The organism is Schaalia canis, from assembly GCF_003858455.1.
GTDB classification, from domain to species: domain Bacteria; phylum Actinomycetota; class Actinomycetes; order Actinomycetales; family Actinomycetaceae; genus Pauljensenia; species Pauljensenia canis.
Window position 1 is genome coordinate 1 of sequence record NZ_RQZF01000007.1, and the last position, 102,818, is coordinate 102,818.

General features: G+C 59.0%; 69 protein-coding genes, 2 tRNA genes and 1 CRISPR repeat array. Of the genes, 33 read left to right on the top strand and 38 right to left on the bottom strand.

What is annotated here, in order from left to right; genetic code table 11:
* The 4 genes from EII11_RS07200 to EII11_RS07215 all read left to right on the top strand — a co-directional run.
* Positions 1–623 (top strand): EndoU domain-containing protein (locus tag EII11_RS07200; RefSeq protein ID WP_165867097.1); only part of this gene is annotated, 623 nt, incomplete at its 5' end.
* Between the two features lie 26 nt (positions 624–649).
* The gene (locus EII11_RS07205) at positions 650–1,159 is read left to right on the top strand and encodes a hypothetical protein (RefSeq protein ID WP_124870804.1); all 510 of its coding nucleotides are present in this window, start codon (positions 650–652) and stop codon (positions 1,157–1,159) included.
* Positions 1,160–1,289: 130 nt separating this feature from the next.
* Entirely contained in the window at positions 1,290–1,721 is a 432-nt protein-coding gene (locus tag EII11_RS07210; protein WP_205649265.1) for a hypothetical protein, read from the top strand.
* A gap of 375 nt (positions 1,722–2,096) precedes the next feature.
* Positions 2,097–2,666 (top strand): hypothetical protein, encoded by a 570-nt coding sequence (locus tag EII11_RS07215; RefSeq protein ID WP_124870807.1) that lies wholly within the window; start codon positions 2,097–2,099, stop codon positions 2,664–2,666.
* Positions 2,667–2,879: 213 nt separating this feature from the next.
* Here the strand turns inward: EII11_RS07215 and EII11_RS07220 are convergent, their stop codons facing one another.
* The gene (locus EII11_RS07220; protein ID WP_124870810.1) at positions 2,880–8,300 is read right to left on the bottom strand and encodes an endo-alpha-N-acetylgalactosaminidase family protein; all 5,421 of its coding nucleotides are present in this window, start codon (positions 8,298–8,300) and stop codon (positions 2,880–2,882) included.
* 372 nt (positions 8,301–8,672) lie between these two features.
* A complete protein-coding gene (locus EII11_RS07225) occupies positions 8,673–10,031 on the bottom strand; it encodes a uracil-xanthine permease family protein (protein ID WP_124870814.1) in 1,359 nt (452 codons plus the stop codon).
* Positions 10,032–10,278: 247 nt separating this feature from the next.
* On the opposite strand from EII11_RS07225, the gene EII11_RS07230 reads away from it, so the two are divergent.
* Together EII11_RS07230 and EII11_RS07235 are read left to right on the top strand one after the other, a co-directional pair.
* Positions 10,279–10,803 carry a hypothetical protein gene (locus EII11_RS07230; protein ID WP_124870817.1) on the top strand — a complete coding sequence of 175 codons (525 nt, stop codon included), beginning with the start codon at positions 10,279–10,281 and terminating at the stop codon, positions 10,801–10,803.
* 135 nt (positions 10,804–10,938) lie between these two features.
* Entirely contained in the window at positions 10,939–11,691 is a 753-nt protein-coding gene (locus EII11_RS07235; RefSeq protein ID WP_124870820.1) for a glutamine amidotransferase-related protein, read from the top strand.
* 368 nt (positions 11,692–12,059) lie between these two features.
* On the opposite strand, the gene EII11_RS07240 is transcribed toward EII11_RS07235, so the two are convergent.
* The 8 genes from EII11_RS07240 to dnaK form a co-directional block, all read right to left on the bottom strand.
* Positions 12,060–12,887, bottom strand: coding sequence for a hypothetical protein (locus tag EII11_RS07240; protein ID WP_124870823.1), 828 nt, complete (start codon positions 12,885–12,887; stop codon positions 12,060–12,062).
* Positions 12,888–13,085: 198 nt separating this feature from the next.
* Complete coding sequence (locus EII11_RS07245; protein WP_124870826.1) at positions 13,086–13,862, bottom strand: type 1 glutamine amidotransferase; 777 nt, start codon at positions 13,860–13,862, stop codon at positions 13,086–13,088.
* Positions 13,859–15,319, bottom strand: coding sequence for a Mur ligase family protein (locus tag EII11_RS07250; RefSeq protein WP_205649266.1), 1,461 nt, complete (start codon positions 15,317–15,319; stop codon positions 13,859–13,861). The genes EII11_RS07245 and EII11_RS07250 overlap by 4 nt, the downstream gene beginning before the upstream one ends.
* On the bottom strand, positions 15,316–15,819 hold the full coding sequence (locus tag EII11_RS07255; protein WP_240623100.1) for a heat shock protein transcriptional repressor HspR: 504 nt from the start codon (positions 15,817–15,819) through the stop codon (positions 15,316–15,318). The genes EII11_RS07250 and EII11_RS07255 overlap by 4 nt, the downstream gene beginning before the upstream one ends.
* Before the next feature lie 141 nt (positions 15,820–15,960).
* On the bottom strand, positions 15,961–17,064 hold the full coding sequence (locus tag EII11_RS07260; RefSeq protein WP_124870832.1) for a DnaJ C-terminal domain-containing protein: 1,104 nt from the start codon (positions 17,062–17,064) through the stop codon (positions 15,961–15,963).
* Positions 17,065–17,113: 49 nt separating this feature from the next.
* Positions 17,114–17,803 (bottom strand): nucleotide exchange factor GrpE, encoded by a 690-nt coding sequence (locus tag EII11_RS07265; RefSeq protein WP_124870835.1) that lies wholly within the window; start codon positions 17,801–17,803, stop codon positions 17,114–17,116.
* A gap of 38 nt (positions 17,804–17,841) precedes the next feature.
* On the bottom strand, positions 17,842–17,970 hold the full coding sequence (locus EII11_RS10910) for a hypothetical protein (protein WP_276310958.1): 129 nt from the start codon (positions 17,968–17,970) through the stop codon (positions 17,842–17,844).
* A gap of 115 nt (positions 17,971–18,085) precedes the next feature.
* Complete coding sequence (dnaK, locus tag EII11_RS07270; protein WP_124870838.1) at positions 18,086–19,942, bottom strand: molecular chaperone DnaK; 1,857 nt, start codon at positions 19,940–19,942, stop codon at positions 18,086–18,088.
* Between the two features lie 346 nt (positions 19,943–20,288).
* On the opposite strand from dnaK, the gene EII11_RS07275 reads away from it, so the two are divergent.
* From EII11_RS07275 to EII11_RS07290, 4 genes are all read left to right on the top strand, one after another.
* Entirely contained in the window at positions 20,289–24,131 is a 3,843-nt protein-coding gene (locus tag EII11_RS07275; protein ID WP_165867098.1) for an alpha-L-fucosidase, read from the top strand.
* 258 nt (positions 24,132–24,389) lie between these two features.
* Complete coding sequence (locus EII11_RS07280; protein WP_124870844.1) at positions 24,390–25,580, top strand: methyltransferase domain-containing protein; 1,191 nt, start codon at positions 24,390–24,392, stop codon at positions 25,578–25,580.
* A 114-nt stretch (positions 25,581–25,694) separates the two neighbouring features.
* A tRNA-Ser gene (locus EII11_RS07285) sits at positions 25,695–25,782 on the top strand.
* A 502-nt stretch (positions 25,783–26,284) separates the two neighbouring features.
* Positions 26,285–33,586 (top strand): MSCRAMM family protein, encoded by a 7,302-nt coding sequence (locus EII11_RS07290; protein WP_165867099.1) that lies wholly within the window; start codon positions 26,285–26,287, stop codon positions 33,584–33,586.
* Between the two features lie 260 nt (positions 33,587–33,846).
* Here EII11_RS07290 and EII11_RS07295 read toward each other — a convergent pair whose 3' ends face one another.
* Positions 33,847–34,905: a pseudouridine synthase gene (locus EII11_RS07295; RefSeq protein WP_165867100.1), complete on the bottom strand. Its 1,059-nt coding sequence runs from the start codon at positions 34,903–34,905 to the stop codon at positions 33,847–33,849.
* Positions 34,906–35,011: 106 nt separating this feature from the next.
* Between EII11_RS07295 and EII11_RS07300 the strand changes: the two genes are divergently transcribed.
* The 3 genes from EII11_RS07300 to EII11_RS07310 all read left to right on the top strand — a co-directional run bounded on the left by EII11_RS07300 (position 35,012) and on the right by EII11_RS07310 (position 39,259).
* Positions 35,012–36,265, top strand: a complete 1,254-nt coding sequence (locus tag EII11_RS07300) for a DUF418 domain-containing protein (protein WP_124870853.1) — start codon at positions 35,012–35,014, stop codon at positions 36,263–36,265.
* Between the two features lie 129 nt (positions 36,266–36,394).
* A complete protein-coding gene (locus EII11_RS07305; RefSeq protein WP_124870856.1) occupies positions 36,395–37,633 on the top strand; it encodes a DUF418 domain-containing protein in 1,239 nt (412 codons plus the stop codon).
* A gap of 30 nt (positions 37,634–37,663) precedes the next feature.
* The gene (locus tag EII11_RS07310) at positions 37,664–39,259 is read left to right on the top strand and encodes a DUF418 domain-containing protein (RefSeq protein ID WP_124870859.1); all 1,596 of its coding nucleotides are present in this window, start codon (positions 37,664–37,666) and stop codon (positions 39,257–39,259) included.
* On the opposite strand, the gene EII11_RS07315 is transcribed toward EII11_RS07310, so the two are convergent.
* A complete protein-coding gene (locus EII11_RS07315) occupies positions 39,256–40,518 on the bottom strand; it encodes a DUF418 domain-containing protein (RefSeq protein ID WP_124870862.1) in 1,263 nt (420 codons plus the stop codon). The two genes, EII11_RS07310 and EII11_RS07315, sit on opposite strands and share 4 nt — an antisense overlap.
* A 550-nt stretch (positions 40,519–41,068) precedes the next feature.
* On the opposite strand from EII11_RS07315, the gene EII11_RS07320 reads away from it, so the two are divergent.
* The 3 genes from EII11_RS07320 (at position 41,069) to EII11_RS07330 (ending at position 45,512) form a co-directional block, all read left to right on the top strand.
* The gene (locus tag EII11_RS07320; RefSeq protein ID WP_124870865.1) at positions 41,069–43,681 is read left to right on the top strand and encodes an ATP-dependent Clp protease ATP-binding subunit; all 2,613 of its coding nucleotides are present in this window, start codon (positions 41,069–41,071) and stop codon (positions 43,679–43,681) included.
* A gap of 342 nt (positions 43,682–44,023) precedes the next feature.
* Positions 44,024–44,728 carry a TetR/AcrR family transcriptional regulator gene (locus tag EII11_RS07325; protein WP_165867101.1) on the top strand — a complete coding sequence of 235 codons (705 nt, stop codon included), beginning with the start codon at positions 44,024–44,026 and terminating at the stop codon, positions 44,726–44,728.
* Positions 44,706–45,512 (top strand): serine hydrolase domain-containing protein, encoded by an 807-nt coding sequence (locus tag EII11_RS07330; RefSeq protein ID WP_124870871.1) that lies wholly within the window; start codon positions 44,706–44,708, stop codon positions 45,510–45,512. Before EII11_RS07325 ends, EII11_RS07330 begins: the two co-directional genes overlap by 23 nt.
* Before the next feature lie 95 nt (positions 45,513–45,607).
* Here EII11_RS07330 and EII11_RS07335 read toward each other — a convergent pair whose 3' ends face one another.
* Complete coding sequence (locus EII11_RS07335; protein WP_124870873.1) at positions 45,608–46,402, bottom strand: exodeoxyribonuclease III; 795 nt, start codon at positions 46,400–46,402, stop codon at positions 45,608–45,610.
* A 284-nt stretch (positions 46,403–46,686) separates the two neighbouring features.
* Here EII11_RS07335 and EII11_RS07340 point away from each other — a divergent pair, with 284 nt between their 5' ends.
* On the top strand, positions 46,687–47,460 hold the full coding sequence (locus EII11_RS07340; protein ID WP_124870876.1) for an SDR family NAD(P)-dependent oxidoreductase: 774 nt from the start codon (positions 46,687–46,689) through the stop codon (positions 47,458–47,460).
* Positions 47,461–47,687: 227 nt separating this feature from the next.
* Here the strand turns inward: EII11_RS07340 and pyrE are convergent, their stop codons facing one another.
* Both pyrE and EII11_RS07350 read right to left on the bottom strand, forming a co-directional pair.
* Positions 47,688–48,254, bottom strand: a complete 567-nt coding sequence (pyrE, locus tag EII11_RS07345) for an orotate phosphoribosyltransferase (RefSeq protein WP_124870878.1) — start codon at positions 48,252–48,254, stop codon at positions 47,688–47,690.
* Between the two features lie 133 nt (positions 48,255–48,387).
* Positions 48,388–49,209: an HAD-IIA family hydrolase gene (locus EII11_RS07350; protein ID WP_124870881.1), complete on the bottom strand. Its 822-nt coding sequence runs from the start codon at positions 49,207–49,209 to the stop codon at positions 48,388–48,390.
* A 304-nt stretch (positions 49,210–49,513) separates the two neighbouring features.
* Between EII11_RS07350 and EII11_RS07355 the strand changes: the two genes are divergently transcribed.
* The 4 genes from EII11_RS07355 (at position 49,514) to cas6 (ending at position 53,744) form a co-directional block, all read left to right on the top strand.
* Positions 49,514–50,149 (top strand): TrmH family RNA methyltransferase, encoded by a 636-nt coding sequence (locus EII11_RS07355; protein WP_240623101.1) that lies wholly within the window; start codon positions 49,514–49,516, stop codon positions 50,147–50,149.
* Between the two features lie 234 nt (positions 50,150–50,383).
* Positions 50,384–51,409 carry a class II fructose-bisphosphate aldolase gene (gene fbaA / locus EII11_RS07360; protein ID WP_124870886.1) on the top strand — a complete coding sequence of 342 codons (1,026 nt, stop codon included), beginning with the start codon at positions 50,384–50,386 and terminating at the stop codon, positions 51,407–51,409.
* 105 nt (positions 51,410–51,514) lie between these two features.
* Positions 51,515–52,837 carry a hypothetical protein gene (locus EII11_RS07365; RefSeq protein WP_124870889.1) on the top strand — a complete coding sequence of 441 codons (1,323 nt, stop codon included), beginning with the start codon at positions 51,515–51,517 and terminating at the stop codon, positions 52,835–52,837.
* Positions 52,838–52,934: 97 nt separating this feature from the next.
* Positions 52,935–53,744: a CRISPR system precrRNA processing endoribonuclease RAMP protein Cas6 gene (gene cas6, locus EII11_RS07370; protein ID WP_124870892.1), complete on the top strand. Its 810-nt coding sequence runs from the start codon at positions 52,935–52,937 to the stop codon at positions 53,742–53,744.
* Between the two features lie 50 nt (positions 53,745–53,794).
* Here cas6 and EII11_RS07375 read toward each other — a convergent pair whose 3' ends face one another.
* Both EII11_RS07375 and EII11_RS07380 read right to left on the bottom strand, forming a co-directional pair.
* A complete protein-coding gene (locus EII11_RS07375; RefSeq protein WP_124870895.1) occupies positions 53,795–55,336 on the bottom strand; it encodes a hypothetical protein in 1,542 nt (513 codons plus the stop codon).
* Between the two features lie 34 nt (positions 55,337–55,370).
* Positions 55,371–57,881: a hypothetical protein gene (locus EII11_RS07380; protein WP_124870898.1), complete on the bottom strand. Its 2,511-nt coding sequence runs from the start codon at positions 57,879–57,881 to the stop codon at positions 55,371–55,373.
* A 187-nt stretch (positions 57,882–58,068) separates the two neighbouring features.
* On the opposite strand from EII11_RS07380, the gene EII11_RS07385 reads away from it, so the two are divergent.
* From EII11_RS07385 to EII11_RS07410, 6 genes are read left to right on the top strand one after another with little or no spacing between them, the layout of a single operon-like run.
* On the top strand, positions 58,069–59,994 hold the full coding sequence (locus EII11_RS07385) for a Cas10/Cmr2 second palm domain-containing protein (RefSeq protein ID WP_124870901.1): 1,926 nt from the start codon (positions 58,069–58,071) through the stop codon (positions 59,992–59,994).
* Between the two features lie 13 nt (positions 59,995–60,007).
* A complete protein-coding gene (locus tag EII11_RS07390; RefSeq protein WP_165867102.1) occupies positions 60,008–62,164 on the top strand; it encodes an RAMP superfamily CRISPR-associated protein in 2,157 nt (718 codons plus the stop codon).
* On the top strand, positions 62,161–63,831 hold the full coding sequence (locus EII11_RS07395) for an RAMP superfamily CRISPR-associated protein (protein WP_124870907.1): 1,671 nt from the start codon (positions 62,161–62,163) through the stop codon (positions 63,829–63,831). The genes EII11_RS07390 and EII11_RS07395 overlap by 4 nt, the downstream gene beginning before the upstream one ends.
* A complete protein-coding gene (locus tag EII11_RS07400; protein WP_124870910.1) occupies positions 63,828–64,340 on the top strand; it encodes a hypothetical protein in 513 nt (170 codons plus the stop codon). The genes EII11_RS07395 and EII11_RS07400 overlap by 4 nt, the downstream gene beginning before the upstream one ends.
* A 1-nt stretch (position 64,341) precedes the next feature.
* Entirely contained in the window at positions 64,342–66,540 is a 2,199-nt protein-coding gene (locus EII11_RS07405; protein ID WP_124870913.1) for a hypothetical protein, read from the top strand.
* Between the two features lie 54 nt (positions 66,541–66,594).
* The gene (locus tag EII11_RS07410; RefSeq protein WP_124870916.1) at positions 66,595–67,869 is read left to right on the top strand and encodes a pentapeptide repeat-containing protein; all 1,275 of its coding nucleotides are present in this window, start codon (positions 66,595–66,597) and stop codon (positions 67,867–67,869) included.
* Between the two features lie 557 nt (positions 67,870–68,426).
* On the opposite strand, the gene cas2 is transcribed toward EII11_RS07410, so the two are convergent.
* The 13 genes from cas2 to EII11_RS07475 form a co-directional block, all read right to left on the bottom strand.
* On the bottom strand, positions 68,427–68,708 hold the full coding sequence (cas2, locus tag EII11_RS07415) for a CRISPR-associated endonuclease Cas2 (protein WP_240623098.1): 282 nt from the start codon (positions 68,706–68,708) through the stop codon (positions 68,427–68,429).
* The gene (gene cas1 / locus EII11_RS07420) at positions 68,705–70,030 is read right to left on the bottom strand and encodes a CRISPR-associated endonuclease Cas1 (protein WP_124870922.1); all 1,326 of its coding nucleotides are present in this window, start codon (positions 70,028–70,030) and stop codon (positions 68,705–68,707) included. The genes cas2 and cas1 overlap by 4 nt, the downstream gene beginning before the upstream one ends.
* Positions 70,031–70,036: 6 nt before the next feature.
* Positions 70,037–70,879 carry a reverse transcriptase family protein gene (locus EII11_RS10915; protein WP_165867104.1) on the bottom strand — a complete coding sequence of 281 codons (843 nt, stop codon included), beginning with the start codon at positions 70,877–70,879 and terminating at the stop codon, positions 70,037–70,039.
* 330 nt (positions 70,880–71,209) lie between these two features.
* Positions 71,210–71,610: a CRISPR direct-repeat array (repeat unit 37 nt; unit sequence GTCTCAATGCGCCTTATGGCGCTAGGAGCCTTCCGGC).
* A 537-nt stretch (positions 71,611–72,147) separates the two neighbouring features.
* The gene (locus EII11_RS07430) at positions 72,148–72,423 is read right to left on the bottom strand and encodes a type II toxin-antitoxin system RelE family toxin (RefSeq protein ID WP_240623099.1); all 276 of its coding nucleotides are present in this window, start codon (positions 72,421–72,423) and stop codon (positions 72,148–72,150) included.
* Positions 72,420–72,665: a type II toxin-antitoxin system Phd/YefM family antitoxin gene (locus EII11_RS07435; RefSeq protein ID WP_124870928.1), complete on the bottom strand. Its 246-nt coding sequence runs from the start codon at positions 72,663–72,665 to the stop codon at positions 72,420–72,422. Before EII11_RS07435 ends, EII11_RS07430 begins: the two co-directional genes overlap by 4 nt.
* 1,415 nt (positions 72,666–74,080) lie before the next feature.
* A complete protein-coding gene (locus EII11_RS07440) occupies positions 74,081–75,868 on the bottom strand; it encodes an ABC transporter ATP-binding protein (RefSeq protein ID WP_124870932.1) in 1,788 nt (595 codons plus the stop codon).
* Entirely contained in the window at positions 75,865–77,814 is a 1,950-nt protein-coding gene (locus tag EII11_RS07445; protein WP_165867105.1) for an ABC transporter ATP-binding protein, read from the bottom strand. The genes EII11_RS07440 and EII11_RS07445 overlap by 4 nt, the downstream gene beginning before the upstream one ends.
* Positions 77,815–77,825: 11 nt before the next feature.
* The gene (locus EII11_RS07450) at positions 77,826–78,722 is read right to left on the bottom strand and encodes an energy-coupling factor transporter transmembrane component T (RefSeq protein WP_124870938.1); all 897 of its coding nucleotides are present in this window, start codon (positions 78,720–78,722) and stop codon (positions 77,826–77,828) included.
* Positions 78,719–80,674: an ABC transporter ATP-binding protein gene (locus tag EII11_RS07455; protein ID WP_165867106.1), complete on the bottom strand. Its 1,956-nt coding sequence runs from the start codon at positions 80,672–80,674 to the stop codon at positions 78,719–78,721. Before EII11_RS07455 ends, EII11_RS07450 begins: the two co-directional genes overlap by 4 nt.
* A gap of 14 nt (positions 80,675–80,688) precedes the next feature.
* Positions 80,689–81,294: an ECF transporter S component gene (locus EII11_RS07460; RefSeq protein WP_124870944.1), complete on the bottom strand. Its 606-nt coding sequence runs from the start codon at positions 81,292–81,294 to the stop codon at positions 80,689–80,691.
* 172 nt (positions 81,295–81,466) lie between these two features.
* On the bottom strand, positions 81,467–82,219 hold the full coding sequence (locus tag EII11_RS07465; protein ID WP_124870947.1) for a glycerophosphoryl diester phosphodiesterase: 753 nt from the start codon (positions 82,217–82,219) through the stop codon (positions 81,467–81,469).
* 122 nt (positions 82,220–82,341) lie between these two features.
* Entirely contained in the window at positions 82,342–83,664 is a 1,323-nt protein-coding gene (locus EII11_RS07470; protein ID WP_124870950.1) for a DUF4032 domain-containing protein, read from the bottom strand.
* Between the two features lie 142 nt (positions 83,665–83,806).
* The gene (locus tag EII11_RS07475; protein WP_124870952.1) at positions 83,807–84,931 is read right to left on the bottom strand and encodes an ABC transporter ATP-binding protein; all 1,125 of its coding nucleotides are present in this window, start codon (positions 84,929–84,931) and stop codon (positions 83,807–83,809) included.
* Positions 84,932–85,263: 332 nt separating this feature from the next.
* Here EII11_RS07475 and EII11_RS07480 point away from each other — a divergent pair, with 332 nt between their 5' ends.
* The 3 genes from EII11_RS07480 to EII11_RS07490 all read left to right on the top strand — a co-directional run bounded on the left by EII11_RS07480 (position 85,264) and on the right by EII11_RS07490 (position 89,078).
* Positions 85,264–87,123, top strand: a complete 1,860-nt coding sequence (locus EII11_RS07480; RefSeq protein WP_124870955.1) for a serine/threonine-protein kinase — start codon at positions 85,264–85,266, stop codon at positions 87,121–87,123.
* Between the two features lie 131 nt (positions 87,124–87,254).
* Positions 87,255–88,079, top strand: a complete 825-nt coding sequence (locus EII11_RS07485) for a DsbA family protein (protein WP_124870957.1) — start codon at positions 87,255–87,257, stop codon at positions 88,077–88,079.
* Between the two features lie 168 nt (positions 88,080–88,247).
* Positions 88,248–89,078: a DsbA family protein gene (locus EII11_RS07490; protein WP_165867107.1), complete on the top strand. Its 831-nt coding sequence runs from the start codon at positions 88,248–88,250 to the stop codon at positions 89,076–89,078.
* A 93-nt stretch (positions 89,079–89,171) separates the two neighbouring features.
* Here EII11_RS07490 and EII11_RS10920 read toward each other — a convergent pair whose 3' ends face one another.
* Together EII11_RS10920 and EII11_RS07505 are read right to left on the bottom strand one after the other, a co-directional pair.
* Complete coding sequence (locus EII11_RS10920; protein ID WP_205649267.1) at positions 89,172–90,374, bottom strand: DUF5067 domain-containing protein; 1,203 nt, start codon at positions 90,372–90,374, stop codon at positions 89,172–89,174.
* 222 nt (positions 90,375–90,596) lie between these two features.
* Positions 90,597–90,669: transfer RNA gene (locus EII11_RS07505), tRNA-Thr, on the bottom strand.
* 250 nt (positions 90,670–90,919) lie between these two features.
* Here EII11_RS07505 and EII11_RS07510 point away from each other — a divergent pair.
* Complete coding sequence (locus EII11_RS07510; RefSeq protein ID WP_124870962.1) at positions 90,920–93,292, top strand: 5'-nucleotidase C-terminal domain-containing protein; 2,373 nt, start codon at positions 90,920–90,922, stop codon at positions 93,290–93,292.
* 111 nt (positions 93,293–93,403) lie between these two features.
* Here EII11_RS07510 and EII11_RS07515 read toward each other — a convergent pair whose 3' ends face one another.
* A complete protein-coding gene (locus EII11_RS07515; protein WP_124870965.1) occupies positions 93,404–94,330 on the bottom strand; it encodes a DUF5692 family protein in 927 nt (308 codons plus the stop codon).
* 283 nt (positions 94,331–94,613) lie between these two features.
* Between EII11_RS07515 and EII11_RS07520 the strand changes: the two genes are divergently transcribed.
* A complete protein-coding gene (locus tag EII11_RS07520) occupies positions 94,614–95,213 on the top strand; it encodes a TetR/AcrR family transcriptional regulator C-terminal domain-containing protein (protein ID WP_165867108.1) in 600 nt (199 codons plus the stop codon).
* Here the strand turns inward: EII11_RS07520 and EII11_RS07525 are convergent.
* From EII11_RS07525 to EII11_RS07535, 3 genes are read right to left on the bottom strand one after another with little or no spacing between them, the layout of a single operon-like run.
* On the bottom strand, positions 95,210–95,449 hold the full coding sequence (locus EII11_RS07525; protein ID WP_124870971.1) for a helix-turn-helix transcriptional regulator: 240 nt from the start codon (positions 95,447–95,449) through the stop codon (positions 95,210–95,212). The two genes, EII11_RS07520 and EII11_RS07525, sit on opposite strands and share 4 nt — an antisense overlap.
* 21 nt (positions 95,450–95,470) lie before the next feature.
* On the bottom strand, positions 95,471–96,307 hold the full coding sequence (locus tag EII11_RS07530) for an ABC transporter permease (protein WP_124870974.1): 837 nt from the start codon (positions 96,305–96,307) through the stop codon (positions 95,471–95,473).
* Positions 96,304–97,248 carry an ABC transporter ATP-binding protein gene (locus EII11_RS07535; RefSeq protein ID WP_124870977.1) on the bottom strand — a complete coding sequence of 315 codons (945 nt, stop codon included), beginning with the start codon at positions 97,246–97,248 and terminating at the stop codon, positions 96,304–96,306. The genes EII11_RS07530 and EII11_RS07535 overlap by 4 nt, the downstream gene beginning before the upstream one ends.
* Before the next feature lie 364 nt (positions 97,249–97,612).
* Between EII11_RS07535 and EII11_RS07540 the strand changes: the two genes are divergently transcribed.
* Positions 97,613–100,078, top strand: a complete 2,466-nt coding sequence (locus EII11_RS07540) for an ATP-dependent Clp protease ATP-binding subunit (RefSeq protein WP_124870980.1) — start codon at positions 97,613–97,615, stop codon at positions 100,076–100,078.
* A gap of 119 nt (positions 100,079–100,197) precedes the next feature.
* Here the strand turns inward: EII11_RS07540 and EII11_RS07545 are convergent, their stop codons facing one another.
* Together EII11_RS07545 and EII11_RS10530 are read right to left on the bottom strand one after the other, a co-directional pair.
* Complete coding sequence (locus tag EII11_RS07545; protein WP_165867109.1) at positions 100,198–101,232, bottom strand: TPM domain-containing protein; 1,035 nt, start codon at positions 101,230–101,232, stop codon at positions 100,198–100,200.
* 5 nt (positions 101,233–101,237) lie between these two features.
* Positions 101,238–102,431: a TFIIB-type zinc ribbon-containing protein gene (locus EII11_RS10530; protein WP_165867110.1), complete on the bottom strand. Its 1,194-nt coding sequence runs from the start codon at positions 102,429–102,431 to the stop codon at positions 101,238–101,240.
* Positions 102,432–102,818: the final 387 nt, after the last annotated feature.

Here is a 102,818-nt window from a genome sequence, read left to right on the forward strand (position 1 = left end):
GGTATCCCATTGATTGGGGCCAAGTCGGTAAAGACACCCTCTTTGGTTTAGGTGGTGGCGCTTTCGGTTACGGTGTTGGGAAAGGCCTCCAATGGGCAGCGAAGACCCCCATCGGGCAAAAAGTATTGTGGAAAGTCGGTGGACAGTTGCGCCAGATTCCGGGGATCAAGCAGCTTTCCGACAAGGGCATGGGCTTTGGCCGTTACACCAACACTGCCAGCGAGGCGCGTACTCGACACATTCTGTTTGGCGATAGCCCAAGAAGTGGAGGGCATCACTGGCCTGCACAGCCCCCCGTAGAAGTAGGTATGCAAGGAAAGACGCCTTTTCCTCTTAGGTGGAGCGATGACAAGATTATGCATGAGATCAGCGAAATTGCGAACGATCCGACTCTGAACTGGGTGCAACAAGGTGGTAAACCCGGGGCGACACACTACAAGAGCATGAAACCGATGAGGTATGCAGTCGATGTCGAACGCCATGGTTTGCATTTCCGTGTTGTCACTGAACCGCTTGGTGAAGGAGTAATTACGGGCTATCTCACTCAGCGTCCACCCCTGGGGCCCGGTGCGCTTGCTGTGCGCAATGAGTTTGCTTTGGCAACTACTCATATTGACGACTAATCAAATCGGAAACAGGGGGGGGAAGCATGTTTGGCCATTTGAAAGGCTGGTGGCGGAGTTGTTTTGGTGCTGCTGATACCGATCATTTCACCTACGGCATGATCGACATGGCTCGTCGGTATAGTGATCGGTTCTATGGTGGTCAACAGGTTGTGGAATTCATGGAAGTGGATTACCGGGCCGGTGAGGATTATCTTGCGTTCGAGTTATTGCTTAATAGCTTTGGGGATGCTGATGTGCTTCCCTCGCGTGAAGATCAGGAGTTGATCGCCAAGATCGGCCGCTACTATGAGATGCCTGAGTGGGAGTGGAATCTATGGGATTATGAGAACACGCCCCTGCTGGACGGGATTGAGTTGATGGCTCAAGACGATGAAGTTGATCCTGATGTTGTCATGCGTTTGCGTGAGTTCGCGCAGGGAGTTGATGCGAGCGCGACCTTGGGGCGGGGGTTGAGTGAGTTGGGGAATGAGTGTTTCACTGCTTTCCGCAGATACCAGAAGCGGAAGCGAGTCCAGCCACCTTCTGGTGAGTAGGACAGAGATCTTTTCGCTGCGGCTTGATGCGCGTTGACAGTCGTGACAACAAAGACGAGGTTTCAGGCGACTTTTACTTTACGGGCTTATGTCGAATTGGAGTGAAAACAAGTGAACAAAGGACTTTGCAATGCCTGTTGATGTTCGTCAGAGTCTAGAGTGGGCTTTACCTGTGTTGGTGGAGGAGTTTGTGCTCGTCTCTGACACGATTCCCAATATGAGGGCCGGGGAGGTAACCCTGGCGATCTGGGGTCATTTTGTTGGGCAGTGTGCCGGTGAATGTATATGGGATGATCTGGACCCAGCGGTTCTAACTGACCGTTTGCACCGCTTTGTGGGGCAGCATTTGGTCGCAGTCGAGGGTGGTCGGGGTTGGCTTCATCTTGCTTTTACCGATGGGTGGATACGCGTTGTTGCGGACAGGGGGGATTGGGAAGGCTGGGTTGTGTCGCTTCCAGGTGTTTCGTGGGTTGGCGGCTGGGATAGCGATGCTTTAGGTTCCAGCCGTGTGGTGGGAAGAAAAGAATCGCCGAAAGCTTCGCTGAGGAAGCCTTCAGCGTAATTACCGTGTTGGTTCGGGTAACTGCGACAGCTGAGATGCCTCTTCTTTCGGATAATATGGCTCAGACGTTTACTGGTGGACGTTGTAGTGCTTTCGTGGTTCCAGAGGAGATGTTTTTCTCGTGTTGGAAACTCCAACTACCTCGATCGGGCGGCGGTTTAGTGTGATCCTCCAGTTGGGATTATGCAAACGTGAATCGCTAAAGCGACTCATCCTGTCTGGCGGCTCTTCACAGATGGGAGTGTGGAACGGTTGTTGGCTTCTCTGAGTAGTGTTGGTGGGTCGAGATCTCTGGACAGGTCCGGTGGTTGATCTTGCGTGCCAGGATCACCTTTTCCTACCCGACGCTGGGGCGACGCTAAAAGGAGGAACACGATGGAACTGGAGGCACCGTTCGCCTCGTCCTACAAGATTGAGCGGGTTGATCTTCCCCCGCGTGGCTGCGACGTGGAATGCGGTACCGAATACGGAGCCTTCCTCGACTCGCTACGGATCGAAACAGGGAAGATCTCGTATGTCCTCGGGGTGCACTCGCCAAAACCCGGCCTCAAGGTGCGCAGCGGCCTGTACGCAACGCCCCACCCTTGGCGTGCGTGCATCGTCGCCCGTGGGACTCCCTTTCTTGGTGACACGCGAGTACCGAGCTCCTTCCAGGAGGTGCATGAGGCTCACGGAAACGTCGTGTCCGTACTGCCTTTGACTCGCGCGAGCGTGCTACTGCTCGTCACGGAAGGAGAGATTATCGCGATTGACGAGGGCGGCGTGCGCTGGTGCTCCCCTCGCGTGGCCGTGGACAGTGTGCGCGTGGATGGACATGATGCCTCACGCGTGTGGGGAGTGGCAGATGCCGATTGGAACCCTACACCGTTCACCATTGACTTGGCTGCCGGTACCTGTGAGGGAGGAAGCGGGATGTTAGGTGATTCCGCTAGGGAATCTTCATGAACAAAGCGTCTGCGGCGCGCTTGACGTGTATCGATCTTGGGAGAAGGGAGTAGAACAACGCGCGCTCCACTGTCGTCTTCGCGTGCCCACCCGCGTGGGCTACTTCTCAACCGTCACAAACATATCGGGAGACTTGGTTGATGTGAACCTTCCTATGAGTATGGCCCTCAACCTGGGATGATGCCCAGGTTGAGGGCCACACGTTCATGTGCTCTAGCTGCGTTGACGTGTCCGCAAGGCAACTCCAGCAAGGAGAGCCAATGTCAGGCTCACGCCAAGGAGCCACATGGCTGTTGAACCTGTCCACGCCAAGGAGGCCTTGTCAGCAGGGCGGGTTCCAGGCTTCGACGTGTCCGTGTCTGTGCCCTTCGAACCATTCTGGCCCTTGGAGCCGTTCTGGTCCTTCGCGCCATCAGAGTCTGCCGGGCCCTGTGGCTGCGGTGCCGGCTCTTCGGGTTGTCCAGCGGACACCACCGTGATGGCAGTCTCTGCGCTCAACTTCGGATCATCCTGAATGAGTTTCACGGTGTGCGAACCCGCCGGAACCGATGCGGGAATAGCGAAGGTGAAGGTCACCTCGCCAGAGGCGTTGGCTGGTGTTTTCCCAATGAGAATCGGATCGGAATGAAGCTCGGCACGCACCTCCTTACCCGGAGTGAAGCCCTTACCCATGATCGTCAGTGAGGCCCCTTGAGCAACCGTCATCTTGTCCACTGCCACACTGGGCGTTGGGGTGAGCGACGGAGGAGGCGTGGGTGTCGGGGTGTGAACCTTCAGCGACACCGTCGCACTCGTCCAAAAATCCGGCCCCTGTTGAATAGCGCCAAGCGTCCATGTGCCCGCAGGCGTATCCGCAGGAACAACCACCGTAGCGCTTCCTTCGCCCGAGGCATTGGGCGTGATGGAGGCAAGTTCTACGGCGCTGACCGCGTCGCGTACAGAGATCGGCTGCGCCTGATCGCCACCGTTGAAGCCTGCGACAGACACGGTAACCTCGTCGCCGGGCTTGACCTCAGAGGGATTGGCACTCATGGAAGCTGTCGAGTCCGTGGACTCCACCGTGCACTGAACCTGAGCGTCTGCCCAGGAAGCCCAGTCGTTGCCAGCGTTATCCCCGCCGTTGTCGACAAGGAGCACCAGGCGTTCAACGCCGGTAATGTCCGCGTCAAGAGGCAGTGCGGGGCTGTCGTGACGCAGAACCTCGGTACGTGGGACAAGGATGTTCCCGTTGCCGTCCGTGACCGTGAAGCGAACAGAACCGCGCGAGGTTTGAGCGTCATCCACGCCAACAATCGCATGGAAGGCCGTGCACTTACCGCCCAGATCAAATTCGATCCGCGCGTCGGCGTGGGTGCCTAAGCCCTTGGCGTATTCGGTGCCGTCAATGCTGATAGCTGGTCCGTCACCCTGGTTTGTCTCACCATTGGCCACGTCGCGCTCAACGGGTCCCCACCCATTACTGGGGGTGCCCACGAAGGGCAGGTCAGACAGATAATTCTTTCCGTTCACCATCGTTGTTTGCAGCACGCTCAGTTGGGCGTTTGCAGTGACCTGGCGGGCAGAGCCTCCCAGGGAATAGGTAGCTGTCGCGGTGACATTGAATGTGCCTGCAGCATCCTTTGGAGGTGTCACCACCCACCTTTGGGTGCTCTGACCGAGCGCATCCATTGTGGAAGCAGCGCGTTCCAGAGGCACAACAATCCACCCATCGGGCGCTGCCAAAGAGTGGGTGACAGCCTGTGCCTCAGCGGTTTCAGCCGAAGACAGTCGTGTCTGAACAATAGCGCCTTGACCTGCAACGAGTTGGCTTTCAGGTTCCACCGTCAGATCAGCACAGGCGGGAGAAACCGCCGATGGGCCAAGGTCTTCAACCAGGATATTATCCACGGTCAGGTCAGCCTGGTGACCAGCGCCAATCTTTTCGATACCGAACCAGTAGGAGCCGCACGAACCAACAGAGAGTGTCGTGGAAAACTCCTTCGTTGTGCCGGTCACTGGGCGGACATCGGTGTTTGCTGTTGAGGGGAAGACGAAGTCTGACAGCCTTGTGGTGTGAAGCGTGGACTCGCGGACCGAATCGAAGGCGGCAACGAAACGGTAGGTATCAGGAAGGCCATTCTGATAGCGCATCGACACTCGATAGTCATGCCCTGCTGCGAAGGGCACGCTCGCGGGAGTCGTGCGCAGAATCAGGCCGGAGTTTTCCTCGTGAGCCTGCAAAGACCACTGTCCATCAAGGACGTTGTCAACAAGCTTGAAGCCCTCTACCACAGCGCCAGTGGAGTCCTTACCCCACCAGCCGGCTTGAGAGTAGGGAGCGTGACGCTCAGCAAGCTGCGTGCGGGCGTCGCCCCCACGATTCGCAATGCCAGTGACGAACGGCCAGTAGCCGCTATCTGGATGCTCAAAGTCCTCGAAAGCCACAACGCGCGAGGCATCGGCACCTGCAGGCAGGGTCGGTTCGGTGAAGGACACGAGCCGCAGGTCGTCAACCCGCACCGGGCTATCGCCCTCACCTGCGGCAATCTTGAAGGTTGCCTGTCCGCCGGTGGTGGTGAAGGTGACGCGCACACGCTGGAAGTAGGTGTTGCGCTTCTCATCCGAGGCCGTCGCATTCGGAGCGAAACTGTTGGAGATCGTGGTGGTCGGCACACCATTGACAGTGGGCTGCAAGGTGGTGGCCGTGACGCCCTCGCCAGACACGCTCAGTGACACGGCACGCTGGGTTGCCGGAGCGATCTCCACCCAGGCCGAGGCGTTGTAGGTGCCCGCTGGGAGGTTACCTCCCGCAAGATCTTGCTCCAACGAGGCCGGGCCCGCTCCCAGCAGAGCCTGCAGATTCACTCGGTCACTCGTTTCGATGGAAACGTCGCCGGTGGTGCGGTAGGCATCAAGGGTGCCCGAGAAGAAGCCGGGGTCAACAATGTGTGAGCCCTGCCCCCACTGGGGTTCCTTCGCTGCGGGGACGCTCGTTGAGGGGTAGAGCACGTAGGCTGTGTTCGCCTCTGCCTCAATGGTGACCTGCCCGCCGGAAACGGGAAGTTGGGTGACTTCCCTGCGGCCCTGGTCGGTGAGTTCAAAAAGGGTCACACTGGTTTGAGTCTTCCACGAGTCCGTCAGCGTCCACGTGGAAGATCCTCCTTCGGGGTTCCAGTGGTAGAGGCGATCCTGGCCGCCATCCTTCCAGGGAAGGAGGTAGCGTCCGCCCTCGTAGACGGTGGCTCCATCGAAAGTGATGACACGGTTGGTGGGGATCGTGACGCCGTCGATGCGCGTCAAGGGCGAGGTCGCCACAGTGCCGTTTTTGAAGGTGATCGAGTTGGGCTCCCACTTCATGATGTCGGACTGCTGGAGGAACTTCGTTGGAAGGTTACGTTCCCAGACGTTGCGGATAAATGGCGCGTAATTAACGTGTCCGGTCCAGCCTTCAAACTCCACTGAGTTCGCGTTGGACAAGATCGGGTGGGGGTTGAAAACGTCGCGGCGCGTGTTTTCCACAAAGCGGAAGATCTGGGAGTTGATGCCCTTATTCTCCTGGCCACCGTAATGCTCGTCATTCGCCCAGTGCGACCAGATGCTGATTTCAGGGAACTTATCGGCCCATTCAGTGCCGACAACCCAACCCTGCTTTTGAAGTTCTGCGCCCAGGCGTGCAGGCTCCCACCCGTTAGGGTAATAGACATCAATGTAGAGCCACTTGAGGTTTTCGGGGGCTTCATCGCGGAAGTCTTGGAAGCGCTTGAGCACAGCGCCGGTTCCCAGATCCTTGGGGCCGTCAATGTAGTAGGACTGGTTCATCCATCCCCACGCAGCTTGCGGCGGCATCCGCAGGAGTTCTTCTGAGAAGTTCTTGCTTTCTGAGTAGGACTCGGTGGCGTTGACGTGAACACCCATGACTGCGTTCCACTGGGCTGCTTCCTCAGCGAGGATCTTCAGGTCCTTGAGGCCGCCGGCGCGTTCGTTGTAGTGGTCGGCGTAGTCGGGGTGGGCGGAGTCGTGCCCTTCTGCCTGGTAGCCCTTGAGCATGACCTGCTGGCGCAGATTATCGGTTGCGAGGGCGATGCGCTTGGTATCGTCCAGGGTTCGCAGGAAGGGGTGGGTGGCTTGAGAGACGATATTGAAGGGGATTCGAGTAATCACCGTATTGGGAACGTCGTCGCTGCCGTTGATCGCTGGGCGTAGGGTGCGCAAGGCGATAGCGCCATCTTGCCAGTCGATAGTGCTGTCGTTGTTGGCGTCGAGGGTGGGTCGGACCGCGATGTAGGGGTTGGCGTCATAACCGATGGTGGTGGCGCTTGACCCGCGCCAGACGAAGTTTCCTGGCGTGATAGCGGTGGATTTGGCGTCTCCTGTTCCGGTCGTGACGCGCAGCCACTTGGCGTTGGAGCCCCTGTTGCTGCCCCGATAGGAGGTTGTATTGTCCTCGATGGCATTGGAGTCCATACCAAAGGACATGGCCGCACTTGAGGGGACGGTGAGGAAGGACGCATAGGTGCCAGAGGGCAGGGATGACACTGGTTCGATAGTGTCGCCGCTGCGGTTTCTGTTTACCGACAGCACTGTGGTGGCAACCGTGGCGTGCGCGTCCTTGGCATCCAGGGTGACGAGATTCAGGCCGGGAATGACGATCCGATGAACACTGGCGTCGGGATCGTTCAGGTCGGTGAGTTCAAGCCGCCACGTCCCATCGTTTACGGTGGCAACCGCCGTGAAAGAGATGTTCGTGCCATCCACTGCGATGTTCCACGAGGCCCGAGTGTTGGTCGCGTTGTCTGCTGGCGTGACGGTGACGGGGCGGGCGACCTCGTCAATGGTGATGGAGGTCAGGGCGTTGCCGGTGTTGCCGCGGGTTGTGTGTCCGCCAAGTTGCCAGTCAATAACCTGAGGGAAGTCCTTATGCATCCTCACACTGAGGGTGCCATCGGTGAGGGTGAGGATTTTTTCTTCAGGGATTGGGGGATCGGCAGGTGCTGGCGGGCCTGGGGGAGTGTCAGGGCCGGGGGCTGCTGGCCACTCGCCTGCAAAAGCGTTGAACTCGGCGAGGGAGGCGACCTCTTCACTGGGAGAGACAGGATCGTCACCGAGCTGACCGCCCCAGGACGAGGTTTGGACGAAGCGGACACAACGAGCCTCAACGCTGGGGTTGAGATCGATGGTGCGAATGGTGGCATAGTCAGCGACTTCGCCGGGGAAAGTGCCGGTCTTTTGCTGCGTGAAGGTGTTGTCGGCGCAGTTTTCGTCAGTTGAGGTCAACAGCTCCCATGCGTTCGCACGGCCTGAGCCGGAGGAGCTTTGGCGCGGGGTGAGCTGAACGCGGGCGAGCTTGATCGGCTCATCTGCGAGTTTGATATCGAGGTGGTGGGGTGGGGTGTCTTTTTGGGGATGCCACTTGCTGTGCCAGTAGGTGGCGGGGTCACCATCAAGGATGAGTTCTTTTCGCCCGTTGGTGCCTTCTCCGACGAGTTCTTCGGACTTGGCGCGCAGGACGCTCATGGTGGATTGATCAATCGCCGTGAGCGAGGGCGGTGGCGGGGTGGGGTCAGCGTAGGCGGCCGGGATAAGGGATGCGGCAAGTAGTGAACTTGTCGCGCTTATGCCGACTGCTCTGAGGACACTTCTCTGTGTCGGGGGCATCTTTGTCTCCTGGTTCTAAAATTCTGGCGAGTGGTCAACTTTGATGCTCAGTCGCCTACGTGCTGGAAGTCAGGTCTTTTCAGCACTTATGAGACTAGAGGAAAAGCCAGGATAAATGCAAGAAGTTGCTCAAATAGAGGCACTATCAATCAGCAATAATCAGTAATTCCAGATTGTGTGATGTGTTGAAAAATATAGGCCCGGTCAGTATTGGTGACGGGTATGTCGGATGTCCCAACAAAAGCCCCCAGGCAGTCCGCTCCGTCAAAACGGTGCATGTGCCTGGGGGCTTGATGAAGTTATACAGCCATGTGCGTGACCTTCACGATCAGCTTGACTGCGGCGCGAACGCTGCCCGCTTAGTGGGTGAACTCAGCGAGCAGCCTTATGGCGCGATGCGTAAGGCTCGCTTTCAAGCTCAGTTCCTGAAGGTGCCGAGGCAGGCGTTGCTGCTTCAAGGGTGGTGCCGCGTGCCTTCGAAATCCACCGCATGGTGTGGTAGATGATCAGGGCGGCTGCGGTGCCAAGGGCGATACCTTCAAAGGTTAGGCCACCGGGGACCCAGGTGAAGTTCGCAATGGCGACGATCAAGGAAATCGCAGCGGTATTGAGGTTGACCGGATCAGAGAAATCGACACGGTTTTGCACCCAGATGCGCACGCCCAGCATGCCAATCATGCCGTAGAGAACAGTGCCGGCGCCGCCCAGAACGCCCGCGGGAATAGTGGCGATCAGGGCGCCAAACTTCGGCATGAGGGACAGTGCGAAGGCAAAGCCGGCGGCCACAACGTATGCGGCAGTTGAGTAGACGCGGGTCGCCGCCATGACGCCAATATTCTCAGCGTAGGTGGTGGTGCCTGAGCCGCCACCGCCACCGGCAAGAGCGGTGGCCAGGCCGTCGGCCAGCAGGGCACGGCCGGTCACATCGTCAAGGTTTTCGCCGGTCATTGCGGCAACAGACTTGACGTGGCCAACGTTTTCCGCAACGAGCACGAACACCACAGGGATGAACAAGCCTAGCGTCGACACATCGAAGGCTGGGGCGTGGAACTCAGGCAGGCCCACCCAAGCAGCATTCTTCACGGGGGTGAAGTCAACCTCTTGCTGAAGGACGGCAGCAACATACCCAATGAGGACACCGAAAAGGATTGACAGGCGGCCGATAATGCCCTTGAAAAGAACAGTGATCAGGCAGATCGAAGCAATGGTGATAACGGCAGTCAGCGGGCCGCCCTTGACATTGTTCCAGGCGGCAGGCGCCAGGTTGAGGCCGATGAGAGCCACAATAGCGCCGGTAACAACCGGGGGCATCAAAACATCAATCCAGCGAACACCGGCGAAGTGGATGACCAAGCCCACCAGCGCGAGCGTCAGGCCGGTGGCAATGATGCCGCCCTGCGCATAGGACATGCCAAGGGAAGCGCTCACGGCGGTGATCGGAGCAATGAGAGCAAAAGATGAGCCGAGGTAGGACGGCAGTCGGCCACCGGTGATGAGGAAGAACAAGAAGGTGCCGATGGCTGAGAAGAACAGCGTGGTTGAGGGAGGGAATCCCGTCAGGAGGGGCACCAGGAAGGTGGCGCCGAACATGGCGATAACGTGTTGGGCGCCAATGCCGACAGTGCGCGGCCACGAGAGGCGTTCGTTGGGGGCAACGACTTCGCCGGGGGCGATGCTGGTGCCGTCACCGTGAAGCTGCCAGTTAAGGAAAGCTGCAGATTTGCCGCTCATATGCGGTCTACTCCGATCAGTTGAGTTGGCGGTAGGGCCGTTGAACCGGTCGGAATCCCAGACTACCCGCACGGAAGGAAGTGACGGTAGCGTGTCCATCACGCGAGGAGGTGGTGCGAATCACCTTCGTTGTCCGCCATGTCTTCTAGTGTTTCCTTAGCGGCGGTGGATTGGTGTTGGTGTTGCTCTTCGCGGTCTGCAGTCATGCTGTGGCACAGATTGGCGAAGGGTGTGCCATGCTTGCAGTATGACTTCGCCCCGCATGACCTCGCCCTCCCCGGGAAGCCCCCTACCTGCCGAAGAGATGCCCTACGCTCAGCCTGGGGCGCCAGTATTCCAGGGAACCTCTGGGGCAGCCGTTTCTGCAGCATCAGTGACGGCTGATTCGGCCGGGGCGGGTGTGCAGGATCGTTTCGCCGAAGGCGCGCATCTTGGGCAGCAGATTCAGAAAAACGCACCTGCTGTGGCTTTTGAAGAGGGCTTTACTGCTGATCCGGCGCGAGTTTTTGCAGGGCCTGGCTACAACTTTCCGCCGACTCCTACCAATAGGCCGAGCCAATTTGCGCTGTGGATTTCAGTGATTGCTGTTTTCTTTCCCTTCGCTTTGGTTGCCAGCGTTGGGGCCGGGGTGTGGGGCGTGATTCATGCTCATCTCAATTACGGTGTGGGGCGGCGCCAGTCTGTGGCAGCCCTGGTTATTTCGGCGCTGAGCTTCTTGTGGTGGCTCTTCGTGTGGGCGGCATGGGCGGGCATCTTGCCGGACTCTCTATGAGAGGGGCCAAACTGTGGGACTTTTGACCCCTAGATACTGGTGTCCGTGCGCTCTGCGTGGAAGAAAAGCGTGAAGTTCCATCTCAATCCGCCGAATACGACAAGCCTTTTCTATTTCTTTGCCTAGGCTTGGTCTATGTTGCCTTTTCTTCTTGTCTCAACCCGCCCAGAGGATGAAGCGGTCGAAGCGGAATACGCCTGTTTCCAACGCGTCACCGGCCTGGACGAAAACAGCCTTGAACAAGTCAGGCTCGACATGCTGGGTCTACCTGATATTGACGTCAACGCCTACACGGGCATCATCGTGGCAGGATCCCCCTACGGAACAACCACACCTGATGACAAGAAATCGGCCACGCAAAAACGCACGGAGGCTGAGCTTGCGCACCTTTTCACCGATATTGTTGCCGCCCGCACTCCCTGTCTGACCACCGGATACGGCACGGAGGTTGCAACCGTGCTGCGTGGTGGCCTGGTCAGCAGAGCTTGGGCTGAGGACCCGCAAATGGTTGACATCATGCTCACCGAAGAAGGCATGAACGATCCTCTTTTAGACGGGTTCCCGCGAGAGTTTCCCACATACGTTCACCATCGCGAGGCCGTTGAACGCATGCCTGAAGGGGCGGTTCTCCTCGCGAAATCACTGACCTGCCCTGTGCAGGCGATGCGCATGGGTGAAAACTTCTACGCCACGCAGTTCAACCCTGAAATTGACTCTGATGCCATCCGCATTCGCCTTTCCGCTTACGAGGATGCAGGCTATGGGACTGGCGGTGACTTTGACTCCCTGGTGCTCATCGGACGCAATGGGCCTGGCACCCACCAAGCGGGTCTTCTCATCCGAAACTTCATGCGCATTGCCCAGGCTGCACAGCAGGCAGGTAACTAGCGAGCCTCCCACAGCATATTGATCGGCATAGCCCAGAGGCTCTCACCAAAAGGCATGATCTCTGCGCCGGTGTAAAGAACAATGCCAGGAGGTTTTGCCGTTTTACGAGGATGTCGTCGCCATTCTACGAGGGTGAGGTTGCCGTTTTACGAGGTTGATGTTGCCATTCTACGAGGATGTGGTTGCCGTTTTACGAGGTTCAGGCGAGCAAGCACACGACGCAGGAGAACGCGCACAAGGTGCAGAAAAGCCTCCCATGAGAGCAGTGCCGATGCACTGTTCTCATAGGAGGCTGTTCTTCTTATAGCGACTGGTTCAGACCAGCGGCAATCCTAAGAAAGGCAACTCTTGCAGGCTGGCCTGAAGATTCAGTAGATGCCGTAGGTGCGCTGAATTTCGCGACGCTGACGGTTGATGCGGATGATGGCAACGATGCCCCAGATGGTCAGACCCAGACCAACGAAGCCCACCAGCGCACTCCAGCCCAAAGCAGAAAGCGTGGCTGATGTTGCTGAATCGATGCTCAGGCCGCTCATGCCCATGAGTTGAGCGTTCCCTTCAGTGGCGCACTCTAGGGTGTAGCTGCCGGGAGCGAGATCCTGAGCCCAGAAGGTGGGGGAGGTTGATGCCTGGAAGATCATGTCGTGGCTGGTGCCATTCGCGTCGATCAAGGAGCAGCCGTAGACGTCGCCGCTGTTTCCAATCACCGTGTAGCTGCCACTTTCAGTGACGGTGACGGTCTGTCCTGATTGGACGGGGGTGGCGCTGTTGGCGAGTTCACCAAGATTCATTCCCCCAAGCAGAACGCCAAAAAATACTGCGGGTGCAACGAGAAGCATAGTGACCAGGCCGCCGATGAGCAGGGCGATACCGCGGCCGCGACCAGGAAGGGCGGGTGCAGGCTGAGCGCCGTAGGGGGCGCCAGGTGCGGCACCGGGCACAGTTCCAGGCATCCCGTAGGGCTGGCCACCAGTAGCACCAGTAGCACCGGGATCCCCTGAAGGCGTGCCGTAGGGGTTGGGTTGAGACTGGGGGGAGGCAGATGCCTGGTCAGAGAGCTGACCGTACTGAGGCCAGGGGGTGCCAGCAGGCGCATCGGCTGAGGGGACGTTGGTGCCAGAGGATTCAGGGGTCCACTCGTCACTGCGGCGTCCGTAACGAGGCTCTTCCATAGGGTTGTCAGGGGTGGTCATCATGTCTCCTTCCAGACAGGTCTATGGCACAGCATAGCGAAAGCAACCCAGGCGCACCTTTTCAACTTTCTTGTGGAAGTGTGCGGAAAGCTCCCACGATTGACGGGCAGAAAGTGCCATCCACTCCCAACGAGCTCGCCTCAGCCCCAGGGTGACGCATGGGATGGAGTATCAGGATGGAACTCCCACATTGGAGAATGCTCAGGAACGTGCGACGGCTAGGCGTTCGGCTCGTAACTGCTTCACGCCGGGAATTTCCACCGGTGCAAGCGCAGCCAACTCGACACCCATGGCGCGGGCCAGCAACAGGTCAGCAAGTTGCGGGTTGCGTGCCAGCACAGGGCCATGCATGTAGGTGGCAATAATCGACCCCTGCACGGCACCTTCTTGCGTGGCACCCTCGATATCAAGGGTTGTATTGCCATTACCGAAGCGCACGCGCCCCAAAGGGCGAGCATCAGGCCCCAGAGTTGTGCCTCCGCCGTGGTTTTCAAAGCCGGTTAAAAGCTCTGTTAGCCCCTCCAGGGCGGGCTCGCAGACGAGTTCTCCGATGGAGCGTGCTCCCTGAGGGCGAGTCGTGGCGTCAAGCAATCCCAGGCCCGAAACCTGCTGGCCGCGAGCATCCTCATACCAGTGGCCCAATACCTGCAAGGAAGCGCAGATAGCCAGCAGTGGGCGTCCCGCGTTCAAAGCGCGCACGAGGCCGGAGTCATTGCGCAGCTTAGATGCCGCGATTTCCTGAGCAATATCTTCCCCACCACCCATGGTGTAGATATCCAATGAGTCAGGAACAGCGTCATCAATACCAATGTGGATGATTTCGGCGGCAATGCCTCGCCTGCGGGCGCGCTCTGCCAGGACGACCGCGTTACCAGTATCCCCGTAGGTGCCAAGTACTTCGGGCAGGATAACGCCGATGCGTAGGGTGGATTCCGATGAGGAGGTGTGTGGTACCTGTGCGGATTCAGCGTGGGTCATGCCTGTGCCTCCCTGGCATCAAGGATTTTCTTAAAGTCACGCAGCGAGGTGTAATTCAGCAGCATTTCCACCTGGCCAGGCTCACACAGAGCCAGCGCATCCATCGGTAGGGGTGCGACCTGGCAGTCAATACCTGCGTATTGCAGTCGGACGGCCAGGTCAGCGCCGCGTTCACCGCAGGCCACCACGCGGGAGCGGCCTCGCAGGGCAGAGAAATCAACATCCCACAGCCAGGACAGGTCCTGTCCGTCGGGAATCTGGCCGTTAACGCCGATGACGACCTGCTGGGCTGCCGGGTCGCACATGGCCATGGACTCTTGCCAGCCTGCGGGATTCTTGGCCAACATAATGCGGATTTCGCGCCCATCAACACTGTGGGTGGAGTAGCGTCCAGCTACCTCAGAGACGGTGCTGACAGCAGCGACGGCATCCTCGGGGTGAATCCCCAGAGCAACTGCAGCCGCCACAGCCTGGGCAGCATTGCCCAGGTTCACCTGGCCAGGCAGAGATAGGTCGAGGGGCAGCTCAACGCCGAAGGGGCCACGCAAGGTGGCACGGGCAGTCGAACCCTCAGCGTTAATGTTTTCGCACCACCACGCCGGTTCGGGGCGGGTCACAATAATGTCGCCCTCGTCGTTGACGACATGCCAGGACGAGGCGCCGACAGCAGAAGCAGCGCTACCGGCAGAAGCAGTACCGCCAACAGAATCCGCGCCGCCCGGCGTGCTGTTTTGGTCAGCGTCGCGCACCACGCGGCCGCCTCGTGGGAAGGACACTGAATCAGAGTTCCAGCGCCCACCGGTGGACACCCACACGACCTTGGGCGCATCCATAGCTGCAGAAACAATCAGCGGATCGTCACAGTTGGCCACCACCACGGCATCGGGATTTTCTGCCACGGCCTGACGAAGTCGCTGTTCGACCGCGCCGATCTCGCCCACGCGATCCAACTGGTCGCGCGAAAGATTCAGCAGAACAAAAGCCGCCGGCCGCACCTGGGCGGCCACCGCAGGCACATGCATCTCGTCAACCTCAAGGGCCGCAAAAGGGGCGTTGGGTTGAGCCATCAGCGCCGCCGTCACACCGGACGGCAGATTGTCGCCATTCGTATTCGAGGCCACCGCAGCGTTCACAGCGGCTACATCTGGCGCTCCCGCAGTGGAACACGAGGGCGGTTCGGCAGCCAAGGCCGTGCGCACCATGCGGGTGGTCGTGGATTTACCATTCGTGCCCGTGACAATGACGCAGCGCGTGTTGCGCGCCAAATCAGCCAGGATGGAGGGCGAGATGCGGGCGGCAATGACGCCGCCGATCATGCCACCGGAGCCTCGCCCCAATACGCGCGAGGCCCCCGCCGCCGCTTTACCAGCAGCAAGAGCAAGACGAGAACGGGCGGGGAGAGCAGGTGAAGCCGCAGCGGCAGCCCGGGCAGAAGCCGACGATCGAGAAGATGTCATGGAATTACGGTACGGGAGATTTCGCCCTCGATCACCCGAACGCTCCCACGAGGCGATTCAATGACCGCCCTCACACGCGGACGCGGCGCCCCCTGAGCACCCTGCGGCCAGGGACGCCACACAACGACGGGCGCAGCATTGGGGTCAGCGGGGGCCGTCCGAGAGACAGCGGCGGCAGCAGAACGAGGCACGCGTTGGCCTCGTTGGAATTGGTGAACCTCACCGGTGGGGGTGGCCGTAAACACGCGGTTCGCGCGGGCATCAATCTCCTCAAGGCGGGCGCGCAGAAGGTCACGTTCTTCCTCCAAACGCTCCACCTGGCGTTCCAAGTCAAGGATGCGTTGGATGCCCGCAAGGTTAATGCCCTCATCCTGGGACATACGCTGCACGTCGCGCAGACGCTGAATGTCACGCTGCGTGTAGCGCCGTCCCCTGCCCTTCGTGCGAGCAGGGATCACCAGACCCAGCCGGTCATACTGGCGCAGGGTCTGGGGGTGCATACCGGCCAGCTCGGCCGCCACAGAAATGACGAAGGTCGCCTGGGCGCGAGCAGCCCCCGTCGGGCGGCGGGATTCGCCCGATGGATTCACTCCCTGTGCGCTGGTCACCATATGAACCCCCTTTCCCTAAGGTCTGTTCTCTTATCCCTGCGCGATGGAATCGCTCAGACCTGCACGCGGCTCGAAATCAGCGGTGGCTTCAGCGTAAGCTCGCAAAGCCTCTTGTGCCTCGCCAGATAGCGACGACGGGGCAACCATCTGAAGCTCAACCAGCAGATCGCCCGTCACCTTCGCTGTTGTGACACCCTTGCCGCGCACGCGCAAAACAGCACCCGAGGAAGTCCCTGCGGGGACCTTCACCGTCACCGTGGACCCATCCAGCAGCGGCACCTCAAGGGCGCCGCCCAAGGTAGCCTCGGCAATGGTCACAGGCAGAGTCATGCGCAGGTTGTCACCATCACGGCGGAACACGGGGTGCGGGGCAACATTGACAGTGACCACCAGGTCACCGGCAGCGCCACCATGTGTTCCCGGGCGTCCCTTACCGGCCAGACGGATCTTTTGCCCATCTTTCACGCCAGCAGGAACGCGCGCCGTGACCGTGGAACCACCAACGGTCAGGCGAATCTCCGTGCCTTTGAGGGCTTGACGGAAAGTGAGGGAGGCCGAGGCCTTCAAATCCGCACCCTTCGTGGGGCGAGGAGCCGAGGAGAAACGCGGATCGCCAGCGAAGTTTTGCCCATTGAAAGCCCCTCCAGTAAAGGGGCCGCCACCAAAGGTACCCTCATGTGACGCGCCGCCGAAAGGCCCTTGAGCACCAAAGGGAGAAGGGCCTCCTTGTGGCCCGGCGCTACGGGCGCCAGCGCCTCGGCCCCCTCCGAAGAGGCCCGAAAGAATATCCTCAAAGCCCGCGGCAGAAAACTGCGTGCCGCCCCCGCCGCTGCCGGCAAACATGCCTCCAAAGAGGTCCTCGAACCCGCCAGAACCAGCCGAGAAACGAGCGCCGCCCCCGGCCATAGCGCGGATAGCGTCGTATTGTTTGCGCTGCTCAGCGTCTGAGAGTACCGAGTAGGCCTCGCTAATCTGCTTGAAGCGTTCCTCAGCTTTGGGATCGCCCTGATTTTGGTCAGGGTGGTACTTGCGGGCGAGCTTGCGGTAGGCCTTCTTAATCGCGGCAGTGTCGGCGTCCTTATCAACGCCCAATACCTTGTAGAAGTCTTTTTCGAACCAGTCTTGTCCGCTCACGGCCGATCACCGCCTTTCATTGTGGTGTGGTGTTTCATGCAGGGATGCATCATTCGGGGTTATCAACCAATACCTTGGCAACGCGCAAGACGCGCTCACCCATCGTGTAACCAGGCTGGAGGAGCTGGCCAATCACCGGATGGTCAACCTCGGGGTTAGGGCGAGCCATCAGCGCCTCATGCAGCGCGGGATCGAAGTCCTCACCGGCTGCGCCGTAGCGGGTCAAGCCAAAACGAGTGGTGAGCGTGTCCTCAAGTTTGGTGGCGATGGCAGCGAAGGGGCCCTCAACGAGGTCGCCCGCCTGACGGGCAGCATCAATGTCATCAAGCACGCCGATGAGGGCTTCAAGAACCTCAACGTGGCCGCTTTCCTTATAGCCGGGGATAGCCTCCTTCGTGCGACGCACGTAGTTGCCGTACTCCTGGTTGAGGTTGTAGTGGTCAGCGTTGGCGCGGGCCAGTTGATCCTCCAAGGTGGCAATGCGGTCAAGGGCGGCGGCCAGCTCAGAGTCAGCCAAAGGATCGTCCAGCCCGTCAAGATTATCGAGGCCGTCGAGGTTATCCCCCTGGGCGGGAGTCTCTGCGGCGGAAGTGTCCTCGGAGGCGAGGGAGCCTTCGGCTGAGGCGGGAGCCTCGTGAGTGAAGGTGCCCTCAGTGTGGGAGGTGTCGTCACTGCCGGGCTGCGCCTGGGGCGAGTGTGCGTCGTCGAAGGAATCAGGGGTGGGGGTGGTGCGATCCACGGTTTCTCCAAAACTATTGGTGACAGGTGATGATGAGGTCAGTCCTCGTCGTCTTCTGCACTACCGGGCAGGGAGCATGCGGTGGCTCCGAAGAAGTTGATATTAGCCCAGTCTTCGGCGGTAGGAAGGTCGTCGCGTTCGTCTGAGGTATTAGTGGTGCCACTCATGGCGTCCTCCGAAGGAAGGATTGAATAGTGTGAGGGGCGGCCGAGGCGGTGTCGCCTCGGCCGCCGGGTGTGAAAGGAACTTTCACGAGGTGTGCTGCGCGCTAGTGCGCGAGGCTCACTTCTTGTCGTCCTCGTCTACGATCTCAGCGTCAATGACGTCATCATCAGCGGGAGCGCTCTGCTCGCTGCCGGTAGCGCCTGCGGCCTCTTCAGCCTGCTGAGCGGCGTAGATTTCCTGGCCGATCTTCATGCCCGACTCGTTGAGGGCATCCAGCGCGGTCTTGACGGCTGCGCTGTCGGTGCCTTCCAAGGCTGCCTTGACGGCATCAACGTCAGCCTGAACGGCGGCGCGGGTTTCCTCAGAGATCTTGTCCTCGTTTTCCTTGAGGAGCTTCTCCATGGAGTACACGCTCTGCTCGGCCATGTTGCGCAGCTCAGCCTCTTCACGGCGAGCCTTGTCTTCAGCGGCGTGCTCTTCAGCTTCCTTGACCATGCGATCAATGTCGTCCTTGGACAGGGCCGATCCGCCGGTGATGGTCACAGACTGTTCCTTACCGGTGCCGCGGTCCTTAGCCGAGACGTGCACAATGCCGTTGGCGTCAATGTCGAAGGTGACCTCAATCTGAGGCACGCCGCGAGGAGCGGGGGCAATGCCGCCGAGCTCGAAGGTACCAAGAAGCTTGTTGTCACGAGCGAACTCGCGCTCACCCTGGTAGACCTGGATCAGCACGGAAGGCTGGCCGTCCTCAGCGGTGGAGAAGACCTCAGAGGCCTTCTTCGGAATAGCGGTGTTGCGCTCAATGAGCTTGGTCATGAAGCCGCCCTTGGTTTCGATACCCAGGGACAAGGGGGTGACGTCAATGAGGAGGACATCCTTGCGATCGCCCTGAATGACGCCTGCCTGCAGGGCTGCGCCCACGGCGACGACCTCGTCAGGGTTGACACCCTTGTTGGGCTCGCGGCCACCGGTCAGTTCCTTGACGACGTCGCTGACGGCGGGCATACGGGTGGAGCCACCCACGAGGACAACGTGGTCAATGTCGGACACCTGGATGCCAGCGTCTCGGATGACGGTGTGGAAGGGAGCCTTGGTGCGCTCAAGCAGGTCAGAGGTCATCTCTTCAAACTTGGCGCGGGTGAGGGTCTCATCAAGGTGGATGGGGCCATCGGCGGTCATCGACAGGTACTGCAGGGAGATATTGGTGCTGGTGGCCGAGGAGAGTTCCTTCTTGGCCTGCTCAGCGGCTTCCTTCAGGCGCTGCAGGGCAACAGGGTCCTTGGACAGGTCAGCGCCGGTCTTGGTCTTGACCTGCTGGATCAGCCATTCAACGATGCGCTGATCCCAGTCGTCGCCACCCAGGCGGTTATCGCCGGCGGTCGCGCGCACCTGGATGGTAGCGAAGCCGTCCTCGTCATCCTTGCCGATTTCCAGCAGGGAGACGTCGAAGGTGCCGCCGCCGAGGTCGAAGACGAGGATGAGTTCGTCTTCCTGGCCCTTTTCGAGGCCGTAGGCCAGGGCTGCGGCGGTGGGCTCGTTGACGATGCGCTGGACGTTCAGGCCGGCGATCTGGCCAGCGTCCTTGGTGGCCTGACGCTCAGCGTCGTTGAAGTAGGCCGGGACGGTGATGACAGCATCGGTGACGGGCTCGCCAAGGTACTGTTCGGCGTCGCGCTTGAGCTTGCCCAGGATGCGGGCGGAGATTTCTTGCGCGGTGTAGGTCTTGTCGTCAATGGAGGTGGTCCAGTCGGTGCCCATGTGGCGCTTGACGGAGGAGATGGTGCGGTCAACGTTGGTGACAGCCTGGCGCTTGGCGATTTCGCCGACCAGGACTTCACCGGTCTTGGAGAAGGCGACCACCGAGGGGGTGGTGCGCAGGCCTTCAGCGTTGGCAATGATGGTGGGTTCGCCGCCTTCGAGGACGGCAATTGCGGAGTTGGTGGTGCCGAGGTCGATACCGACTGCACGTGCCATAAGTGTGGTGTCCTTTCGTGGGGGTTGCTCTGCGAGGTGTCGCAGGTGGTGTGCAACCACGATCAAGATTGAGTGTGATGGACTCAAGGTTAGTGTGTGGGGCGGAGAGGTGCAAGTGGAAAGAGTGGAACTTGAGTCACATCGACTCAAGTTTGGTGGATGGATAGTTCCTCCTCCGTCTCGAAGGAAGAGGGGGGAGGGGAAGAAAGTCGTGAGAGTAGGGCGTTATGGTGCGCTTTTATCTCTAAAGTCCTAGAAAAAATAAATCTGCCTTGTTAATGTTAAAAAGCCGTCGCAACGAGGCTGGCGGCATCACCTGGAAGGCTCGCCGATGAGTTTAAGAAGGATGGCAGGGATAGCCCTGTCAGTCGCCCTCACCCTGGGTGGCATCACAGCAGCACATGCTGATCCGCAACCACAACCACAACCAGGAACCCCCGAAATTACGGCTGTTCCAGCGGCAATGTCCCTCAGTGACAACCCTCGCATTAGGGCATGGCAAGACCTGCGCTTCGGCTTGTTTATCCACTGGGGTGTGTACTCCACCTTCGCTGGATATTACAAAGGTCAAAAGCAATGGCTGGGCTACCCCGAACAGATCAAAGCCTGGGGTATTGACCGAAACAATATGGGCATCCCCGACGAGGACTACCTCAAAGCCGCATCAGAAATGACCATCCCCAACTTCAGTGCCCAGCAATGGTGCCAACAGGCCAAAGACGCTGGCATGAAGTACCTGCTGGTCACCTCAAAACATCATGACGGCTTCGCCATGTGGGACACCGCCACCACACACTACGACTTTTACGAAAAAGCGCCTGGCCAGCGCGACCCGATGAAGGAACTTGCTGATGCCTGTAACGGCATGGGCATTAAACTCGCCTTCTATTTCTCCATTATCGACTGGACTAAACAAACACCAGATCCCTGGCGCAACCGCAACACCCTTGATGCGGAGATGATGACCCTCATCCATGATCAGCTCAAGGAACTGCTGTCGGGCAAGTATGGACAGGTGCCAGAACTATGGTTCGACATGGGTAACCCCACCCCTGAACAATCAGCGCAAATGGCCCAGTGGGTGCGCGAGTTCTCCCCGAATACCCTGGTCAATTCCCGCGTATGGAATGACAAGGGCGACTTTGAAGTTGGCGGCGACAACAGCCTGGTCACCAATCTGACGATGAATCCGTGGGAGTCAATCCGTTCGACCTTCCCCGACTGCTGGGGATACTGCACATGGCCGGAGGAAGAGGCTATTCGCAAACACCCCGAAGGCGTGGCAAAGCAAACCAAGCATGAGGTTGAAAACCTGTTCACCACCGTTGCCAATGGCGGACAGTACCTGCTCAACGTTGGTCCACGCGGTACCGGCGAGTTCGACCCATTCGAATCCAAGATCCTTGAAGGAATCGGCGCCTGGAATACGCGCCACCCCCATGTGATCCACGGAGCAGTTCCCACCCGCTACCCTCAGCAAACTTGGGGGTACACCGTGATCAACGGAAACGCTGTATACCTTGGTGTGACACGTTGGCCGGAGGATCGCACCCTGCGCTTGCCTGGCGCGGGAACCAATGTTGCATCCGTCAGCGTTGATGACGCCACGGCAGCCTCGCCGCAGGCCCTTGAATACCGTGTGGAGAACAATGACCTGATCATTACTCTGCCCGCTGACGCTCCCGATCCTGCCCTGCCGATCATTAAGGTTGAAACGACGGGCGCTCCTGTCTATGCCCCCAACACTGCAACCACGCTGGTGAAGGGGACGATGGAGACAGTGCCGCGTAATGCGATAACCGAGGTCAATAGTCCAAAGCGAGGCGCCGTTTCGCAACTGATCGCTTACGCGAAGAACCCCGGTAGCGAGACGATGAACATGGCAGTGGCCCTGCAGGGCAGCGTGTCGCGCAGTGAAAATGTGAAGGTCACGGTCGGCGGAAAGAGCCGTATCGCAACAATGGGTGAATTTGTTGATGGTCTTGCAGGGTTTGACGTCCCGGCTCACAGTATCGTGCCCGTCATGATCGAGGCTGCCGACAAGGCCTACTACGCAGATAGCTTCAGCAATGATGGCACAATCTCAAAGATTTCTCTGGGAGGCGTGGACGCCACACAAAATGCGGTCACCGTTGAACATCAATTCGTCGCCGCAGATCAATCCGACCTTCCCCCAGAGGTCATGGCTCAGTTGCCTGCCAGCCGACAGGTAATCCCAGGCCTGAAGGAAGTTTTCCCCACCGATCCGCAACAGAGGGTTGTTCGCCTGGCAGATGGACAGTGGACCTTTACCGGCTGGAATAAGAACTCTCAAGGCACTGACACATCACCGGTGGTCTTTGTCGGAACCTGGACCCACGGGCCGTTGACCTACGAGGTGACCTATCGCTTCATCAACGCCACACCTGACCACGAGGAACCATTCCAGCTCAAATACTTCCTGCCCAACGCCAAGGAATACCCCCGTGGTAGTTCAGTAACGCCCCCCAAGCTCAACTCAGAGGTGTTCCGCGACTTCTTCAACAACAAGACATGGCGTTTTAAGGGATGGAAGACTGAACGCATTGAGGATCTGCAAAGCAATGTCGAGATTGTCGGCGAGTGGGCCTACCATCGAGATACTGACGTCACCGTGAACTTCGCTTTCGTCTCATCAGATGGCAGTGAACTCCCGGCAGAAGTGACGGCCCTGTTGCCGCCCTCGTTCACCAAGAAGGCGCCGGTGTCCTTCATCTCGCCAACAACCATGATCCAAAACGAGGTCGAGACACCCGCAGGCCTGTGGCGCTTTAAAGGCTGGGATAATCCCCGCATTTCCTGGCCGGTTGGTCCCACTCACACATACACCGGTACGTGGGTGCTGACGACTAAGACCCATGATGTGCTCTTTGACTACCGCTCGGCCGATCCTGACAAGGAGCTGCCCGATTCGGTGATCGGGACACTGCCAGAGTTGCTCACTGTCCCGCACGGCAGTGAGGTGACACTGCCCCTGCCTGAACCTGCGCGCATTGAAGAAGGTGAAGGCGCCTGGGTATTTAGCGGATGGGAGCCAGCGAGCATCCCTTCGATCAGCGAAGACATGGAGGTAGTAGGCACCTGGACGTACCAGACAAAGCAGAAGTTCACGCCTACCTTCACCTTCGAGTCCGCCACCGAAGGCGCTACTCTCCCCGCAGAGATCCTCGCCCTGCTGCCAACGGGCGAAGAGTACACCGAAGGTGACACTGTCACCGCACCTGCGCCCTCGCAAAACACGCTGACCACCCCGGCAGGCACCTGGACCTTCCAAGGGTGGACGCCCGAAAGAGTCGAAAACGCCAGCGAGCAGGTGGCCTTCGTTGGAAAGTGGAGCCTGGAGCGGGCAATGCACACCGTGACCTACGCCTTCACCTCCACCAGCGATAAGCCTTTGCCCGACGAGGTCACTGCCCTGCTCCCCGCAGCGCAAACCCTGGCTTACGGTACCGTGCTCGAACCGGCTGCCCCCAGCGCAACCTCCTGGGCGAGCATTGAGGGCGAGTGGCGTTTCAACGGCTGGAACGTGAAGAAGGAAACCATTGTTGGTGACCTCACCGTCACCGGCACATGGACCTACCATTTGCGTGAGTTCAGTGCAAAGTTCTCCTTCCCGGAGGACCTACCAGAAGCAGTGCAAAAGATGCACTCCACCGAGGCATCCCTACTTATCGCGGACAACAAGGTGTGCGCACCCGCCCCCTTGAAGAACGAGGTTGCTGTCACCGGCGGAAGCTGGCGCTTCGAAGGATGGAAGAAAGAGTGCTACACCCTTGAGGAGATCGCCCAGCATCTGACCGTGAACGCTCAGGCAAGCGGGGCTGGCAGCGGAAATGGGGCGGCACTCTTTGCCCTCAAGGATGTCAGCCTCATCTACGCCCTGCCCTTCACCCCCGTGTGGACCTTCCACAAGGCGCAGGGGCCAGGGCCTTCAGACCCGAAGGTTCCGGGCGTTCCCGCACCCAAGGATGACGGTAAAGACAAGGGCAGTGCAGGCAGCACCGGGAAGGACGGCAGCACGGCTGGTAAGGACTCTGACAACACCGGCAAGACAACTGCGCCACGCTCAGGCTTGTCTAAGACCGGCGTTGATAGCAGCGGCCTCCTCTTCGTCAGCACCATCATCGTCGCTGCCGGAACGTTGCTGCTGATCAAACGGCGCCGCTCATGAATGGAGGCAACGGGCCCAATCGTCAGATGTGCTACCGGCCCCTTCGGTAGTACTTGACAGGGCTTTCCTTTCCTAGGATGAGCCGCCCAAGCTGCGCCCGGGGTGAGGATCTGACAATCCTCACCCCGGGCGCAACCCTGTCCAGACCACGAGGGTACAGATCAGCACGCGGGGCACATACCTCGCAGTCTGCTTCCCTCATCGTGCACCCCTCAGAGTTCACCCCATCCCCTAGCCCCGGCATGACACAATGTCACTATGTTCTGCGACTACCACCAGCGAGGCCTCTGCCGATCCTGCACCCACCTCGACGTCGCATACCCCGAACAACTCCGGCGCCGCCAAGCCTCTGCCGACACCCTTCTAAGAGCCCTCCCCAACGCCGCCCACATGACCTGGTGTGAGGCGGGAGCCTCAACGCCTACACACTTTCGCACCAAAGCAAAAATGGCCGTCGGCGGCACGGCGGGCGCGCCCACCCTCGGGCTTCTAGACAGCGACTGGAAGGGCGTTGACCTGTCCGCCTGCCCCATCCTGGACCCGCAACTTCGCGCCGCCATGCCTGCCCTGGCCGCCTTCGTTGCGGAGCTGCGGCTTGAACCCTACGACGTTGCCGCCCGCCGTGGTGAGTTGAAGTATCTGCTGGTTACCGTCGCCGCTGACGGTGGTCTTATGGTTCGCTTTGTCCTGCGTTCGCGTCGCTACGAGGCGCTGCTGCGCTCGCGGCTGCCTCGTCTGCAAGAACTCCTGCCCACGCTGGTCGTTGCCAGCGTGAACCTGCACCCCACGCACGCAGCCCTCGTGGAAGGGCCAGAGGAAGTCCTACTCACCGAAGCCGCCACGCTGCCCATGCAGGTGGGGGATGTGACCCTACACGCTGGGCCGCAGAGTTTCACCCAAACCAATACTCAGGTTGCCGCGCAGCTCTACCGGCAGGCCGCGCACTGGGCAGCGGGGGAGCGCGGTGTGCCCGCAGCGGGAAGTGGGGCATCTTCTATGCCGGGTACCTTGTGGGACCTGTACTGCGGGGTTGGAGGGTTTGCCCTGCACGCCGCCGTTGCGGGAGTGCGCCAGGTGGTAGGCGTGGAGGTTTCGCCCGTTGCGATCTCTTCGGCCGAGCGTTCCGCCCGTGACCTCTGGGCTGACCAGGCGCAGGCTCGCGCTCGTTTTATTGCCGCAGACGCCACTGCCTGGGCGGTCGCTCAGGACACGAAGGAAGCGCCTGATGTGGTCGTCGTCAACCCGCCGCGTCGAGGAATCGGGGCGGCGCTGGCCGGGTGGTTGAACGAGTGTTCCGCGCCGCGCGTCATCTATTCCTCCTGTAATCCTGTCACCTTGGTGAAAGACCTGGCTGCCATGCCCACGCTCCACGTGGTGGAGGGGCGTTTCTTCGATATGTTCCCGCACACCGATCATGCTGAGGTTGCTGTCGTGTGCGAGCGGGTGTGAGTGCCGAGGTGGCCTGCGTTGCGTGAGCGATCCCACGGTAGGGGAGTGGGGATCGGATTAGGTGCTGACCGGGCAAAGGCGCTAACATATCTGAGCACGCACTTTTGTGTGCACGGAGGATTCGCCTAGTGGCCTATGGCGCACGCTTGGAAAGCGTGTTGGGTGCAAGCCCTCGGGGGTTCGAATCCCCCATCCTCCGCCAGTCGCCCCGTAGTTCCTGTGGAACTGCGGGGCTTTTGTGTGGGGTTTTTACATGCTCGTGACGCTTTCGTAGCCGGGCCAGTCTGGGGGCTCTGTGGGCATTCCCTTTTGTCGTATAGCCCCAATCCTGCGCCTTGTTGTTAATCCTGCCCCGCACACGGCGCAAGATTAACAACAAGGCGCAGTTTTAGGAGCGTGGGTTGCACTAGACGCGAGCGGAGTCTGTACAAAACGTATTGGCCTGTCGCTGAGGGATGTCGAGGTCGGGGCATGTTTTCTGTCAAACAAAATCGATGCACAGGTGAACATGTATCGCAATGTGGACGCATTTAGTGCGGCAGTATTCAGGGTATTCAGCAAGTATTAAGAGGTGCCGACAGAGTCTGAAAGTTTGCTGAACGAATTATGCATATCTGTTGTAGAAGCAACTAGATTTCTGAGAAAAATGACAATATGGTTAGTGTATGCCTATTCGCTTTTCATTGAAAACTTGGATTTCAAGTGTGCTTGTAGCAGCGCTTGTGATCACCGGAGCCGTCACATGGTTCCTTCCCTCAGCCTCTGGCGCGCCCTCAGATGAAGGGCTCAATAAAATCGTCATGAGAATCCTGACCAACGATGTTGATCCCGATGGGGAACAACCCTCAGAGTTCTGGTCGGGACAACCCTTTACCACAACAGCGCAATTTGACGCCTCAGCCACGACGGGGCGCCTTCTGAACGCGCGCATCCGACTGACAATCGAAAAATCACCAGCCCTATCGGTGCAGCGAATCCCCGACTCACAATTTGCACAACGCAGCGAATCCTGCGACACCGACACCCACTGGTGCAAGGACTACTACATTGCAGCAGTAACGGGAGCAACGAACTTTTCAATCCCCGTACCGCTGTCATACCTCAACCGCCAAACCCCACCTGGAACCCAGACAACAATCACCTGGGAACTTTTCGAGGGGGATAACACCCAGCCGCTCCGCGCAGAATCCAGAACCTTCAAAGCGAAGGTCGCTACAGAATTCACCCCCTTCAACTACTGCAATGAAGGTCAAAGAGGCCAAGCTGCGGCACGGGTTTCCTGCGAGGTGCCCTTTGAAACCGACGACGTAGCATCTGCTACCCACACACCTGCCCAGCCGATCATCCATCACTACACGGTTTCAGCAAAAGAAGTGCTTGACGGTGGTCGACAGGACGGGTGGGGCGAATACGCCCCACAACGAATGAAGATCGTCACCAAGCTTCCCGCAGGTGCCACCTACGTCGCAGGATGGTGGGGCACGCAGGACCGGCAATGGGTGTACGACCCAGGTGCTCACACTGTCACCTACGAAGGACCGCTGCACCGTGAAAACTGGCATCCATGCGGTGGACAAACCTACTGTGAGGGCATCAAACTCAGCTTTGAAAACGCCGAGATCTACTCTGACGTTGCCGCAAAGACTCCTCGCGAATACGTCCTCAAGAGCACTATTACCTTTGATCCCGGAACTGCATCCGAAAAAACCCTCCCCGAGGTCACCTCAACCACGACCTTCAAGCCCCAACCAAAGGCCGCTTTCCCGGGCAGGACGTCCAGCGACCAAATGGACAAGCACATAGCCAGCCAGAACTTCATCTTCGATGGAGGCATGCTCTTCCGCGATAGAACGCCGCTGAACTTTGATGACCCCAACACCGACATCATGCTGTGGCGTCTGTGGGTGGGAAACGTCAATAACGGTTCCGCAATTACACCAAAGGCCAGCGGCGGCATCACATCAAACTTCACCACCTTTACTGACACTGAACTTGATCCGCGCCTCTACTTCCACAGATTCACCCCGCCTCGAAGCGGAGACTTCGGGAAACGAGATAACGGAACACTCGAACCGCGCGACATTGAGGCACAATTCAACGACCTCACTGTCTCCCTTCATGGCGTAACCGAGGACGGACAGGAAGAACTCCTTGCCGCGGATATGAACTCCAACGATCCGGCCATCTTCATTAACGATAAGGCCCGCAAGTACTCTGGCTTGAAGGTTCGTTTCTCCGCGCCCTTCGTGCAAGACAACTCCTGGACATACTTCAATATCAGCGCAGCTCCCCTGGAATCCGAAATGGCCAAATGGGCCAATGGAACCTACACCCAGGAACAGCAGTACGACAATTGGGTGACCGCAGAAGGAATCAAGGGCGACGAACAGAACGCCCCATTCACCCTTTCGGTTCGCGCAGAAACCCACGCAGGCAACAACGCGATCACCATTAAGCCCATCGAACCCAAGATCGCCATGTGGATCGGTGATGATCGTCAAAGCCAAATTAACTGGGATACCCAGCACACCTCAGAACGTGCTTTCACCTACGAAAAATGCGAAAAGAAGGGTGATCTTTCAACCCTCTACCCGCCCTACCTGTGGAAAGCCGAAAGGGATCGTACCCCGGCAGAACTCGCCTGCGCTCGACTTGGTGAATTCGCAGTCACCAGCAACGCCCAAGGAAACTGGGGACAGTCAACACTCCCAATGAAAGACGTCCAGCATGTCGTTCTGCTTCCCGCAGGTATCGAGTATGTCCGCACCGTCCAAACACAAATTGACGGTGTAATCCAGCCTCAGCCCATTGAACCGCGAATCGTCGCCAACTACAGGAACAGTGGCAAGACAGCGCTCATCTACAACTACGGCAACATCCCCCACCACACCAACGTGGGCGGACACGAGCGAGTCACACGCAGCGTCTTCCACCTCGACACCACCATTAATGCCAAGGCAGCTCCAGAAACGAATATCGTCGAGTACTACACGGTGTGGTCCAATAACAACATCGTCAAACCAAACTGGAACCATCACCTTGATAATTTGGACCTTGACGGCGACGGCGATACCGCCGAGTACTTCATGCGCATGACACTCCCTCTCAAGATGTATCCGCCTTTGGAACTCATCGCGCGTAAGTCCGTTTCTCTTGACAAGGCCAACTGGTTCGTGAACGCCCCCGCCCAAGACCTCGGTGGTGACATCTACTACAGATTCGAGGTAGACAACCGTTCCTTCACGGAAACCCGATCCCTCTACATGATTGATGTCCTGCCCCAAGCAAACGACCACAAGATCGTTGAGGACGTCAGAGGCCGCTACCTTCCACGAACGTGGGCGCGCCACAACGTCGATGGAAGCACCGAGCACGTCAACCACTCCGCCTTTGAAACACCTCTCGTTGAAGCACTGGAAACCGTGCCAGAAAACGCGGAAATCATCAAACGCTGGGATATCTTCTACGCCCTGGAACCCCAAGGCGCTGACACCGATAGCGCAATCAACGCACAGTGGAAGACAGCAAACGACATCACCGACTGGTCTGCCGTCCGCTCCATCAAACTCGCACTCAAGCCAGGACAAAGCCTGGGACGCCACGCCCATATTGAAGTGGTGACACACAATAGGATTCCTGACACGGAGCAGATGCGAGCCCTCCCAGCGGGATCGCGCGCAGTCAACTCCTTCGCGACCTCCACCCAGGCCAACACCGGATACATCGAAACGAACGATGTCACCGCTGAAGCCGCCCGCTACCTCGTGGAAGGAACCGTTTTCGCTGACCTTGATGGCAATTCAACGCTCAGTGACGGCACCGCAGACCTGAAACTCTCAGGCCTGAAAGTCGCACTGCACGACGCAGAATCAGGTGCGAAAGTCGCTGAAACAACCACAAACGATGGGCGCTACTCCTTCGAGCTCTTCAAACGCGGCAACTACCGAGTGTTCTTCGAAAAGTCTGCAGGCTCATCCGTAGTACCCGCAGGGGAAGGCCAAACAGCATCTCACGGCGCAAAGTGTGCGGTTGGCTCAACTGAACACGCTCAGGCAACACAAGAAACCTGTGCAGGCCCCCAAGCCGCCGCAGTAAACGCCGTGTGGACGGAAGACTTCGCGGTCAACCCCGACAACGCAACAGTGGTGCGAAACCTTGGCGTACGTGCCGTTAGCCGCGACGTCACCATCAAGAAGGTCGACCAAGCCGGCGCACCCCTGGCTGACGTAGAGTTCAGCCTTGAATGGGCCGCCCCCCTACCGGGGATGGTTGCCCCCACGCCGACACCCGCAACGCAGACTGCCTCGTCAAACACTGAAGGTATCGCCACCTTCCCTGCGGTGCCCTACGGCACCTACAGGCTGCGGGAGACCTCAACACCTGCGGGCTACCTGCCCCTTGCGGCCCCCGTGGAGGTGACCGTCACCCCCGTTGCGCCGACCGCACCCGACGGAACAACCGCACCCGACACAACAGTGGCCAACGAACTGATCAAAGCCACCGTCAAGGTCGTGAAGGTTGACGCCGTTTCAGCCAGCACAACTTTGCCCGGTGCCGTATTCGAACTGCGTCAGGGAACGCAAGTCAAATACACCTCAACGGCTTCGGACGCTCAAGGTGTAGCAACCTTCAGCGATGTGCTGGCAGGTACCTACACGCTGGTGGAAAAGACAGCACCAACTGGCTACGTCCGCTCCGCAGACACCCACGAGGTCACTGTGGGCGCCGCCCAGCACAACACCGTCATTGAACTTCCCGCCTTCCCCAACACGAAGATCAGCGCACACGTCAACGTCAAGAAGGTTGACGCAGACACGGGCGCAGGCATTGACGGTGCAGTGTTCGGCCTGTTCGCACCGGGGGTTGCAGGGAACGCGGCTGATGACGCCGCCTACCAGGCGACCTCGGCAAACGGTGGCAACGTCGAATTCCGAAACGTCGCCTTCGGCACCTACACGCTACGTGAGATCAGCGCCCCGGTAGGCTACCTTCCCACAGCGGACGAGCAGGCCGTCACCATTGCCGACCTCAACGCCGTGACCTTGAACAACGTGGCCAACACCCCCATTAAGGGCAGTGTCACGCTGACAAAGGTTGACGCTGAACGGCCGACAACCCCTCTGCCCGGCGTCACGTTTGGCCTCTTCGTGAAGAACGGTGGAGCCGTCGGCGCGAAGATCGCCGAACAAACAACCGGCCCCGACGGGACGCTCACCTTCGAGGACGTCCGCTTTGGCTCCTACGTTGTACGCGAGCTTGAAACGGCCGCCGGTTATGAAATGAACGCCGCTGACCGTGACGTGGTGATCTCAACGAACCGGCAGGTTATCGACCTGGGGCAGGTAACAAACGCGCCAATCAAGGGCGCAGTGTCTGCCAAGAAGGTCGAAGCAGGCACAAACGTTCCTCTCTCTGGAGCAACTTTTGGATTGTATGCTCGCCAGGCGGATGGCTCCTTCGCCGCTGACACGACGCAGATCGCTCAAAGCAATACCGACGGCGTTGTGACCTTCATGAACGTGCCTGCGGGCACCTATCAGCTCCGTGAAACGGCCGCGCCTGCTACTCACGTCCTCAACACGACGGACATGCGTGAAGTCACCATCGCTACCCAAGGCCAGAACGTTGATCTGACCGCCACCCCCTTCGAAAACGTCAAGAAGATGGGTGTGGTCACGGTCAAGAAGGTTGAGGCTGGAAGCGGCACGCCCATCCCCGGGACGCGATTCGCGGTGTTCACTCCGGCCGGCGTGAAGGTTGCCGACGACAAGCCGACAAACGCCGATGGCCTTGTTGACTTCGAACTGCCCTACGGCGAATACCTCGTGAAAGAAACCGCCCCCGCAGTTGGCTTCAACCCCGCTGTGCCTGCGGACGGGCGTTCCTTCCGTATTGACACTCACGGGCAGCGTGTGGATCTGACGGGGGAGGCTGATCGCTTCACGAATACCCCCATCACCGGCTCTGTTACGGTGACCAAGGTGGATGCTGAAGACCCCACAGTGACGCTGGTGGGCGTCGAGTTTGGCCTCTACCCCGTCAACGAGGCCGGAGCCGCCGCTGACACCCCCGCGTACGTGGCGACCAGTGGGCCCGGTGGCGTGGCTCTCTTTGAGAATGTGCGCTTCGGGAAATACGTGCTCAAAGAAAAGAAGGGCTTGGCAGCCTACATTGAGTCCACACTCACTCAAGAGGTCGTGATCTCCGCCCAAGGCCAACGCGTTGACATTGGCAACTTCCCCAACCAGATCAAGAAGGGGTCGGTGACGCTACGCAAGGTTGACGCCGACGATACGACCGTGGGCGTTGAAGGCGCCGTCTTTGAGCTGAAGCAGGGCGACACGGTGGTCTACACGCAGACTTCCACCGCGAACGGCGCGGTAGTGTTCGCCGACGTCAAACATGGCGAATACACCCTGGTGGAAGCCAGCGCTCCCGAACGTTACGTTGTGGACGCTGCCTGGTCGCAGACGGTGAATATCACCGACCAGGGGCAGACTGTCGCCGTCGGTGATGTCACCAACCGCGTTAAGAAGGCCGAGGTTACCGCCGTGAAGTGGTCCGCAGATGACGATGCGGCTCTGGCAGGGGCAGTGTTTGCCCTGAAGAACGGTGAAGTGACGACTGCGACCGCTACCTCAGGTGATGACGGTGCTGTGACCTTCGCGAATGTCCCCTACGGGGATTACACGCTGGTGGAAACGAGTGCTCCGGCTGGATTTGTTCTGGACGCTACCCCGCGTCCTGTGCAGGTTCGTGAGGACGGTGCAAGAGTTGACCTTGGTCGTATTGCCAACACGGCTGTACGAGGAACGGTGACTGCCCATAAGAAGGATGCGGAAACTGGCAAGCCCGTGATGGGCGCAGCCTTTGAGCTGCGCACCCCCGCAGGAGAGCGCGTGGCGAATGCGGCATCCGACAAGGACGGCCTCGTGAGCTTCGACAACGTTCGCGCAGGCGAATACACGATCATTGAGACTGCCCCCGCTGTTGGCTACGTTTCCACCAGTGAAACATTGCAGGCAACCGTGACGACAAATGGAGTCACTGTTGATGCGGGTGAACTCAGCAATACCCCCATCCGAGGTTCTGTCCGCGTGAACAAGGTTGACGCCGACAGTAAGAAACCTTTGGCGGGTGTCACCTTCGGGTTGTTCCCCACGGCTGACAAGGCTGCTGGTCACGCCGCAGACAAGGACGAGGCGCAGGCCGAGGTTCCCGTGTACACGGCTGTGACCAACGCGGATGGTGTAGCACTGTTCGAGGGCGTTGCCTTTGGCGAGTGGACCGTGCGGGAAACCGAGCCTGCGGCGGGATATAACCCCTCACCCGAGGTTGGCGGCCGAAAGGTTGCTGTCAAGGAACACGGCGTGGTCGTTGAAGCAGGGGCACCATTTGAAAATGCTCCGATTCGAGGCAGCATCGTGTTGACGAAGGTTGACCCTTACAGCAAGCCTTTGGCGCAGGCTACCTTCGTCCTGCGAAATATGGAGGGCGGAAAGCTCGCTACTGCAGTCAGTGGCGCCGACGGCCGCGTGGTATTCCCCGATGTGATCTTCGGGAAGTACACGGTTGAGGAAACGGAGGCTCCCGCAGGATATGTCACCTCAAAAACCGTCTACTCAGCGACGATTACCCGCCAGGGTGAGGTCGTTGATCTGGGAACCGTGGTGAACAGGCCGATTCCCCCGTCATCTGGCGGAAATGGAGGCCACAAGCCCGGTGGCGACAAGCCAGGCGGTGACAATGGTGGAAATACTCCCGGCGACGCTCCACAGAGCACCCCTCACGGTGGGGCGACGCCCGGTGCGGATAAGCCTGGTGCGGATAAGCCGGGTAAGGATGCTTCTGCTGGCAAGGGCAGTGCAGGTAAACAAGTCATCGCTAAGACCGGCGCTGATACTTCACCGGCCCTGGCGCTGAGCCTGATCTTGACGATCCTGGCAGCAGGGGCATACGCCCTGCGGCGCCGCTCTGAGTATCCGGCTGCTGCGCTGCGACGCTAGATGCCAGGAGGCAGCAGTTGCCGCTAAAGGCACACGCTGAAGGCTGTCATCCTCAGAGCGTGGAACCAGCCTGAGCTCCACTGAGCCCCGCACCCTCACAGAGGGCGCGGGGCTCAGTGCTGAGTTATAGCGGTGCTGGTATGCCAATCCTGCGCCTTGTTGCTAAAACTGCCCCGCACACGGCGCAAGATTAACAACAAGGCGCAGTTTTATAGGGGAGGGTGCAGTGCTGTTCAAGCAAGTGCAGCATCCGGTGTCAGCTACGGCAGGGAAATACTCACGGCCTTACCGGTCTGGGGATCTATAAACTCCAGGCGCACAGCCTCTAGGTGCAGGGGTGAAGCACCCTCGGGCACCTGGTCTTCACCGTAGGGCGCAGCATTAAACCCCCCATATAAAGGGTCCCCCACCAGGGGAGCGCCCAGGGCAGCAAAGTGCAGACGAATCTGATGGGTCTTACCGTGAAAGGGACTAACCTCGTACACCCTGAACTCGCGCCCGCGCACCATCACCCTGTGCGAGGTTGCCCGCAGGTAGGTAACGGCATTGACCTCGCCAGGCACAATGCGCGACACCATGACGCGCTCCACCTTCTCTATCCGGCTGGCCACCTTGATCCACCCCGGCTTTTCCGGCGGATCGACGGTGACGACAACGCCCTCGTCGCTGCCACCTGCAATCGGCGTATCCGGCAGGGCCTCGGCCACAGCGTGATAGAGCTTCGTCACTTTCCGTTGCGCGAAAAGCTCCTGATAGGGGCGGCGCAGTTCTGGCCGCTCAGTAAATAACAGCAGCCCCGAGGTCGCCCGATCCAGTCGGTGAGCGGGACTGAGGTTCGCATTGCCCTCTTGGCGACGCAGCGCCACCGTTACTGTTCGCGCCACATAGGATCCGCGAGGCTGAGTAGCCAACCCCTTGGGCTTATTGACCACCAGCCAACCATCGCCCCTGTAGACCACGGGAATGTGCGGCAAGTCGGTGGTCTCGTCTGCAGCCGACCAGTACATATACACCGGCCACTCCAGAATCCGCGCCGGAGTGGAAGCATCCAGCACATGCCCCCAGGCATCGCAGACGTCGCCGCGCGCGAAAGCCTGGGCAATCTCTTGCGGCGACAGTCGAGGAATATGCGCCTGCATCCACTGGGCTAAGGTGCCCTCAAGCGCCCGCGCCTCCTTCACGTTGACACGCTTCCCCACCCGCACAGGGTGCAAACCGCCCCGGTCAGGCAGGCGAGGAGGGCGGCGACGAGGCCACCCCTGCGCGCCTTCAGGCGGAGTGAAACCTGCAGGTGGTGTAAAGGGAAGGGAAGATGACACGCCCCTTACATTAGGCTGAAAGGCTCCTTGACGCATCATCCCCACCTTGCTAAAAGATCATCTACTTCGCAGCAAACTGTGAGTTCACTTCGCTAGGGTCACAGACGTGTCAACGCTTCTGTCATTCACTGAAGGGAATGCGCCCCGCTATCCCGCGCCCGACGTCGCGCGCGGCTTCATGCTGCTCCTCATTGCCTTGGCAAACGTTGGCACATGGGCGGCATTCACCGGCACATGGCAGACGTCCTCCGCCCTGGATTCTTTCCTCACCATCCTGCGCCTTGGTTTTGTGGACCAGCGCTCCTACCCGCTCTTTGCCATGCTTTTTGGTTTTGGCCTGGCAATCATGGTTCAACGCCAACGCGCGCACTCACTCAAATATGCCCGCAGGCGTGCCGATGCGATGAGCCGCCGGTCGCGACCAGAATATCTCCTGGCTGTTGCCTCGGAAAAGGCTCGCAATCTCCTGCATCGCCGTGCTTGGTGGATGCTGCTGGTGGGTCTGCTCCACGGGCTCATCTTCCCCGGCGACGTCATCGGCAGCTACGCCCTTGTGGCACTTCTCTTTGCGGGCCTGATTGTTGCTGAAAAATACCGAACGATGATCGCCTTGGGGGTTATTCCTCTCCTACTGGGCGTCGTGGGGGTCGGCATCGACGAACTGATCCCCACGGGCGAAACCGAACAATTGCTGCTTGTGGAATACACGCCGCTGACGCCTCTGTTGCACCTGGGAACGTGGGTGACGATCACCCTCACCTCACTGGCCTTCTCAAATATTCTTCTGGCTGCGGCGCTCGGCGCCTACCTTGCCACCGCGGACATCATCAGCCACCCAGAACGCCATCGCCACCTCCTCATGGCCAGTGCCATCGTGGGTTTGAGCGTTGGTGTTGTCACCGGACTGCCCGCAGGCCTTGTCGAAGGGGGCTACCTTTCAGGCGAAGGCATGTGGTGGATATACGGCCTGGCCTCTCTGGGGGGTGTCCCGGCGGCTTGGGGCTGGCTGTCCCTCCTGACGCTCTTTGCTGGCCCTGCCCGTCAGGGGACAGATGTACGAGGTGCCCGCTGGGTTCTTTGCGCTGTTGGGCGTCGTTCAATGACGGCCTACCTTGCACAGAGCCTTTTCTTCCTCCTAGTTTTTTCTGTTGCCTCTGCTGTAGAACTGCCGGTGTCAGAGTCAGCGAACGTGCTTATTGCCTGCCTTGGGTGGGCGCTGATTGCGACTGGATGTGTGGCACTGGAAAAGGCAGGAAAACGTGGCCCCTTCGAGGTGTTGTTACGTCGGGCGGTTGCCCAGACGCGCACAGTGGAACCGCGGCCTGTCATTGCCGATGTCGCCTTTCTGACTGCAACATAACCCGGCTGCCACATGACCTGCCGACTATGCGACCTGCCTGCCATTGAACTTAGGGGCATATTTTCCCCGGTCAGTGCGTGCACAACGCATAAAAGTGGCGGTCTTCTTAGCGCCTGCTAGGGTCGCTATATGGCCAAGGCAGTGTCTTTTACTGACGGAGGCGGAGTTCGCTATCCGGCGCCTGACGTTGCCCGTGGATTTATGCTCATTCTGATTGCGCTGGCCAACGTTGGCATATGGTCCAAGGCGGTGCCCACGCAGATGCTCAGCACGACGCTTGATGCGATTTTTACCGTGTTGCGTGTGGGGCTCATTAACCAACGCGCCTACCCGCTGTTTGCGATGCTTTTTGGCTTCGGTCTAATGACAATGGTGATGCGCCGAAAAGCAAACGACGTCAATAAGGCGCGCGCCTCCCGAGAATCCGGTGATTCGCCCTCCCCGTCGGCAGGTGACACTGCAGTTCAAGAAGAATCCGCCCTGCACGTTGCGACGGTCAACGCACGTAAACTGCTGCGCCGCCGAGGCTGGTGGATGCTGCTCTTCGGATTGGTGCACGGTCTGCTGTTCCCCGGCGACATTATTGGCACCTACGCGCTCGTTGCCTTGGTGTTTGCGGGAATGATTGCTCGCGAGCGCTACCGCGCCATGATCGTTATTGGTATTGTCCCGTTCCTCGCGGGACTCGCCAGTGTTGCTTTCACCCCCCAGCCAGGGGGTGCGGAGGGTTTCCATCTCATCGTCTTAAGCTACTGGCCGTGGGACCTGCTGAGAAACCTCGGTTTATGGTTCGTTGCCACCATCAGTGGGAATCTCTTTACCCCGATCGTCCTGTCTGCTGGCATCGGAGCCTACCTGGCGACAACCGACATCATCACCCACCCTGAACGACATCGTTCCTTCCTGCTATGCGGCGCTTTCTTTGGTTTGACCGGCGCGTTTTTGCTGGGCCTACCGGGAGGGCTCTTTATGGCTGAGCTAGTTGATTGGGAACCCTCGTGGTGGATTCATGTGACAGCCTTAGTGGGCGGTCCTCTTGGTGCTTGGGGGTGGCTGAGCCTGTTGGCGTTCTTTGCTGGTCCTGCCCCCGCCACCGGTGAACTACGAGGCATCCGCTGGGTGCTGTCGGCCGTTGGACGGCGTTCGATGACGGCGTACCTGCTACAGACCGTGATCTTCTTGGCAATATTTGTGGGCGTTGGGAAGCTCGGTGTGCCGATTTCAGAGAGCGTGAATGTGCTTTTTGCCTGGGCGGCGTGGTTGCTGACTGCAGCCCTGTGTGTCGCATTGGAATATGCCGGTAAGCGTGGGCCTTGTGAAGTGCTGCTTCGCACGGCTGTTGCCTCAACGGCGCGAGGGCGCACGTGAGTGCTGCGTGAGGACTGATAGGCTCAGTGCATGTCGAAAGCTGTTTCATTTACCGAAGGAAATGCCGTCCGGTACCCCGTGCCTGATGTGGCACGCGGATTCATGCTGATCCTTATTGCCCTGGCAAACATTGGCGTGTGGGCGGCAGTCATCCCCTCGCAGGTGCAAAGCTCAGCCCTTGATGCGATCTTCACCGTGTTGCGCGTGGGGCTGATTGACCAGCGCGCCTACCCGCTGTTTTCCATGCTCTTCGGCTTCGGGCTTATGGTGATGGTGCAGCGTCGACGCGCCCAGTACATGGGCAAGGCGCGCGCGTCAATGGGGGCGCTGGACCCGGCCACAACTCATCCGGCTTTCATGGCAGCCCAGGAGCAGTCGTTTATGGCCGCAGCGATGGTGGATGCGCGTCGTCTTCTGCGCCGCCGCGGCTGGTGGATGCTGCTCTTCGGCGCTGTTCATGCCTTGATTTTCCCAGGTGACATTATTGGCTCCTACGCGATTGTCGCCCTCATTTTTGCTGGGCTTGTTGTAGCAGAAAAGCCTCGAACCATGATCATTATTGGCGCGTTCCCTATGGTCATTGGGGCTTTTGCAATGGCTGGCAAGGCCTTTATCCCTGAGGGCACGGAACAAGGGACTCTACTATCTGTGGAGTACACGCCCCTTACGCCACTGATCCACGTTGGCACGTGGGGCGTGACGACGGGCTTCTCGCTGCTCTTGTCGAATATCATTGTGGCTGCCGGTATTGGCGTGCACTTGGCAAAAACTGACTATTTAACTCACCCTGAACAGCACCGCCGTTTCTTGGGTGTGAGCGCGGTTCTGGGTTTGAGCGTTGCCTTCGTTGTGGGTCTGCCCGCAGGAATGGCTAAGGCGGATCTTCTTGCTGGTGGACTCCAGTGGTGGATGTACACCCTGGCTGCTTTTGGTGGGCTTCCTGGCGCGTGGGGATGGTTGTCTCTTATTGCCCTATTGACCGGCCCTGCCCCGACGACTGGCGGACTACGAGGGATCCGCTGGGTTCTTTCCGCTGTGGGCCGCCGTTCAATGACGGCTTACCTGCTGCAAAGTGTGAGCTTCCTGGCGATCTTCGCAACGGTGAATGCGCTGGGCTGGCCGGTGTCGGAGACGTCGAATGTTTTGTTGGCGTGGGCGACGTGGCTACTGATCGCTGCACTGTGTGTGGCTTTGGAGTATGCGGGGAAGCGCGGGCCTTTCGAAGTGCTTTTGCGTAGCGCTGTCGCATCGACAGGAAAGCCTGTTCCGGTACCCCCAGTGCTTCTTCCGCCAACGGCCCCTGGAATGCAGCGAGTGCCGGTGATTCCCCGGCCCTACCCTCAGCCTGGTCAGGCGGGATCAGCGGGCGCCTACCCTATGACTCCTCCGATGGGGGAGCAGATGCCCTACCAGAGCGCGGCGTCCCCTCAAGCCGCGCCAGCCCACCCTGCTCAGGCCCAAGGCGCGCCAGCCCAGCCTGCGCCAGCTCAATCTGCCCCAGCTCAAACTACCTCGGCCCGCCCTGCTCAGGCCCAACCTGCGCCACAGGCGGCTTTGCCAACTGAGGAAGGATCGGCCTCGGCCTCGCCACAGGAAGGGGAGCCCGGGACCTGGGCGCAGCCTTAAACGCGTGGACGCGCGCTTGCAGCGACTGCTTGACGAAGCAGAGTCTCGAGCGGGCCGCGCCTGCCTGCCACTTCCATGGATACACACGCCAGGGCAATGACTGCCCACACCAGCCATGCGATCAGGACGTTAAGGCTTTCTGACATGGCTAAACCGGTGTGCTCAAGCACCAGGAAAAGGAGTGCAAACACTACACTCTGGGCGATGTATGCGGTCATTGAACGTCGCCCGACAGCGGACAATACCCAGCGGATACCTCGTAATTGACCATTGCCCGGAGCGGGGCCAGTCAGCACAGTGATAAGGCTGAGCCATCCCCAGCCGCCAGCCAAACCGCCCAAGGCTGACAGGCAGTACATCCACCACGTCGGCGCTCCATAGCCGACCTCAGTGAGCGCGCCCACTTGGGCAAGTCCTTGAGGAAGTCCACTGAACATCGCGACGCTCAAGCCGCTCACAGCACTGATGAGGAGTAGACGACGATGCTTTTCAGGGGAAGTGAGGACATCGGTGGAGGCCAAGTAAACCCCGATACTGGTAGCCATAACAACAGCGGTGAAAACCAGGCCAGCAACGGTGGTCACAAGCCAACCACTGATATTCGATAGGAGCGCCGCACCGCTTCCTTCTAACGTGCGAAAGGGTGGGCTTGCATCCTGAGAGATGAAAACCCGCAGCGCTGCAGCGGCGATAGAGACGATGAAGAAGGGGGTGGCAATGGCAAGCATCTGTCGATGCTTACCGCGCGATATGAGGCCCGCACATACAAGGGCAAGGATCCCGTAGGTTCCAATCACCTCGGTGGGGAAGATCAGGCCGTGGACAAAACCGAAGGGCAGCATCCACCAGCCGCGTCGGCGCAGCAAGCGGCGGGCATCAGCCTGAGCGTCTTCAAGGGCTGTCCCAGTTTCCCGGTAGGCACTGCCCCCGTGAGCAGTGTTCTCGTGAGCAGTGTCCTCGTGATCTGTGGGCGAGGTGTTCGTGCTGTGCAGTTGATGAGTGATTCGACGACGAGCCATGACGGCCAACCCAAAGCCAAACAGCATGGCGAACAGTGGGTAGGCGCGTACATCTACCAGGCCTACTCTGAGTACGGTGAACACGGCATCAAGGGTGGTGGGGGTGGCCTGGACGGGCACAAGCTGGGACCACAGGCCGACATGCGCCAGGGAAATAAGGATGAGCATGACTCCGCGCGCAACATCGGGAGCGGGGTAGCGGACTGTGTTTCCGCCGGTGAATGACCGATTGGAGCCCATGGCATGAGACTAGCAGGAGCGAACAGGCGCTGAATAGGCAGGTGAATTACTGAAGGTGTGGTGGCGCTTATGCCAATTCCTTGTGCTCACGCTAGATGGGACAAGAAGTGATTGTCGCCTGCTTTCCTGTTGCCGAGTGGTAGCTATCCGGGCAGGAGACATTTTTCTGTGCTGGGCGGCACAGAATTTCCGGTAGCAAAACAAAGTTGAGTGGAGTAGGCTCAACTTTGTTAGTGGGGTGCCAGAAGAACACGCACGCCCACACCAGCACAACCGTCATACCGGCCTGCATGCAGTGCCGACACCCCCGCGCTGACCAGCCCTCCCTCAAGCAGAGGGGCGGAACGAGTACAAGCGGGACGAGAAGAAGTCACCACTATCAATCAGCAGACTTTTCATCCGTCGGTTGATAGCCCCTCGCGCCCTATGTGCCAACCGCAGCCGCCCTCGACGCAGCGATAGTGAAGCGACGTCCTCGGCACGGCATGCTCGGCAAGCCAGACTCAACGGGCGGCACCATGCAGGCCCCAACAACCTCAAAGGAGGCACCGTGACCCAAGAGTTCACCACGAAATCTCAAGAAGCCATCTCGACTGCCCTCCAGAACGCAGCCGCAGCAGGCAACCCCCAGGTGGACACCCTCCACCTGCTCCAGGCGCTGCTCGAACAAGAGGGCGGCATCGCCCTGTCCCTCCTGGCCGCCGTCGGAGCCGACCGCGCCACCATCGGTGCGCGCACCCGCAACGGCGTGGCCGCTCTGCCTCGTATGACAGGCGGCGTAGGCGGAGCCCAACCGCAAACCTCCCGCGCACTGCTGGGGGTCGTCACAAACGCCCAAAGCCTGGCCGAAGAAGGCGGGGACCAATACGTCTCCACCGAGCACCTGCTCATCGCCCTGGCCAACACCCCTTCTGATGCTCAGCGTATCCTCACCGACGCTGGTGCCACAGCCGACGCGTTGCGTCAGGCCCTCGCCCAGCTTCGCCCCGACCCCATCACCACCGCCAACCCGGAGGGCACCTTCGAAGCACTCACCCAATACGGCCGCGACCTCACCGAAGTTGCCCGCCAAGGCAAACTCGACCCCGTGATCGGCCGCGACACCGAAATCCGCCGCGTCATTCAGGTGCTCTCACGCCGCACCAAGAACAACCCCGTACTGATCGGTGAGCCCGGCGTCGGCAAAACCGCCGTCGTTGAAGGCCTGGCCCAGCGCATCGTTGCCGGCGACGTCCCCGACTCCCTACGCGATAAGACCCTCATCGCCCTGGACCTGACGGCCATGGTGGCAGGGGCGAAGTATCGCGGGGAATTTGAGGAACGCCTCAAGGCTGTGTTGGCCGAGATTGAACGCTCCGACGGGCAGATCATCACCTTCATTGACGAGCTGCACACCGTCGTTGGGGCGGGCGCAGGTTCGGAAGGGTCCATGGATGCGGGCAATATGCTCAAGCCCATGCTGGCCCGCGGCGAACTGCGCATGGTCGGCGCAACCACCCTGGATGAGTACCGTGAAAACATCGAGAAAGACCCCGCGCTGGAGCGCCGCTTCCAGCAGGTTTTCGTTGGGGAACCCTCGGTGGAAGACACGGTGGCGATCCTGCGCGGTATTGCCCCCAAGTACGAGGCCCACCACAAGGTGACGATCTCAGATGGCGCGCTTGTTGCCGCCGCGCAGCTCTCGGACCGCTACATTACGGGCCGTCAACTGCCCGATAAGGCCATTGACCTGATTGACGAGGCTGCCTCGCGCCTGCGTATGGAGCTTGACTCCAGCCCTGTGGAACTGGACGCCCTGCAGCGTCAGGTTGACCGCCTGCGCATGGAGGAGTCCTACCTTGCCGAGTCTGACCCCGAGAGGCTGGATGAAGATACGCAGGATCGTCTGGCGAAGCTGCGCGCTGACCTGGCCGATAAGAACGAGGAACTCACCGCCCTCACCTCGCGCTGGGAGGCCGAAAAGGCTGGCCACAACCGCGTGGGTGATCTTCGCGTGCAACTCGACGAACTGCGCACCCAGTTGGAGCTCGCCATCCGTGAGAACCGGTGGGAGGATGCGGGCCGCCTGCAAAACGGGGCCATCCCCGAGGTGGAAGCCCAGATCGCGCAGGCCGAGGCTGCCGCCGCAGCCGCCGAAGAGAACGCTGCCGATCCGCTGATTGCCGAGAAGGTGGGCCCGACGGAGATTGCCGAGGTCGTGGAGGCGTGGACGGGTATTCCCACCGGGCGTCTGCTCCAGGGGGAGAGCGAAAAGCTGCTCCACATGGAGGAGGTCATCGGCGGGCGCCTCGTCGGCCAAAAGAAGGCTGTGCGCGCGGTGTCGGACGCGGTGCGCCGTGCGCGCGCAGGCATTTCCGATCCTGACCGGCCCACTGGCTCCTTCCTCTTCCTTGGTCCAACGGGCGTGGGTAAGACGGAGCTGGCCAAGGCGTTGGCGGAGTTTCTCTTTGATGACGAGCGTGCGATTGTGCGCATCGATATGAGCGAGTACTCCGAGAAGCATTCTGTGGCTCGCCTGGTGGGTGCTTCCCCGGGATATGTGGGCTACGAGCAGGGCGGTCAGTTGACCGAAGCCGTGCGCCGTCGCCCCTACTGCGTGGTTCTGCTTGACGAGGTTGAGAAGGCCGATCCTGAGGTCTTTGACATCTTGCTGCAGGTGCTTGATGACGGGCGTCTGACGGATGGGCAGGGCCGCACGGTCGACTTCCGCAATACGATTCTGATTCTCACCTCGAACCTGGGGTCGCAGTTCCTTGTTGACCCGCTGCTCAGTGAGGGGGAGAGGGAAGAATCCGTCATGGCAACGGTTCGCCGCGCCTTCAAGCCCGAGTTCCTCAACCGTCTGGATGAGACGTTGATCTTCGAGGCCCTCTCGCGTGAGGATCTGGCTCATATCGTTGACCTGCAGGTGGCGGCGATGGCTGCCCGCCTGGTGGGCCGTCGCATTGAGTTGAGCGTGACTGACGAGGCCCGCCAGTGGCTGGCTGAGGTTGGTTACGATCCGGCTTATGGTGCTCGCCCGCTGCGTCGCCTGGTGCAGCGCGAGATCGGGGATCGCTTGGCTGGCCTGATTCTTTCTGGTGAGGTCAAGGACGGGCAGAGTGTCCGGGTGGATCGATCGGGCGATGGTTTGCATGTCAGTGCTTTTGATGAAGCGCTGTAGTTAGCCTGAAGCCTGAAGGATGGGATAGCACAAATGTGTGCTATCCCATCCTTTTTCTCGCATTGAAAAATTGAGCATTTGGTCAAAAACTGGGTAAATCCTTGTCATTATCAGGGAATACTCTCTGTCCGAAAGAAAGTCGATTAGTTTTCGCTCTCATTCACTAGTTCTTAAGGCTTGCCTGAACGCTGTTTGAGGGGAGAGAATGGGGCAAGTAGATTGTTTAGCTAAAACACCCACACAGTGTGAAAGTCTGTCCTATAATGCAGCATCCCCTGCCGGGATGCTGTGAAGAATGGAGTAAACATGCCGGAGGGACGCAAACCCAAAGGATCGTATTCCGTGGGCATTGCGACACGCGAAGCCATCCTTAAGTCAGCGACCGAACTGATTGCGCAAGTCGGATATCACGGCATTGCCCTGCGCGATCTAGCCCGCCACGTTGGCATCTCCCACCCGGCAGTTATCTATCACTTCCCCAATAAGGAAGCTCTCATCCGAGCAGTCATTGTCCGCTGGGAAGACGCCTACGGCGCAATTGACGTCGAGATTGATCCCAACACCGATGAATTAGTCATTCATGGGCTGAAGATCAAATCATATCGGGAACTCGCTATTTGCCTCATGCGGCTTGCAAAACGCGAAGACGCAGACGTGGTGCTCGGCCTGTCAGCAATTGTTGCCTGCGAAGCCACCGCCAACGATCACCCCGTACGCGAATACATCAACGCTCGACGTGAACTCATCCTTGACTTCCTCGCCTCCCAGGCAGAAAAGGACCGAGAAAAAGGAGCGCTTGAGTTCCTCATGCCAGCCGAACGCATGGCCGACATGATTCTCACCTTCTGGCAGGGGACAGGACTGCAATCACGGTATATGGTGAAGAGTGACAGTTCGCTGGACGTCATCGCGAGCTTCCTGGCCACCTGCATCGTGCAGTTAAAGATCACGCCGGATGCCCTCGTAGAGTTCAGCGGACAAATATCGGAAGATATCGCTGACGTCTACGTGAGGGTGATGCACTTTGTTCGCCACATCTCTGAGTGACTTTCCTGTCCCCTTCGAACACGCCTACGCCCTCTTCACCCCAGACGAAACCCTCCTACGAGACGGCGCCCAACGGCGAACCTACCCCCTGGCCTCCGTCAGCAAACTCTTCTCCGCATACGGTGCGCTGATCGCCATTGACGGCGGCTACCTCAGCCTCGACACCCCCGCAGGCCCCGACGGAGCCACCATCCGCCACCTCCTCGCCCACGCCTCCGGCCTGCCCTACGAGTCCCGCGAAGCACAAGTAGAAGTCGGCAAACGCCGCATCTACTCCAATGCGGGCTTTGAAATCCTGGCCGAGGCCGTGGCCGCCGCAACCGGCACCGCCTTCAACCAATGGGTAGCGCAGACAGTTTTTGAACCTCTGGGCCTGCATGACACGGTCTTCGAAGGGTCGCCCGCACACGGCATCACCTCCTCACTTGCCGACCTGGTGACCTTCGGCCAAGAGCTCCTTGCCCCCCGCCTGCTCACCCCCGCCATGTACATGGACGCCGTCACCCCCCACTTCGCTGAACTAGCAGGCGTTGTGCCCGGGTATGGACGCTACCGCCAATGCCTCTGGGGCCTGGGCATGGAAATCCACGGCGACAAAGACCCCCACTGGATGCCACGGGGAGCCTCACCCCAGGCCTTCGGACACTTCGGCGTCACCGGATCCTTCCTCTGGATCGACCCCATCGAAAAAATCGGCGCAGCATTCCTCGGCACAGAACCCTTCGGCCCCTGGCACAAGGACAACTGGGCCAACTTCAACGATGCCCTAACCTCCGGGCGCTGACAGTGCAGCCCTAGCCCGTAGAGTGGCAGCCTACCTGGTGGCGTCTGCTGCCCGTTGGTTGCTGAATGCGCAGTGTTGGTTATTGATCGTTGGCGTTAGTCAACGTCCACGATCACCGGCACATGATCGGACGCGCCCTTGCCCTTACGCTCATTTCGGTCAATCTCCGCCGATCGCACAGCCTCGGCCAAAGCAGGGGAAGCGTAAATGAAGTCAATACGCATCCCCTCATTCTTCGGGAAACGCAGCTTCTGATAATCCCAGTAGGTGTAGTTATCCACGCGCTCGCGGGTCACTTCCGCCCAGCCATCTTCGGCGAAGGCAAAGAAGGCCGCGCGCTCGGCCTCGGACACATGCGTGGCGCCCTCGAAAGCCGCCATATCCCACACATCATGGTCAAAGGGCGCAATATTCCAATCACCCACCAGAGCAATACGAGCGTTGGGATCAGCCTCCAGCCACATCTTTGCCTCGGCGCGCAAGGCGGCCAACCACTCCAACTTGTAGGGGTAATGCGGATTATCCAACTCGCGCCCATTGGGCACATACAGGCTCCACACGGTGGTGCGCTGCCCGGCCTCGTCCTCCACGGTCACACCCAAGGCGCGCGCTTCGACAACAGCGGGATCACCCCACGTGGGCTGAGCAGGGAACTCCTGGCGTACCTCCACAATCGGCAGACGGCTCGCCACCGCCACACCATTCCACTGATTCAAGCCATGAACGGCAACATGATACCCGGCTTCCTCAAAAGCCTGGGCGGGGAACTGTTCAGGTTTGCACTTAATCTCCTGCATAGCCAGCACATCCGTGCCCGAGCGCTCCAGGAAAGCAATAACCCGATCAACGCGGGTGCGAATGGAGTTAACGTTCCAGGTGGTAATCCTCATGGGCACTAGCCTACGGGAGGGCAGGCGGAGGTGGCGGTATGGAGGCACAAGGTGGGACTTCACACCAGCTTCGTACTGAACTTCGTACTCAGCTTCGCACTAGTACGAAGTAGGTGTGAAGTTCTGCTGTGCTTGCGTGTGACTTCAGGGCGGATTCGTAGGTCTTGGGTCTTGGAAAGCCGCTGGATGCACATGCGGAAACATAGCTGCCGGAACGCCGGGGTGAGGTAATAGCACTGCAGCCGTTTCAAGAACGTCGACTGAAAACACGTAGCATTGCACCCATGGGTACCGCATTAGTCACCGGAGCAACCTCCGGCATTGGTGAAGAGTTTTGTTGGCAACTGGCTGCCGCCGGGCACGACCTTGTGCTTGTCGCGCGCAACGAAGAACGCCTTGAGGCTCTAGCCAACGACCTGCGCATGATTGCCGGAGTAAGCGCCGAAGTTATTCCGGCTGATCTGTCAGAGCGTGAGGATTGCGAGCGCGTATGTGCCCGCCTAGACGTTGGCCTCGGAGAGGCACTCCCACCTGTAGGGCTACTTTTCAATAACGCCGGATACGCCCTGGGAGAATCCTTCCTCACCAACGACTTCGACGCCGAAGAAGCTGCCCTGGACGTCATGGTCCGAGCCGTCATGATGCTTTCCCATCACGCCGCACGCTCCATGAGCGCTCGCGGACGTGGAGCCATCCTCAATGTCTCATCGGTAGCAGCGGTGACCGGCATGGGTGTGTATGGCGCTCACAAGGCATGGGTTCGGGCCTTCACCGAAGCCTTATCCCAGGATTTGCGGGGAAGCGGTGTGACGGCCACCTGCGTGAGCCCCGGCCCCACCTTGACGAACTTCCATGAGCGCACGGGTATGAGCTACGAGGACATGCCCACCTGGGCGTGGACCTCGGCCGAGCAGGTTGTCACCGAAGCTCTTGATGCGGTGCGCCGTGGACAAAAGCATGTCACGCCAGGTGCCCAGTACAAGGTGGCGCAGCTTGCGGTGCGGTTGGCTCCGCGCGGCCTCGTGCACAAGGTGACGGGGCTGTTCCCGCATATGTGACGAGGGCTGGGCCAATCGGTCAGTGCGGGTTATCGCCTTAAGTACGGGTTAGCGCAGTGTGTACATGGTGTGCCGCGTACACACTGCGCTAAAGCGTACATAAAGCATTAAGGCGTACGGCCAACCTCAAGCCATCCGAGCCTCAAGCCAACTGAGACCCGAACCAGCTCGGCCACCAGCCAACTGAGCCCCAAGCCACCTAGGCCCCAAGCCACCTTGGCCCCAAATCAGGCCAGCCCCAAGTCCTCCAAGCCCAGAGCGTAGAAGTAGGGGAAGCCCTCTGCCTCGATCTTTTCCTTCGCTCCGGTTGCGCGGTCGACGATGACGGCCACAGCCAACACCTCAGCACCGGCTTCACGCAGGGCGCGCGCAGCTTCCAAGGGTGAGCCGCCCGTGGTGGAGGTGTCCTCCAGGACGATGACGCGACGGCCTGCAACATCGGGGCCTTCAATCTGGCGCTTCATGCCGTGATCCTTCGCGGCCTTGCGAACCACGAAAGCATCCACATCCAGGCCACGTGATGCGGCAGCGTGCAGCATGGCGGTAGCCACAGGATCGGCACCCATGGTTAGGCCACCAACGGCGTCGTAGTCGCCGGGGGCGAAGCCGGATTCTTCCAGCAGGTCAAGCATGACGTGCCCGATCAGAGGCGCAGCCTCATGGTGCAGTGTCGCGCGACGCATATCCACGTAGAAGTCGGATTCGAGGCCGGAAGCCAGGGTGACTTTTTCGTGGATGACTGCGAGTTCGCGGACCAGTTCGGACAGGCGTGCCTTGTGGGAATCATTCGTCATAGTGCTAAGCCTAGCGTTTTCAGAGGAGTATCCACCTCGCTGGTCATGGGGAGTGGGCATGACGGTGCTGCGACTCTATGGCTGGTTGTGGCTTCTGAGGCGGACACGGAGGGGAGGTGAACCCCGTAGGTCCTCAGTGTCCGCCCTCAATCAACTCAATGAGCTCGCCGATGCCGGTGTGAATACCGAAGGGGCGGAAGGGGAAGTTCTCCACCTGCTCAATTGTGGTTGAGCCTGAGAGCACCAGGTGCGTGCGCAGGCCAGCTTCAACACCGGCTTGAATGTCGGTGTCCATGCGGTCGCCAACCATGGCGGCATGCTCGGAGTGGGCGCCGATCTTATTGAGGCCAGCGCGGATCATGACGGGATTGGGCTTGCCGACGAAGTAGGGTGAGCGGCCTGTAGCTGCTTGGATCATGGCGGCGATTGCGCCGGTGGCAGGCAGGGTGCCTTCGTCGGAGGGGCCGGTTACGTCGGGGTTGGTCGCAATGAACTTGGCACCTTTTTCGATCAGGCGAATAGCGCGGGTGATGGCGTTGAAGTCATAGGAGCGGGTTTCGCCCAGCACCACATATTCAGGGTCCTGGTCGGTCATGATGTAGCCCGCCGCGTGTAGGGCGGTGGTGAGGCCAGCCTCACCAATGGCAAAGGCTGTGGATCGCGGGGACTGCTGGTGCAAGAAGGCGGCGGTGGCGTTTGCGGAGGTCCAGATGCGTTCTTCGGGGACGTGCAGGCCGGAGCGCTCCAGGCGTGCGGAAAGGTCGCGGTTGGTGAAGATGGAGTTGTTGGTCAGGACGAGGAAGGGAATGCCGCGCTGTTCAAGGGCGTCGAGGAATTGTTGTGCGCCGGGGAGGGCTCGGTTTTCCTTGACGAGGACGCCGTCCATGTCGGAGAGCCAGGCGGAAACGGGAGGGAGGTCGTCGAGAGGCGTGGGGGCAGCATCAATTGTCGTCATACCTCAAATGTAGCGCGCATCACTGTGAAAGTCGCCTTCCGGGGTGGTCTTGCCTGCGCCTGGGTGCCGATGTGCAGGGCGGGCGATTACCCTAGAGCAAATGAGCGCAGAACAAGAGGGAGCAAACGGCGTGGACCCCAAGGGAAATGTCGTAGACGGCGAGGCTGGCGGGCCTGTAGGTGCTGGCGAGGCCGGTGCCTCTGCTGAGAACACTGTTCCTGCTGCGTCTGGTACCTCTGCTGAGAGTGCCCCGCCGACCGACCTCGCCCCACCTGTAGAGCACACCTCGCCCGCCAACCTCGCCATCCCTGCCGACCTCGTCGAACCTGGCGAACAGGTGAGCGTTGGCGTTGGCCCCTGGCCGGGCGGGCGCGAGGCGTGGCCCAAGGGCGACCACTACGACCCCGAATTGCTTGAGCATGGGGATCGGCGCAATGTGGAGGACCAGTACCGCTACTGGACGGTGGAGGCTATTAGCGCCGATATTGCCGCCCGTACTCTTCCTTTTGAGGTGGCCATTGAGAACCTTGGCCATGATTTCAATATTGGCTCCATCGTGCGCACGGCTAATGCCTTGGGGGCGCGGCGCGTGCATATTGTGGGGCGGCGGCGGTGGAATCGTCGCGGGGCGATGGTCACTGACCGCTACATGCAGGTTGTCCACCACGAGGACGTTGCCGCATTTATTGCCGACTGCCGTGGGCGCGGTCTGGACGTGGTGGGGATTGATAATACGGAGGGCTCGCTGCCGATTGAGTCTGATGACCTGCGTGGTGAGGTGTGCGTGGTGTTCGGTGAGGAGTCGGCTGGGTTGAGCGAGCAGATGCGTGCGGAATGTTCGCGAGTGTTGCACATCACTCAGCGAGGTTCTACGCGTTCAATGAATGTGGGGCATGCGGCGGCGATTGCCATGTGGGCGTGGGTGAAAGCCAACGTGTAGATGGGCGGTGCTGGGTGGGCGAGCGTGAGGAATGGCGCCGGGAAGCTGCGCAGCGGAGGTGCGAGGCAGCGCGGGGTGCGATGTGGAGCGAGGGTGCGACAGGCCTGTGCACATGTGTTCTCAGTTCGGGGCGGATGTGCGTTGCTGGTGGGCCGGGACTTCATTCCTGTTGCTCCCACGATAAATGTGGGACAATTTGATCTGTCAGTTGCTTAAGTCGATGAGGAGGCTCCTGTGCCTATCGCAACCCCTGAGGTCTACAACGAAATGCTCAACCGCGCTCGTGACGGTAAGTTCGCTTACCCCGCGATCAACGTGACCTCTTCCCAGACCCTGACCGCTGCAATCCGCGGCTTCGCTGAGGCAGAATCCGACGGTATCCTCCAGGTTTCCGTGGGTGGCGCTGAGTACTGGTCCGGCTCCACCGTTCGCGACCGTATCGCAGGCTCGCGCGCAATGGCCGCCTACGCCCGCGAGATCGCCGACGGCTACGGCATCACCGTTGCCCTGCACACCGACCACTGCTCGAAGGAAAACCTCCCCGGCTGGACCGAAGCCCTCATGGAGCTCGAAGCTGAAGAGGTCAAGGCAGGCCGCCTGCCCTGGTTCCAGTCCCACATGTGGGATGGCTCCGCTATCTCCCTTGACGAGAACCTCGAAATCGCTAAGCGCCTGCTGGAGCTCGCTGTCCGCTCCAAGACCATCCTTGAGATCGAGGTTGGCGCTGTTGGCGGCGAAGAAGACGGCGTCGTTGGCGAAATCAACGAAAAGCTCTACACCACCACCGCTGACGGCATCAAGACCGTTGAGGCTCTGGGCCTGGGCGAAAACGGCCGCTACATCACCGCCCTGACCTTCGGTAACGTCCACGGCGCTTACAAGCCCGGCTTCGTCAAGCTCCGCCCCGAAATCCTGGGCACCATCCAGGACGAGGTTGCCGCACACTTCGGTATCGACCACCGTCCCTTCGACCTGGTCATGCACGGCGGCTCCGGCTCCACCGACGAAGAAATCGCACTGGCAGTCGCCAACGGCGTCATCAAGATGAACGTCGACACCGACACCCAGTACGCCTACACCCGCCCCGTCGCTGACTGGATGCTCAAGAACTACGACGGCGTCCTCAAGATCGACGGCGAGGTCGGCAACAAGAAGACCTACGACCCCCGTGCATGGGGCAAGGTCGCTGAAGCAGGCATGGCTACCCGCGTTGTTGAGGCCTGCCAGCGCCTCGGCTCCGTCGGCACCAAGATGGCCTGACGGTCAGCTATCTCACTGCGCGCGAACCCGCCAAGGAAAACCTTGGCGGGTTCGCCGTCTTTATGGTGGGATTAGTACAGTGAAACATTGATGGAAGGAACCGCGATGTCGCAGGCTCAACTTCAGGACTGGACCCGCTGCCACGGCGTACTGCTCGGCCCCACCCTCGACCCCGAACTTGTCGCAGAAGTTCTGCGTGAACGCGGCGTCATGGCAGAACTCTCATGGTTCGACTACGCGCCCAACCCGCTGAGCCTCGTCGTCACAGAAAAAGACGGCCACGTCGGGATCCTCGCCAAAGACGGCAGCCACCTGAGCGAAGGCCCCACCCTGGACGAACTTGCCAGCGAATTGGCAAGCCTGCTGGATGCTGAAGTGCGTATCGGCACCGCCCTTGCCGACCACTTCCCCGCAGACGCTGAACCTGCTGAAGGCACGGACCTTTCCGGCGGCCCGCATGATTCTGACGCTGAGGCTGACAGTGCGCCCGACTGCTGCGATGAGGACCACCAGCTTGACGACGTATTCCCCAACCCCACGCGCATCGTGGAACTGGCCCGGACGGTGGCCTCGTCAGTGCCCCTTCTTGCCGCTGTGGAGGGCATTGACGTTGCCGATCTTGAACTTACCGGCGGGTGGAGGGCGCTTCTGGCGAACCTGCCCGAAGGTGCTGCAGGGTGGGGCTTTGGCGACCTGCCAACAGTCACCCTGGCAATCAACTCTCACGGCCTGAGCACACTGCTGGTCACTGACGACCACATCGAGCACATGTCCGCCTACGACTGGTCAGCAACCCGCGTTTTCGTGGGCGGCGGAACGCCCTACGGTACGGCGGAGCTGGATCCTGAACTGACCGACCTGGTGACCTCGCGTCAAGACCTGCTGCGTATCGCTGGCGCTGTTCCCGGCGCTGACGCGGACGCTTTCGTTGCCGCCGCACGCTCCTCGAAGAATGGCCAGGCATGGCGCGAGGCCGTTCGCGCCCTGGGCCTACCGGAATCTGTGGTGGGATTCCTGGCTGGCGAGGTTGCTCTGGACGAGGTTGAGGGCGCAACCTTCCACCGTTCGCGCGGCGTCCCGGCTGCTATTGGCCGCAGCGTTGACATGCTGCTGACCGACATGGAAGGCCCCACCCACCCCCTGTGGGACGCTTACGAGAGCTTCGCTGTGGACCGCCCGTGGGCGTTCCGCGCGGCTGTGGCTGCCGAGGCTGCCGTGGGCGCTGGCCTGCTGGGATTCTCCATCATTAAGCGCCCCCCGCGTTCAGGCTGGACAGTGCTGGCAGGCATTGTTGGTGGCCTGATGGTTGTTGACTCCATCGCCGAATTGTCCCTGGCCCGCTACTCGCGCCGCCGCGCCATCCAAGAGCGCGCGCGTTATGTTGGCGAGGTCGGCCCTGACGAGCTGGGCACTGACATCAAATACTGAGTGCCACGCATCACCCTCAAAGCTGCGGCCCCCCTGGCGCGCGTGGACGTGCGCCAGGGGGTTTCGCTGGTCACCGTGTAAGACCTGGAGGATTCTCGTGCCTGCAACGATCTTTGTCCGCTTTGATGCGCCCGCACCCGTCCCTGCGACGCCTCGGCGCCTACACGCCGCATTGGGGCGCATTTTTGATATTCCTGAGGGGATTGATCCTGAGCGGGCACGGACGATTGCCTCTCTGGCGCACCGGCCCACGCACGACAATGGTGGGCCGAAACCCTATTCCATCGGTGAGATGAGCCAGATTGGTGATGCCTTCGTGATGGAGATACGCCTTCTGGATGACAGGCTGATCTCAACTTTGGATGCGTGGCTGGCCTGGGGTGGCGTGCTGCCAATCGGAGATGGCGGTCCAGATACTGTGCATTTGGCTGCTTTGGACGCGCAGATTACCTCGATGGTGTCCTGGGAGGAACTTGCTGCCACGCCTGTGGCAATGTCGTGGGATGTGGAGTTTTTGACGCCGATCGTTTTTTCTTCGCGCGGCTCGCATATCTATGGGGTGACGCCGGCTGGCCTGGCAACGAGTTTGCAGCAGCGCTGGTGGAGTTACGATTCTGCGAGCGCACCGTCAAAGCCGAACCGCGATGAGATTGAGGCGCTTTTCGACTGGGAGAGTGAGCTTCAACCGGTGACACTGAGCCTGGCTAAGGGGCGCGGTGATAAACGAGGTCGCCTGGCCTCGCGCAGCATTGAAGCCTACGAGGGGCACATGTGGATTGATGCCCTGGAAGAAGGCGCCTACGCCCAGGAGTTCTCACAACTCATGGCGCTGAGCCGCTACACGAATGCCGGGTCCTACACGAGCTACGGACTGGGCGTGATGGTGGCGCGGGCTGTGGAGGAATAGGGGTCGCGACCAAATGCGCCAGAGCATAAGAGAGTCAGCCCTCTTCAGTCTCAGTGCGTCTCAGTGCCTGTCCGCGTCCATTTCGCCTTCAGCCACCGGGCCAGACGAAAAACAGCGATGGGAAGAATCAAGACCGAGGGAATAGCGACGCTCGCAAGAAGCAGACCCCCTGACGTGAGGGGCAGAAAATCGGGGAGCTTATCGCTGGCAAAAAGGTTCACCACGGCTGCCAGTGGAACACCAGCAATTGTCAGTACTCCGAGGACCCAGTTCAAGGTGTGTGCTGAGTGCTGTCGGCGTTCTTCGATCATTGCACGCTTTTGATCAAGACGATGTTCTTCCCGCTCAATGAGCGTCTGCGTGCTGTCGCGTAGCCAGCGCGCTTGCTCGGTGAGATGCGAAATATCTGCCTCAAGATAGCCCACCGCTTGGAGGCGCCCGAGCAAGATATCCAGGTGATCGCGGGCGCTCACATCCCGACCCCAGGTGGAGGCAAGGAATGCCGCCGCCGCCGCATCCAGGCGAATCGCCTGATCGACAATCGCAGCGAGTTCACCTCTATTTTCCAGGCCGACGCCCTCACGCGAAGTGGTGGATGACGCAAGCGTGTGAAGCGCAGTGTTCAGGGATTGCGCGAGTTCAGCGGCTTGGAGGGAGAAATACTTCAGCAGAAGGCGTGTTCGCAGAACCAGCACGCACACGTCATTGTGCGAGGTGAACATGTGAGTCATTGCTTGATGGGCATAGCCCTTGTCTTCCCGGGGAAGATAGGCAACGGCAAACTCAGCAACGGAGATAGCCCAGCTTTGCGAGAGGACTTCTAGTTGGGCGTCGGCCTCGTCAATCTTCTGTTCGTCGAAGGCAACCCCATCACGTCCAGGTAGTTGCGTCCACTGCCACCCCAGGGCGGCGAGGGCGGAGCGCTGCTGTGAAGGTGACGCGCATGCGTGCGCAACGATCTGCGGTGGAATCCAAAGGCTCAGGAATGGTGGAGGAGGGAAAGGTGGGCGTTCGTGTGGCTCCTCTGGATCCTTTTCATGGCCAGGAAAGTAGAGCGTGTTTGCTGCGAGGGTGCCTTCCGCGGCAAAGAGCGCCCGGACCCGCTTCACCAGCTCGAAAACGTGGTGACGGTGCCGAAGAGCGCGGGAGACATGGCTCTGGTCGGGGGTGAGCACATGTGCGTGGATTGACAGCAGCGCGCGAAAACCCCCACCGGGGGTGGTGCGAACGTGGAGGAGATCGAAAGCGTCCACCTGCAGAACGTGTGTTTCCTCCACAAGGAAGATCTGCGGGGCGGGAAGGAGAAGGTGCTGGCGGATGCTGTCGTCGACTACGAGTTTTCCATACTCTGGATTCAAAACCGCGCTGTGCTGGGCATTGTCGGAAACGAACGTCTTCCCCGTCTGTTGGTCGAATGAGCGCATGCGCAGGGGCCCGGACTGCCAGCGTTGAGCGTCATGGTTCACTGTGTCCGAGCTGGCTGCGAGAACGTGGTCCCAGGGCTGCGTGCAGCCAAGCTCAATAGTGATAATCGCGCGCATGCGCGTGAGATCGCGGATATCAAGTGCCGGATAATCGTCCGAGTTCGTCATGGTGGTGCAATCTGGAGGGGTGCATGTGGAGTCGTCACGATTCTAGCGAGGGGGTTTGGGGGGATGGAGCGTCGGCGGATCTGTCAACTGTGGCGGCTTCGAGCAGTTGGCCGAGGGATTCGCGTAGGGCGTGGTACTGCTGGTACCAGGAGCCATGGCTATTGGCATGGAAACCCGAGGCTTCAGGATGTGCTCGAATCTTATCGATGGCGCACTCCAAGAGAACCTTGTAGCTGGGTTCTTTGCCTTCAGGGAACTCTAGGGGTGACTGGCGAACTTTTTGATCTCTTCCACCGCGCTCACGCACATTAGCGAGAACATCGCTAAAGGAGAGCGTGCCGTGTGTGATGGGAAGGCGGTTCCTAACCTCGCGGAGAAGAGTGATCAGCTGGCTGGCTTCGAGGTCCACTAGGCGGCCATGAATATCTGTGGGCGATTGATTGTTGCTGAGCGGGGATGTGCCGTGCGCGTTGGAGGGCATCAATTCACCGATAATGACCGCGAGTCGATGCTGCGCTTCAATACTGATTCGATCGGTTACAAAAAGCTCTTTCACAACATCCATTACGTCAACGATTACCGAGGCTTCATCATTCGGATTTGGAGCATTGACGGCACGAGTGAGTTCTGTTGCAAGTGTGTGGGCCTTTGGTGCCAGTTGCTGCATCTTCGAATCACCCGCAGCTAGGATTCGGGCCGCTGTGTAGAAGTCGAAGCGATCCATGCAATAGTTGGCAGCTTCAATCAGTGTCTGGTGGGAGAGGGAGCTTAATCCGAATCGATGAAACTGGATAGTGAACTTCGATTGCTTTGATTCGTTGTAACTGACTGTGGAGGCTAAAAAAACGGGAACTGCGTGGAGAGCGCCATACTTTTGCGCGGCCATGAGTAGAGTCATGACTACTTCTTTTGGGCCAGAAGCGCCAACGATGATACATCGCGGCTCGTGGGTGCGAAGCCAGCAGTCGACGCGCCCATGGAGGTCCTGAAGGGGTTTGTGCTGAGCACTTGCTGGCGTGCGATAGTCATGCATCGTGAAGGTGGTCGCCGGCAAATCCCAAGCGCTCTGGGTTGACGGGGCTCTCTTAAGGCTGTCAACTGAGTCGCGTGTCTCAAGCGCATATTGATGTGATTCTGGCGTGGTAGCAGAGAAGACATGTAGCCGTTTAGTGGCTGGATGCCCAACTGCCACATCAACGTCATGATCAATAGGGGTTTTTAGTATTTGAAGAGGGAATGGGAGTCTTCCCTTGTCTGAGGGATTCGTAGTCGTTTGGTGAGAGCTAGTAGGTTGCCTGCGAATGCCTTCTGCATAAAGGAAGCAGACTGCTGGTGACGGCCAGGAGAGCCATGTGGGTCGAGGAATCCTTACAGTAGAAAGAAGCTCCGTGAAAAGATTTTCTTGAGATGAGGAACCTTCCGCAAGGCTCTTAAAACTATGGGTTGCCTTGGCAGCAAGTTGGTTGAGCTGAGATCGATCTGCTAGCCATTGGTCGCAGGCAGGTGCTGAGTCGCCGGTACTCTTCACCACCTTCTGAGCCTCACCAATGACCTTGCCAAGAAATAGCTTGGAGTCAAAGAGGTTGGATTGGGAACCGCATTCTTTCCGGCGGCGTTGATATTCCGCCTCAATCCACGCTCGTATCGACATTCCGCCTGCTAAATCCCCACGGGAGACATCCAGAAGGCTAAGGAAAGCGAGAGCATCGGCGAGCTCTTCCTCGGCGTTGGAGGGAGTTTCGGGACTCTTCTCGCCTAGCGCTATTTCGATCTTGTTAACAGCTTCTTGAATGGTTTGATCTTCTGGGAAGAGCTTTGCCGCAATAGTTGGAAACCCTAGCCCCATGAGCCAGCCCCATTGGGTTTGTTCAATGGATGCTTGTTTGTTCATAAGCTCAACAAGTGTCTGGGCATCCTCCTTGAGGGGCAGAATGGACCATTTTCCTCTATACGTGGCTTCAAGCGCTGCTGCGCAGGTTAATAGGAGACTAGTGGCTCCTCCGCCGAAGACTAGGCGGGCGACTGAGTCGGGGGTTTCTTGAGCAATCGCTTCGAGTGTTCTCTGAGCACTCTCTATGTTGTCCGTTTCCTGGAGTGATGGAAAAATCAGTGGGTCGGGGAGCTCTAGTGAGCATCCGTATGCCTTGCTAATCCTTGTCGAGAGGGCTCTGAGTACCGAGTGAAGTGCGTGAGCAAGTGCATCAGTGGGGGTGTGTCCGCCTTTGCATCCAACCAATAGAAGCGAGATTGAATCGTCTCCAGCCCGCTGAGCATTTTCAAAGATTTTGGCCAGAGGTGGGGTTTCCTCTGAAGTTTTTGCGGTGAAAGAAACGAAGTCTTCAAGCTTTTCTGCGGTTGGAAAGGAGCTCTGGAAGACAGCGTTCCATAGCTCATCTTCAGATGGGGTTGCAATTTGTGAGAGTCTGAGTTGGCTGCTGAGAGTAGTGAAACTTGAGGCCACGGCAGTGGGAATTTCTTTCTCACAGAACTTTGGTTGATCAATCCCCAGATCAGCGAGCCCTACAACGTGTACCACTAGTGTCATTGTCTGTGTCCTCTCCGCGGCCTCGTTACCGCGCAATGTTCAATTGTGACTCTTCGGAGAAGAAAAGAAAAGGTTTTGCGCAAACTATCGGAGTGCGCAGTCATTTTCCCAGGTCGGCCTACGGATGATGGAGATTCGGGGATGCTGTGTCAGACTGTCTGTAGAGATGAACCAAAGGAGGTTCCTGATGCACCTGGTCATGCTGGAAACAAATGGCAACCAGCGTTTTGTCTTTGCGTCCCCGCGTTTACGCGATGCGATTGGGGCGTCATATCTGTTGACTCAGTTAGACGCCTGGACGAAAGATGCATACTGCGAACTAAAGCGCAAGAAGTCTCACTCAGACAAAGACGCATGTGTTTCTCTCTCGGACAAGGAAAAAGCTCGTATTGCTCGTTCATACGAGGATGCCTGCGTTTCTCGTTCCTCCGGCAAGGTGATTCTCCGCGTGGATGACGATGTCGCCGCGCGTCAACTTATTTCCGCTGTCACGCAGCGAGTGGCCGCACAAGCGCCAGGCATGGATGTCACGGGTGTGCACATCGGGATTGGAAACGGACCCGTGACCGGCGATCATCTGAGAAAAATCCACGAGGTCGCTGCACGCCATGCGGTTTCACGGGCACCAGCACAAGCACGCTTCCCTCAGATGCCCTTTCTTGTGCGCGGGCGCGATTCCTCGCTACCTGCTTCACCTCGTTTGAAGACATTCATTCCCGCGCTGTCGGATGAAGCTAAGGATGACCGGGCGACAGCTTTGGCGCTACCAAGCCGCATCAAGCGTTACTATGCGCTGCACGGGCGTGAGGGCTTCCTGGAGAGCATGGCCGAGGACGGTGGCGAAGGTGCACTTGAATGGCAAAACCTCCGCAGGGATACGAACAAGCTTGAGGATGAGCTGAAACAACAGCTTGACAAGCAGCTCACGGCAATGGAGCGAGCGTTCGAAGGGAAGGCCCCCCTCACCCCACCGAAGAAGGATGAGAGACTGCTTTCCAGGGTGGCGGTTATTCACATTGATGGCAACGGCATTGGCGCTCTCATGCAAAACCTTCAGGTGGCATTGGAGGAGGTTCAAAAACATCCTGAACTGCTGACACGTCTCAAGCAGTCAGAAGAGAAGCTAGATCTCAACAAAAACAATTCTGACGCCTTCCCCAATTTCGTGAAGGCCATTAACGCAGCCCTCGAAAAAGCCATCGCCGACGCGTGCCGCCATGCTTACTGGCTGGTTGCACGCCTGCAATATCCCGAGGTCGTTCGTGACGGCTTAACGGATGAACAAATCGTGCATGTCGTGCCTGTGCTCTTGGGTGGCGATGATGCAACTGTCATTGCCGATGGCGACTATGCCATACCGTTCACCGCAGAATTCCTTCGCGCCTTCGAGCAGGCCACTGCGGCAGATCCGCTACTGTCAGTCGTTGCTGAGGATGGGAAATTCACGGCAGGCGCGGGTATTGCGATTGTGCGCACCGCCTTTCCCTTCCACTTGGCCTACGATCTGGCAGAGCACCTGGCATCTCAAGCGAAGACGATCGGCAAGCGCTACCAAGTCTCGACCTTCTCTTACCATCAGCTGGTTGATACCACGATCCTCGACCCTGCGGCTCTGATCGCGAGGTATAAGGATCTTGCCTGCAACACTTTCGTGGTCAGCGAAAGCGGTCAGGCGGCAGCCTCGTCAAACGAGGGCGACGTACATCCAACGGAGGCCCCACAATGGGCCGACATGCTCCGTAAGGTGGCACTCTTTACCGGCCTGACTCCCGCGGAAGGCCAGAGCGAGGCGGTCGCCTTCCCCGGCACGCGAGCCCAAAGGATGCGCCGCTATGCCGCCTTGATCGCAGCGGACAAGAACACAGTTGAGTACGGGCTACCGCCGATCGAAACGGGGCCAAACAAGCGGGATGGAAAGAAGCCTTCGCAACTGCTCGCAGATGAATGGGAGGTCGCAAAGGGCGAAAGTGAAGCCCTGAAGGCGGCGTGTGAAGCGATTGGCAGCCACACGTTCTTCTTCGATCTGATCAACCTCAAGGAGCTGCTGCCAGAGGCTTATCTGCGCGGTGAACTGGGGCTGACCTCGGATGATAACGACGCTTCGGGCAAGTGAGGAGAGAACACCGATGACACATACAAATCGCTCCGCGCAGCCTGAGGCGTTACCCATCCGCATTCAGTTCACAACCAACTGGGGTGTGGCTACAGGCGAAGGCTCGCGAGGCATCGTGAACTCCACCGTTGAGACCGACGCGAAAGGCTATCCACTTGTGCGGGCCACCGTCCTGACCGGCATTATGCGTGAGCAGGCTGAGGTCGTCGCCCGCGCTCTGGATGGTGGTGGAGAGCCCGACGGGGCTGGTCGTGATGAAGCAGCGCAGCAGTGGCAGACATTCGTCGCTGGCCTTTTTGGTTCACGAGGCCGAGCCGCTGGAGGCAGCGGGGAGGACGCCGCGCCCAGCGAAGGGACGACGGCCAGGCTCCTGATTTTTGGCGATGCCAAGATCGACAAGGATCGCGAGGACTCGAACCAGAAGTGCACTACTGAAGCCGTGAGTATCTCTATTGACCCGGAAACCGGCTCAGTCAAGAACGACTTCTTCCGCACGATTGAGCGCGCCACGGCCAATACGCTCACGAGCACAGTTGATTTCATGGCGGTTGACCATGCGGGCAACCCCATCGAGTGGACAGAAGAACAACAGCAGGCCGTCCGTTTTGTCCTGAGTCTTGCGGCCACGCTGGTACGTGGTATCGGGTCGGATCGAAGCGCTGGTGATGGTGAGTGCACGGTGCTTGTGGGCGAGCACTCTGATGAGGTTCAGCAACGCCAGTGGTGCAAGAAGAAGATGGAGGAATACCTCTCAGCGTCATCAGAGGAACGCGAGAAGAAATGGCCCCCGCACCTTCCCGAGGCATCACAGGACCTCAAGGCCGCACCTCTCATTGAGACTCAGCGGGATGCGACGCATGGACACGATACGGCCTCCGCAGGCTTCGTAGAAATCCCCCTGACATTGAAACTTTGCAGCCCAGTGGTCTCCTACGAGGTTCCCATGTCCAACGAGGTGCGCACTCTGGACTTCCTGCGTGGTACGACCCTGCTGCCCTGGGTCCACAGCCGACTGCGCGCTGCGATGCCTGATAGTGAGATCGTCCGCGATGCAGCGGTAAACGGCGATCTATTCGTCTCGGATGCACTGTTCATGGCTAAAGCTCCTGGTTCTCCAAGCAGCGGTGAGGATACGCCGGTCGTCGGCTTGCCCGCTCCCTTGTGCCTGTCGCGGAGCAAAGCTGCTGGCGATGATGCGGACCATGTTCTCAACCGTCTGCGGACGGCTCCTGCGAAGAAGGATGGGGGCATCCCTGAAGCCCATGTGCCACTGCGTGGAGGATTCATTTTCCATAGTGGTGCCGAGGCTCCTATCTCCTTTGGTGCTCCCAGCACGGTTGGCCGCCAATCCAACGCCCACAATGCCGTCACCGGTGCGACGGCGAATGCTCAGTTGTTCCTAGTGCGGGCGCTTGCGGCCGAACAGGACTTCGGCGCGACGGTCATAATGTCGGCCAGGCTTCAGCAGGAACTGTCTTCTCTTGACCTTTCTGCAGTTCTTAGCGGAGAGGCGCGCCTGGGCACGCGTAAGCTTTCTGGCACTTACGGTCAGGTGACATGTCAAGCAGGTGCCGTTCGGGAGGTACCTCGACACCCCGATTACTGGAGTAAGCCTGACTCAGACCATGAGGATGGGCCATGGGAGGATGACAACACCACGACCCTGTGGTGTGCGTCGGACCTGCTGGTGCGATCCGCATCCCTGGGGCATGGCGGCAGCGTGGAGGATATTCTTCGTGCTCTTCAAGATGCGGGAGCGGAGGTGGATCGGGTCGAAGAGCCGAGACCTAATACACCTGAAGATGAACTGTTCCGCGTGTCCATTCGCCACCGCCGAGTGGACTCATGGTCAGGTGGCGGCGATGGAGCCGACGGGCAGCCTCGCCCCACCCGCGTTGCCGTTCAAGCAGGGTCGGTTCTACGCGTGAAGCTCGCCCCGGAGGCAGACAAGGATCAGGTGACCGAGGCGCTAGCGAAAATTGCCGCCACCGGACTGGGAGACCTGAGAGCGCAAGGATACGGGCGGATCCTGGTCGGGCATCCTCTTCTGCGGGAGGAACGTATCACCATTACTCAGCCGCCAAACGAGGCTCCCGCCGGTACTGAGGCCAGTGCAGACACCGAGGACTGTGCAGATAGTGAGGCAGTGGAAGGGAGCGTAGAGGCATGAGCATCACGCGCTATGAACTAACGATGTATCTGAAAACCACATCGGCGCTGCACTCAGGCGGGGTTGAGGAGACGGTCAATCGTGAAGACCCCGAGACGAAGCAGGAGCGGAAAGCGACCGCGCAGCGTTTTGCTCGGGACGGTCAGGGGCAGCCTTACCTGCCGGGGCGCTCTATCAAAGGTGCGATCCGTGCCGCTTGCGAGCAGACTGTCGCTCGGGCGGATGGTGCAATTGACGAGGACGGGCTGCTCACGAAGGACTCCCTCAATGCGCTGTGGGGTGGTGAGACAGCTGCCTCGGTGCTGACTGTTCATCCGATTGTCCTGCCTGTTGTTGAGGAGGCGGCAGAAGAGAAGAGTGCCAGGCAAGCCCAGGACGGTGCCCATGCTGTGTTGCGAGAGCGCCCAGGTATCGCCATTGACCGCTACTGGGGTGCTGTGGGTGATGGGGCCCTTTTCGTCCACGAGGTGCTGCCTGCTGGTGCGGAACTGAAACTGCGAATTAGCGCGCATGTGGATACCGAGTCGGGCAGGACGCCTGAGCAGGTTGAAGCACTGCTGCGTTTGATTGTGGAGCTCTTCAAAGCAGAGCAGATCACTTTCGGTAAGCGTAAAAACACGGGTTGGGGTGGTGTCACACTCGCCCAAGACTTGCCTGAAAAGTCGGTTTTCCTGACAAGGACAAAGCTTGATACTCCTGACGGGCTAGTCTCATGGCTTAGCGGCGGAGAGAAGCTTCCTCTTGAAGAGCTTCCTGCCATTGAGAGTGTGTCCGATGTTCAGGAACGAGTGACGATCCGCGTAAAGTGGTCGAGTCCGACGGGCATTCTGGTGGCCGATCCTGAACGGCGTGAAGCGCGTAAAGAGGCTGAAAACGATCCTGAGAAGAAGGAAAGCGTGCCCACCGAGCAATGGCGTGATCGTGAGGGCGACTGTCTGGTGATCCCAGGTTCGTCGATTCGCGGGGCCCTGCGTAATCGGGCGACTCGGATTGCCAGGACGATACTGTTTGCGACCGAAGGTGTAGGCGGGGAGTACACCTCGGACTGGTCGGACGAGGACGTGCACAAGCAGCTAGCAGCCGACGTGCCGTTGATTCATGACCTCTTTGGGACTACTGATCGTCGTGGCGCACTGACTGTCCGCGAGGTTCGATCAAGAACACTGGGCGAGAAGATCACGGTCACCCACAATGCGGGGGATCGCTGGACAGGAGGTGTCATTGATGGCGGCTTGTACTCCGAGGAGTACTACGTCGATACGGACTGGGAGCCGATCGTCCTCGAGATCAACCTTGCACACCTGTTCCGCGTAAAGGAGGGCGAGCGGATACCAGCGACTTACACCGAGGGGAGGTGCCGCGCCGCCCTCGTCCTTCTAGGACTCGTGATGGCTGAACTTGCCACTGGAACTCTGCCGATTGGTAGCCGAGCTACGCGCGGTATGGGCGCTGTGGAGGTCAAGACAGTGGAAGTGTCCGGACCTAAGGAACTGCTTGGCACGCCCCGATGGGAGCTCGAGGGCGGTGGACAGGCGATTGCGCGAGAGCTTCTCAAGAAGCTGCGCGAAATGAATGAGGAAATCAGCGGTAATTGGACGGATTATTTGACGAAGGAGCCCGAGGCCGCCCCCTCGGCCAGTGGTGAAGGTTCGGAGGAGCAGGCATGAGCAGCGAACGTCCTGTGCTGAAAGATGTGGAATTGCCAGACCTAGCAGACGGGTGGTGGGACGTGCGGGAGGTAAACGTCGATAGCGCGTTGGCGCTGTGCCAGCAAGCGCATGCCAATGGTTCTGCGTGGCAAGGGATTGCCTACAGTACCTGCGGAGCGGTCGATATTCGGCGTGTGAATGAGGCGGGAGCTAAGACCTCTAAGGACGAGTTCGTTGACTTGGCTACCGTGTATGAGATGCGCTTGTGGCGCTGTGACTGCACGGGGGAATCTGGCGGCTTGCGCGCCCACGAACTGCGTTGGGTCAACGGTGCTGGTGGCGTTGAGGTTCGTGTTTTGGTTTCTACAGCGGAAGCCGGTGGGCCCTGTTGGACCCGTGCGAACCAGTACCTGCTGCACGGCCAGGAGATTGATGGTCCGATCATGGCCTCATTGGAGGTCTTTACCGAAGATACTTACGGCAATGTCGTGTTCGCCGATGAACTTATGACAGGAAAGTGGGCGTGAGATGACCGATAACATCAGCGGAAAGCCTTTCCACTCGGCGGTCAACCGCATTCCTGTGCTGAGGCCGCAGGTTCTTGCCTCTCTGGCGTCTAGGCCAGAGCTGAGCGAAGTCTTTGGAGACCGCTTAGCTATTGGGCACGATCATCTCGCTCCTGAGTATTGGAGTGGCACGATCGATCTGGAGATGATCGTGCGGACGCCATTAGTTTTTGGTGAGCAGAAGAAGCATGACGGTCAGAACGGACCAAGCACAGTCTCACTGCCGATGTGTGATGGCCAGCTTTTCGTGCCGCCGACCATGGTGAAGGGCATGATTTCGCGCGCGTATGAGACGCTGACGGCTTCTCGCTTTCGAGTCTTTGGCGACCACAAAGAGCCTCTGACCTATCGGAGCGATCCTGCGGCTGCGTTGGACCTCATTCCGCTCCGTGTGGTTGAAAGAAGGACAGATGGAAGTCTTACTGTAGACCTTTTCCGCGGGGATACCACAACTAATGGCGACTATGAAGAGCGAGGCGTGAAGTATCCGGTGATGTACGCTGCTGCGCTTCAAGATATGGCCTACGGTCACGCTCACCTCGCACCGGGGATGACCACCGAGCGCATGCGAGAGTTGACTCCACACGGCAAGAAGATCACCTGTGATATGTCGCTTTGTCTGCATGGTAGTGGGGGGCGTGGAGGAAAGTACTCCTATTGGCAGGTGACTCATGTCCATACCTCTGATGGTCAACGGATTGAGCTGGTCAGCATTGATTCTTCTGTTCCGGTGGTGGATTCGCTCTCCAGGGTTGAGGGTTTTGTTTACCGAACTACGCCGGATCATCTTCAATCTAAAGATCTTTTTAACCGCAAGCATGATGAGAAGGTATTCTTCGATATTGATTCTCGGGGTGCCGAGAGGGTGACGGTATCTCCTGAGGTCGCAGAAGCCTACGAGGTGGTGGTGAGGAGTTACGAGGCTGAGCGACGTCGCGAGGTTGAGCAGAAGCTGCCTCAGAAGAATCGACATAAGCCGAATAGGGCGACGCATGGGGTTCAAGTGGCCAGACGAAACGCGTCAGTCGAATCGGTGGATGCGGCTGTAAAAGAGGCCTTGCGGCTTAAGGTTGGGGACCTTGCCTTTGCGGTAGTCGGAGAAGTTAACAGCGGCATGACAGAGGTGCTTGAGATCGTTCCAATGATGGTCGGTAGGCATGCCTATGAGCGGAGCCCATGGCGACTGGCGGAAGATCAGAAAGTGTTGCCGTTGTCGCGGAAAGAGGAAGCCTCTCCGGCCGATCGTCTATTTGGCTATGTCGTTAAGGAGCCAAAGGAGGACGCCAGGAGGGGAGATGTTGCTTATCGTGGGCGCCTGAGTTTCGGAGCGGTTGATACGTCTGAGGCGCGGATCAGCGGTAGCCCGAAACTCCTCGCGCCACTATTGGGAGCGAAACTGGGGTCGGGGCGACGTTTCCTCACGGATTCTTCTGGAACGACGCCGAATGACAACGGGGCAAACCTCCCGAGATCGGGTTTCTATGTTGAGGGACAGTACCTTGGTGCAGCAGCGTTCCCTGTACATCAGACGTTGATTGGGGAGACGGGTTTCCCCTCCTCAGCGACGGAACTACCCCCAACGGAAGGAATGGAAGCTGCTGGTGATAAAACACGTCTGAAGGCGGAGAACTGGGTTGAGCCGGGCAGTGTTTTGCGATCCAGGATTGCTTTTAATAACCTTGCAGAAGCCGAGCTAGCCGCGCTTCTATGGGTGTTGACACCCGAGAACTTGGTGCCAACGGCAGAACTCACTAAGGATCCGCAAGCGTGTGGATATCTGCGTATGGGGTTGGGTAAGCCCTTGGGGCTCGGAGTTGTTGAAGTCCGGGTTGCCGAAGATGGTGTGCGAGCACATCAGGGACGCGACCAAAGCGAGCAGTATACGGCCCTAAATGGTTGCTGTGGTTGCGAGGATTCTTTGAAGAGTTCTGGCTCTTTCGCGCTTCCTGCCGTGGAAACTTTGCTGAAGAAACCGTGGGTGCAGGCGCTCCAACGTGCAGCCTTCGGCTACTCCGACGGGATTGCTGTCCGCTACATGACCCTGGCAGAGAATAAGGAAAACAACCAGACTGACTATCGAACCAATGTTCCTAAAACGGGTGCGGGGGTGGCACCTACAGATTTGACAGGAGAGAGAACTCCTGCACCGATCCGAATATGAAAAATTTCCGAACTAATTTGCAGATTCGATTCAGTCCGGGGTGCGGAGAATAATTTGGAAACGTATAGTCGTGTTTTTCTTCCAGTTTTATGGGCACTGGTGGGCCTCTTTCTCGTGATGGGTCTGGCTTACTTCATTTACCCAGCTTATGTCCCCCTTCTCGGAACACAAAGGAGTCGGGAATCTTTCATTTTCACGGCTGTTGCGGGAGTGGGTGGCGCATCACTGGTTGGCCTTCAATTTCGTGGGCGTTGGTTTGCTGAGCGGGCGCACCTTTATGATCAGTGGGTCCAAGGAATGCAACTCTTATCAGCCTCTACTGTGCCTGATCGTATCAAAGGTGTTGAGGTGCTTCTCGGGCTGCTTGAGAATGCAAGGTGGAGTTACGAGGCGAAGGTTTTGCGCTTCTTTGCCGAATACTTGAGGCGAAATCCATATGGCCCGCAGGAAGTCGAGCTCCGAATAGTTAATGCTATGGGTGATACTAAAAGCTTTGGCGATAGCTGGTTTAGGCAATTCTTCATCTCTTATAGGCGGAGTAGCTCGATTTCTCTGGACCTCTCCGGGGTTACTTTGAATGTGCCTATTTCGTGGAGGAGAATGCATTTCTCATGCCCCATTAACTTTAGTGGGGCAGTGTTCGTAAATGGAGCCGACTTCTCTGGTACCACTTTCTGTGGAGGGGCTGATTTTTCCTCGACTGTTTTCTGGAGTGAAGCATCCTTCGATGAATCGCATTTCTTGTGTGAAGCGGATTTTAGGGACTCCTCTTTCGAGACGGGTGCCTCATTTTATTTAGCGTATTTTCGAAGAATCGCGCTATTTCGTGACACATGCTTTGGAGGGAGGGTCTTGTTTGAAAGATCGATATTTATGGACAGTGTCGATTTTCTAAATTCTGGTAAATCTGAATTGAGGTCGACTAATTTTCAAGGCGATGCAAATTTTTCTGCCACTATCTTTTATCGAGATGCATATTTTGGTGGGAATCAGAGGGTTTCGGGGGGACAGTTTAAGTCATCAATTTTTGAAGGGGAAGCAAAATTTAACGGGGCTATATTTCATGGAATTGCCGACTTTTCCGGCGTTCGCTTCATGGGGGGCGTTTCCTTTTCTCGGCTCCGTGCTGATTTATCTCAGTCTTCTCCTACGATATTCTGTAGTCAGGCGAACTTTGTGGATGCTGATATATCCTCCGGGGTTCTGAATGTGGGCCGAGAGCGTGTTGGACATGAGGTGTTTTCTGGCGCCATTTTTAACGGGGATGCATACTTTTCTTTTGCTGGGCTTGGGGAAAGTTTTGCGGCTATTAGGGGGGGCTCTCTTTAAAGCGGGTAAACATATCGACATTCCCTCTGAGAGCATAGGGAGGATTTATATTTCTCAAAAAATTTTGAGCTCCTCTGGTCGTCGGAGTTTTCCTCGCTATTCGCAGGCGAATTTTATCAAGGAGATCTCGTCGTTTGTTCCTTCTGCCTCTAAAGATAAGTGATTCCACTCACTTTCTTCCTGGAATATTTGTTGCTTTCTTTCTAAATGAAATTGCGGCGTCGAAGAGCTTCCTATCACTGGTGAAACTATCGATATGCGGCTGCTAGATCAGTTTCGATTAGCCTTATGGTGCTAGGGGCCTTCCGGCTCCTCATGTTTTTTGACCTTTCTAACCTTTCGGCGTTGCTCTCCTTCGTGCCACCGATGGCATTTTTGCCGATTCTGGAACCGACTTGTCAACGCAAACATGCGGAAAAACCCGCTTGTCAGACAACTTATCGCTCCTGTACCGCTGCTACAGTCTCGCAGGGCGAGACAGTAGGCTATGAGTGCTTTAAGCGAGATGTCTCCTGTCGGCGGGCGGATTACCTCGGTGACCTTCCTACTGGAACCCCTCACCAGACGCCACGATACAAGCCAATGTCGTCCAATGACATTCCTATTCCATAGACCTTGGCGTGATCCTCGCACTTTGCGCACAAGCGGTATATGTGCACGGCATCCTCGTGTTCGTCGATAATCGCCAGCATCTTTGACCGCAAGGTTGAAAGATCTTCAGCATCAACACGCACCTGAAACACAGACTCCTGCACCCTGTACCCCCACGCCTGCAAAAGCGTTGCCAGGCGAGACCTGCGCGAATCAGCGGCAATATCGTAAGCAACTACGTACATCATCGCCATGCCACCCCACGCCACACGTAATCAGGTTCAACAATTGCCCGTGCCAGCAACTGGGCCTCATGGTGGATATGCCGCCGCCATGAGCCAGCAAACCCCGGCAGCGCTCCCTTCACTGAGCGTTGAAGGGTCGCCTCATAGCCGTCCACCAGGGCCTTCTTCCCTGAGCGATTCAGCCACACCCCTTCCTGCGCATGATCTGCAGGAGTGCCGTGCTCGCAACGAAGCCTCTTGGAGCGCGCAAGACCAAACACCGTGCGATCAACCAACAGCGGGCGAAACTCCTCCATCAAATCCAACGCCAAACTCGGCCGCTTCCCCGTTGAAGAATGCAGGATTCCCAGAGACGGCTCCAAGCCAGCGGCAACCAACGCCCCGGTGCACTCGCTCAACAAGATTGCGTAGCCATAAGACAGGGCAGCATTTGTGACATCACGAGGAGGACGCCGGTTCCTACCCGAAAAACCAAGCTCCACAGGCAGAAGCGTTGACACAACCTCAAAATATGCGGCGGACGCAGCACCCTCTATCCCCAGCAACTCCTCCACACTGCTCACGCGGGAAACCTCGTCAATCAAGGCACGAATACCCTGCGCGGCACCGCGAACCACCCCACCCGCACTACGGCGAGCCAAGCGAACCACCCCACCCGCACTACGGCGAGCCAAGCGAAGCAACACATTCACCTGATGGCGCATCTTCGCTGCCACCACAGCTCGGGCAAGCGGAAGGCGACACTCCTCACTATCAGACATGCGCATCTGCGCTAACAGACGCTGCGCATCTCGTTCGCTACGGCGCCCCTCCAAATGCCCCAGGTAACTGCCCCGCCGCGACAAGAAAACCACCGTTGCCCCCGTAGACAAAGCCCACGAACGCACACCTGCAGACATACCTACCGTCCCCGATACGACCACGCGTGAGACGGTATTCTTCGGCACTGACATCAACGGCAAGCCCTCAGGCCCCTCAATAACCAAACGGCCCTTTGCCAGGCGAATGCGGGCATCCTCGCGGCCCACATAGAGCACCTCATCTGGACGTCTCTTCCCTGCCCCTCCCTGGATGCAGTGAGGTTCTGAGGAGGAAAACTCTCGGCCGAGGAATGCAAAGCCTTCATCGAAAGTCGTCATCATCGTCTTCTCCTCACTCAGTTGAAGGTGCAATCCAGAAGCTAAGTCACGAACAAGATCAAGAGCAGAGAGAATCTCAGATTGAGTTTCCGCGCAAACCACGAAATCATCAGCGAAACGCGCATAGCCAAAACCCGCCTGCGATACCGCAATGTCGAAATCCGTGAGCGCGACATTCGCCAGCAACGGTGATTACGAGGAGCCCTGGGCCAAACCTCGACTGCGGGTGCGGCGCTCACCTCGCGCCCGCCGAGGCGAAGCCACCAAACGAATCAAAAAGAGCGTGCGCTGACACGGGATAAGAGCTGCCAAATGTTGGAGGATGTTGTCCATCCGAATGCTGGGGAAGAAGCGATGAAAATCCGCGCGCAGCACATGCCCAAGCCCCCAATCGCGCAGCATCGCAACGTGTTCGACGGCATCGTTAATTCCCAAGCCTGGTCGAAATCCAAAGGAGCACGGCGAGTGTAGAGGCTCCACAAGGGGCGTGATGACGTCGACAATTGCACGTTCAACTACGTGATCACGCATGATAGGAACGCGCAGGTCACGAGCCTTATGTCCTTTCCGTTGGGGCAGGTGAAAGCCGATGAGCTGGGAGGGCCGATAGGTGCCAGCGTGAAGTTGCTCAGATAGCGCTTCGAGCTGGGCGTCAATGACCTCTGACGCAGGTGCCTGCGTTGGCGATAGGGTTGGGGGAGGGGTTTGGAGAGGGTGCTCTGGGGCTGCGAGAGTTTCGTGCACTATCGATTGTCGAGGTTTCTGACGCGACTGCAAGGTCTGCCATGCTCGTTTGAGGGTCTCAACGTTAGCGATAACGTCATAAAGATCGGGTGTGTTCGACGTGGCTGACGACGGTGTGGCAAGGAGGCCGCGAAGAGGGCGAATCGTCGTTCCGAGGTAGTGGAAATCGTGGGTTGGAGTGGCCAGGAGCTGGGTGGCGGCGAGCTCGGAGTCCAGATTGAAGCTTCCTGCAATCCTTGCAGGGGTAAGGGCTGGTGTGGCTAAGGCTTGGGGAGGGAAGAGGTCGCTCATGGCACATCTGTCTTTCCGTGCGAGTCGGATGCAGCCCTTCAAGCAGGGTGCCAAAACGGGTCGGGAGGACAGCGGGAATTGAAGAATAACACCCGTGTAGTTCGGTGTCTCGGGCTGGGGGAAACATGAAAACCCTCTGTGTTTCATGTGTGAAACACAGAGGGTGATTGGCCTGATCGGGCGATATTTTTTAGCGAGATTCCGGCCGGAAGCGCTTTGGAAGGCGTGTCCGAATGGTGAGTTGGAAGGACTTCGGTGGCGAGTCCTATCCGTCTTGTGGCACGAGGAGCTTTCCGGCGGTGGATGCTTGCGACGAGGAAACGAAACGATGTCTCAATGCGCCTTTTGGCGCTAGGAGCCTTCCGGCCCATGGAAGAGCTCTCCGGCATGATTGGCCAAAAGAAGTCTCAATGCGCCTTATGGCGCTAGGAGCCTTCCGGCATCGAAATGTCAAATCTAGACATGGCGGACTACCTGTCTCAATGCGCCTTATGGCGCTAGGAGCCTTCCGGCGAGAGGTGACGGGGTATATTCTGCTGTTGTCTCACAGTCTCAATGCGCCTTATGGCGCTAGGAGCCTTCCGGCCCCCAGAGAAATTGAAGAAGCACGCATGGCCTCGGTCTCAATGCGCCTTATGGCGCTAGGAGCCTTCCGGCCTGAGGGATGTTAAACGTGCACAGCTGGGCTTCATCGTCTCAATGCGCCTTATGGCGCTAGGAGCCTTCCGGCTCCTCGTGTTTTTCACCCCTTCTAACCTGCGGCGTTACTCGCGTTTGCGCCACCGACCAAAAATAGGGTGTTTTGGAAGGCTCTGACATCCCCTATTGAAGCACATAATTGCAGGTCAGTGCTATAGCGCCACCGATGGCATTTTTGCTAATTCTGGAACCGACTTGCCAACGCAAACATGCGGAAAAGTCTGCTTGTCAGACAACTAAGCGTTCTCTGTCGGCATCCGTATCTTGCTAGGTGAGAAGCTCAGTTCCCTCTGATTCTTCGAAGGTGTCCACCTTATCTAGGGGTATCGCACAAGTGAAAAGGAAGGCGGGTGGTGAAGCCTTTTTGCGGGTGACCTCGTTAATCGAAGGCGCTGGGAAGGGCAGGTTATCGAGTGTCGTCGGCACTATGTGTAGTGAGCCTCAATGGCATTGATGAGCCGTGTTGGCATGGGTAGCGCCGTTCCACTGTTCTTGCTGCGAGGGGTTTGAACGGCCAAGAATCCCGCCAGCCAGGCTCAGGGCCGCCATTAAGAATAAAAGCAGACGCTTCAGTGTAGTTGTCGGTAGACATCTCTACGGTGGCCGATCTTGAGGACGAGGATGATTAGCTCGCCGTTGTTGATCTCGTAGATCACGCGGTAGTCGCCGACTCGGATTCGCCGTTCTCCCTGACCTCCCTTGAGTTGGATGCTTCTGGGAGGGGTGGGATCCTTGGCGAGCCCCTCTATGGCATTGAGGAGACGCCTTTGGGTTGAGCGGTCAAGTTTACGTAGGTACTTGACCGCTGAGGGCGCATAGGAAATCTGATACATCGTGGGGGTCAAAGCCCGAGTCCACGTGAGACATCGGCATGCGAGATGCGGCCAGTCTCCATGCGCGCGGCGGCAGCGTCCTTTATGTCCTGCTGATTTTCCAGTGCTTCCATGGCGCGTGAAAAAAGTTCGGGTGAAATTACCACCGCTCGTGCAGTTGCGCCGCGCGAGGTGATGGTGACAGGCTCACGCTGAGCGTGAGCCAGCCATGTGCTTTGCTCCTGACGGAATTGGGACAGAGTAACCGTAGCCATGTATCAACCGTACAACATGTACAAGTTGTATGGAAGGGTGATTCGCTAGAAGGTAGGGCTTACCCGTGAACGCTGCTGCAACTCATGGATGATCCGTCGCTCGGCAGTTGCTCATGTTAAGTAAATACGCCTTATGGCGCTAGGAGCCTTCTGACACGGCAATCGGTCGCCTCGCATCCGACCCCCGATTCTTGTCTCAATGCACCTTATGGCGCTAGGAGCCTTCTGACCTTAACGATCACTGACTGGGAACGCGATCTTCTGGAAGTCTCAATGCACCTTATGGCGCTAGGAGCCTTCTGACAAAGAAAAACCTTGAAGTCCTCGTCCGACAAGCCGGAGGGTCTCAATGCACCTTATGGCGCTAGGAGCCTTCTGACAAAAGAACATCCTTAAGGGAGAGGACTACATTGTTCTGTCTCAATGCACCTTATGGCGCTGGGAGCCTTCTGCCGTCGTGCTCGTAAGGTTCGCCGTCAACGTCTCCGTGAGTCTCAATGCACCTTATGGTGCTAGGAGCCTTCTGACGTGAACACATGGAACTAGCCGGAATAGCAGCGATCCTGTCTCAATGCACCTTATGGCGCTAGGAGCCTCCTGACCTCCGAATAGACGACCCCGTAGCCCTCCACCTACACCAAGTCTCAATGCGCCTTATGGCGCTGGGAGCCTTCTGACTTGGCGGGACATCCCCCGTTTCACCGTTGAGCATTCAGAGTCTCAATGCACCTTATGGCGCTGGGAGCCTTCTGACGTCGTCAATTAACTATTGGGCGCTGTGGGTCGACGGGTCTCAATGCGCCTTATGGCGCTGGGAGCCTTCTGACCCCTACCGAAAAACACCCCTTCTGACCTGCGGCTTTACAAGCGTTTCCGCCACCGACCACAAACAGTGCTTTTCACCAGGCTCTAATAGCCCCTATTTAACCATAAAACCCCAGGTCAGAGCCACCCCGCCACCGACGGTGGTTTTCGCTCCTTCTCCGCCGACTTTGAACGAGGTTATGCGGAAAAGTCGCCCTTGCTCCATCCTCGTCATACTGAAAATTACAGAAAAATGGTCCTGTGGTCCAACGGGATGGGTTTCGGGAAGTCCTCAAAGGTGTCAAACGCAGAGCGAGAAAGCGACGCTGGCAGCCTCGCGTTGCACCAGGTGCTTCTGGTTGCACTAAAACACCCGGGCCCGGCGCAACACGAGCGACCAGGAGACACAGGTACAACCAGGAAAGATAGGAGCGACCAGGGGCGCCGGGAACAACCAGAATGGGCGGGATCAACATCGGGACCTGGGAGTAGCCACACCAGGACGGCCGCAAGCAGTACGAGTGCCTCAAAGCAACGCGGGGTAACACCGGTAATGCAGAAGCCGGCTAGGCACTACGACCATGCCGTGCAGCCTGCACCCAGAACCAGCCCTACAGTTTCCACCTGGCCACGGCGCTTTGATCCTCCCAGAACTCACGGTAGGTGGGGGACGCCGCGTACAGCTCATCATGACTGCCCACGGCTTCAACGGCCCCATCGGTGAGGACAATGATCTGATCGGCTCGGCGGATGGTGCTCAGGCGGTGAGCGATCACCAAGACCGTGCGGCCCTGCGCCAGGTCATCCAGGCTCTCAGTCACGCGCGCCTCATTGACGCCGTCTAAGGCGCTGGTGACCTCGTCAAGCAGAAGGATGGGGGCGTCCTTCAAGAACGCCCGTGCCAGAGCAACGCGCTGCCTCTCGCCACCCGACAGGGCGGTGCCGCCCTCACCAACGCGAGTGTGCCAGCCCTGCGGTAAACGTTCGATGACCTCGGTTAATGCCGCGCGCTGGGCGGCGGCGTGCACCTCTTCATCGGAGGCACCGGGCCGACCAATGCGGACATTTTCCTCAATGGTGGTATCGAATAGGTAGACGTCCTGGAACACCATGGACATGAGGCTCATCAGGTGTTCCTCGCTCATGTCGCGCACGTCCACGCCGCCGACGGTGATGCGTCCGGCGCCGACATCCCAGAAGCGGGCGGCTAGACGCGACAGGGTTGACTTGCCTGAACCTGACGGTCCGACGATTGCCGTCACCGACCCGGCGGGCACGGTGAAAGTGACGTCACGCAACACCTGACGAGGTGCCCGCGCGCCTGAGTTGAGAGTTGAGGCTGAGTTGGTGGGCGTGGCAGCACCCCCGGCTTCGCCCTCGTCGTAGGAAAAGTCCACGCCCTCAAAGTGAATATCAAAAGGCGCGCCCGCAGTTTTCTCCGCCCCCGCAGCGGGTGCTGGCAGCAGGGGAGCCTCGGTAATGTCCTCAATGGCATCCATAGCGACCTGCGCCTCATGCAGGGCATCAACGTAGAAAGCCAACATGCCCACGGGCTCAGCAAAACGAGCCGCCATTAAGGCCAGCGCAATAAAGACCGGCGCGCTCATTGATCCGGCAAACAACAGGGCAATACCCGCAGCAATACTGCCGAGCATGCCCGCAGCAACGGCTGTGTGGAACAGCGATCCGGCAGGGCCTTTAGCTTTACCTGCGGTAAACATGGCGTCACGCTCGGACGCCAGGGCATCCTCCAAGGGAGCCCACCCATTGCGGCAGCGGTCGGTCGCCCGCAGGATCGGCTGAAGTTGAGCGAACTCGACAATACGATTCGACAGATTGTGCAGCTCAACGGCGTGAATCTGATGTTCACGCACGACCATGCGCCGCATCCACCGCAGTGCCCACAGTGCCACGGGCACAGGTGCCACCATTGCCAATGCCACGCGCCAATCCACCACAACCGTCACCAGGAAAATACCCACCAAGCTCCCCGACGCCGAAGCGATATACGGCAACGCGATAGAGGGCATATGGGACAGGAAACTGACGTCTCGTGAGGCCGCCTTACTGACGCGCCCGACGGAGGCGGCACTAAACCAGCCCAGGGGGAGTTTTTGGACGCGCTCCGCCACCCGGCAGATCAGGGTGCCACACACGTCCAAGCAAGCAATCGCCATGGATTGCAGGCTTGCGGTAATAGAAAAGGCGAGTGACAGTGCGGCCGCTGCCAGCACGGCAGCCAACCAGGCCCAGGCATCCTCGCCTGCCAGGAAAAGCGAGAGGAAGGGGATCAGCAGGCCCAAGGCAACACCCTGGAACACTCCGCCCAGGGTGTGTCCGGCGAGCATTCGGGTGGTGGTAGTGCGGTTGCCCATCAGGCGAAAAAACTGGGTAATCATTGCTGTGCCTCCCACATGCGCTGGTACACGCCCTCATACTCGAGCAATTCCTCATGCGTGCCAACCTCAACGACGCGCCCCTCGTCAAGGACAACAACCTGATCCACACCCTCAATGGTGCTCAGCCGGTGGGCAATCACCATCACGGTGCGCTCCCGCGCCAGGGCGGTCAGGGCCCGCTGAATGAGCCGCTCTGAATGAGGATCAGTCTGCGAGGTCGCCTCATCCAACAACAGCAATGGCGCATCTGACAAGAATGCCCGAGCGAGCGCAATCCGCTGCTTTTCCCCGCCGGACAGATGCGCCCCGTCCTCGCCAAGTATCGTGTCGTAGCCCTGCGGGAACTGCACAATCCGGTCGTGAATGAGGGCCTTACGGGCGGCCTCTTCAACGGCGGAATCCGGCGCATCGGGGGCCGCCAGGCGAATATTTTCACGCACAGTGTCGGTCAACAACCCGGGGTCTTGCAGCAGAATCGTCATGGTGGACAGCAGGGATGAGGTCGACAGGTCGCGCACATCCACTCCGTCAACGCGCACGCTCCCCGACGTGACATCCCAGAAACGGGCAGCCAGGCGCACCAGCGTGCTCTTGCCAGAACCCGAAGGGCCAACGACGGCGGTGACTGTGCCCGGTTGACACACGAGGTTCACGCCCCGCACCGCTGGCGGAGCGCCCTCGGCGTAGGCGAAGGTGACGTTGTCAAAACTCAACGAGGGGGCCCGCCCGCCCAGGTCAAGGGTGATGGGGTGTTCCGCTTCGGGTAGTTCTGGCAGGTCAAGCAGTTCACTGAGGCGTTCGGCAGCGTCCGCTCCCAGGGTGATGAGGTGGAAGAGCTGACTGACGGCAATCAGGCCGCCGGGTAGGGAGACGCCCAGCAGGATAAAAGGGATGAGGGTGACGGGTTCGATAATGCCCCAGGCATTGAGTGCCACGCCAAAGCCGAGCACGGGGATGAGCATTCCCGCCGGTGAGAAGAGTGCCTGCACAATGGACATGACCTTGCCAGAGCCACGCATCCAGTCATAGGCGGCGCTGGTGTAGGTATCCAGCGCGTCAGAAAAACGGGCAAAAAGGGAACCGCCGTTACCAAAGGCCTTCACTGTGGCAATGCCATCGACCAGTTCAACGGTGGAGGCGGCCAGGGTTTTCTCCGCCGACATGAAACGCTCGCCTGTTTCTGCAGCGCGCACAAACCCCAGGTAGGCCATGAGGACAAAAACAATGAGCACCCATCCGAACACCAGTAGTGCGAACAGCCACGAGCGCGTCAGCAGATAGGTCAGGGCCGCAAGGGGCGTGCCAATGGCCGCTCCCAGGTCGGTGGAGAAGTGGGCGATGATTGTGTGGATCTTTGAGACGTCCTCGCTGATGATGGTGTGAACACGGCCGGAGGATTCCTCCGTGTGCCACCCCAGCGGCAGGCGGGCCAGGTGACGGGCAACGAGGGTGCGTAGGTCGTGGCGGAAGTGGCCCTCCACAATGTGAGCCCAGCCGGTGGAGGTAAAGAGCACCAGGTGGGACAGGATGACGCCCGCCGCGATCGCCGCGAACCACCCCCACGCCGCCCGAGACGTCAGGGTGCCGGCAAGTAGACCTTCGGCAATTGCCGTGATGCCAATGGCAGGCAGCAGTGACAGGGCCGACCCGACCAGGCCAGCAACGAAAGCCAGCAGCATTTTGGTGCGCACGGGGTGCAGCATTGTCGCCAGGGGGCTGGGTTTCTTCGCATCCGGCGTGGTTGTGCTGGTTGCGGGGGTTGTGGCGTCGGGCGTGGTTGTGCTGGTTGCGGGGGTTGTAGCGTCCGGCGAGGCCGATGCCGTGGCTGGAGGTGCGTCGCCCCGCGAGGTTGCCACTCTGGCCTGGCCGTGGCTGTCCGAGGGGGCCGCCGCCGCACCCGGGTGCGGCGCCTCCTGCTGGTCTGTGTTTACTGGAGTTTCCTTCATGTCACCCTCACTTACACATCGTGGAGAACCACACCGGCATCACCAAAGACATACACAACGGCTACCGTTGCCGCCCAGCCCGCAACAAGCATAGCAGTATCCCGCCACCGCCACACCAGCACACGCGGCTCCGTGCGCGTCGAATAGGCGGCAAAGGCGCGCGAATCCATCGACATTGACATGCGTTCTGCGTGGCGCACGGCGGCCGCTGTCAAAGCAGGAATGGATGTCACCCACCGGGCGGGCACGGCCAACAGCGGGGTGCGCAGGCGGGAACCTCGCAGGGCATGAGCTTCACGAATCGCACGATGCTCATCACGGAAACGCCCCATGAAACTCAAGGCGGCAATACCCGCGTAGGGCACGCGGTAGGGCAGGCGCAGGTGTTGCACCAGGGAACGCAGCAGGTCCTGGGGCGTTGCCAGCAGTCCCGTCAAGGCCGCCAGAGAGATCACCGCCGCGATCTTTGCCCCCAACTTCACGCCAACATAAAACTGATTTTCCTCAATGGGAGCCCCCCACAGTTCGAAAGCAAGGGGTGAAGCGCCGACCTTCGAAATTGGCGTGGCCTGAGCCATCGACAGGCTCAACACCGTGGCAAAAAGCAGCACACCCAGGGCGATGGGGATGCCCTTGCGAGGCTGAATAACAAAAAGCAGAGGGATGGTGACCGTCAGCGTCCACAGCGCAGGTAAAGGCGTATTCAACGAGGCCACCACCAGCATCAGTGGCAGCGCCGCAGCAAACGGTGACAGCGGATCGAAGTTCAGCCATCCTGCAAGACCGGGCAGGCTGGGCACAGGCGGAGGAAGCAGGGCAGGCGGAGGAAGGACTGCAGGCGGGAGCAGGGCAGCCGGACGCTGGGGCGCACGATGCGTCGACGGAAGTACCGGGCGCGGCGAGTTCATACGGGCACGACCTCCTTCCACGCCGTCCACAGCGGGCAGGCCGCGTTGAAGGCGCGCGCCTGGGCGGTGATCTGCGCAAGGGGAGTGGGCATCAGGCCAAACTCCTTCAGCAGGGCAGTATCTGCCAGGGCGCTCGCGGTTGGAAGGAACTCCGAGCGCCCATCGCTTCCCAGCAGCACCATTGCGTCGGCGTACTCGCTGATGAGTTCCAGGTCGTGCGTGGCCACAAGGATCACCGCGCCACGCGCAGCCGCATCCACCATGGCGTCCATGAGCCGGAGCGCATGACGATGATCCTGGCCGAAGGTCGGCTCATCTAGGCAGATCACCTGACGTTCCTCAGCTAAGGCCGAGGCCACCGTCAGGCGTCGCTTTTGCCCGCCAGAGAGAGTAAAAGGGTTCGCCTCGGCGTGGGCCGATAGCGAGAACTCTTCCAGGAGGCGCGCTACTGTGCGCTGGACTTCTTCTGCAGGACGGCGCGCGATACGCAGGCCCCGCCCGAGCTCAGCCGCAACCGTTCCTTCCAGGAATTGATGCTCAGGGTTTTGAGGGACCAGAGTAATGCGGGAGTTTGGCCTGCGCCGATGTCGGGCCTTCCCATCCAGAAGAACCCTGCCGCGAGTCCAGGGCTGCACGCCTGCAAGAGCACGCAACAGCGTGGACTTTCCCGTACCATTCACGCCCGCAACAGCGATGATCTGGCCGGCATCGGCCTGGAAGTTCAGCCCCTTGAGGACATGTTGAGCATGAGCGCCGCGACCTCGCTGAACGTGAAGATTTTCCACACTCAACAGGGGGCGGCGATGCTCCGCAGGTGCAACGGATTCTTCTGCCACCTTTTGCGTGGCAGTGCCAGTCACAGTGTCAAAGTCAGTGCCAGCACCAGCTTCAGTATCAGTGTCGGCGTCAAAGTCGGCGGCCGTGCTCACAGAGGGTTTCTCGCTCACCTGCGCAGCGAAGGCATGGGCGGCCTCGTCAATCGTGAGCGGACAGGCCAGTTCAGGGTCGGCAGCGGTATTTGCCGACGAGCCGACGCTGACCTGCTGATAAAAACGCACGGCGGAGGGGAGGCGAATCCCCTGCTCATGCAGGGTAGTTGCATGTTCGGTAAGGACGGTGCGTGGTGAGCCCTGGGTGATGAGTTGTCCGGCTGCGTTAAAGGCCAGCATGTGGTCAACGTGGGCGATCACCGGATCGAGGTTGTGTTCAACCACTAGCACAGCCGTCCCTTGGGCGACGATCTCGGGCAGGAGGGCATAGAAATCTTCTGCTGCCTGCGGGTCAAGGTTTGCCGTTGGTTCGTCTAACACCAGTAGGCGTGGCTGCGTAGCGAGAGCCGCAGCGAGAATGACACGCTGGCGCTGCCCTCCCGACAGATGCCACGGGTTGCGCTCGGCCAGATGAGTCATCCCGACTTGTTCAAGAGCTTTGCGTGCGCGCTGCTCGATCTTGGGCAGGGGAAGACGTAGATTTTCCAGCGCATAGCAGACCTCATCCCAGACGCGGCTGGTGAGGATCTGCGCGTCTGGGTCTTGAAGGACGAGGGCGACATGCCCAGCCAGGTGAGCGGGGGAGGCGTCGGCAACTTCCTCGCCAAGGATCCGTAGTGACCCACGGTAGTGGGAGGGGATCGAATGGGGAACAACCCCGTTGAAAGCCACAGTCAGGGAGGACTTGCCGCAGCCACTTGGCCCGGCCAGGAGAGTTACCGAGGCGGGGTGAAGCGTGAGTGAGCAAGGCTGGGGTACCCACTGGTCACTCCCTTGGTAACGAACGGCGAGCTCGCTAGCCTCAGCGAGGGGAGGCGGGGATATGGTGCGAGGCCGGTCGGCGGGGCCCGGCTGGGTGTTGGGGCCACGCAGAGGGACGGGGCCGGGCTGGGTGATGAGGGAGTGCCGCTGCTCCGAAAGAGCAGTCGGTGGTGGAACGGCGGGGTCGGTAGAAGGGCACACTGTGACAGGCGGACTCAGTTGTTGATGCCGACACCTGCGCGGGCAAGGGCGCGCTTGAGCAGCAGACACACGCCAACACCGGCAAAGCATGAGGTCAGGGAAATCAGCAGGGAGATCGTCATCTCGGCGGTTGTTCCCTCGATACCGTAGGCAGACCAGTACATCCAGCCATTAAGACCGCCAAAGACGGCGGCGGAAATCATGTACACCCACCACGTCCAGAAGCGGTAGAGGAAGAGGGCCACCGGAACACCAACAAAGAGCGCGCCGATGAGGTTGCCGACAATGGCTCCCGCCCCAAAAGAGGTGGTGAAAGTGCTGATGACGCCAAGAATGAGGCCCGCAATAACGAAAGCGCCAGGCTTATTGACGATGACGCCGGGCAGAAGGTAGGGGATCATCCATACGCCCATAATCGCGCACATGATAATGATGCCGCGCGGGGAGGTGGCAATCAGTGGGGTGATGTAGGACAGGGGGATGGTGATGAGTGAGCCGACAACGGCCAGTGCAGCCACCGTCATGAGATTGCGTGTGCCGAGGACGGAGTCGCGCAGGCCGGAGCGTGCAGAGCCGCGGACAGCGATGTCATCGGCGGTTGAGGTGGATGTCGATTCCATGGTCAGCTCTTCCAGAACATGAATACATAGTTAGGTACCCCTAACCTTACTCCTCTTAGTGGGAGCTGTACATGTCGATGCGCCCCGGAAGCGTATGGAATTGTCTCAATGCGCCTTATGGCGCTAGGAGCCTTCCGGCCCCTCGTGTTTTTCGCTCCTTCTGAACTGCGGATCAGTATGCCGCCAGTGCCTCTGCGGGGAAATCCTGCGGACGATCCGTGAAGATGCCAGTCACGCCCCAGGATGCCAGCTCGCGGGCCTGTTCAACATTGTTGACCGTCCACACATTGACCTCAAAGCCCAGATCGCGCAATTCAGCAACCTCTTCACGGGTCAGGCCCTCAACACCGGGGTGAACAGCCTTGCACCCCAGCTCCACGGCACCGTGTGACCAGTGGGTGCGCTCGTCCTCGGGATCAACCAGCCATCCCAAAGCAACCTGCGGGCGAAGCTCATGCAGGTGGCGTAACTGGCGGTGGTCGAAAGAGGAAACAATGAAGCGTGACGGATCAGCAACCTTATCAATGGCGGTGGCAACTGACTCCACAAGGCGCGACTGAAGCTCAGGCCCACCCAAGCAGGGCTTCATCTCCAAGTTTGCGCCCATGCGGTGGGCGTTGATGAACTCCACCACCGATGCAACCTCGGGAATACGCTCAAAACGGTACGTTGGTGAAAACCACGCCCCAGCATCCAGTTTGCGCAAATCCGAATAACCCAGTTCGTAGTAGCCACCCGCACCATTGGTCGTGCGATCTAGAGTGTCGTCGTGAATGACCAGCAGCGTGCCATCGCCCATAATGTCGACATCGAACTCGAACCAGCGAGCGCCCACCTCCATGGCCTTCACGAAGGCAGCCATAGTGTTTTCAGGGGCTAATGAGGACGCACCACGATGCGCGATAATTCGGGGAAACTCAGACATAACGCCTCACTCAGAAAAACATGATCCTTGATATTTTACGCGGGACAGAACCCGCCGTAGGGTACCTTCCACACGACAACACATAAGTCTGCGCAATGCCAGCGGGAATGAATAAATGTGCGTCACTCCCAGTCGGGCGTCACGGGCAAGGCCTCGTCGTCGTCAGGAACATCAAACATAGCGGCAAAATCTCCGCCCAACGCCGGGTACTCAGAGGTGTCCACACCATCACCCGGGTCAAGCAGCAAAGCCTCGTCACGCTTCGTGGGCAGCACCGTCTGCACGTAGGACTCAATTACCTCAGACAGGGGCAGGTCATGCCCTGCTTGCTGAGCGCGGAACCAACGATGATCCAAGAACTCGTGAAACACCTGAGCGGGTTCAAGTTTGCGCGCCAATTCCGGTGGGATTGCCTTAATAACCGGCTCAAAGACCTCGCGCATCCACTCGTGGGCAACAATCTCTTGCGGAACATGCGCGCGGTTCGTCATCGCACGGAAAGTCTCAAGGTCGTTGAGCATGCGTTGCGCCTGCAACTCACCCACATCCATGCCGGTCAGGCGCATGAGCTTACGGTGATGGTGGCCCGCATCAACAACCTTTGGCTGGATCAGCAGTCGCGTGCCATCCACATCAGAGGTCATCGTCAGCTCTCCGACCTCAAAGCCCAGGTCATTGAGCCGACGAATACGCTCGGCAACGCGCCATTTTTGGTTAGCTTCAATGGACTCTGATTCGGTGAGTTCTCGCCACAGTTCCTCGTAGCGGCTGCGAATACGGTCACCCACCTCAATGGGATCTTCCGTTTCAGGGAAGAAAGAGCCTGCCTGCAGGTCCATCAATTCGCCAATAATGTTCGTCCGTGCAAGATCAACGTCGTATTCGCGTTGCCCTCGGGTGAGGGCGGGGTGAAGCTCGCCGGTTTCAGCGTCGACGAGGTAGGCCGAAAAAGCCCCGGCGTCACGGCGGAAAAGAGTATTCGACAGGGAAACATCGCCCCAATAGAAACCTAGAAGATGCAGCCGGACCAAGAGGACGGCAAGTGCGTCAATGAGGCGCTTGGCGGTGTCTGGGGTCATGTACTGGCTGAAAAGAGCACGGTAGGGCAGTGAGAACTGCAGGTGCTCAGTGACGAGGACGGCGTTCAATTCCTCCCCATCGGGGGCGCGTCGACCGGTAATGACAGCGGTGGGAATGACCGAAGGAGCATCCAGGCGGTGAAGGTCGCGAAGGAGCTCATACTCCTTATGGGCTACAGATTCGCCAATTTCCTTGACGGCAATCACTCGGTCAGAGAGGTTGACAAAACGCACCACATGGCGGGAAAGACCGCGGGGGAGGGCGGCAATAATGTCGGTTGGCCACTGGGACAGTGGCACTTCCCACGGAAGGTCAAGAAGGGCGGGGTCCACTGTCGCTGCTGTGATCTCCAGAGCATTCGGCATGGCTCCATTGTCTCACCGTTTACTTGAATTGCACACGGAGATCACAAAAAAGTGTGCCCCGTCCGTTAGGACGGGGCACACCGTGGAGCTGCAGGGGGATCACCCCTGGTTAAGCACCCTCATCACTGAGTGCTTAAACACCTCACTCAGGCAGGCGCATACCGGTGGACGCCGAGAAGTTGTGCTGCTGGCCGGGCAGGATGCGGGTGTGGATCACGCCGCCGCGAGCCGGAGCAGTACGAGGAGGCACGCGAACGATCAGCTGACCGCCCTTGCCTTCCTCACCCGAGCCCAGAGCTTCACCGTGTCCACCTGCGAGGTGGCCGTAGATGAAGGCGTCGGAGCCGAGTTCTTCAACGAAGTCCACTTCGATCGGAATGGTGTTTTCGCCTTCGGGAACGACCTCAAGGCCCTCGGGGCGGAAACCAATGGTGATTGTGCCGGCATCCTCGGGAACCATAGCTGCCACGGTTGCTGCCGACAGGGGAACGCGAGCGGGGCCGAGCTTAGCGACATTGCCCTCAACCTCGAACTTGCCCAGGTTCATGGCGGGGGAGCCAATGAAGCCTGCGACGAAGTCATTAGCAGGGGTGTCGTACATTTCCTGAGGGGTACCGACCTGCTGAAGCAGGCCATCCTTCAGCACGGCAATACGGTCACCCATGGTCAGAGCTTCAGTCTGATCGTGGGTCACGTACACGGTGGTGACACCGAGTTCGCGCTGGAGGGAGGCAATCTGAGTACGGGTCTGGACACGGAGCTTAGCGTCAAGGTTCGACAGGGGCTCGTCCATGAGGAACACCTGGGGCTTACGCACGATGGCGCGACCCATGGCCACGCGCTGACGCTGACCGCCGGAGAGAGCCTTCGGCTTACGATCCAGGTAGGGTTCGAGGTCAAGGATGCGAGCAGCTTCATCCACGCGCTTCTTGATCTCTTCCTTGGGGGTGCCAGCGATCTTCAGAGCGAAGCCCATGTTTTCGCGCACGGTCATGTGCGGGTACAGAGCGTAGTTCTGGAAGACCATGGCGATGTCGCGGTTCTTGGGCTGGACGTCGGTGACGTCGCGGTCGCCGATGAAGATCTGACCGGCGTTAACGTCTTCGAGGCCTGCGAGCATACGCAGGGAGGTGGACTTGCCACAGCCTGAGGGGCCAACGAGGACGAGGAACTCGCCGTCTGCGATTTCCAGATCCAGGCCATCAACGGCGGGCTTGTCTGCACCGGGGTAGATGCGGGTTGCCTTCTTGAAGGACACGGTTGCCATTATTTAATTCCCTCCACCGGCAGGTACGTGCCGGACGATCCGTAGTAGAGATGTCACCTTGGCGTCTTCACCAGGGCGGCCGCGGCACTCATCCGACCTCCATCTTCGAAGATTGGATGCGAACCGCAACGAGAATCAAACTAGCATGTGCGGGCCGTCTTATCTAGGTGAATGAGAGAAAATGGACAGCGACTTTTGTCTGACAAATCGCGCTTTTCAGAGCATATTTGTCTGACGAGTGCGGGTGGGATGAGGCGAGCCACCACAAAGGATCCCGAGGCACTGCCACGCTACGGCCACACAGTGCCTCCTCTGACGCTAGGGTTGTCGGTGTGGAAACAGGGCAATGGCTAGGTGGATATCGCCTCATTGAACGCCTCGGCATCGGCGGAGCCGGAACAGTATGGCTCGCCGAAGATGAAGGCGGTATGCGCGTCGCCCTCAAACTTCTCCACCCCGCCCTTGCCCACAGCGAACACAGCCGCACTCGCCTGATCCGCGAAACACAAAACGTCAATGCTGTGCGCAGCGACGGAGTTGCCCACGTCCTTGATGTTGAAGTAGACGACGCCCAGCCCTTCATCGTCTCAGAGTTCATTGAAGGGCCAACGCTTTCTTCCCTTCTGCGCCAGGGTGCCCTTCCTTTCGATCAAGTCATCGAGCTTGCCCAGGATCTTCACGCCACCCTGGAAGCTGTCCACCGGGCAGGCATCGTTCACCGCGACGTCAAACCCGGCAACGTCATCATGAGCCCCAAAGGACCAGTGCTCATCGACTTTGGTATTGCCCAAAGCAACGACGATGACCCACTTACCATCACCGGCTTCGTATCGGGTACAGCCGGATATGCCTCACCTGAACTGCTTCGCGGACAGGGAGCCAGTGAAGAAAGCGACTGGTGGGCGTGGGCCGCAACGCTGCTGACCTCCGCCACCGGGCGCCCGCCCTTTGGTGGAGGCACCCAAGAAGCGGTGATGCGCCGCGTTCTTGAAGGCGACCCGGACGTCACGGGCCTTCCCGCTGACCTGGCCGGTATTTTCACGCGGGCTTTCGTGACGGACCTGTCCACGCGCTACACGCCAGAGGAAGTCCTGTGGAGCCTCACGCACCGTGAGGACTTCATCCTGAGCGACGACTCCGACGAGAATCCCACCGCTTCAGACGAGGCCACCGTCGTTCTGCCGACCGCCGCACCGCCCTCGTCGGCCAACATCAGTGACCATGACGAGGCCACCGCCGTCCTTCCCACGCCACCACCCCCCACGGAGGCGGCGACCGAGTACCTCACGCAGACAAACACACTCAGCACGCCCGAGGACGCCACGTTAATCCTACCCACCTACGATCCCCCAATTAACCGGCCACCAGCGTCTCATCTTGCACAAACATCTGTTCTGCCCACCGCACCGGATCTGCACCCCCAACAGCCGATCTCCCAACCTTCCTACGTGCCTCAACCGCCCTCGTCCTACGATGCCTTCGACGCCGGCCCTGCCTATCAGGAGTACGCGCCTGAACCCATCGAAGGAACGGGCCCCAACTGGGCGCCACTGAGCGACGAGGCCCCCGCAGGCACCACCCGCGCCCGCCCCACACCCCTTGTTGGCCTCACCCTGATGCTTACGGTTGCGATGCTGCCCATCCTGTTGGGGATGAACGGGGCAATCGCAGCCGCCATCACAATGCTGCTACTGGCAATACCCGGTGTCGTCAGTAAAACCCTGTCAAAACGCAGCGCACTCTACGGGCAGACGCGCAGCTCCGATTACTGGATCGTTGCCCTCCAATCCCCGCTTTTACTGCTCTGGAGTACGGTCAACCTGGCTATCGGTGCAGGTTTTGGTATCGGCATGAGCATCCTGGCATGGTGGCTGGGACACCCCTACCTTCAACAGATCGCCAGCATCGACCCGTGGATGCCCCTCACACTCGTTCAAAGCACACAGCCGATGTCAGTTTTTACGATGACCGACTCACGCCCCGCTATCCTTGCGCTCTACGGGATGAGCGCGCTCATTTGCGTGGCGACATGGGCAATGCCAACAGGCGATACTTTACGAGAAGGCATTGCGAAAACCGCCCGAACTGTCTTGGCGCCCACCTGGGCGCGCGTCATTTTCGTCCTCATGCTGCTTGCCGCCATCGCAGCTACCTGGGGCGTTATCAGCGCTGCCACTGTCCCCTGGGGGTAAAAAACTACCCTTTGCGCGCGCACTGACCGTGCGCAACGCAGGGCACAGCGCGCAGCATGTATCACATAACACGCACATGCGCGTGCTCATTCGCTACTGTGTCCTAGTCACTTATTTCTGGAAGGATCTTCATGTCTCAGAAGTCCACCGGCACTAATGCCGTACGCGCGAAGGCTCAGCAAATGCGCCAGGAGCAAGAACGCGCGGATAAGAGGATGCGGGCCATCATTATCGGTTCGGTGTCCGCCATCGTAGTAGCTGTCATCGCAGTCGTTGCTGTCGTTGTCTCTCAGCAGATCAAGGCTGACGCCGAAATTAACGACGTTGACCCCAAGGTGGTTCTTGGCGCCTACGCCGACGGCTCACCGATCGTGCTCTCTCCCAAGGGCATTGGCGAGGCCGACCCCGCCCTGCCGACCCTGACCGATTACTTCGATTACTCCTGCCATGTCTGTGCAGACGCCGAGGTTGCTTTCGGTAAGGAACTCGTCACCGACGTCACCGACGGTAAGTACAACATCGTGTTCCAGCCCGTGAACACCGTGCAAGCCCCCTACCAGTACGCTGCGACCACAGCCTCGCTGATTGTGGCTAAGGAATCCCCCGAACACTGGACGGACCTGCACCACGCACTGATGAGCTACTTCGCCGAACAGTACAAGGCAGGCCAGGGCAGCGTCGTTCAGGACATCGACAAGTCCGCTAAGCAGGTTCGCGAGATTGCTTTGAGCGTCGGCGTTCCTGAATCCCTGGTGTCGACCTTCCCGAAGAATCTGGCCGAAGAATACCTGACCGCCAGCACGACGGCCTGGCAGAAAGCCTCCTTCGAGGGACGTAACCCCAACAGCTTCGGCACTCCCGAATTTGTTGCCAATGGGGAAAAGAAGATTGAACTCACCTCCTTTGAACCCAACGAGGTTCTTCAGTCCATGCGCACTGGCTTGGGCGTGAAGTAAGTGTCAGTCGTTTCTTAGGCACACAGATCGTCGTGACGATCACGCGGGTGGGGCAGGACCATGTGGTCCTGCCCCACCCGCGTTTTGCCTGGCTTTGAGGTGTGCGAATCTGAGACAAAAGAGATGTTAGTGATGCGCGATGGCCGCGATAGGCGGTATTTTCGTCACATGGTAAAGAAAAATGCAACCGCGCAATCCGCTCAAAAGCAGTCGGCACGCGAGAAGGCAGCACAATTGCGAGCCGAACAGGAACGATCCGATCGCAGAATCCGCACTATCGTTATTGCTACTGTTGCTGCCATAGTGGCACTGGTTGTGGCTGTGGTCGCCTACGTGATCAGTCAGCAGCTTCAAGCGCAGCAAGAGGCAGCCAATGTTGACCCAGCCGCTGTGCTGGGAGTCTACGCTGATGGACGCCCCATTGTTGTGAGCGCCTCTGGGATTGGCCAGGCCGACCCTGCAGTGCCGACTCTGACCGAATACTTCGACTACTCCTGCGGTGGGTGCGCCCAAGCCGAGCTGCTCTTTGGCAAGCAGGTTGCGCAGGACGTAAAGGATGGCAAGTACAACGTTGCCTACCAGCCTGTCAGCGGACACGCGCCCTACCAACTTCCGGCGGTGAGTGCCTCGCTCATCGTCGCGCAAAAATCTCCCGAGCAATGGCACGATTTCCACCATGCCCTCATGCGCTTCTTTGTGGAGCAGACAAAAACTGGTGATAATCGCATCATTGCAGACCTCAATCAATCCGCCATGCAGGTGCGTGAGCTGGCTGCCAGCGTTGGCGTGCCCGACGAAATTATCGCCACGTTCCCCAGCAACGTTGCTGAGGATTATCTGCGTCAAGCAGGCGAGGCGTGGAATAAGACCGTCGTTGAAGGTCGTAATGGATTCTTCACCCCCGAACTTGTGGCGCAGGGAAGCCGGAAGATTGAGCTGGATGGTTTCGATCCCAACACCGTGATCCCACAGATTCGCGCAGCACTTGGAGTGGAGTAACACCTGAGATGACACTGGCACAAGGGATGGGTGGAAGAAAACCAAGGTTTTCTTCCACCCATCCCTTGTTAACTGAATGTCAGTGCTTGTTGATCACTGGATGGGGAATTCCTTGTAGACCTTGCCGTCGCTGAAGAAGCCCTCAGCCTCAATCAGCACGGGGGCGCTGGGATCCTTCAAGACGAATCCGATGACCACAGTCTTGGTTGCGCCGGGCTTGAGTTCAGCAGTCAAAGAGAGCGGATCGTAGCCCTCAGGAGCTTCCAGGCCGTACACGGCATTTTCAAGTTCAACGCCGTTTTGGAAGGCCTGCATGTGGACATCAAAGATGCTGTAGTTATCGTCGCTGCGCTGATTGGTCAGCTCGTAGGTCAGTACGGCAGTGGGCCTGTCTTCGTAGTCCACGCCTGTCTTGGTAACGGAGACGAGCTTAATGCGGTAATTGCCGTTATCAACGTCGCCCTCGCCCTCAACAGCAACGCCGGAGTCAGCATCGGTAGGAAGTTCCAGGTTGGGAAGGCCAGGGGTGTTTTGCTGCTCGATCTGCTTGAGTTCCTTCTCCAGAGTCTCAAGATCAGTGCCAACCTTAGAGAAAATGGAGGCGTAAAGAGCTTGGAAAGCGATGGTGAGGATCAGTGCGAGAACGGTAACAATCGTGGCTGCGATGGCAAGTCCGCGACCGCGGGCAGCGCCGTTAGGGCCGGTCTTAACGATGGCGATAATGCCCAGCACCAAAGCGGGAAGAAGAAGGATCCATCCCAGAACGTTGATAAGCGGAATCCAGCTAATAAGCAGGCCAAGGATAGCGAGCACGAGGGCGATAATCGCCATAACCGACATGGGCTTAACAGCGGCTCCAGGCATAGCGCCGTAAGGAGCCTGGGGAGCACCGTAGGGAGCCTGTGGTGCGCCGTAAGGGGCTTGGGTGCCGTAAGGAGCTTGCGCGCCGTAAGGGGCCTGAGCGGCTGCAAGAGCTTCGGTGGCTTGGGGAGCGTCAAAAGGCTGCCTCTGAGCGGCCTCGTAAGCGGCTTCTTGAGCTGCCGTCATTGATGCGGGATCAACAGGGGAACCATAGGGAGCGGCGTAAGGCTGCTGAGTGGGTTCCTCCTGCGATGTTGCAAAGGGGCCCGAACCGTAGGGAGCAGCGTAGGGCTGTTCCTGGGAATCTTCCACTACCTCCACAGCTTCGGCTGCATCTGCAAGGGGAGTTTCAGGCTGGGGGTCTTCAGGAAGCGGAGAGAACTCTTCTTCCGAGGGAGTTTCGTCAGGGCGGGGCTGGCCATCAGGGAAAGACATGGGGTCTCCTGCAGTCGGCGGTTAATGAACGTGACAGGCTGGTAAAAAGCGCGGTCTGATCTGAACGTAGCATGTGAAAGCGGTGTTAGGGGAGAGAAAGAGGGGGAACGTGACCCACCAGAGGGTGTGATCTGTGTCTGACTCTCTATAGAAGTAACGTCAAAGTTGTCACCAATACGGCGCCTGCGATCGCCAGAACTTCGCTGAAGGGGAATCAAGTTGAGCCACCTGCGGGACTCGAACCCGCGACCGTCCGCTTACAAGGCGGGCGCTCTACCAACTGAGCTAAGGTGGCGCGCTGCTTATGGGGAGGGCCCCTGACAGTGACGTCAAAGAAGCAGCTCTAATAGTTTGCCATGTCCCTTCGATTTTGCCGAATCGGAGGAAAAGAGATAGTTCACTCCCCCTCATGCGAGCGCTTAAATGTCTCAACAAACTGTTGTTTATCAGGACTTTTCGGGTGGCGAAGGGTTTGTTAGCCTAAAAGAAGGCGAATTTTCAGCCCAACATCAGTAGTTCCCTAACAACGCACCGAAGGACATTCAATGAAGAATCGGATTCTGCGCGGATCCATCGCTTTCACGGCCGCGCTTTCCGTACTCGCTGCCCCTGTGACAGCAATCGCCAGTGACGGAACCGGCACATCCGCCGACACCGCAACCTCCCCGGCAGGCCCCGCAGCCGCAGCGGGCACGACCGTTGTCCTTGACCTCTTCAACCTGACGGACATTCACGGACGCCTCGTTGAACGCCAGAGTAAGGGCGAAGTCGTAGAGGCAGGTCTGGCCGCCATGCAGTGCTACATGGAAGCCCACGCCAACCCCAACAAGTCCTTCACACTGCTGGGCGACAACATCGGAGCCTCCACCTTCGAATCAGGCTCCCTTAAAGACAACCCCGTCGTCGCAGCCCTCAACCTCATGCATCCGCTGGCCTCAACCATCGGCAACCACGAATTCGACTCCGGCGCAGACGTGCTCAAGAAGCGCATTGACGGGAGCGACCCTGAATACGTCAAGTTCGCCTTCCCCTACCTGGGCGCCAACGTTGAAGGCATGGGCACCTACGGCACCGACACCCCCTACCTTGGTGACTACGTCATCAAGGAAATGGGCGGAGTAAAGGTTGCTTACATTGGCGTCATCGCAGACGATGCGCCCGCCAAGCTGCCCGCAAGCGCCATCGAAGGCATCACCTTCCATGACCCGCACCCCAAGCTCGCCGCACTCGCGACGAGCCTCAAGGCGGAAAACAAGGCCGACATCGTCGTTGCCATGCTTGACGACGACGTCAAACGCAACTACTCGCGCATGCCCGCCGAAGTCGATGTCCTCATGGGTGGCGATACCCACAAGCCCTACGAGTTCGACCACATCGATTCCAAAGAAACGCTTGACTCCATCAACCCTCACCTGGCTGGCGTCGCCTCCGGTGCCTACACCGATAACCTTGGCCTCGTCACCGTCACCTACGACACCACCGCAAAGAAGGTGGTCTCTGCAGACGCTAAGGTCATCCCCGCCGCCACTGTTGCTACCGCCGTCAAGGGCAGCGACTGCATGACCAACTCACCTATCGCAGCCACCATCAACGACTACCTTGAAAAGGCAAAGCCCCTGGGCGCCGTCGTTGTCAGCGAAAACGTTCCCGAAGACTTCGCCCGCGGAAAGTACACCGACGCCGCAGGCAAAACTGTTGAAAACCGCGGCACTGAATCCACCGTCGGTAACCTCGTTGCAGACGCCTTCCATAAGGAAATCGTCACCAAGGAAGGAACCCCCGTCGACTTCGGTGTGACCAACGCTGGCGGCCTACGCTCCGATCTGAAGCAAACAAACGGCGTTGTCACTGTCAAGGACGTCTTCAACCTCGCGCCCTTCTCCAACTACGCCGCCTACCGCAAGATCACGGGCGCAATGTTCAAACAGGCCCTCGAAAACCAGTGGACCAACCAAACGGGTGCAAACTCCCGTCCGCTGCTGCGCCTGGCGACCTCGTCCAACGTGACCTACACCTACGACCCCACCTACCCTGCAGGTGAACGCGTCACCTCCATCCTCATTAATGGAAAGCCCCTTGACCCGGCAGCAACCTACACCGTGGGCTCAACGGACTTCCTGCTGAACAACAATGGTGACCGCTACTTCGACAAGTCCACCGAGGCAGTGCTCACCGGCGAACTTGACCGTGACGTCATCGCACGCCACATCACCAAGGCATCAAAGACTGCCCCGCTCACGCCAAGCACCCTCAAGCGCGCCACCGGCATCATTTTGCCCATCGGCACCGTCGAAAAGGGCGCTCAGTTTGACTTCGCTGTGCGCGGCCTCTCCTTCACCGCTGGCGCGCAGGCCAAGAAGGTCACCGTCGCTGTCGGCACAGCAAAGGGCAGCGCAGACGTCGACAACACGATCGTTGAAGATGTAAAGAATCAGGCGGCCCCCATCATCACCACCGATGGCACTGGACAGGCGATGGTTCCCGTAACAATCGACTTCGACGCCGCAAAGGTCTGTGCAGCAGGCGCAAAGACCGCCGCACTGCCCGTAAGCGTCACCAGTGAACTGGGCGTTCATATTCCCGTGGAGGCAGGACTCACCGTCACCGTTTCGTGCCCCACCAGCACTGTCGTGCCCGTACCGCCCAGCACCGGCCCCAGCACGCCAAAGCCTTCTGACCCCAGCGCACCTTCCGATCCTCAGAAGCCGAACACCCCCGGCGACCCCGGCAAGGACCAGGACAAGAGCGGAAAGGGTGCAACTCCCAAGACCGGCAAGGACGGCAAGACCTCTCAGAACGGCAAGGCATCCAAGAAGCTTGCAGCTACCGGTGCTAGCGCCGATGTGCTGGCTCTGGGAGCGGGCGCGATCGTCCTCATCGGCGCAGGCGCTCTTGCAGCCTCACGCCGCCGTCGCTGACACAGCAAACTCTTAGCGGATGCGCCCCGTGGTTCTTCCATAGGGTGAAGCTGCAAGAAATACTGTGGCCCGACACGCTTAAGGCGTGTCGGGCCACAGTCATCAGGCCAGTTACTTCGTGGCAGCAACAACCTCTTTGTACTGGGGAAGATGAGTGTAGAGCTCATCCGTGAGCGGGTTAAGACGACGTGAGACAATCACATAGATCTGGTAGACCGCCACCGCGATATTCACCAGCAGAGCAATCAGGGACACGGTGAAGAGCGCTGTGGGATTGTGGGAAGCCTCGACAGCAAACATCGAATCAGTGACGAAAGCCGGGAACGCCATGGTGAACATCATCCAGAACGCCAGGGTGTGGGCACGGTGTTGCAGCCAAGCGCCCTTCTTCATGAAGAAAGCGGGAATTGTGCACGAAATCAGCAGAGCAGCGCCAGCGTAGAAGGAATGGTCACCCACACAGTTGTAGACATAAGCAAAGTTCCACAAGTCGTAGGCGATAATCCAGAACCACAGCATGTCAGGCCACATCATGTCCTGAGAGGAATCCTTCGAGATGTAGATGCCGAACCAGCCGCAGATTGTCAGCAGGTTAATTAGTCCGGCGATGCCATTCATGTAGTTCCACGAGCCAGACACCATGAACACGCCATCAACCATGCCATTGGCTCCCATTGCGCCCACTTCGAAGTCGCGAATACAGGCTTCAAGGATATTGATGGCCAAAATGGCGGGCGGGAAAATCAGTGCAGCCTTCTTTGCCGCAATTTTCGGGTGGTAGCGCAACAGCATGAAGCCCAGGCAGCCAGCCAATGCCGAGTAGACCTTCACCCAGTGGAACCAGGTGCCTGTGGACGAAGTCGCTGGATTAGCGGTAGTGGGCCACACGAAGATCGTGCAGACGATCGGCACGACAATGAAGAAGAACCAGCCCGCCCAACGCCAGCGGCGGGAGACCTCGTTCAGCCCAATGAGGGCGGCGAGGACAACACACCACGCCACCCAGGAATACCAAGGAATCGACTCAAAGAGGAACATTTTTCCACCTCGCTGTCACGCAACGGCCGACATGTCGTTGCTGGGATGCCATGAATGTAGGACTCCCGCAGTGCCCGCCCATACTGACACACACGTGAAAGTGTCAGAATTGCGGGTGAATGAGGCGAGGGCGGCAGCCTCGTCAGAGGGAAAAGGGGACTAAGGTCGTGGCCGCAGCCCATTTGAGATGCACGAAAGCGGCGCGCTGAAACGACAGCAGCGAAACCATCAGCAGCTCAGGGGGCCTAAAGTGGAATGCAGGCAACACGAAAGGCGAAGACACATGTCGGCAGAACATACCCGCATGGCCTTAGCCACTGCTTTACGGCAACAACTTGCCCAGGTGCCCCTGGCGAAAATTACCGTCTCTGGCCTGTGTGAAGCCGCAGGCATCAAGCGGCAAACCTTCTACTACCACTTCGCGGACGTCTACGCGCTAGCCGTATGGGTATTCCGGCAAGAGGTTGCTGATCGCATCCTCTCCAACGCCAGCTACGAAGAATGGTCTGCCGGATTTTGCCAAATGCTCGAATACCTTGAACGCAATAAAGTCCAGACCTACGCGGTTGTGAACTCACTGAGCCACAGGGAGCTTGAGCAGTTCTTTTTCCACGCCCTGCGCCCCATGATGGTCGCGATCGTCGCCCAACTGACCAGCGATCCAGGGACATCCCCAGGCGAGCAGGAGGATAAACCTCACCTGCACCCCGAGGATAAAGACATGGTCATTGACCACTACACGGTGACAATCCTTGGCCACCTTTTCCATTGGCTTGCCAATGATATGCACATTGAACCTGAGGCTTTTGTGCGCCAGATTGAGTACATTCTGCGGGGGCATGTCCGCCACTCAATCATCCGCCTCGCTGCCACTTGCCGCTAAGCGGGGTTCTCGCCCTCGCCCTCGCTTTCATCCTGGCTCAGGGAAAAGATGGCCTCTACCGGTACCTTAAAGAGCGCCGCGAGGCGTAAGGACACAGCGAGGGAGGGCGAATACTCGCCGCGCTCCAGGTAACCCACCGTCTGGTAGTGGACGCCAAGAGCGGCAGCGAGCTCGCGGCGAGAAATATTGCGCTCCTTACGGAGGCTGGCGATACGGTTGAGGACCTTATCCTCCATCACCTCTCCTTCCGTGCGGGCTCACACACCCAGTTGGGAGCGCATTGCGGATTGCATTGACGCCAAGCTTGACAGGGAAAGTTTACGGAACGAGCGGTTGATACTCCACGTTGCCAGGGCAAAGCCGCCAATCATCCACGCCAACAAAATACCGGCGGCCAACAAGGGTTGGGAACCTCCTGCGAAGTCATACGATGCTCCATCGGCTCCCAGCAGGACCCAGCGGCTCAGGTGGCCAGCCCAGTAGAACGGCAAAGGCATGTGAAGGTATTGCAGCCAGGTGGGCAAAATGGTGATAGGGAAGAATGCTCCACTTGTCGCCACGACGATCATCGTCCCAAAGAAGAGGAACATCTGCGAGTACACGCCCCTCACCAGGGCGCCGACCATGAAGCCTAAAGGTGCTGTGGCACAAATTGTGAAGAGTACAAGGCCAATGGTGACAAGCCATTGTGAGCCGCTAATCCCCAGGGGCGGCAGTAAAAGGAATGCGCCCACCATAATCACGGTTTGCAAAATCCCCTGGAGCACAACATTCGACAGGGTTTTCCCAATCGCCCACGAGAGGGCCCCATGCGGTAATGTGCGCACACGCAAAAGGGTGCCGTCAAGACGCTCAGAGGACATTTCAGAGGAGAGCTGCATGACGATCATCGTTGAAAAAACGCCGATGGTGCTGACCAGCATGAAGCCCCCAACACTGAGCGGCATATTGTCGCTTACCCGGTCAGACAGGTAGTAGGCCCACCCCAGAATGAAGGCAGGGCCAAGCAGGACACCAATAACCGCAGGGGAGAAGAACACTGCGCGCAGGTCAGCGCGAGCCTGGGTGAGGGCGGTACGGATAATGCTGCTCATGCCTGGGACTCCTTCGTGGTGGGCTGTGCCTCGCCTGCCAGTGTGGGGCTGCTGAGGGCGGCAGTCTCGTCGCTTACGAGCGAACGTTCACCGATCATGCGCAGGTACACATCTTCAAGGGTGGGGCGTGTGACTGTCAGTGCCGTGATGTCTGCGTCATTGCGACCGAGGAGTTCGCGGACGAAATCTTCGGGCGTGGTCGAGGAATGAACCTGTGGGCGTCCGTCTTCACGCCAGCGAATCTCCGCATGATGCGTGTATTTCTCGCGGTAGCCGTAGGGGGTGTCGTCCGCAATGATGCGTCCGCCGGCCAGGATGACCACGCGCGAGGCAATCTTTTCTGCCTCGGCCAGATCGTGAGTGGTCACCAGAACTGTCGCACCGGCGTCAACCTCTGCGCTAATCAGATCGTGAATCTGCGCCTTCGCTGCAGGGTCAAGGCCGGTGGTGGGCTCGTCAAGGATGAGCAGTGAGGGGTGAGCGATGGTGGCGGTGGCGAAGTCAATGCGCCTGCGCTGTCCGCCTGACAGTTTGCCCAGGCGTGCGTGCTTCTTGTCGACGAGGCCAACGGCGGCGAGGGCCTCGTTCACTGTGCGCGGTTCGCGGGTGGTGGCGCTGGAAGATCCGTTGAGGTGGGCGTTGCGCACCCATTCGAGCTGGTCGCAGACCCGCCATTTACGGTGGTCATTCCACTGCTGTTGGACGAGTCCAAGGTTTGACCAGTAGGCGTTGTCGGCTTCACGCGGGTTGATACCAAGGACGCGCACACTGCCTGCGGCGGGGGCGTAGGTGCCGATGAGGTTTTCAATGAGGGTTGTCTTGCCTGCGCCATTGGGGCCGAGGATGGCGACGATCTCTCCGGCTTGGACGTGGAGGTTCACGCCTTGGAGGACGGGCGTTGATCCGTAGGAGAACTCAAGATTGTTGACGTCAATGAGCATGTCTCTCCCCTTTCTGATGTAGTACATGTGCTACATGTCGATAAGGAGAATGTAGCACACCTGCTACATCGTGTGTCTACTCCCTCCTGCCCTCCCATCCCATACCTCTCCGCCGAGACTCCTCACCCTCTCCGCCCACAGTGAACACGAGCGCGCGCTGCCAACAAACCCCCTAGGCTTAAACCCAGACAGGCGCACTGTATCTGCCCTGCCCCATCGGTGTCAGACCACCTAGGCCCTGACCTGCCACGGGAAAGCCCGCTTTCATGCGGAGGTAAGACGCCGCTACGGCCTCGTTCCACGAGGGCGCAACAGTGGGGAATCACGGCAGAGCAAACGCAGTGCACACAGAAAAGGAGAGCCCATGTTCGAAAGGTTTACCGACCGAGCACGACGCGTCGTCGTCCTGGCTCGTGACGAAGCACGCGGACTCAACCACAACTACATCGGTACCGAGCACCTGCTCCTGGGTCTCATTACCGAGGGCGAAGGCGTAGCCGCCAAAGCCCTCGATAGCGTCGACATCAAGGGTGACGCCGTTCGTGACGCCATTGTCGACATTATCGGCAAGGGGGAAAAGCCCGTCGAAGGTCACATCCCCTTCACTCCCCGCGCCAAGCGAGTCTTTGAACTCTCCCTACGTGAAGCGCTCCAGCTCGGCCACAACTACATTGGCACCGAGCACCTGCTTCTGGGCGTCCTCAAAGAGGGCGAAGGCGTTGCCGCGCAGGTCATCATCAAACTCGGTGGCGACCTCGAAAAGGTTCGCCAAACCGTCCTCCACCTCCTCCAAGGCCACCAGCGTGGCGGCGAGGGTGAAGGCCGCGAAACCGTTGGCGTTGGCGCTTCATCCGTGCCCGGCCAGACGACCTCGGCCATCCTTGAACAATTCGGCCGCAACCTCACCCAGGCCGCCCGCGAAAACAAGCTTGACCCTGTGATCGGACGCCGCACCGAAATGGAGCGCGTCATGCAGGTGCTCTCTCGTCGCACCAAGAACAACCCTGTCCTGGTTGGTGAACCCGGTGTTGGTAAGACTGCCGTCGTTGAGGGCCTGGCCCAGGCGATTGTTGCTGGCGACGTGCCTGAAACCATTAAAGACAAGCAGATCTACAGCTTGGATATGGGTTCCCTGGTGGCCGGCTCGCGCTACCGCGGTGACTTCGAAGAGCGCCTGAAGAAGGTCCTCAAGGAAATTCGCACCCGAGGCGACATCATCCTCTTCATCGACGAGCTCCACACCCTCGTGGGTGCCGGTGCCGCTGAAGGCTCCATTGACGCCGCCCAGATGCTCAAGCCCATGCTGGCCCGCGGCGAACTGCAGACCATTGGCGCCACCACCAACGACGAGTACCGCAAGTACATTGAAAAGGACGCCGCCCTTGAGCGTCGCTTCCAGCCCGTTAAGGTGGACGAACCCTCCGTTGAGGAAACCGTCAACATCCTTAAGGGGCTGCGCGACCGCTACGAGGCCCACCACCGCGTCATCATTACTGACGCTGCGATCCAGGCCTCCGCTGAGCTTGCCGACCGTTACATCTCTGATCGTTTCCTGCCGGACAAGGCCATTGACCTGATGGATGAGGCCGGTGCCCGCATGCGCATTATGCGCATGACCGCGCCCCCCGAATTGCGCGCCTTGGACGAGCAGATCGCTAAGGTCCGCCGTGATAAGGAACAGGCCATTGACGATCAGGACTTCGAAAAGGCCGCGTCATTGCGTGATGAGGAGCAAAAGCTCGGTGAGGAACGCAAGACCAAGGAAGCTGAATGGCGTGGCGGTAGCCGCGAAGAGATTGCCGAGGTCGGTGAGGAAGAAATCGCCCACGTCCTGGCCATGTCCACCGGTATTCCCGTCTTTAAGCTCACCCAGACTGAGTCCGCCAAGCTGCTCAAGATGGAAGACGAGCTGCACAAGCGCGTTATCGGCCAGGAAGAAGCCGTTAAGGCTCTGGCTCAGTCCATCCGCCGTACCCGCTCTGGCCTGAAGGACCCCAAGCGTCCCGGTGGCTCCTTCATCTTCGCTGGCCCCACTGGTGTTGGTAAGACCGAGCTGGCGAAGGCCCTGGCTGAGTTCCTCTTCGGGGACGAGGATGCCCTCATCCAGCTCGACATGTCCGAGTTCTCCGAGAAGCACACCTCCTCGCGTCTCTTCGGTGCCCCTCCGGGCTACGTTGGTTACGACGAAGGCGGCGAGCTCACCGAAAAGGTGCGCCGTCGTCCCTTCTCCGTTGTTCTCTTCGACGAGGTCGAAAAGGCTCACCCCGACATCTTCAACTCCCTGCTGCAAATCCTTGAGGAAGGTCGCCTGACTGACTCGCAGGGCCGCAAGGTGGACTTCAAGAACACTGTCATCATCATGACCACCAACCTGGGTACCCGCGACATTAACAAGGGTGTCCTGACCGGCTTCCAGTCCACCGACAACCTCTCTCACGACTACGGCCGCATGAAGGCCAAGGTCAACGAGGAACTCAAGCAGCACTTCCGCCCCGAGTTCCTGAACCGCGTCGACGAGGTTGTTGTCTTCCCGCCGCTGACCAAGGAACAGATCACGAAGATCGTCGATCTGATGATCGCCTCCCTGGCCAAGCGCATGGAAGCTCAGGACATGAAGCTCCAGATCACCGACGAGGCTCGCGAGCTACTGGCCGACCGTGGCTTCGACCCGGTGCTTGGTGCCCGCCCGCTGCGTCGCGCTATCCAGCGTGACATTGAGGATGCCCTGTCCGAGCGCATCCTCTTTGGAGAAATCCTGCCTGGCGAGGTCGTCACCGTCGGCGTCAAGGGCGAAGGCCTGGAGCGCGAATTCACCTTCAATGGTGAGTGAAACTCTGCCGAGATGGCTGATGTGAGTGTGTGAGCATAAGGCCGTCATACTGCGGGCGTGGGGTGGCATCCGATGGGATGCTACCCCACGCCCGTGTTCAAGCAGGGTGGGTGTGCGGCTTAGAACTTTGAGGAGAAGCCGCCGCGGGAAGACGACGACGAGGATCTCCAACTGCCAGATGATGATGAGCGGGATTTTCCAGAAGCGGAAGAGCGCCTCCATGAGTCAGAGCGGCTGTGTGAATCGTAGTGGACTCTGCGCCGGCTTGTGGAGCGGCTCCTTGTGAGTGTATCCGTAGATTGTTCGACGTTGAATGCAAGAAACAGTGGTTGAAAGCCGGCGGCGTTTGAGCTACTTGTTTGAATCTTCGCGGCTAGTTTTCGGCGCCCGTATTCTGCGCCAACACCAGCACCGATCAAGGCAATCAGGACCGCGGGCAGAATCTCGGATTGCTCGCGTGGGAAGATGAAAGAATGCTCCTGATAGGCAGAAAACTCCTGATCGCTGGCAGAGATGAACTCCACTACGGCGTCGTACCATTTTTCGTGTGATAGGACTTCGCGCACGCTGAAGCCCACCCGCCGCAGGCCTTCCCTGCGCAGTATGTCGTGCGACTTTCCGTTGGACACCAGGTGCATGTCGCGAGAGTCTGTGGCCACGTACAAGAGGAGGCCATCGCGGCGCGCCCCGTAGCCAAGATGCTTGTCGTCAAAATGCTCTTCTGCTGCCTCGCGGAAAGGGTATCTACCCCAGGAAACGAACACGACGCTGAGTTGAATATTGTGTTTGGCTGAGGCAGCGCGTAGGTACTGCACAAGAGTGTGCTCTTGGGACGGAGTCAAGAGCTGTGCGTAGTCGGTTAGATATGCTCTGTCCGGGTCATCGAGATAGTCAGAAATATCAAGGGGGTCTGGGTTCACCAGGGGGTGAAGGGGAGGTATCGCCTCAGAGTTGGAAAGATCTGGATCGGAAGGGGTGTCGAAGGTGGAGGTGGTGTCAAGGTCGGCTGTGTGGGTACTGGCGTCGCTGGCTGGCAGATCATCACCAGGGGTAGCTGTCGCTGGTGGCGTCCACGTCAGGAGTACTGCCCCCAAAAGACTCATACAGACCGTGGAGTAGATGAACTGCCTTCTGAATACGGCGTTGATGACCATGGCCCCTACACCCCGATGATATTCATGACGATTTGAGTGATGACATCTCCCACCCAGAGTGAGGCAATGAAAGCAAGGCCCGCACAGGCGGCAATGATGCCACGCACTTTCGCTATCGACACGGGGTAGTTGCCATAGACTTTCCCGCTGTGCCCGTCGATGACGTATTTGTACGTGACGTTGCGGTAGTTGATATTGAGTAGCCATACAGGAATCAACGCGTAGGTCATTGTCGGGTGCATGAGGAATGTCGTGCTCTTCCGTAGGGCCACCGTCTTGTGGTGGACGGTTGCTTTGACCCGGGCGGCGAAAGCGGTCTTGGCAACCGAGTGGGCATTGTCCTTGGCTCGCGTTGCGTCTACCGAGGGTGCAGGGGTGACGTAGCCTGACAGGTAGACCCCCTTGAAGGGGACCAAGGCTGAGGTGGGTAATTGGGAGATGACAGCGGTTCGAGCGCGCATGGCAACGGTGTCGGCGCACACTGGCAGTGCTTTGACTTGAGTGCGCACTGTGCGAAGCACGTCGTAGTCATCGATGGTGGTTGTGATTTCGGAGGAGCGTCGGTCTTCGCGGGTGTCGGAAGCTGAGTATTCAAAGGTGCCGACCATTGTTGCGTCAACGAGCCAGTAGGGCACGTATGTTCCTTGAGCTTCACTGATGGTGGCGGTGTTCTTAAATCGTCGGGGGAGGAGGAAACGGTCAACTGTGGAGGCAAGGAAGGCGTTGATCATGGCCTCGCGGTCAATGGCGAAGGGAATGATCAGCTCCGGCATGGGCGTGTCCATGTCCCCTGAGGCGAGAACTAGAGTGCTATTGCAGTATCCGCAGCGTGTGGAGATCAGCTTTTTGTCGGAGATGACGTGTGCCCCACACGAGGGGCATTCCCATTGGGCGAGGGACTTCTTTTCCGCAGCACTCAGTGGCGTCCCCTCACGCAGAGTCCACTGGAGATCGTCCTCGGTGGGGGCGTCCCAGGCGATGGAGGTGGAAGGTGGGGTGACGTCTGCTGGCGGGCTGGTGTCTGCCGACGTGCTGGTGCCTGGAGTACCGATCGGTAGAGGGGAACGGGTGTCGGCCTCGACCTGCTCAGGAGTAAAACGAGAGAGGCAGTAATCGCAGCTCATCAGCTGTAAGGAGGGCTCGTACTCAATTGATGCCCCGCAGGAGGGGCATTTGTAGGAGATGGAGGCCGTGGTCATGATGCTCTCAGATTCTGATGGGGACAGGTGTGCGTGCTTAGGGCAGTAAAAATCAGTCTAGTGACATCCTGCGCATCAGATGCGACAGTAGGCTTCAAGATTTATGAAACGCCCGCAAGAGGGGTGTTAATTGTGAAGAGTCGGTTTCGCCGCATTTGTCTGAAAGTGACTCTAGGATAGGGAGAGGTTTCTCGTTCTGTTCAAGGGATCCGGAGTGCGTGTATGCGGTGGGTTGAGTTTGATGTTGCTGTGGCTGAGGCTTTGGTTCAGTGTTGTCAGGCTGCTGCTGAGGTTTTGCGCGCTCAGGGGTATTGGCGTAGGAATGCGGTGGAGAGTGCGTTGGAGGATTTCCGTGGCGTCTATTCCATGTTGTTTGCTGATGCTTCG

What these genes read in the sequence shown, in the direction of transcription:
- EII11_RS07380 (WP_124870898.1), bottom strand. Translation starts at nt 57,881, where the DNA reads ATGACACTAGTGGTACACGTTGTAGGGCTCGCTGATCTGGGGATTGAT.
- dnaK (WP_124870838.1), bottom strand. Translation starts at nt 19,942, where the DNA reads ATGGCACGTGCAGTCGGTATCGACCTCGGCACCACCAACTCCGCAATT.
- EII11_RS07230 (WP_124870817.1), top strand. Translation starts at nt 10,279, where the DNA reads ATGACTTCGCCCCGCATGACCTCGCCCTCCCCGGGAAGCCCCCTACCT.
- EII11_RS07350 (WP_124870881.1), bottom strand. Translation starts at nt 49,209, where the DNA reads ATGACGACAATTGATGCTGCCCCCACGCCTCTCGACGACCTCCCTCCC.
- EII11_RS07465 (WP_124870947.1), bottom strand. Translation starts at nt 82,219, where the DNA reads ATGTCTGAGTTTCCCCGAATTATCGCGCATCGTGGTGCGTCCTCATTA.
- EII11_RS07490 (WP_165867107.1), top strand. Translation starts at nt 88,248, where the DNA reads ATGGTAAAGAAAAATGCAACCGCGCAATCCGCTCAAAAGCAGTCGGCA.
- EII11_RS07280 (WP_124870844.1), top strand. Translation starts at nt 24,390, where the DNA reads ATGTTCTGCGACTACCACCAGCGAGGCCTCTGCCGATCCTGCACCCAC.
- EII11_RS07375 (WP_124870895.1), bottom strand. Translation starts at nt 55,336, where the DNA reads ATGACGAACTCGGACGATTATCCGGCACTTGATATCCGCGATCTCACG.
- cas2 (WP_240623098.1), bottom strand. Translation starts at nt 68,708, where the DNA reads ATGATGTACGTAGTTGCTTACGATATTGCCGCTGATTCGCGCAGGTCT.
- EII11_RS07275 (WP_165867098.1), top strand. Translation starts at nt 20,289, where the DNA reads ATGGCAGGGATAGCCCTGTCAGTCGCCCTCACCCTGGGTGGCATCACA.
- EII11_RS07515 (WP_124870965.1), bottom strand. Translation starts at nt 94,330, where the DNA reads ATGTTCCTCTTTGAGTCGATTCCTTGGTATTCCTGGGTGGCGTGGTGT.
- EII11_RS07220 (WP_124870810.1), bottom strand. Translation starts at nt 8,300, where the DNA reads ATGCCCCCGACACAGAGAAGTGTCCTCAGAGCAGTCGGCATAAGCGCG.
- EII11_RS07250 (WP_205649266.1), bottom strand. Translation starts at nt 15,319, where the DNA reads ATGACATCTTCTCGATCGTCGGCTTCTGCCCGGGCTGCCGCTGCGGCT.
- EII11_RS07205 (WP_124870804.1), top strand. Translation starts at nt 650, where the DNA reads ATGTTTGGCCATTTGAAAGGCTGGTGGCGGAGTTGTTTTGGTGCTGCT.
- EII11_RS07435 (WP_124870928.1), bottom strand. Translation starts at nt 72,665, where the DNA reads ATGGCTACGGTTACTCTGTCCCAATTCCGTCAGGAGCAAAGCACATGG.
- EII11_RS07225 (WP_124870814.1), bottom strand. Translation starts at nt 10,031, where the DNA reads ATGAGCGGCAAATCTGCAGCTTTCCTTAACTGGCAGCTTCACGGTGAC.
- pyrE (WP_124870878.1), bottom strand. Translation starts at nt 48,254, where the DNA reads ATGACGAATGATTCCCACAAGGCACGCCTGTCCGAACTGGTCCGCGAA.
- EII11_RS07400 (WP_124870910.1), top strand. Translation starts at nt 63,828, where the DNA reads ATGAGCAGCGAACGTCCTGTGCTGAAAGATGTGGAATTGCCAGACCTA.
- EII11_RS07390 (WP_165867102.1), top strand. Translation starts at nt 60,008, where the DNA reads ATGACACATACAAATCGCTCCGCGCAGCCTGAGGCGTTACCCATCCGC.
- EII11_RS07395 (WP_124870907.1), top strand. Translation starts at nt 62,161, where the DNA reads ATGAGCATCACGCGCTATGAACTAACGATGTATCTGAAAACCACATCG.
- EII11_RS07530 (WP_124870974.1), bottom strand. Translation starts at nt 96,307, where the DNA reads ATGAGCAGCATTATCCGTACCGCCCTCACCCAGGCTCGCGCTGACCTG.
- EII11_RS07470 (WP_124870950.1), bottom strand. Translation starts at nt 83,664, where the DNA reads ATGCCGAATGCTCTGGAGATCACAGCAGCGACAGTGGACCCCGCCCTT.
- EII11_RS07440 (WP_124870932.1), bottom strand. Translation starts at nt 75,868, where the DNA reads ATGATTACCCAGTTTTTTCGCCTGATGGGCAACCGCACTACCACCACC.
- EII11_RS07365 (WP_124870889.1), top strand. Translation starts at nt 51,515, where the DNA reads ATGTCGCAGGCTCAACTTCAGGACTGGACCCGCTGCCACGGCGTACTG.
- EII11_RS07485 (WP_124870957.1), top strand. Translation starts at nt 87,255, where the DNA reads ATGTCTCAGAAGTCCACCGGCACTAATGCCGTACGCGCGAAGGCTCAG.
- EII11_RS07520 (WP_165867108.1), top strand. Translation starts at nt 94,614, where the DNA reads ATGTCGGCAGAACATACCCGCATGGCCTTAGCCACTGCTTTACGGCAA.
- EII11_RS07510 (WP_124870962.1), top strand. Translation starts at nt 90,920, where the DNA reads ATGAAGAATCGGATTCTGCGCGGATCCATCGCTTTCACGGCCGCGCTT.
- EII11_RS07540 (WP_124870980.1), top strand. Translation starts at nt 97,613, where the DNA reads ATGTTCGAAAGGTTTACCGACCGAGCACGACGCGTCGTCGTCCTGGCT.
- EII11_RS07445 (WP_165867105.1), bottom strand. Translation starts at nt 77,814, where the DNA reads ATGAAGGAAACTCCAGTAAACACAGACCAGCAGGAGGCGCCGCACCCG.
- EII11_RS07535 (WP_124870977.1), bottom strand. Translation starts at nt 97,248, where the DNA reads ATGCTCATTGACGTCAACAATCTTGAGTTCTCCTACGGATCAACGCCC.
- EII11_RS07315 (WP_124870862.1), bottom strand. Translation starts at nt 40,518, where the DNA reads ATGGGCTCCAATCGGTCATTCACCGGCGGAAACACAGTCCGCTACCCC.
- EII11_RS07475 (WP_124870952.1), bottom strand. Translation starts at nt 84,931, where the DNA reads ATGGCAACCGTGTCCTTCAAGAAGGCAACCCGCATCTACCCCGGTGCA.
- EII11_RS07335 (WP_124870873.1), bottom strand. Translation starts at nt 46,402, where the DNA reads ATGAGGATTACCACCTGGAACGTTAACTCCATTCGCACCCGCGTTGAT.
- EII11_RS07240 (WP_124870823.1), bottom strand. Translation starts at nt 12,887, where the DNA reads ATGATGACCACCCCTGACAACCCTATGGAAGAGCCTCGTTACGGACGC.
- EII11_RS07245 (WP_124870826.1), bottom strand. Translation starts at nt 13,862, where the DNA reads ATGACCCACGCTGAATCCGCACAGGTACCACACACCTCCTCATCGGAA.
- EII11_RS07545 (WP_165867109.1), bottom strand. Translation starts at nt 101,232, where the DNA reads ATGGTCATCAACGCCGTATTCAGAAGGCAGTTCATCTACTCCACGGTC.
- EII11_RS07450 (WP_124870938.1), bottom strand. Translation starts at nt 78,722, where the DNA reads ATGAACTCGCCGCGCCCGGTACTTCCGTCGACGCATCGTGCGCCCCAG.
- EII11_RS07310 (WP_124870859.1), top strand. Translation starts at nt 37,664, where the DNA reads ATGTCGAAAGCTGTTTCATTTACCGAAGGAAATGCCGTCCGGTACCCC.
- EII11_RS07340 (WP_124870876.1), top strand. Translation starts at nt 46,687, where the DNA reads ATGGGTACCGCATTAGTCACCGGAGCAACCTCCGGCATTGGTGAAGAG.
- EII11_RS07210 (WP_205649265.1), top strand. Translation starts at nt 1,290, where the DNA reads ATGCCTGTTGATGTTCGTCAGAGTCTAGAGTGGGCTTTACCTGTGTTG.
- EII11_RS10530 (WP_165867110.1), bottom strand. Translation starts at nt 102,431, where the DNA reads ATGACCACGGCCTCCATCTCCTACAAATGCCCCTCCTGCGGGGCATCA.
- EII11_RS10920 (WP_205649267.1), bottom strand. Translation starts at nt 90,374, where the DNA reads ATGTCTTTCCCTGATGGCCAGCCCCGCCCTGACGAAACTCCCTCGGAA.
- EII11_RS07255 (WP_240623100.1), bottom strand. Translation starts at nt 15,819, where the DNA reads ATGCACCCCCAGACCCTGCGCCAGTATGACCGGCTGGGTCTGGTGATC.
- EII11_RS07385 (WP_124870901.1), top strand. Translation starts at nt 58,069, where the DNA reads ATGCACCTGGTCATGCTGGAAACAAATGGCAACCAGCGTTTTGTCTTT.
- EII11_RS07525 (WP_124870971.1), bottom strand. Translation starts at nt 95,449, where the DNA reads ATGGAGGATAAGGTCCTCAACCGTATCGCCAGCCTCCGTAAGGAGCGC.
- EII11_RS10915 (WP_165867104.1), bottom strand. Translation starts at nt 70,879, where the DNA reads ATGAGCGACCTCTTCCCTCCCCAAGCCTTAGCCACACCAGCCCTTACC.
- EII11_RS07235 (WP_124870820.1), top strand. Translation starts at nt 10,939, where the DNA reads ATGTTGCCTTTTCTTCTTGTCTCAACCCGCCCAGAGGATGAAGCGGTC.
- EII11_RS07405 (WP_124870913.1), top strand. Translation starts at nt 64,342, where the DNA reads ATGACCGATAACATCAGCGGAAAGCCTTTCCACTCGGCGGTCAACCGC.
- EII11_RS10910 (WP_276310958.1), bottom strand. Translation starts at nt 17,970, where the DNA reads ATGAGTGGCACCACTAATACCTCAGACGAACGCGACGACCTTCCTACC.
- EII11_RS07305 (WP_124870856.1), top strand. Translation starts at nt 36,395, where the DNA reads ATGGCCAAGGCAGTGTCTTTTACTGACGGAGGCGGAGTTCGCTATCCG.
- EII11_RS07460 (WP_124870944.1), bottom strand. Translation starts at nt 81,294, where the DNA reads ATGGAATCGACATCCACCTCAACCGCCGATGACATCGCTGTCCGCGGC.
- EII11_RS07215 (WP_124870807.1), top strand. Translation starts at nt 2,097, where the DNA reads ATGGAACTGGAGGCACCGTTCGCCTCGTCCTACAAGATTGAGCGGGTT.